The following is a 115,343-nucleotide window of genomic DNA, read 5'->3' on the forward strand; positions in this document are numbered from 1 at the left end:
AGAAAAGATTTCTTCATATCGACGGCGACCACGGGCGGTGCCTATCACCAAGGCGGCGTTAGCCTATCTGCCTTGGTGAAGATCAAGCTTCTTCCTGATCAGAAAATCGATTTGGGTGCTGGGCCCCGTGGTTCCGAGCGCGTGGAACAACGTCTCGTCGTAGCTGAAGCTTGCCTTCGCTGCGGACCCGACAATGTCCCCGGCCTCGATCACCCCTTCGACGGTAATCGTGAACGTCTCGCCGGGAGACACGATCGATGCGCTCGAGTAGATCGTGAGGCTCGCCGCGCCCGCTTGTAACGAGGCGAGGAGCACGGCCTGGATCGCCAGGAGCGGAAGACGGTTCGGCATTGGCGCGAATGCTAGAACTGCGTTTGGCACCTGAGCAAGGCGCAAGCCCGATTGCCCAGCCAGGGCGGGGGCAAACACCAACAATCGCGCCGATCATCGGCCCCGAATCTGCGCCACACTCCGCGCGTGCGCGCCGCCCCCTCTCGCCGTTGGCCCTGGTTCGTGTTCGTGGCACTCGTACTCGGAATCGTTTCCGGGCGCTGGACCGCCGAGCAACCCGGCCTGCTTCCCGGCGAAGCGACCGTCCCGAGCGACGCCGTGGGCCCCTGCCAGGTGAAGCAGGTGATCGACGGCGACACGATCGACGTCCAGTGCCCGGGCCAGAAACGCGAGCGCATCCGGATGCTGCGCATCGACACCCCCGAGCGTGAAGAGCCCGGCTATGCCGAAGCCCGCAGCGCCCTGCGCTCGATGCTGCGCGGCCAGGACGTCCACCTCGTCTACGAACGCCCGGGCGAACCCGCCCGCGGCGGCCACGGGCGCGTGCTCGCCTACGTCTACGTCGGCGATACCAACGTCAACGTCGAGATCGTGCGCCAGGGCCACAGCCACTTCGACACCCGCTGGGGCGAAGGCCGCTTCGCTCGTGACTTCGAGGGTGCCGAACGCGCCCAGACGGTTCCGCGTTAGTCGGCGCGCGCAGGGAACGCGCGGCTCCCGAACCGAACGCTCAGCCCAGGCGCGGCATCCAGAAGCCCGACTCCGCAGAGAAGGGAGCGGACACGATCCGGGATTCGGCGTTGAATTCGATGGTGCGGCGCTTCCCGGTGTCGTAGGCCGACCATTCCGGGAGCCGCGCGTGCCCCGGGTTCCCGCTGCGAGCGAACGCGATCCAGGCCTCCTGCATCCGGCTCGACAGACTTCGGGCGCCGCGCGTCACGCCCAGGGTGCCCCGCAAGGTGCGCGCCCGGAGCGTTCCGAAGACGAACGGAAGCTCGAGGCCGTGGCACGCCCCCATGAAGCGCCCGACGACGGGCGGCCGCCACGAAAAGAGATAGCGCCACACGGGCACGCCGAGCTCGGCGAGACCATCGGCGGCGCGCTGGGCCGGATGGTGGAACACGCGATCGCCCTGCGTGCGCTCCCAGACGCGTCCGGCCTCGGGGCCGTGTCCCAGGCCGCGGTAGAACTCGATGGCGCCCTGCGCATCTTCGACGCTGCCCAGCTGCCGCTGGAGGCGCCGCACCAGGCCGTCGTCGTCGAGGTTGCGGCCCGCGCGATCCGCCAGCATGAAGAGCCGCCACTCGTCGCGGTTGCTGCCGACCAGCGTGGGAACCCGCGCCACCTCGCCGGCTTCGAGCGCCGCGAGTGCCGTCTTCGGAAGGAGTTCGCCGTCGACGCTCGGCTGCCAGGGCAAGAGCGTGACCGCTTGGCGCAGCATGGCCTCCCGCTGCTGACGGACCAGCCGCGACACGGGCACCTCGCGCAGTGCGCCGGGATCGGTGGGGTCGACTCCAAGGGTGTCGAGCAGCGACTCGGCCACCCGCGAGGACTGCGCCTCGGTCGACACGTTGTGGAGGGCTCCGCTCTGGAGCACGGCGCGGTGGAAGAGGCCGTTCGCCCGGGGCGTGGCCAGCAGCGTCCCGACGCTCATGCCTCCCGCCGACTCACCGAAGATCGTGACGTTGTCGGGATCGCCGCCGAAGCCCGCGATGTTCTCGCGCACCCATTCGAGCGCCCGGATCTGGTCGCGTAGGCCGAGATTGGATTCGAAGCCGAGCGCGCGCAGCTCGGGATGATTCAAGAAACCCAGAACGCCGAGCCGGTAGTTGATGGTGACCACCACGACGTCACCGCGTTTCGCGAGCCGTCGGCCGTCGTAGAGCCCGCCCGAACCGGCTCCCATCGTGAAGGCGCCGCCGTGGATCCAGACCAGCACCGGGCGGCGACCGCTGTCCGGCGCCGGGGTCCAGACGTTGAGTGTCAGGCAATCCTGGGACTGGCGATCCTCAGGCACCCCGATCATCCGGCGCACCAGCACCACCTGGGCGGCCGACTGGGGGGCCGCGTGCCCGAACCGCACCGCCTCGCGCACGCCCGCCCAAGGCGCCGCCGGCTCGGGAGCGCGGAAGCGGAGCTTGCCGGTGGGCGGCGCCGCGTAGGGAACCCCACGGAACACCGTCGCCCCAGAAAGGGATTCCCCCTGCAGCTTACCGCTCGAGATCTCGACCACGTTGGGCACGCCGAAACCATAGCCGCCCGTTGCATCAGGCCCGGCAACCCGCCGGCAAGTCCCGCGCGCCCGCCCCGTGCGCTCGCTCCCAGGTGCCAGAAACGACTCGTCGGCCTCGGGGAACCTCATCGGCTACCCTGCCAACGTGAGTCGGCGAAGACGGCGTTTCGGGACGAGAGCCCGCGTCCTGCTGATCGGCGCAGCGGTACTGCTGGGTGCCGACTGCCCGCACCACGGCAGCGTCTGGGATCTCACCGGCAGCGTCGGGGAAGCCGCGACCGCAGCGGCCGAGCCGGCGATGGCGTCGTGCCACGGCGCGCCCGCCGATGCCGCGCCGAGCGAGGCCGATGCCCCCCTCGCCATCGACTGCGAATGCCCGAGCTGCGGCTTCGAGGGCAGCGTCGTCTCGATCGCGCTCGGCGCACTGCCGTCGGCCCCAATAGCTCTCGCGGCGCTGCCCGACGTGCGGCCCAGCCGCAGCGAGCCGCGCCCGACCGGCGTGTGGGCGCCCCCGCCCTATCCAGGGTTCTTCGAGCACACGATCGTTCTGCTGGGTTGATCCGACCTTTCGCGGGCTCAACCGCCCGCGAGCTGGATCCCATCAACCACGAACCGGCAGATGCGCACGCCCCGAGGCGGGCCGTGCGCGCCGGTTTCCGAGAGGAACGATTCCATGGAACGAAGAGACTTTCTGATCGGGGCGACCACGAGCGTCGCCGCCATGGCCATGGCGAAGGCATCGCTGGCCGACATGCATGCCCACGACCACGGTGCGGCCATGACCGCCGACCCGCGCGTGGACGCGCTCCGCGAGTCGACGCTCGCCTGCCAGGAGGCCGCAGCGGACTGCGTGCGGCACTGCATCGCGAGCCTCGGGGCGGGCGACAAGTCGCTCGCCGCTTGCATGGAGAGTGTGCTCCGCATGCAGGCCATCACCGGGGCCATGCACGACGTGGCGGCCAGTGAGGCGAAGCCCAGCGAGCGCGCGCAGGAGCTGGCCGCCGTGTGCGCGGGCTTCTGCAAGGACTGCGCGGCCGAGTGCGAGCCGCACGCGGAGAAGCATGCCGCCTGCAAGGCGTGCCTGGACGCATGCCTCGCCTGCGTCGAGGCCTGCGAGGCCTACGCCGCCTGACCCTGCCCAGAACGAGCCCCCGGGAGCATGTGCTCTCGGGGGCTCTTCGGGATCGCGGGCGCTCTACGGGCAGACGCTCGAAGAGACGTACTTCGCGGTCAGCTTCTCGGTAGCTCCCGAGGTGTCGATCGCGAGTTCCCATTCGTCTGCATCGTCCGGGACCCATTCGGCATGCGTCGACGTCGCGCCCCAGCTGCCAGCTTCGGGCTCCAGGTGGTTCTGGAGGTTCCCGGAGATGATCAGCTGGTCGGCTTCGATCAGCGTCAGTACCTGATCGCAGGTCGGTCGGACCGGGTCTCCCAACACCACGCCGGTCTGGACCCCGTTGGCGAGGTCGATGTCGATCACGACGTCGAGGCGAATCACCACGGCGTCGGTCACGACGATCGGCGTGATCATGGGCGTCGTGTCGTTCACGATGAACGTCAGTCGCGACTCGTCCTCGATGATGAGGTCATCCCCCACATCGACGGTTCCGCCACCGATCACGAGGCTGCCGCGGCTCTTGTAGGAGCCGACCTTCAGATCGTCTCCGATGTCGAGGTTGCCGCCCGTGATCGTGAAGACCCCGTAGCTGCCGGGTCGGAACCCGACGTTCAGGCTCTTGATGTCGACATCGCCACCGGACTGGAGCGCAGCGCCGACGCCGTAGGTGCCGATCTTCACCGCGCCTTCGAAGTTCGAGGTGTCGCTCGTATCCTCGAGGGCCTCGAACACGGCATCGCCTCGGACGGTGAGCATCCCGAAGGAGCCGGTTCCGCGCGCGAGGTCCATGTTCTCGGCCTTGAAGGTCCCGCCCGACTGCAGGATCGCGCCGAAACCCGGGTTGTACTGACCGTCGTCGGTGAGCCCGCGGCCTGCGGAGGTGTACCCAGGCGAGGACCCAGTCGAATCCACCGTGCCGCCGGACATGTCGAAGATGCCCGTGCCCTGCCCGCCCACGGTGATCCCGAGCGCGTTGATGGTCCCAGCGCTGAGGTTGTACTTCCCGAGCGTGGCCTCGCCCGCGTAGCCGAGCGTGATGCTGGTGCAGTTCGTGACCGTGCCGCCGGACTGGTTGACCGTGCCGCGCGCACCGCGCGTCCCGACTCGGATATAGGGGAGATTCGAGCACGAGCCGGCGTCGTACCCGGTGAGCGTCCCGCCGGTCATGTTCAGGACGCCATAGCGCCCGTCGGGGTCTCCGTGCGGATCGGCCGCGGGAATCGTGTCGAAGGTGTCGAGCCAACCGCCGACGTAGAGCCGGTAGTGCACGGCGCTCACCGACGAATCGATCAACGCCGTCGGATCGAAGCCAGTCGTGACATCCGGATTCAGCGCGTCGTGATCACTCGTGGTGATGTAGACGTCATCGGTCTGAGGAGGAACCCCTTGGGCATGGTTGTCGTCCCTCCAGTTGTCACTGGTGCTCCAGAGCTCGTCGGTGGGTCCGTCGAACCACCACCAGGTGGGCGTGGCGTTGGCTTGCCACGCGAAGATCAAGACGATCGAGAAAACCGGAACGATCGAGAGAACGAGGAGTGTTCGAGAGGTCGACATCTGTCCCTCCAGCCAAAGGCCGTTGAGTGCGTTGTCGTGGAACCCGCCCGAATCGCGCCCAGCAAACAACGCCGGACACGCGTCGCGCGGTGACTGCAATCACACGCATCGTTGTCGCCTTTGACGCAGCGATTCGGTGTGTCGAATTGCGACAGAGATCACTCGCAACCGTTCGCAACGGACCAGAGGCGTGGGGACGCGGCAGACCGCGGCTCACTTCATCCACGGACCGATTACCGCAAGCATCGTTGACGCGGGCGGGTTGCTGCGCAGTCTTCTCGAACACGAATCCCCGATCCCGCTTCGACGACATCCGTTATCTTTCGCCGCGGTGCAACGGCTTTAGACGAGAACAGCCCCCCAGACCTATCGTTGTTGGGTCGAAATCCCCAGCTGTCGGTTCAGATTCAGACTGAGCCGCAAAAGCGGTTCCGGGACGCCTCCGTATTTGAGTGCGCGGTAGACCTGGCGTGCCGCAAGGAGCGAACGATGAACTTGCGATCACAAGCCACCCCCTTGGCTCTGCTCTTCGTCCCGGTTCTCGGCGCGCCCACGGCCTCTGCAGTGCCTCAGACCAATCTTTGCCCGACACCTTCCTCAGCGGGTGAGGCGATCACCGACTGTTCCGCGACCGAGACTGTCTACGTTCTGGATGCTGACACCCTTCAAGGCGGTCAACTCGATGTCTGGATCGATCAAGACGTCCAGTGGCCAGGTATTTGCGGGGCTACCCACGAGATCGAGTACACGGCGAGTTGCCTGGCGCCACTTCAGCTCGAGAATCTTCAAGAGGGCGGAACGCACCCGACTTCTACGAGCTGGATAGACATCGTTGAGTGGAATGCGTTCCTCCCGGGCCACCCAGCAGGAGCAAATCTCACCTACGCGGCCTGGCCGGACCCGGAGGGGAATTGTCCGGCATGCGACTACCGAGGCGCCTTCGGAGTCTCGTATGACCTCCCCCACCTGTTCTTTCCGCCGCAGGCGCCCTTCCCTGATGGCTCGCCCGAGCTGCAGATGAGTTTCTCCGCATCCGATCCGTCTCCGGGCGAGGCCTGCATGGTCAAGCTTGGGCGAACTTGGACGGGACAGGTTTTTGCGAATCCGCTCCCTTCCGATCCAAGCAACGTCTCTTGCTTTCCTCACCCTGGATTGAGCCCGTCTCACCACACGGAAGTCGACTCCGTGGGCAGTGCGATCGCACTCACGGAGATCTTCGATATCAAGTACGCGAGCTTCATCCCGACAGACAGCATTCCTTCTCCGGGGCCCGTTCCGGGCGGGTTCTGCTTCCCCGAACCAGATATTCCGATCCCGACGCTGCTGCGCTTCGGTGGAGATAGTCGAGGATTCGACCCCGACCCCGCAGCGCCGGCGCGGCTCACCGCGTTGGTGAGCTTGGTCCCGGACGAGTGGGTGTCCGAGATGGCGAATTCGCCGGTGAACGCGACTGGAGTAGTGGCAGGCAGTGAGAAGATCTTCGCTGGCGCTACCAAGACCTTCGCTCCGCCCGCATACGCAGACGGCGTGATCAATGCGAGCGATGAAGACGCCACCTTGAACGACTGCTACCTGCTGCACGAGAGAGACACGTACGAGGTCAAAGAGGCCATCTCGCCTTCGCGGATCGAGCCAGATCGCGTCGCCGTGGTGTTTCAAGGCTCTGCGGACAATCCGCTCGTGTCAGTGGCCTGCGCCATTGACTGGGACATCTATCTCGCGATCGATAGCTCCGGGGCGTGGGATCTCGCCGCCATCGTCGACGCCTTTCCGTCGCACGAGCTCTACGTGAATGGAACTCCAGTTCTCGAGATCCAAGCGAGCGATTTTGGCGTCGTCGAGCTTTGCAACCCCTTCAGCAAGAGAGTCATCACGACGTCGGGGAACCTCTGAGTCCGCAAGAATGGAGGGCGAACCATGAGTATGAAGCGTGCCGCGATGCTACTGGCAGGTTTCGCGATTCTCACGAGTCCGAGTGCCTCTCTCGGCCAATCGCTCGAGTCCCTTGTCCTGGATATCCAGAGCACCGATGACGCGGTCAGACTGCCGTCGGGGAATACGCTCTTTGGCCGTCTGGCAGCGGAGTACGCGCAGATCGTCCCGCTGCTTGTCCCCCTTGCCTCCAGCTCAGTCGAGCAGACCCGATACGACGTGACGATGTTGATACTGGGTGGCGCGATCATGTCCGAATCCAACCAGGCTGTCGCCGCCCAGAATCAAGCGACGCTCATCCAGCTCGCGTCGGATTCCAGCGAGAGAGTATCGGTTGCGGCCATCGAGACGCTGTCCCTGCTTCCTGACGGAACGCCAGCCACACTGTCGGCTGCGCTCGTCGGATTGTCGTCCAACGAGGCCCCGAAGCTTGCGGAAGTCGCGGTCCTGGCACTCGGGCGACGACAGAGTGCAACGATCGCAGAGGTGGGTGCACTGGTGGTCGCGCTTGCTTCGGCGCCCGACAGTCGAGTGAGATCGAGGGCCGCGTATTCGCTCGGCGAGCTCCGAATCCCCGATGGTGGCGTGGTGGACGCACTGATCGACGCCCTCGCCGATGCAGACGCTTCTGTCAGAGGTCGCGCGGTGTCGGCGTTGGTGAAGCTGGGCTGGTACGCAATGGGCGCAGTTCCGGCGCTTCAGGTGTCGGCGTCCACGGACGCCGACGAATCAGTGCGGAGCACGGCGTCGTTGGCAGTGACCACACTGCAGTCGCTCGACACGGATGGGGACGGGATGGTCGACCTAGCCGACAACTGCGCCCTCACGCCGAACGCTGCCCCGGATGACTGCGACTCGGACGGAGACGGCTACGGGAACGCGTGCGACGCTGATTTCAACGGGGATTTCCTGGAGACCGGTGGTGATTTGGGGCCGTTCATCACCGCGATCGGAAACAACGAGATAGCGGCGGACCACAACTGCGACGGCCTCGTGTCCGGAGGCGACATCGCGCCGTTCATCGCGGAGCTCCAAGACGCCGACCAGGAGCCGGGTCCGTCCGGCCTGGCTTGCGCGGGCACAAGCGGATGCACGCCGTAGCGGAACCGGGAGGCGCGTTCCCGGGGCAACGTCTCCGCTGCAGGACGAAACGAGGGGCTGGTTCCATCGCGAGCTTGCGCGAGAAGCGATTCTGCTTCGAATTGGTCGGGCCGGGGAGATTCGAACTCCCGACAGCCTGTCAGCTGACCCGGGGGCCTTGTGTTGGAAGGTCGCCCCGAAAAACGGCGCTCGTTCCCAAGTTCATATCCCGAGTCTCAGTCGGGGCTGGATCAATCAGAGCGTCTCCGAGAGCCTCACTGGCGCCGACACTGATACCTCTCCACGCTGGGTGGCTACCACTTGGACCCTCCACCGTGCTCCCATCGCGTCTGTGAACCCAAGCGCGGCCGGACGTCCAGCCATAATTCTGACCTTGATGGTCTTGCCAGATTCAATGACGGGAGACTCGGGAAGCTCGAATACCCGACGCTCACATTCGGGGTTGAGCGCACGACCGCCCTTGTTGACAAGCTGTACCTCCACGATGCCGTTGAACCCGAGGTTCTCACTCCCGGGTACGACCTCAAACACTGCGCGGTCTTGTCCGATCTCCCTTGCAAGCCTGGCACTATCCAAATCCACTAGCCGAGTTGTGGCCTCCACCTGAGCCTTCAACTCGTCCGCCTGGAGCCTCAACGCCTCCGTGTTCTGCCGCAGCTCCTTCTGCTGCTGCCAGAAGGTCAGCATCACCCAGAAGATGGCGACGGGGGCCATGGTGCCGGCCAGGAAGTCACCGACGGCGTTGGGTTCCATGTCCCGAAGCTTGCCTGGTCCCCACCAAGCCAGGGCCCCGTGGACGACCACGACCACGTAGGCCAGCGTTGCCCAGATGGCCTTGTTCCACATGCCCCGAGGGTACACCCGGTGGGTGCGCCTTGCGGATGATCATGATTCAGCGACCTAGGGACGGGGTGGGCTGCTCGTAGGAGACGTGGCTTCCCGGTCAGCTGCAACGCCTAGTGGATCCTCGGAAGACATGTCGAGCCGTGGGTCGAGTGGATCGAGGAGCTTCCATCCGTCGGGATAGATCCGGTCCAGACCCTCGCGCGTCTCGCGCAGCTCCTCTGGGCTCATGGCCGGAAAGCAGAACCCACCTGCCTCCGAATGCCCAGGGATCACAAGGTCGCGCCTACGCTTGCCTTCAGGACAAGGTACGCAGCCAGCCTGGCCCTTCACAAAATCGTAGGAGAAGTACTCGTAGGGCGTGCACCCGCGCTCGACGGCGACCATCCGTACAGGCTCAGTCCCTGGCGAGCATGAGCAAACGAGTGTGGCTACTAGTGCAAGCTCAGCGCGAGTCATAGGCGTCGGCGTCGGTCATCAACAGGTGTAGACCCCGTGCGACCCCGGAGTGTTCCACGCCGCCTGCCCACGAATCGCCTCCCGCAGCGCCAGCAACCGCCACCACCGAATCCGAGCATCAACGCTGCGTCGGTTTCGGGCAACTCAACCACCAGGAAATGCCCCAACATCCTGGCTATTGGCGGCGGCTTTGTCGCGGTGCTTCTGGACCCAGAACTCAACAGTTCACCGGTGGTAGCCATGACTCTCGGTGTTCTGGTCGTCGCACTCGGAGGCATCGGCTACAGCGCCACCGTCGCCACGGAGAAGGCAATCAACAAGCACATCGCTCGCGCTCGATTCACGCGGCAGCAGATTGAGACCGTCGAGGCCGCGGCAGCCGCTGGCGGCAAGTTCGAACCAGTAGCTCGCTACTATCTCGCATTGCACTGCCTGGTCATGGTCTTCGGCGTTCTCGTGATTGTGTGGTCGGTCGTCAGTTAGGGCGTCGCTTAACAGGGCGATGCAAAAGCTGCCGACCGAGGTTGCTAGACGGCGGTGCCAGCGACTATGCCCCGCGCTGAGCTTACGCTAGTGGCCGCCTTCGTCTGCTCATGCGCGCCAGAGGCTGAGCCTGTGCGGGTGGTCGCCGTAGCGCGCGGGTGCACGCCGTGCGAGCACGTCTCCTACGATTCTGTGGATCATCCGAACCACGCCTTCCCGGTCCACGCCGGCTGCGTACCGTGTCGCGAAGGAACTAGCAGGCGCGACATTGCGGTCCCGGGGTTCCCGAACGCGCATGGCGTCTGCTTTCCGGAATCCGCGAGCCCAGACGAGTTGCGCGAGGTTACGGACCGCATTTACACGGATGGCTGGAAGCTCCTCGACCCACTCGACGCACGGCTGGACATGTCTTCCGAGGATCCACCAGGCGTTGGACCTCACGGCGCCTGAACCGCATTCCGCAACGCTCCGTTGAGCGTCGGCAGCCCCGCGCCTCCCAGGTACGCCTCGAACACAGGCCCCGGTACGTCCGCCAGCTTCTGCCAGCGCGAGGACTGATGCTTGTTCACACCCTCCGGCAAATTCTGGCATGCGGTTCCAGCGGGTCAGTGGTTGAGCCGTTCCTGCGCAGCGGCCCGCATACGCTCGCGTTCGCGGGCGGCAGAGTATGCCCATCGGGCGAGCAAGAGAGGAAAAGCTGTAACCGGGAGCGCGAACCAAGCCGAATTGATCACGACGAATACGAACAGTGCGAGCGATCCAAGGGCGAATACGCCGCCTACGATGTACCAGGTGGTTGGTGTGATGGCCGCAGGGTCGTCGCGCCTCCGGGGGAACAGCATCTGGACGGCCAGGTAGGCGAACGGGAATCCAATGGCAAGAAGCACCAAGAGGACCGGGATCGCTCCCTGGGCGGGGCCGGGCCGAGTGACCAGGGCGTAGACGACAACTCCTGCCAGATAGAGGAAGCTCGCGCCAACTGCGCCACACGCCAAACCGACACCAATCGTGACGGATCTGGGCGCGCTGACATCACCGCCGGACGATTGGTTGGGATGGGGCGGTTGCTCCATAAGGCCCTAGATCGGGCAGACACGGGCCGGGCTGGAGCCTCTCGTTCAGTAGCGCAAAGCGCAACGACGCCAGCCCGTGTGTCGGGCTCCGTTGCGGGGCCAGAGGCACTACCTCAGGCACTCTATCGTTGCGACGTACTCAGCGATCTGAGCGTCGGTTGGGTACTGCCGGAACGAAACGACCTCGCGCTGGCGACCGGACTTACCCTCGAACTCAACCAAGATGTCAAACTCTTCCAGGTCAACATCGTGATTGACGCCCCCGATCTCTGCGGAGTAGACGTTCTGGCAAGCCTCGAACGCACGGATGGCACGGTTCGGGTAGCGCCAGTAGCCGACCGTGAGGCCCACATTGGGATACGGAAAGCACTGGAAGAAGAGGAGTGCGACCGCGCAAGATGCGAAGAGTGCTACCCGAGCCACTTGTCTTCCTCGACTGCCTAGTTCTGGCTCCTTGCCTGGATCAGTTCCGCGGCCCTCTCGACCAGCGGCGCCAAGATGTCCTCGTCAGTACAGCGCCCGGGCCAAGCGATGCGCCCACGGGCGTCAACCACGGCCACCAGCTCCCGCACATCGGTGATCTCGATCGTCACCAGTCGAGTGTGGCCACACGGGCTCTCGCCTCTCGATCTCCCGAACCTGACCTGGACCGCGACGTTGGCGCCGCTCAGATCGCGTGACACGGAGATACCTGCCGCTTCAAACAGCTCCGAAATCAGCCCCTCGTACAGCGACGGGTATACGTGGAAGGCTAGATGGACGACGGGTGGCCCATCCAGCTGGAGGGCTTTCAGAACTGTGACACGCGGCCCGGATGACGTGGCGTGCGTGGCGCAGGCTGCCAAAGCCGCGCAGCAAAGGGCGACGGCAGCCACCAAGCACGAGCGACGGCTATCACCATCGCTCACGCGCCAGCGCGCCCCCGCAGTTTCCGGAGCGCAAGAACTCCCAGTCCTGCAGCCAAGAGAAGCGCGGTGGAAGGTTCCGGGACCGCGCGCACGAGGAAGTGCCCGAAATCGCGTTGCGCTTCGTCAGAAAACCGCTGGCGAACCGAGACCGCAAAGATGCCTAGGTCATTGGATTCCGGGACGTACCGTTGGGCAGTCACCCGATCACCGACGAGCGCGAGGCCGACTGTCTTGCCCGATGGCCCCGGGGTCGGGAAGTAGCCCGCGGTGTATTCGCCGAACAGTTCGTTGGTCAGCCCGAACAGATCCAGGAACTGGTCGACTTCGTCCAGAAGCGGCTCAAAGAACAGGATTCCCACAGGCTCGGGACAAGGTGAGGGAACGGCCAAGTTGCGTTCGAAGAGGCCACACACTTCCGAGGCAGATGCGTAGCGCCATCCTCCAGGTATCCAACCTCCGGCCCCGCCGAGCACGGCGTCGGTGGACAGGTTGGTGGTCTCGGAGAGGTCTAGCCAGACCAAGCCCGACTCTTCTTCAAGAGTGCCCAGGCCATCGCCTGGCGCCAGCACGTCCACGCTGATGAGGGCTGCGTGTGACGGTGCCACCGCGAGCAGGAGAGCCACGAGTGCCCTGACGACCCCTATTCGCATGCGTGGAGCGTACATCCAATCTCAGTGTGGAGGCCGTCTCGCTCTCAGCTCAAGCCATCGCGCCCCCCGGCACGCTCGAACCACCCGTCGCCGAGGAGCGGGAGCGGCGAGATGAGGTTCGCGTGTACCTCGACCCTTGAGAGCTGCTCCAACCTGCCGCTATCACGGGTCTATCGAGACGAGCAGTCGAAGCAGAAGGGCTTCGAATTGGTCGGGCCGGGGAGATTCGAACTCCCGACCTCCTGACCCCCAGTCAGGCGCGCTAACCAGGCTGCGCTACGGCCCGAACCGAGACAGGAGGTAGCGGCTGCGCCGGGCCCTGTCGAGCGCCCGGCGGGCGGGCGGCGGCGGAAAAGGCCCGCGCTGGCTGGGGGATGCGGCGCTGCGTCCCTCGCTTCCGCTCGGGCGCCCTACTCGAAGACGAGCGTGTTGTTCTCGGGGCTGATGTAGACCATCTGCTCCCGCACCGAGCCGTCGGGCATATGGGCGCGGAAGCTGTGGGGCCCCATCTCGATGGGCACGCCGGCGAGCGGCGTCTCGCCGAGCTCGCGGCCGTCGATCTCGATGATCGCCCAAGGCGTCGCGTTGATCGCCACCGACACCACCGTCGCGGTGGCCGGCGGCGGACGGAAGCTGCCACCGGGCAGCGGCGCCGCGGCGCGTTCGGGGCCCGCGACCCGCGGCGTCGGCGGGTCGGGCATGGGCAGCGGCGTCGGCGGCTCGCTGGTGGTCATCCACGCCAGCGCCAGCGACACGCCCACGGCAAGGGCCGGCCAGCGCAGCCAGTGGAAGGCCGTGGCAACGGGACCACCGAACGGATCGCGCTCGCGCTCCTGTCCGGGCAGCGGCGGGAACGGCTCGACGATCTCGGTGAGGTCGGGCTGCTGCACCAGGCGCCCTGCCCCAGTCTCGGCAAACTCGCGCAGCGCTTCGACGGCCGCGGCTTCGCGCGAATCGTCCACCGGGATCTCGAGAGTCGCGTCGACGTCGGGCGCGTCGGTGACCGGCGTGGGCTCGACGGCAGCAGCCGCGTCGACGGGAATCGCGATCGGCGCCGAGTCTTCGACAGGCTCGGCCGCGCGCGGTCTCGCGTAACGGTACGCCCCCGATGCTTCGGGCGTGGGCAGCTCGGCGAGCGGGGTCTCGGGCGCTTCGTTCGCTTCCGGTTCGGGCGGCGCCACCGGAGCCGCCGCCTCGACCACCGGCGGCTCGGGAGCCGGCGTCGGCGCGCGCTTCTCGCCCGCGCGCGGCACGCGTCGGCGCGGGAGCTCGGGCGGGAACGGGTCGGGGATCACGCGACCCGCGAGCATCGGCGGCGGGTGGTCTTCGGGAATGCCCCACTTGCCGTTCGTCGCAGCGCCGTTGGTTGGCGTCGGTGCGGTCTCGGGTGCCGGCGGCGTCGGGTCGTCGATCAGGATCGACGGCTCTTCGGTGGCATCGCCCGCGTTGTCTTGATCGCGGGTGCGCGAACGCGCGATCGACACCAGACGCGACGTGCGCGGCGGCGGATCGGGCGTCGCCTCGGCTTCGACCTGCGGCGCCACCGGCTCCGGGTCCACCTCGAGTGCGGGCTCGGGATCGGGATCGGGATCGACTTCGAGCTCGGGCTGCGGCTCCGGGGCCGCAGTCACGACGACGGACACGGGCGCCGTGGGCTGGGCAGGCTCGGAACGGGCGGGCGCCGCTGCGGCTTCCTGCGCAGCCACCGGCTCGTTCGGCGCCTCGACTTCGTCGGGCACCGCGGGCTGCTGCGGGCGCCAGCCGGCCGGCGCACCGTTGCCGTTGGCTGCGTGCGGTTCGGCAGCGGCGGTGCTCGCGTCACTGCTCGTGGCCGGCGTCGGCACGGGCACGATCACCGGCGGTGCGGGAACGCGCGCGAGCTCTTCGGCTTCGGTGGGTGCCGTCGGAGCCGGGGGCCGCGCCATCTGCACGGGCGGCGGGGGCGTCGCCGGGCGCGGCAATGCGTTCGGCCCCTCGGTCAGGTCGCGCAGCTTCGGCATCGCCGACGGCGCCACGCGGCGCACCAGGGCTTCGGCCACCTGGTTCAACTTGCGCGGAACGCCTTGGGAGGCCTGGTGCAGCTCGCCGATGGTCTCGTCGTCGAACGCCGCCACCAGGTCGGGACGCGCGCCCGCATACGCGAGACGCGTCTCGACGTAGGTCTGGGTTTCGCTCGCGGTGAGGCCCTGCTCCAGGCGCACCACGTCGATACGTTCACCGAAGGCGGCACACACCGCTTCGGCTTCGGGGCTGGCCACGGCAGTGAGCGCCAGGCGCAACGCACCACGCGCTTCGTCGAGCAGGCCGGTCAACGCACGCGCGGTTTCGATCGGCATCGCCTGGGCATCGTCGATGAGCAGGACGATGCCACCCCGCGGCACCATCTCTTCCGCCAGCGCCAACAAGGCGTCGCGCGGCGCCGCACCGTTGCGCTGCGCGCCGAGTTCGTTGAGTACGATCGCGCAGAGGTCTTCGGGCGTGAGCGTCGAGAACGGCACGTAGGCGATGCGCGCACGTTCCTGCTCGCGTCCGCCCACCATGCGCAAGAGCGTCGTCTTGCCGTGACCGGGTGGTCCCACCAATGCCGCCACCCGCCCCGCATCCATCGCCGCTTCCATGGCCGCACGCGCGCGTTCGCACCCGGCCAGGGCCACGTAGGCCGCCGGGTTCGCGGAGGGACCAAAGGGTTCGTAGGTGAAGGGGGTGGGATCCGTGCTCACGGTGGGGGCTCGGAGACCGGCGGCTGGTTCAACCAGCGCCAGTCCCGTGTGGGCGGGTCCATGGAGGGAAAGTCCAGCACTTGTAGTACGTATCGTTTCCCCGGTGAAAAGTTTGCCTCTAATCGCAGGGGCGGGTCCAGGTCCACTACAACGGCGTTTTTCCCCGGAGGGACCTGGATCGGCAGACCGCCGGCTTCACTACAGCCCACCACCCGCGGCTCGGGCTCCTGGGCTTCGACGCGCACGTGGACGTTGGTCTTCGCCGGCGGCGGTGGGGCCAGGTCCACGAGCCCCTTCGGCTCGCTCAGACAGGCGGGCTCGGCGGTGCTGCCCAGGGCCACGAAGTCCACGCGGGCCCCAGCGGCCACCAGAGCCTGGGCCGCCGCGCAGACGTCGCCTCCGCACTCGTCGCCCAAGTCGCCGAACACCACCACGCGGGCGCCCGAGGCCTGGTTGGCGGCGGTCAGGTCGGCCCGCAGGCCGTCCAGCGAGGCCGTGAGCGAGGCCTCTCCGCGAGCCGAGAGCCCGTTGATCTCGCTCATCAGGGCGTCGCGCTCGGCGGCGTTGGCGGCGCGCGCCCCGCGATAGACGCGCTGGCAGGCGTCGGCCGGGCCGGCGCCCGAGCCCATTGCGTAGAGCCAGACGGGGCCGGGGTCGAGCTGGCCGAGGAAGCGCTGCACGGAGCGGCGCGCGGCCACCGAGTGGCTGGCCCCCGCGCCCGTCCGCCGCGCCATCGACCGCGTCGAATCGAAGAGGACCACGACCGGCGCGTCGCTCTGGGTGGGCGTCAACTCCTCTACGGAGAGGCCCCTCAGCACTTCCACTTCGAGGAGCACCGGAGCCGGTGCGGCCGGCGGCGGCGCGGCGCAGGCCAGCCCCAGCAACGAGAGCAGCGCGAGGCCGGACCCGTTCGAGCGGCGCTTCATCGCGTGGCTCCTTCGCGCGCCTGTTCGAGCGCCCGCACCACTTTTCGCGGTGTCGTGATCGGATCGAGCTCGAGCTTCGGATTGGCCGCGAGCGCCCGGCGCAGGCTCGTCACTGCCGCGCCCTGGCGCCCGAGCGCGAGCTCGGCGGTGGCCACCAGCACTTCGGTGTCGGCCAGGAGCTTGCGCGCGTTGGCGCCGCCGTCCGCGCTCAGCTGTTCGCGCACACTGACGGCGCGGTCGATCGCTGCCTGGAAGCGTGCCCCGCGCACATCGCTACGAATGGCGGCGACGTCCTCGGCGGTCGAGCCGCTGGCGGCCGGCGGGCTCGGCGGCGTCGGCGCGGGCTTCGGCTTGGGCGCGGCCGCGCGCGGTGCGGGCGGTCTCTGGGGTGTGGGCTTCGGAGGCGTCGGCTTCGGAGTGGCGCGCTGCGGAGTCGGTGCCGGTGCGGCACGCGGCGGTGCGGGCCGCGGCGAAGGCGCTCGCGTCGTCGTGGTCGGGCGCGGCGCGCTCGCCGTTGGCCGCGGCGAAGAGGCGCCACCGGCGCGCACGATCTCGACCCCGAGCGGCGCGTCGAGTGCCCACGCATCGCCGGCCCGGTCGAACTCGAGCGGTGCCCAGCTCAGTGCCGGACGATGCACCCGCACGGGCGGCGTGCGCATCAGCCCGGCCACGGCCGCGTCGTTCGACGGGTCCATACAGAGCAGGCGCCGCCAGAGCTGGCGCGCGCGCATCGGGTCGCTCTCTTCGAAGCGACGCGCCACCTGGGCCAGCTCCTGGGTACGCAGGTTCGCCCAGGTCGCCCGGAGCGAATCGGGGTCGGCCACGGTCGGAAGTGGCTGGGGCTCACCCGGCCAGGGTTCACAGGCTTCGGTCTGCGCTGCGACGGGGGTCGTCATCACGACGCACCCCGCCAACGCGAGACCCGGAAACCACCGTCGTCTCTGCTGCTTGTGTCGCATTTTGGGAAACCGCTGGAAGGGCTAGAGCGAAGCCCGAATCTGAGCCAGCTCTTCGCGGATCTTCCGGTAGCGCGCCCGGTGGTCCGTCTCGAAGGGCAGCCCGCCGCTCTCGAGCGCATTGCCGACGCCCATCTCGCGAAGCTTCTTGCGGGCCCCGGCGATCGTGTAGCGCTGGCCGTAGAGCAGCTTCTTCACGAGCAGGATCATGTCGATGTCGCGCCGCCGGTAGAGTCGCTGCTTCGAGCGCGACTTCTGGGGCGCCATCCAACGGAACTCGGATTCCCAGTACCGCAACACGTACGGCTTCACGCCGGTGATGCGACTGACCTCGCCGATGCGGTAGTAGCGCTTCTCGGGAATCTCGGGCGTCGCTTCGTCGAGCTCTTCGCCGCCGACCTCGTCCCGCGCGTTCGTCTCTTCCATCCTGCACCCCCCGTGGTCGATGGACGACCGCCTCAGCCTCTCAATGCGGTGGCGCGCGCGATCGTCACGATCACGACACACCGTGGCGGTCGGTGACGTCCCGACAGTAGAGCGCCTGCGCCCCCGACGCGATGCGCTTTCCCACCTTCGCTGGCCGCCGTCGGCCGGTGGGTTCCCTGCGTGTCCAGCCATCTCCGACCCTGCGCCGGAGCGTGGTGCTAGACCGGACCGTCCCCTTCGCTACCCGAGTCGGTCGCCGGCGAACCCCCTTCGGTTACAGGGACTTCGTTCAGCAGGTTCTTCAGAACGAGGCTCGGTTTGAAGGTGAGGACCTTGCGGGCCTCGAGCAGGATCTCTTGTCCGGTCTGTGGGTTGCGACCCTTGCGCGAGTTCTTGTCGCGCACGACGAAGTTGCCGAAGCCCGAGATCTTGACCTTTTCCCCGTCGGCCAAGGTCTCTTTGATGGCCTCGAATACCTTCTCCACGAGCTCCGCCGACTCCTTCTTCGAGAAGCCCACCTGCTCGTAGATCTGTTCGACGATGTCGGCCTTCGTCACGGCCCTTCCCTCCTGGCTCCGGGACTCGGCGCTACCTCAACTCGGCTCCGAACCGGCGGTCCAGCGCCTTCACCATGCGATCGGTGTGGCGCGTGACCTCCGCGTCGGTCAGCGTGCGGTCGGCTCGCTGAAAGACCAAGCGAAAAGCAACACTTACGCGACCTTCGGGTACGCCCCGACCTTCGTATCGATCGAAGATCGTGACGGACACGAGATCCGGACCTCCGATCTTCCGGATCTCTTGCTGCAGCTCCCCCGCCGGTTGCGCTCGATCGACGAGCACGGCGAGATCGCGTTGCACCGAAGGCTCCCTGGATACCTCCCGAAACTGAAATTCTCTTGTCTTTACGGTCAGTAGCGCGCTGAGGTTCAGCTCGAATATCGCGCAGCGCTCTTCGATCTCGAACGCAGCCGCCACTGCCGGATGAAGCTCTCCGACGCACCCGACCGATTTCTTGCCCACACGCAGCTCGGCCGAGGCTCCGGGATGCAGGTAGGAAGGACCCCCCTCGCCTCGCAACGATGCCACATAACCCAGCCCAGACAAAGCCTTTTCCGCGATTCCCTTGGCCTGGAAGAAGGCTGGCGCCGGGGCGCCGCTCCAGAGGCCCTGGTGGACGTCCTCGGTGAGGACGCCCGCCGCCCAGAGCGTCTCCTGAGGCAGCCCCGCCTCGCCTGCATCCGACGCGGCGCCCGCTTTGGGGCGAAAAACCCGCGCCACCTCGAAGAGCCCGATCTGGGCGACCTGGCGCGAGGCGTTCTGGCGGACCAGCCGGAGGAGCGAGGGCAGCAGCGTGGTCCGCAGCAGCGGGTCCTGCTCCTGGATGGGGTTCGCGAGCCGCAGGGCGTGGAGCAGCGGGTCGTCGTCGCCGTCGGCCAGGGCCGCGAGGTCGGCGGGATTGGTGAAGGGGAAATTGGCCACCTCGACGAGGCCGGCGGCGGCCAGCTGGTCGCGGGCGTGCTCGGCGATCTGGTGGGTAGGCGGCACGCGAGCGGCGGCCAGCTCGGCCACGGGCATCGTGGTGGGGATCTGGTCGTAGCCGTGCATCCGGGCGACCTCTTCGGTGAGGTCCTGGTGCACCTGCAAATCGTTGCGGTGGCTCGGGATGCGGCACACCAGCGCGTCGTCGCCCGACGTCGTGGGCTCCACTTCCACCCTCTGGAGGAGCCGCGCCATCCTGTCGCGATCGAGGTCGAGCCCCAGCAGGCGATTCGCCTGGGGCACGCGCAGGGTCACTTCGTCGACGAAGGGCGCCGCATCGCCCTGGGCTTCGACGCGTCCGGGCGCGACGGTCCCGCCGGCCAGCTCCTGGATCCAGCGCGCGGCTCGGTCGGCCGCGCGGGCCACGCCCATGCGATCGACGCCGCGCTCGAAGCGGTAGGACGCCTCACTGTGGATGCCGTGGCGGCGCGCCGAAAGCCGCACCGACACGGGGTCGAAGTGGGCGCTCTCGATCAACAGATCGGTGGTGCCCTCCCCGACTTCCGTCGCGGCACCGCCCATCACGCCGGCCAGCGCGATGGGTCGCGAGGCGTCCGCGATCACCAGGTCGCGGGGGTCGAGCTTGCGCTCCTGCCCATCGAGCGTCTCGAGGGTCTCGCCCGCTTCGGCGGCGCGCACCCGGACCTCGCCGCCCCCGAGCTTCGCGAGGTCGAAGGCGTGGAGCGGTTGACCGAACTCGAGGAGGACCGCGTTCGTGACGTCGACGATGTTGTTGATCGCGCGAATCCCCGACGCCTCGAGGCGCGCCTGGAGTTCCGGCGGCGACGGGCCGACCCGCACGCCCCGCACGATCCTGGCGACGTAGTGGAAGCAGCCGCTCGGCGCGTCGATCCGCAGCTGGATCGCGTCGGAAGCCGGCGCGCCGTCTTCGTGCGGATCGATCGGGGGCAGCGTCAGCGCGTCTCCGAAGAGCGCCCGCACTTCGCGCGCGATGCCCAGCAGCGACGCCGTGTCGCCCCGGTTCGGGGTGATCCCCACTTCGAGGATGCGCTCGCCGGTCGAGACGGCGCTCGCGATCGGCGCCCCGATCTCGGCCGCTTCGGGCAGCACCCAGATGCCCTCGTGGGATTGCCCGAGACCGAGCTCGCGCTCGGAGCAGATCATCCCCTCGGACGCGACACCGCGGAGCTTCGACTTCTTGATCTTCGTCCCGTCGGGCAGCCGCGTGCCCGGCAGCGCCACCGCCACCTTCTGGTCGGCGGCCACGTTCGGCGCGCCGCACACGATCGCGCGCAGGGTGCCATCGCCGACGTCCACCGAGCACACCGAGAGCCGCTCGGCGTTCGGGTGGGCCTCGCGCGCTTCCACGCGCCCGACGACGACGCCCGAGAGATCCGGTCCGGTGTCCTCGACGAAGGCATCCTCGAAGCCGCTCATATTGAGCTTGTCTTCGAGCGTCTTGTCGTCGGGCAGATCGACGAACTCGGAGAGCCACGACAGGGGCAGCCGCATCTATCGGGCCTCCGCCGTCACAGCTGACCCAACACGCGCAGGTCACCCTCGAAGAGGTGGCGCAGGTGGGGAATGTTGAAGCGGCGCATCGCCGTGCGGTCGATGCCCATGCCGAAGGCGAAGCCCTGGTAGCGCTCCGAGTCGATCTCGCAGCGCTCGAGCACCTTCGGGTGGATCATTCCGCAGCCGCCCCACTCGATCCAACCGGTATACGAGCAGACCTTGCACCCCTTGCCACCGCAAAGGGGGCAGGAGTAGTCGAGCTCGGCCGAGGGTTCGGTGAAGGGGAAGTTGTTGGCGCGGAAGCGCAGGTCGACGCCGTCTCCGAAGAGGTGTCGGCCGAACGCGAGCAGCACGCCCTTCAGGTTGCCGAAGGTGACCTTGTCGTCGACCAGGAAGCCCTCGATCTGGTGGAACATCGGGCTGTGGCGCGGCGAGAGGTCGTGGCGATACACGCGCCCGGTCGCGATGAAACGGAACGGCGGCGTGCGCCCGGTCATCGCGCGGATCTGCACGTTCGAAGTGTGGGTGCGCAGGACGTGACCACTCTCGAGGTAGAAGGTGTCCTGCATGTCCCGCGCCGGGTGGTCCGGCGGGATGTTGAGCGCCTCGAAGTTGTTCCAGTCGGTCTCGACCTCGGGGCCCTCTTCCAGCGAGAACCCGAGCGAGGTGAAGAAACCGACCATCTCCCGGGTCACCTGGGTGATCGGGTGGAGCGCACCGGCGCTCGGGCCGGCGCCCGGCAGGGTCACGTCGAGGCGGTGGTCCGAGAGGGCCTGGGCGGTGGCATCGCTCTCGAGCGTGCGCTTCCGATCGGAGACCCAGTCTTCGATGGTGTGCTTCGCCTGGTTCGCTTCGGCCCCGACCCGCGCGCGTTCTTCGGGCGCGAGCCCACCGATGCTCTTCAAGAGCGCCGAGACCGAGCCCTTGCGGCCGAGGAAGCGCGCTCGCACCTCGGTCAGGGCCTGGGCCGTATCCGCGCTCGCCACGGCGTCGCGGGCCTCGGCGAGCAGCGCGTCGAGGTCGACACTCGCCGACACGGTTGCGCCTAAGCCGCCTGGGACTTCGCCAATGCCGCCAGCTCGCCAAAGGCCTTCGGGTCGGAGACCGCGAGCTCTGCCAGGATCTTGCGATCCACCTCGACGCCAGCCTGCTTCAGGCCGTGGATCAGTCGGCTGTAGGACGTGCCGTGCTCGCGGGCCGCGGCGTTGATGCGCGCGATCCACAGGCCGCGGAACTGGCGCTTCTTCTGCTTGCGATCGCGGTAGGCGTACTTCCAGCCCTTCTCGACGGCCTCGCGCGCGGTCTTCAGCAGACCGTGGCGGGTGCCGTAGTAGCCCTTGGCTTCCTTGAGGATGCGGTTGCGTCGCTTGCGAGCGGCGACGCCGCGTTTCACGCGCGGCATGGCGTTCTCCTGTCGTTCGGGGGCAGCGCCTGGGCGCGCGCTAGAGGTTCGGAAGCATCTGCTTCAGACGCTTCTCGTCGACCGTCGCCACGAGAGCCGACTGGCGGAGCCGTCGCTTCCGCTTCGCCGACTTCTTGGTGAGGATGTGCTGCTTGTTGTTCTTTGAGCGCACGATCTTGCCGGTGCCGGTCTTCTTGAACCGCTTCGCGGCGCCTCGGTGCGTCTTCATCTTGGGCATGACGCCCTCCTTAGGTGCGAGCTTCCTCGCTGGGGGTCTCGGGGGTGTCGGTCTTCCCCGACTCCTCCGCGGCTTTCTTCTCCGCTTCCACCGCCTCGCGATTGGGCACGAGGATCATCGAGAGGAAGCGTCCTTCCATCCGCGGCGGGTTTTCGACGGCTGCGAGCGGCCCCAGGAGTTCGACGACCTTGTCGAGCTGCTTGCGGCCGATGTCGCGGTGCACCATCTCCCGTCCGCGATACATCACTGTCACTTTGACCTTGTCACCGTCCATCAGGAAGCGCCGGGCGTTCTTGAGCTTGAAGTCGAGGTCGTGTTGGTCCGTGCGCGGGCGCAGCTTCACCTCCTTGAGGCTGGCCGCATGTCCCTTGCTCTTGTTGGCCTTCTTCTTCTGCTCGTACTTGTAACGCCCATAGTCCATGATCCGGCACACCGGCGGCCGTGACCCCGGGGCCACCTCCACCAGGTCGAGTCCCACGTCTTCGGCACGGGCGATGGCGTCTTCGGGAGTCATCACTCCCAACTGTTCGCCGTCGTCCCCAATGACGCGGATCTCCGCGGCTCGAATCATTTCGTTGATGCGCGGTCCGTCGTTCTTGGCGTTCCTTCTGAACTCAGCGATTCCTCGGTCCCTCCGCGGAGCGACGCGAGAGGCGCCCTCCTCGATCGAGTTGGACGCTTTCGGGCAAACCCTTGCCCGACGCGTAGCTTCGAGCGCGCAAGGCCCGAACCCGCGCACCACACCGCTGGCGTGCCTCCTCGCGGAGGCGCGTGCTGCTCATGAATGCGGGTGGTGCAGTTGATTCATGTTTCTCGTTCGACGTGTGGCCCCGCACCGCTCGAGCGTCCCGGCTCCCGGTCCGCACTCGTGCGATGTGGTAGGCACGGGCGGGATTGAACCGCCGACCCCCACCGTGTCAAGGTGGTGCTCTCCCACTGAGCTACGTGCCTATACGCGACCGACCCCCGCGACACCACGAGCCACGCACGAGGCGCGGCTCGGTTTCGCGAAGACCATCCCGCCCGGCTGCCCGCAGATGCGCGGCCCCGTGCTAAGGACGCGAAATCAATACCGATTTCGGCAATGCGTGTCAATCGGTCTCGAGCACGTCGTCGAAGTCGCCCGCCGCAGGCCCCAGGGCCTCGTCGAAGGCCGCCGGACCGGCCCCCTCGGCGTCGGCCTCGGCGGGATCCAGCTCGGCGGGCGCCAGCACCACCGGGGGCCGCCACTCGACCAGCAGGGTCGCCCGGTCCTCTTCCAGCTCCACCGGGACGAGCTTCAGACCCTCGGGGGCGGTCCGCTCGAGCTCGGCCAACAGGTCGCGCGGGCTGCGGTCGGCATCCACCCGCAGGACCGCTCGGGAGACGGTGAATTCGACCGGGACGACGGCCTCGACCCCGCCCCGCTCGGCCAGGCTGCGGCGCAGCACGGCCAGGGGCGCGTAGTCGTGGAGGTCCTCCACCACGAGAGTCCAGGCGCGCTCGGCATCCGGTGACCCCGCGGCCAGCAGGCCCAGGGCGCCGAGCCGGTCCCGGATCGAGGAGACGTCCACGAAGACGGCGGCGAGCACCACGTACTCGAACTCGACATCCGGGGTCTTCGAGAACATCGCCGGCCGGCGGCCGCGGTCCTCGAGAATGCTGAAGCGGGTCGCATAGACGAAGGGGTCCCCGCCGAGGCGCTCGGCCAGCCATTCGTCCGGGGTGGGCTCGGGCGGGGGCTCGGTGCCCGGCACCTCGGGCGGCTCGGGCTCCGGCGGCAGGAAGTCGGCGGGCAGCAGACTCTTCGCCGTGCGCAGCACGGCCGCACCGATCGCCGCTTCGAGGGCCGCATCGCGCGGGATCCCGTCCGGCTCGCTGCCGTCCTCGGCCAGCACGATCGGCGCGACGCCGACCGACTCTTCCCGGCGCTCCTCGGCGGCCGCCGCGAAGCCCATAGAAACCACGAGCACCAGGGCCACGCCCCAGTGCGCCACGCGGGCTCCCCGAAAGAGGCGCTCGCTCATACCCGTACCTCCGTCACGACCCTCCCGAAGAGCGCGTCGACGTCGCGACGCAGCTCCCCATCGGGCCGCACCCCCCGGAGCGACGAGACGTGGAGGATCGTCTCGCTCTCGTCGGGAATCACCAGGTGGACACGGACGGCACAATCCCCGGGGCTTCGCTCGAGGCGCTCGCGCAAGGCGACCAGTCGGTCCGGCGTGGCCTCTTCGGCCCCGATCCGCACCGCCAGCTCGCGCGCCAGTCGTTCCTCGGCCCGCTCCAGTTCGAATACCTCCCGCACCAGGATCTTCGGGGGATCCCCAGCCTCGAGCTTTCCAGACACGAGGAGCGGGATCGGCCCCTCCTCTCCATCGGCTTGCTGGGCCTGTTTCAGGAGACTTCCGTACTGAGCGTAAGGTTCCGCGAACACCACAAGATCGAAGGCCCCTTCCAGGTCTTCCAGGGTGGCGAACGCCATCAGCGAGCCCCGCCGGGTGCGGGTCTCGCGGAAGGACGTGATCAGGCCGCCGGCGCGGATGTCGCGCTGGTCCTTGCCCTCGGTTTCGCTGGCCTTCGTATCCGCGAAGCGGTCGAGCTCCTTGCGGACGGCGGCCAGCGGATGCCCGGTGACGTAGAAGCCGAGCACCTCCTTCTCGAACTCGAGGCGCTGGCGGTCGGTCCACTCGGCGGCGGCGGTCAGCTCGGGTTCGGGTACCGCGTCGGCGCCGGCGCCCCCGAACAGACTCTCCTGGCCGATCTCACGATCGCGCTGGGCGGCGGCCCCGGCTTCGAGCGCGACATCGAGCGTCGCCCAGACGGCGGCCCGCTCGGCGTGGAGCGGATCGAAGGCTCCGCATTTCACCAGGCTCTCGACCACCCGCCGGTTCACCTTGCGGCCGTCGATGCGCCCGGCGAAGTCGAAGAGGCTCTCGAAGGCGCCGTCCTCGGTGCGGGCCGCGAGGATCGACTCGATCGCGCCCTCGCCCACGTTCTTGACGCCCGCGAGTCCGAAGCGGATGCCCTCGGGCACCACCGTGAAGTCGCGCTCGGAGCTGTCGACCGACGGCGGCAGGATGTCGATGCCCAGCTGCTGCGCGTGGTGGATGTAGCGCGAGAGCTTGTCGTGGTTCGCCGACTCGGTGGTGAGCAGCGCGGCCAGGTATTCGCGCGGGTGGTTCGCCTTCAGGTAGGCCGTCTGGTAGGTGATCAGCGCGTAGGCGGTGGAGTGGCTCTTCGCGAAGCCGTACCCCGCGAACTCGGCCATCAGCGCGAAGACCTCTTCGGCCTTCTTCTTGTCGATGCCCCGCTCGACCGCGCCCGACACGAAGCGCTCGGCCTGCTTCGCCATCTCCTCGGGCTTCTTCTTGCCCATCGCGCGGCGCAGCAGGTCGGCCTCGCCCAGGCTGTAGCCCGCCAGCCGGTTGGCGATCTGGAGCACCTGGTCCTGATAGACGATCACGCCGAGGGTCTCGGCGGTGAGCTCCTCGAGCTCGGGCAGCAAGTACTCGATCTTCGTCAACCCGTTCTTGCGGTTGATGAAGTCGTCGACCATGCCCGAGCCCAGCGGACCCGGCCGGTAGAGTGCGACGATCGGGATCAGCTCCTTGAACGCCTTCGGCTTGAGCTTCACCACGAGCTCGGTCATGCCGCCGGACTCGACCTGGAAGACCCCTTCCGTGTCCCCGCCGCCGAGCATCGCGTAGGTCTTCGGGTCGTCGTAGGGGATCGCGTCGATGTCGAAGTCGGGCTGGTGGTCGCGCACGCGGCGCGCGGCAGCGGCGATCGTCGTCAGCGTGCGCAGCCCGAGGAAGTCGAACTTGATCAGCCCGATCTTCTCGACGCAGCGCATGTCGAACTGGGTGACGGTGTCGCCCGACTTCGGGTCGCGGTACAGCGGCACCGTCTCGATCAGGGGCTCGGTCCCGATCACCACGCCCGCGGCGTGGGTGCTCGCGTGGCGGGTCAGCCCCTCGAGACGCAGCGCCGTATCGAAGAGCTTCCGCACCTGGCCGTCGGCATCCATCCGCGCCCGCAGCTCGGCCGACTGCTCGATCGCCTCCTCCAGCTTGATACCCAGGGTCTCGGGGATCAGCTTGGCGATCCGGTCGACGTCGCCGAAGGACATGCCGAGGACGCGGCCCACGTCGCGGATGGCCGCCCGCGCCTGGAGCTTCCCGAAGGTGATGATCTGGGCGACGCGTTTGCCGTCGTCGCCCTCGCCGTCGTACTTGTCGGCGACGTAGCGGATCACCTGGTCGCGGCCCTTCATGCAGAAGTCGACGTCGATGTCGGGCATGCTGATCCGCTCGGGGTTCAGGAACCGCTCGAAGATGATGTCGTACTCGATTGGATCGACACCGGTAATGCCGAGCGCATAGGCCGCGAGGCTGCCCGCGGCGGAGCCGCGCCCGGGACCGACCGGGATGTCCTGATTCTTCGCGTAGTTGATGAAGTCGGCGACGATCAGGAAGTAGCCGGCGAAGCCCATCGAGGTGATGACGCCGAGCTCGTGTTCCATGCGCTTGCCGTACTCGGCGAGCTTCTTCGGGAGCGGCTCGTCCGGGGCCAGGCCCAGGCGTTCGCGCAACCCGGCCCAGGCCTGCTCCTGCACCACCTGCTCGCGGGTCTTCCCGGCGGGCACCTGGTATTCGGGCATGTGGTAGTCGCCCGTGTCGATGCCCAGCTCGAGGTTGCAGCGCTCGGCCAGCTCGAGGGTGTTCGTGACGGCCGAGGGGTGATCGCGGAAGACCTCCGCCATCTCGTCCCCGTCCTTCACGTAGAAGCCCTGACCGTCGAACTTGAAGCGGTCGGGGTTGTCGAGGTTGGTGGCGGTGCCGATGCAGAGCAGCGCATCGTGGTGCTCGTGATCACAGGCCTCGAGGTAGTGGGCGTCGTTGGTCGCCAGCAGCGGCAACTTCATGTCGACGGCCATCTTCGTGAGCTCGGCGTTCACCGTGTCCTGCAGCCCGATGCCGTGGCGCTGCATCTCGAGGTAGTAGCGATCGGGGAAGATCCGCGAGAACTCCTCGACCAGCTGCCAGGCGGTGTCGACCTGTCCACCGGTGATCGCCCGGGAGACCATCGAGGAGAGACATCCCGAGGTCGCGATCAGCCCCTGGCTGTGATCCCGCAGAATGTCCATGTCGATCCGAGGCTTGTAGTAGAAGCCTTCGAGATACCCCTTCGAGACCAGGTAGATCAGGTTCTTGTAGCCGGTCTCGTTCTGCGCGAGCAGCAGCAGGTGGTTGATGGCGTCGTAGCCGCTCTCGTCGCGCTCGCGCTTCTCCTTCTCGAAGCGCGACCCCGAGGCGATGTACACCTCGCAGCCGATGATCGGCTTGACGCCGTTTCGACGGGCGGCTTCATAGAACTCGACGGCCCCGAAGAGGTTGCCGTGATCGGTGAGGCCCACCGCGGGCATGCTCAAGGCCTTCGCGCGCTCGAAGAGCGGGTCGATCTTGATGGCGCCGTCGAGCAGCGAGTACTGGCTGTGCAGGTGCAGATGGACGAACGGCCGGGGCACCCCCTCCCCCTTCCCTTCTCAGTCTTTGGAACCCAGCGCGCCCATCGCGCGCTGTCGAGAGACGCCCGCCCGACGCCCCGTGTGAACGGCTATTCCCACTCGATGGTGGCCGGGGGCTTCGACGAAATGTCGTAGACCACCCGGTTCACGCCCTTGACCTCGTTGATGATGCGCGTCCCGAAGGCCTGGAGCACCTCCTGGGGCAACGGCGACCAGTCGGCCGTCATCGCATCGACGGATGAGACACAGCGCACGGCGATGGCGTTCTCGTAGGTACGCTCGTCGCCCATCACGCCCACGCTCTGTACCGGCAGGAACACGGCGAAGGCCTGCCACAGCGAGTCGTAGAGCCCCGCCCGGCGGATCTCCTCGACGACGATCGCGTCGGCGCGGCGCAGCACGTCGAGCCGCTCGCGCGTGATCTCGCCCACCACCCGGATCGCCAGACCGGGGCCCGGGAACGGATGGCGACCGATCAGCGCTTCCGGGAGCCCGAGGGTGCGCCCGACCTCGCGGACCTCGTCCTTGAAGAGCTCGCGGAGCGGCTCCACCAGGTCGAGCGCCATGCGCTCGGGAAGCCCGCCCACGTTGTGGTGGGTCTTGATCGTCGCGGAGGGCCCGCGCACGGAGACGCTCTCGATCACGTCGGGATAGAGCGTGCCCTGCACGAGGAAGCCGACCTCTCCGAGCTTCTTCGCCTCTTCCTCGAACACCTCGATGAAGGTGTGGCCGATGATCCGCCGCTTCTTCTCGGGATCGGCGATGCCCGAGAGGCGATCCAGGAACCGGTCCTCGGCGCGCACGGTGATCATCGGGATGTGGAGGTGGGCGCGGAAGAGATCCTCGACCTCTTCGCGTTCGTTCAGCCGCAAGAGGCCATTGTCGACGAACAGGCAGGTGAGCTGGTCGCCGATGTCCTTGTGCACGAGGGCCGCGGCGACCGACGAGTCGACGCCGCCCGACAAGCCGCACACGACCTGCCTGTCGCCGACCTGGGCGCGGATCCGTTCGACGGCCTCGTCGATGAACGCCTCCATGGTCCAGCTGCCGGTGCAGCCGCAGATGCGCTTCGCGAAGTTCTCGAGGATCTGGCCGCCGCCTTCCGAGTGGACGACCTCCGGATGGAACTGCAGCCCCCAGATGCGCTTCTCGGGATGGCGGACCGCGGCGAAGGGCGAGTTCTCGCTGGTCGCCGAGACCACGAAGCCCTCGGGCAGGCGCAGCACGCGGTCGCCGTGGCTCATCCAGACGACGCGCTCGGCGCCCCCCGGCAGATCGGCGAGCAGCGGGTCCTCGGACTCGCACTTGAGGAGCGCGCGGCCGTACTCGCGGTCTTCTGCGGGCTCGACCACTCCGCCCATGCGAGCGGCCAGGAGCTGCAGGCCGTAGCAGATGCCGAGCACCGGCCGATCCATCGCCAGGATCGCCAGGTCGAGGTCGGGCGCGCCGTCGTCGAGCACGCTAGACGGACCGCCCGACAGGATGATCCCGGCCGGATCGAAGGCCCGCACCTCTTCGAGCGAGATGTCGTAGGGATGGATCTCGCAGTACACGTGGAACTCGCGCAGACGTCGCGCGATCAGCTGGGTGTACTGGGAGCCGAAGTCGAGGATCAGCAGACGATCGCGGGCAGCGGACGCGTCGCCAGGGGGAGCGGTGGTCACCGGAGTTCCTGCGCTGGGGAGGTCCCAACGGCCCCGCGTCGCCGACCGCGGAGTGGCGCTCGGTGTCGAGGGGTGCTGGCTGTGGTTCGTGGGTTGGGGGGAAACGAGACAGTAGAGCGTCGGCCGAAGGGCCGTCGACTACTCGATGCGGTAGTTCGGCGCCTCTTTGGTGATGATGACGTCGTGGACGTGGCTCTCGTTGAGGCCGGCGCCCGAGATGCGCACGAAGCGGGCCTGGGAGCGCAGAGCGCCGAGATTCGCCGCTCCGACGTAGCCCATGCCCGAGCGGAGCCCGCCGACCAGCTGATGGATGTTGCTGGTGAGGCTGCCGCGGTAGGGAATCCGACCCTCGATGCCCTCGGGCACCAGTTTGCTGGCCTCGGTCACCTCGCTCTGGAAGTAGCGGTCGGCGCTACCGGCGGTCATCGCGCCGATCGAACCCATTCCCCGATAGACCTTGTAGGAGCGGCCCTGGTAGAGGACCACCTCGCCCGGAGCCTCGTCGGTGCCGGCGAACAGGGAGCCGATCATGACGGCCGAGGCGCCGGCGGCCAGCGCCTTCACCACGTCGCCCGAGAACTTCACGCCCCCGTCGGCGATCACCGGGATGTCGGCTCGCCGGGCCACCTGGGCGGCGTCGAGCACCGCGGTGAACTGGGGTACGCCGACGCCCGCGATGATCCGGGTCGTGCAGATCGAGCCGGGGCCCACCCCGATCTTCACTGCGGACACGCCTGCCTTCACCAATGCCTCAGTGCCTTCCGCGGTGGCGACGTTCCCACCGACCAGGGGCAGTTCGGGGAAGGTCCGGCGCAGCTCGGCGACCGTCTCGAGCACGCCCTTCGAGTGGCCGTGGGCGGTGTCCACGACGACGACGTCCACGCCGGCATCGATCAGGGCCTGGGTGCGCTCGGCGGTGTCTCCGCCGACTCCCACCGCGGCTCCGCAGCGCAGGCGGCCCCAGGCGTCCTTCGAGGCGGCCGGGAAGCGCTCGCTCTTCTCGATGTCCTTGATCGTGATGAGCCCGCGGAGCATGCCCTGCTCGTCCACGACCAGGAGCTTCTCGATCCGGTGGGCGTGGAGGAGCTCCTTTGCCTTCTCGAGGCCCGTCCCCGGCGGCACCGTGACGAGCCCCTCGCGGGTCATGAACTGGGAGATCTCCTGGTGCGTGTCGCGCACGAAACGCAGGTCGCGATTCGTGAGGATGCCGACCGCCTTGCCGTCGCGGGTGATCGGAACGCCCGAGATCTTGTAACGGGCCATCACCTCGAGGGCTTCGTGGATGCGCTGCTCGGGCCGCATCGTGATCGGGTCGACGATCATCCCGGCTTCCGAGCGCTTCACCTTGTCGACTTCCGCGGCCTGGGCCGGGATGGACAGGTTCTTGTGGACGATCCCGATGCCGCCGTTCTGCGCCAGGCAAATCGCCGTTTCGTGCTCGGTGATCGTGTCCATCGCCGCCGAGACGAGCGGTGTGTTCAGGGTGATCTCGGGGGTGAGCCGGGTTTGAATGTCCACGCCGTCGGGGAGCACTTCGCTGGCTCCCGGTACGAGCAGGACGTCGTCGAAGGTCAGACCTTCGCGGATCCGACTACTCGGGGAATCGTCGCGCTCCAAGACTCCGTCTCGCCCGTCCGTCATATGCACGTCACCCGTCCGACCGTAGGATCACGCCAGCGACGCCCGGGGCGCGGCACTCCCACCGGGGCCCCTTGGGCAGGATGCACGAACCCCGGCGGCTTGCCGCAATCTTGCGCGTTCGCCGTCGCGTCCCGGTTTTGGTGGTGGCTTCCCGTCCCCTGCGCTGTGCCTGGGTTGCGCTGGACTGTGGATCGCCGTGGCCCTCGAAGAGGGTCGCTCTCGCCCCCGGGAGCTTTTGCCAAGACTACGCGGAGGGGCCTGGGAGGTCAACCGATCGGGCGCCGGGGCGACTGCTCGAAGCAGTAGAAGCTCGAATTCGTGAAGCCGTTGTTCTGGTCGCGCTCGGTCCAGCCCGAGTCGCTGAGACCTGTCAGCCCGCGAATGCCACGCGCGTCATGCCAGCCGCCTTCGGCCGCCGGACCGGCTCACCCAAGCGGCGCCGAGGAGAACGGCCGCCACGCTCACCCACGCCGCGACGCGACCGACCGGTACGGCGAGGGCGCTCGGCGCCGAAGCCGCGCTGGTGGGATCGGTGCCGACCTGGATCTCGAAGCGGTCGCGGTAGAAGTCGCCATCTGTATCCGCGAGCACCGAGCTCGTTCCGGGGTCGCTCGCGGACACGAAGAGACCGGTGTTGCGCTCGATCGCATCGGCCAGACGATCGCCGTCGTCGTCGTCATCGAGCCACGACGGGATCCCGTCTCCGTCTACGTCGTGGTTCGGGAAGCCCCCGAGCGCCAGGGGCCAGAAGCCGGGCGCGAGGGTGTCGAGGCCGCCCGCCGCGCGCGAGAACCCGACGGCATCGGCCTGGCCGACCGACACCGACCCGCCCGAGAAGCGCGGACCCGAGGCAGTCAGCGCGCCGCTCGCAAGACTCGCCTCATGCGCGCCACGCAGCGTGTAGCTCGGGCTCGTCAGATCCCCGGCCTGGGCCGAAGCCGCGATCCCCAGGCAGAAGGCCCCAGCAGCCACCCCGCGGATCCAATGCCCACGAAAACCGACCATGCGCCACCTCGTCCACGAGATGGTGCGCCCCGGCCCAGCCCCGGGTCAAGAACCGCGCGGTGTTGCCTAGGGGAGCAGCCGCCCCAGCAGCTCGCGCAGGGCCTTGGACGTGCCCCCGCCTTCTTCGTCGCGGGCCTGGACGACGTGCCGGTCATCGAGCAGCCCGACGCGCTCGCAGAGCTGGTCGACGGTCGCTGGGTCCTTCTCGTCGAGCAGCAGGTGGAAGCTGCGCGCGCGTGGCGCGCCGCCGAAGACCTCGACCGCCTCCCGGAGCGCATCGAGCGATGTCTCGAGGCCGGCGCCGTGGACGAACACGGTGGCGAGCGCCCCGTGCTGGGCGATCGGCCAGACCGCCGCGAAGTCGCTCGAAGCAGGTACCTCGAAGAACTCGATCGCGACGTCACCATCGACGGGCACCCGCAGCAGCGGCCGTACGCCCGGTTCCGAACTCAACTCGGCCGGCTCCACGCCCGGCAACCCGCCGAGCGCCCGATGGAAGCTCGCCCGCGCTTCGGCATGCGCCGCGACCACGGCCACCTTCGCGTCCAGGGGCGCCGCGTCGCGAGAGCGTCCCTGCTCGAGCCAGTCGCGCAGACGCGACGCCAGCGCCGGCGCGAACAGTCCCCCGGCCGGCGCTTCGGGGCGCGCAGGCTCCGCGCGGATCTCCACCATCCCGCGTCGCGCCAGGGTCTGCAGGGTGCGCAGGACCTGATAGTCGGGGAAGCGGCTGCCGTCGAGCACGTCCTGGACGCGATCCGAGAGGTCGAGGAGCAGGAGCACTTCCTGGGTGAGCGGGTGCAACACGTTCGGCAGGGACGAGCGCGAGACCTTCATCGCCACGCGCGCCTGGGGATCCGGAAGCTCCGCGGCCTCCCGCTCCCACTCGCGCTGCTGCCGACGCCACTCGCGGACCACCGCCCGGGTGGGTCGCTCGATGCCGACACCTTCGTCGTGGCCCTCTTCCCGGAACGCGAAGGAGCCTCGCCGCCAGCTGAGCAGGCGGTAGAGCGCCTTCTCGCCCGACACGGCACCCGTGCGCGCCTCGACGACGTTGCCGCCGCGCAGGAACACACGCCCCGTCTCGGCGCGACGTCCGCCGCCCTTCCGGAGCTCGACGATGCCGGTCTTGCGGTTCACCTGGAAGAGCTCGATCAGCTCGGCGAGGGAGACCTGGTTGAGCTTCCCCTCGACGCCCGGCGTCTCCTCGACGGGGGCTGCCACCGGCTCGGGCTTGCGCTTCTCGAGCAGCGCCCCGATGAAGTGGGCGAGCGTCTCGGGATCGGCGTGGCTGGGCATGCGCGGACTGTCTGTGGTCGTGTCCTCGCCGGGCTCGCCTTCCCCGACGAAGAGGATGCCCATGCCCTGGGTGTGCGGATTCGCCTGCAGGATGTCGGCGAGCCGCGCCCCATCGATCAGGGGCAGCCCCAGCTCCACCACCATCGCGCGCGGCTTCTCGCTGAGCGCGTACTCGAGCGCCGCAGCGCCGTGCGCCACGAGGTTCGCTTCGATCGCATGGCTCTGGCATGCCGCGGCGATGCGGCGCCCGCGCTGGATATCGCTGTCCGCGATGAGGACGGTTTCGTTCACGTGTGGCTCCGTGGCCTAGACGAGCTGGGGCGTATCCAGCTCGCGCTGCATTCGGAAGGCGAGTTCCTCGGCAAGGGCGCGATCACTCGAGTGGAAGAGACGGACGCCGTCTCCCTCGGCCTCCGGCGCGGCCACCCAGACGTAGGAGCCGCTGTCGCCAAAGAGCACGGCGAACGCCGGGCAATCCGGCAGACGGTCGCTCGGCACCCAGACGATGCCTTCGTCGGAGACGCCGGTCTTCGGTCCGTTGCCGAGCACCACGAGCTCGGTGCCGCTCTGGCAGTCACGGCGGAGCTGCAGGCCTTCGCCCAGCGCTTCGGTGAAGGTGTCGCCGGCGTGACAGAAGAACAGGTTGCGCTCGCGGGGGCGCCGGCCGGTCTCGGAGATGGCGAACGACAGCAGCGACTCGGCGCTTCCCAGGGCCTCGGTCTTGCCCGAGGCAAGGAGTGTCTCCAGCGCCTCGGCGAGGGGCTGGATCGCGAGGTCGGATTCGCGGCTGCGTCCCTGACGCTCCTCATCGACCCGGGCATCGAGGACCCGCTGCAGGGATTCCAGCTGGCTCGCATCGCCCGGGTAGCTGACGCAGCCCAGGTACACCTCGGGCCGCACGTCGGCCTGAACCCCGGCGAGGGGCTCGCCCTGCTCCAGCGCGACGCGGGTCCGCTGCTTGAAGGTGGCGGCGCCGATCGCGTCGCTCTCGGCGAGCATCACGAGGAACTGCCCGTCGCTCTCGGTGGCGAGGATGTCGGTGGCGCGGAGCAACCGGCCCAGATAGCGGATCAATGTGCCGTGCCAGTGACGGAAGGCGTTGGCGTCGAGTCGCTCGCGCAGCCCGTCCACGGGCTCGACCGCCACCTTCATCAGGCCAAAGCTGCGCCCGAAGCGGTTCGCCTTCTCGATCTCGTTCCGGACGACGTCCTGGAGGTACTCGAGGTGATACGCGCGGGTCTCCGGGTCCTGGAGCGTCCGCCGCTCGAGCCGCGCGAAGCGCTCGGCGTTGGCGAAGGCGACGCTGCAGAGCTGGATCAGCCGCTCGGCGCAGGCGCCGTCGATCTCGTCGAAGGACTCGCCACCGAGCTTGTCGGTCAGACGAATCACCGCCCGCAGCGCGCCGGCGCGGCGCATCGCCACCACCAGGGCCGGCCGCGGCAGACCACGCGGGTCGTGCCAATCGACCCGCACCGACTGGACGCTCGGATCGCTGAGCGCGCTCGGCAGCTCTCGATCGGCGAGCACGGGGCGCTCCTCGTCGACCCGGACCAGGCCCTGGGCCGCGACCATGCGGAAGTCGCCCGAGCCTTCTTCGGCGGCCCACAGCACGCCGCCCTGCGCTCCGGTCTCGTCGCAGAGGGCGGCGAGGGTGCGTTGGGCCAGGGTGTCGAGCGAGAGACAGGAGAACAGGGCGAGCGCACGCTCGTAGAGCGAGCGTTCGCCCATGTACTCGATGTTCTCGGCCAGCAGTCGATCGCGCTCCTGCTGGAGCTGGGACTTCTGGAGAATCGCTTCGAGACAGGCGGCGAGCGTGTCGCGATCGAAGGGCTTGAGCAGGTAGTCCGTGGCGCCGCCCTTCATCGCGTCGACGGCGCTCTTCACGTCGATCACACCGGTGACGACGACGATGGGCTGCTCGGGATCCTGCGCCTTGATCTGAGCGACGAGGTCGCGGCCGGAAACGCCGGGCATGACGAGGTCGGTGACCACGACGTCGAAGCGGTCCGCCGCGAGACAGTCGAGGGCCTCCTGGGCGCTCGACGCCGTCTGGACGTCGTACCCCTCTTCCGTCAGCAGCCCCTCGAGGAGCTCGCGGAAGTAGCGCTGGTCGTCGACTGCGAGAACCCGACCCTTGCCCATGCTCCCCCCTGAGAGCGCGGCGAGATCGGGAAACCCCTAGACGCGCGCGCTCTGCCTGGGCTCATCGGCGCATTGCGGGTTCGGCACAAGGCCCATCCTGCCCTCGAAGCGCCGCGGCGGGCCGCAGGGCTCCCCGATCAGCGAATGGGGCGTCGCCTCCACCACGGCCACCGGCAGCCGGTCGCCCGGTGCGAGCTCGAGATCCGCTGGCACTGCGAGATTTACCACTCGGTGGTAGGGATCGTGCCCGGTCCACTGGCCTCCGCGCCGACTGGTGCCTTCCACCAGCACCTCGGTCTCGGTGCCGACGCGCGCCCGATGGGCTGCCAACGTGAGGCCGCGCTGCAGGGACTGGAGGCGCTCGAGTCGCTCCTGAGCAACCTCGGGGGGCACCGGGTCCGACAGGGTGGCGGCCGCGGTCTCGGGGCGCGGCGAGTACTTGAACGAGAAGGCGTCGACGAACGCGGACTCTTCGACGACCGCCAGCGTGGCCTCGAAGTCGGCGTCGGTCTCGCCGGGGAAGCCGACGATGAGATCGGTCGTAAGCACGAGGTCCGAGCGGGTCGCGCGCAGGTCGCGCACGATCGCGCGGTACTCGTCGGCGGTGTAGCGCCGCCGCATGCGTTCGAGCACCGCGTCCGATCCGCTCTGAAGCGGGAGGTGCACGTGGGGGCAGAGATTCGGCAGCGTCGCGTGCGCACGGATCAGATCGTCGTCGAAGAAGCGCGGGTGGGGGCTCGTGTAGCGGATCCGCTCCAGCCCGGGGATCGACGACAAGCGCTCGAGCAAGTGCGTGAAGCTCTCGGTGCCCGCCTGGGGGGCCTTGCCGCGACGCACGTCGTGGCGCCCGTAGGCGTTGACGGTCTGACCGAGCAGGGTCACCTCGCGCACTCCCTGATCGACGAGGACGCGCACCTCCGACGCGATCGCCTCCGCCGGCCGACTGATCTCTCGGCCGCGGGTGTTCGGCACCACACAAAACGTGCAGAACATGTCGCAGCCTTCCATCACGGTGACGAAGGAGCGACCGGGTGTCGTCGGCGCGAGGTCGGGGTGTCGCTCGGGGAGCGCGAAGCGATCCGGCGACCGGTCTTCCTCGGTGGCCGCGCGACGGCCCCCGGTCTCGGCCGCAGCGACCAGCTCGGGAACCCAGCGCAGGTTGTGGGTTCCGTAGACGAAGTCGATCTGGCGGAAGCGACGCAGCAGGGAGTCGCCCTCTTGTTGCGCGACGCACCCGGCGATTCCCAGGATGCGGCCGGCCCGCTCTTCCTTCCACGCCCGGAGCCGACCGAGGTCGGTGTAGAGACGGTGCTCCGCCTTCTCGCGAATCGAACACGTGTTCACGATCAGGACATCCGCCTCATCGGCGTCGTCGCTGGCGCGATAGCCCGCGTGTGTGAGCAGGTTCGCCACTTTCTCCGAGTCGTGGACGTTCATCTGGCACCCGTAGGTGCGAAGATGGAAGCGGCGCGGCGGGTTCATGGACTGGGTCATGATGCGGTGGACCGGAGAAACTCGGCGGACGAGGCGGGCACCCTACCCGACGCTCGGCGGGGCGTCTGCGGCAGGGCGGGCCCGCAGCTCATGTATCGTGTGCACTTCAGACCGCAGTGATCCAATTTTGCTGACCTTTTTCGAACACTGATTTTCCGAGTTCGGAGCGCTGACCGGCGCCCGTTCCAATGGAGAAATAGCGTTTGACAACTGCTGTGCTTCCCATCACAATGCCTCCCATAGACGGGTACCCCCCGTTTTGTGGAGAGGCGGTGGATCTGGCATTTCTACCCGAAATGTCCAACCTCTCACCCCCCATCATCCATCCACCGCCCTCCCCCTCTCGAAACGCCCCGCTGGAACCCCTCCAGCGGGGCGTTTTCTTTGTGCTCACCTCTCCAGCAAGAGATCAAGGGACGCCCCGAAGATCCTGTTTCTGCGGAGGTTCTGCGCTCGCTACCCCTTGACGCAAATCACCTGACGAAGCGCGTGCACGACCTCGACGAGGTCGCGCTGGGCCTCCATGACGGCCTCGATCGGCTTGTACGCCCGCGGCGTTTCGTCGAGGACGCCGCGATCGGTCCGGCACTCGACGCCCTCCGTCGCGCGGCGGTGATCCGCGAGACTGAAACGTCGTCGCGCGTCGCCGCGAGAGAGCACGCGCCCGGCCCCGTGACTGCAGCTCTCGAAGCTCTGCGGCTCGCCCTTTCCGCGCACGATGTAGGAGCGCGCCCCCATGCTGCCGGGGATGATGCCGAGGTCGCCCTTCCCCGCCCGGACGGCTCCCTTGCGTGTCACGTAGACGTTCGCGCCGAAGTGATGCTCGCGGGCGACGTAGTTGTGATGACAGTCGATCGCACGCGCGTCCGTCCGGAACGGCGGAAGGGCCTGTCGGAGGACCGTCAGCACCGCCTCGAGCATCAGCTCGCGATTGATGCGGGCGTACTCCTGGGCCCAGCCCAAGGCGGCCAGGTAGGCGTCGAAGAGCTCCGATCCCTCGCGCAGATACGCGAGGTTCTTGTCGGGCAGGCGGATCTGGTGGCGCTCCATCTCGCGCCGGGCCAGGTGGGTGAAGTGGGTGCCGACCCGATTGCCCGCGCCCCGGCTCCCGCTGTGGAGCATCACCCAGACCCGCTCCTCCTCGTCTAGACACACCTCGACGAAGTGGTTGCCCCCGCCGAGCGTGCCGAGCTGCTCGACGGGTCTCCGGTGGGCCACGCGCGGGTAGTCGCGCACGATCTGGGCGTAGCCGTCGCTGAGCCCGCGCCACGCCCGCCCCACGTGGCGCGGCGCGTCCTCCCACTCCCCCACCGCTCGCCGGCCGCTGCCGTGGGGCACCGCGGCTTCGATCTCGCTGCGCAGCGCTCGGAGGTCGTCGGGGAGCCGGTGGGACTCGAGACTGAGACGCTGGGCCACCATGCCGCAGCCGATGTCCACGCCCACGGCCGCGGGCACGATGGCCCCGACCGTGGGCAGGACCGACCCCACGGTCGCCCCGACGCCCGGATGCACGTCGGGCATGACCGCCACGTGCGAGTGCACGAACGGCAGCCGCGCGACCTTCAGGAGCTGGCGCTGAGCGGCGTCCTCGAAGTGGACGCCGCGCGTCCAGGCGCGAATCGGAACCCCCTGCTGGGCGCGGAACTCCTCGTATCGGACTTCGGTATCGCCTGCTCTTCGATCGCCCATCATTTCCCTCGCTTCCCGCCAGGTTGGCGGAGCGCCCGGAGCTCGCGCTTGCCGAGCTGACGCTTGGTGGCCGCGTACACCCGGTTCCGCCGGTACATCGCCGCGGCCCGGTGTCGCAACTCGGTGCGTCGCACCAACCGGATGACCGGCTCGCCCAGCAACAGATCCCGAGCGCTTCGCTGCTCCACTTCTCCTGCGGGGAAGGCCTGGAGGTCGAAGGCGTACCAGACCCCATCGATCTCCTTGAGCACCCGGTCCCGCGCGACCCAGACCAGCCCGTCGTTCCGCGGCGGCGCCCCGCGGCGCTCCCTGGCCCGCACCGGCGCGGCCCGCAGCAGTCCGCTCCGGGGACACACGTAGAACTGCGACCCCCAGCGCCGGCCATCGATCTCCTCGAGCTCGCCCCGCCAGTACGACAGCACGCGACCGTCGTCCGCCTCCTCCACGTGCCGGGCCACGAAGTCCCAGAGGTGGTCGCGAACGTGCTGCTGCACCGCGCTCGTCGGTCGCAAACACTGACTGATCTCCGAGTACACGTCGTCCCAGGGCCGCCCGACCTGCGAGCGGAGGTACCGGACCAAGGGGGCCAGATTCTCGTTCAAGCATTTCGTGCCCCGCCCCGGGCTCATCGGCTCGTGGCGCGGCGCCTGTTCCGGCCGGAGCCGCGCGCGCTGATACCTCTTCCCTCGCTTGAGGCGAGGGTGACTTCCAGCCCGCGGGCGTCCGACCAGAACGCGTGCCATGTCCTTTCTCATCGCGCTTCCCGTTCCGGCGGCTCCGCCGCCAGCAGCTCGAACACCAACTCGGGCGTTCGCTTGCGATGGATGGCCAGAGCGAGCTGGACCCGCAGGAAGCCCCGCGCCGCCCGAAGCCGCGCGATCACGTTCTCGCGTTCTTCGGGAGCCAGCGGCTCGGGTGCGACGACCCAGACGCGAAGCCTTCGGGTCGTCGGATCGGGCCAGACATCCATCACGTGCAGTTGGTTCAAGCGCTCGTCGCGACACTCGACCCCGATCGCGTGCTCCAGCGCGCGACGCGCCTGGGCGCAGAGCGGCAGGCACTTGGGATCGTCTTCAGCGGCAGCGGCGAGAGCGTCCTCGGGGCTCGCGGCGTCTTCGACGCGCACGTCTCCCCTTCGCCGGGACCTGCGTCCACGGCGCATCGCTTTCGACATGCAAACTCCAGGCGACGCGCGCATGAACCGCGCACGTCGTCACGTTTGGTGACGTATCAGGAGCTCCCGCCTCGGGCGGGACGACAGCCGGATCGGGCTGGTCGCGCTAAACGCGAGCGAAGCGGGAGCGCATCGAGTCCTGCGATCGTGCAGACATGGCGTTTTCTCCCGTGACGCAGAGCTTCGCAGAGTGGCGAAGCGGTTCTCTCTGGGTAGAGAGCGGCGAAACTTAACGCAGAACCGCGTCGCGTCAACGCCGTTCGTGCGCCGCTCGGGTTCTCGCGTACGCAACCGGCGGGTCTAGCTGCAGAGCCCAGCGTGCGAATCCGGAAAGGGAAAAAGGTGGAGTGCCCTAGAGCAGCAGGCCGTCCACGACCTTCGAGAGCTGCCGCAGGTTGCGACACTCCTCGGCGACATCGGTGTACGGCAGGTACTTGTCCATCACGCTGTCGCCGAACCCCCAGGCGCTGGGGTTCTCCGGATTCAGCCAGACGACGTTCTTCGCCTTGTTGTGGATCTCGCGGAGGCACCAGGCGCGCGAGTCGTTGTAGTTGTTCCGAGCGTCGCCCAGGATCAACACGGTCGTCTTGTTGTCGATGGACGACAGGAAGTTCTGCCAGAAGTGGTGGAACGCGTATCCGAAGTTCGAGCGCGTGTAGACGTTGATCACGTCGCCACCCTCGAGGGCTTCCTCGATGGCGTCGTTGATGTCCTTCTCCTGGAAGAGCGGCGTCACCTCGCCCAGCTCGGCCACGAACACGAAGGCGCGGATCTTCGTGAACGACTCCTGGAGTGAGTAGACGAACTGCAGCATGAACCGCGAGACGTTCGCCACCGAGGACGACACGTCGGTCAGGATCACGAGCTTCGGCCGGTCCTTCTTGCGCTGCTTGAACACCAGCTCGAAGGGCGTCCCGCCGTGGGACATGTTGCGCCGCAGGGTCTGGCGCAGATCCAGCTTCCCCTTCTTTAGGCGACGGCGACGGATCGAGAGCACGTTCTTGATCCGCTGGGCGAGGCGCTCGACCACCTCGCGCATCTTGCGGATCTCTTCCTCGGTGAGGTGGTAGAAGCTCTTCTCCAGCAGGGTCTCCCGCCGGAATTTCTCCATGTAGTCGTGGTTCTGCTTCTGGAGCTCGCGCTCGGTGAACGAGCGCACGCTGCGTCGCAGGGCCTCGCCGAGGGCGTCGATCAGATTCCGCAGGGCTTCGAGCTGCTCGGGAGACATCCCCGCCTGCTCCATGGCGTTCGCCAGGTCCTGGAGCTGGTCGCTCGCCCCCTCCATGTCGAGCTGCTCGAGGGTGCGGCGGCTGAAGAAGCCGACCTGCAGGAAGTTCTCGATGCGGTCGATCCCCGCCTGCTCGGCGGCTTGCCGGATCAGGTTCTCGAGTTGGGTGAGGTCCTGGGTGAGCAGCGCCCGGGCGAGCTCGGACATGTCGCCGAGGTCGCCGTCCATGTTCTCGAGCATCTGGGCGATCTGGGCCAGCAGCTGGTCGAGGTCCATGCCGGCTTCGGCCAGGCCACCCCCGGCCTGTCCGAAGGACTCGCGGAGGCTGTCGTAGAAGCCGGACCAGAACAGGTCGAAGAGCTGGTCGTAGGTCGGGACCTCTTCGCCCCGCTTCACCATGGTGGAGCGCAGCGCGTCCTTGAAGATCTCGCGGTCGTCGATCGAGAGCTCGTCCAGCGCCGAGAACGCATCGAGCGCTTCTGCGGTCGAGACGCGGATCCCGCTCTTCCGGAGGATGTTCGTGAACTCGAGGATGCGGTCTTGCACGACTTCGCTCACAGGGCGGCCGGCGTCACCGGCCGCTCGTGGTGTCGACGCCCCGCGCTACGGGCCGCGATGGCCCCGAGGCGCCAGGGAGATCAGTGGAGGGCGCCTTTCTTCGTGGCCGCCGGCTCGGGAGCCGGCGCTGCGGCGGGCTGTGCCGCCCGCGCCTCGCCCGCCTTCTTCTGCAGGAGCTTGTCGAGCTCGGCCTGGGCCTTCCGAACGTCGCCCTCGTACTTGAGGATCACGTTGAAGGTCTGGTTCACCAGCTCCTCGTCGAGATTCTGGGCGTTGAGCGCCAACAGCGCCCGGGCCCAATCGAGGGTCTCGCTGATCGACGGCGTCTTCTTCAGGTCGAGCTCGCGGAGGCGGTGCATCATGCCCACGAGGTCTTCCACGAGGCCGCCCGCCGCGTCCGGCACCTTGGTCTCGAGGATGCGCTTCTCGAGCTCCTCGCTCGGGAAGTCGATGAACAGGTGCAGGCAGCGTCGCTTCAGCGCGTCGCTCATCTCGCGCGCGTTGTTCGAGGTGAGGAACACGAGCGGCTTGCGCTTCGCCTCGACCGTCCCGAGCTCCGGCACCGTGACCTGGAAGTCCGAGAGCACCTCGAGCAGGAACGCCTCGAACTCGGGGTCGGCCTTGTCGACCTCGTCGATCAGGAGCAGCACGGGTTCGTCGGACGTGATCGCCTGCATCAGGGGGCGAGGTACGATGAAGTTGTCCGAGAAGAAGACGCTGTCTTCCTTCCCGACCCGCTCGGCCGCATCGCGGAGAGAAGAAGCTCCGGACATCGCCTCGGTGAACTTCTCCTTGAGGATCTGGGTGTAGAGCAGCTGCTTCGAGTACTCCCACTCGTACAGCGCCTTCGCCTCATCCAGACCTTCGTAGCACTGCAAGCGGATCAGCGTCCGGCCCGTGGCTTCCGCCACCACCTTCGCGAGCTCCGTCTTGCCGACGCCCGCCGGACCTTCGACGAGGACGGGCTTCTCCAGCTTGTCGGCGAGGAAGACGACCGTCCCGATCTGCTTGTCCCCGATGTAGTCCTGGGCCTCCAGCTTCTCGAGGACCTGATCAACCGATTCGAACATGGACATCTCTCTCTGGATTCCGCGGCGCGCACGAGCGCTGCAGGCCGCGGCGGGTCTCCGGTGGGGCTCAGCGACTGAGCCGTAGGACGTGACCCATCTTCTCTTTCTTGGTGCGGAGGTACTCGAGATTCTTCTCGTTGGGCTCGATCTCGAGGGGCACCCGGTCGACGATGGAAAGGCCGTAGCCTTCGATCCCGGCGCGCTTGCCCGGGTTGTTCGTGATCATGCGCATCTCGCGCACGCCGAGATCCACCAGGATCTGGGCGCCGACGCCGTAGTCGCGCATGTCGGCGGGAAAACCGAGGCGCTCGTTCGCCTGCACGGTGTCGAGGCCTTCCTCGTCCTGCAGGTGGTAGGCGCGAATCTTGTTCTTGAGGCCGATGCCGCGGCCCTCCTGGCGCATGTAGAGCAGGATGCCCTTCCCCTCGCGTTCGATCATCGCGAGGGAGGCATGGAGCTGCTCACCGCAATCGCAGCGCATCGAGCCGAAGGCGTCGCCGGTCAGGCACTCGCTGTGGACCCGGACGAGTACGGGCGCATCCCCGTCGATGTCGCCCTTCACCAGCGCCATGTGATCGATGCCGTCGATCTCGTTCTCGTAGACGATGCACTCGAAGTCGCCGCCCGCGCGGGTGGGCATCACCGACACGGCCGCGCGACGCACCAGCTTCTCCTTACGGAGGCGGTACTGGATCATGTCGGCGATGGTCACGATCTTGATGTCGTGCCGCTTCCCGAACTCGATCAAGTCGGGCATGCGCGCCATGGTGCCGTCGTCGTTCATGATCTCGCAGATCACGCCCGACGGGTTCAGTCCCGCCATGCGCGCGAGATCGACGGACCCCTCGGTCTGGCCGGCGCGGCGCAGCACACCGCCGGTGCGGGCCCGCAGCGGGAAGATGTGACCCGGCCGCGCGATGTCGGTGGGCCGGGCGTCGGGGGCGATGGCCGTGAGCACGGTCTGCGCCCGGTCGGCGGCCGAGATGCCCGTGGTCACGCCCTCGCGCGCCTCGATCGAGACGGTGAAAGCGGTGCCGTACCCCGAGGTGTTCTCCCAGTCGGGCACCATCATCCCGATCTGCAGCTGGTCGAGCTGCTGCTCGGTCATCGAGAGGCAGATCAGCCCGCGCCCGTACTTGGCCATGAAGTTGATGGCCTCGGGAGTGACCTTTTCGGCCGCGATGGTGAGGTCGCCCTCGTTCTCGCGATCGGCGTCATCGACGAGGATGACGAACTTTCCCTGCTTCAAATCCGCAATCGCTGCGTCGACCGACGCGATGGCAACCCGGATCTCCTCCGGGGTCTGGGTCGAGGCAGGGCTGGAATCTTGCGTCATAGGGGGCCACCTCCCGTCCGGACCGGTGGGTTCCGGCGGGCGCGCTGGGGCTCATGGGCGGAACCCAGCCACCCTATCAGTGGCCCTGAGGGGTGTCAAACCGCCGTCCCCGCGGGCTTTTTCCATTCCACCGCCCCGGGAGAAAAGGCGTCTTCAGGAACTCTCGCTGACGCGCTCCGAGTCACGCGCCCGCCGACGGGATCCTCCGGCGAACTCGAGCGCAGCCGGCCACGGGCCGCCGAACGCCGACCGATCGCTTCGGATCGACCCAGGTGGCGAGCCTCGCAGCCCGCCCAGGCCGGCGAGCCATTCGCCGGAGGACCCGTCGAAGGGCAAGTCCTTCGAACGGCGCCCTGTTCGAGGAGCAAGCTCTTCGTCCACGCAGCGCCGCTTCCGGCGCGATCGCGACTACGAGAAGTTGCTGAAGACGCCCTTCAGGAAGTCTTCTTCGCCCACACCAAACTTCGCGGCGAAGTCATGGCGCTCGTCGATCGAGCGGTAGAGCTGGCGGAGCAGCTCACGGAAGGTCTCGCGCACGCCCTCGCCCTTCGTAGCCACCGCCGGGAAGGTGGGCATGTCGCCCCAGGCTTCCTTGATCTCGTCGAGGGGCTTCACGTCCTGGAGGTCGCGCTTGTTGAACTGGATCACCTTCGGGATCGCGTCGAAGTCGATCCCGTTGCTCTTGAGGTTGGCTTCCATGTCGCGCCAGGAGTAGGCGTTGGCGGAAGCGCTCGAGCGCTGGGAATCGGCGATGAAGACGACGGCGTCCGCCCCCGAGAGGACCACCTTGCGGGTGGACTTGTGCATCACCTGGCCGGGCACGGTGAAGAGCTTCAGCTTCACCGAGAAGCCGTTGCTGGTACCGAACTCGACCGGCAGGAAGTCGAAATAGAGGGTCCGGTCGCCCGTGGTGTCGAGGGTGACCATCTTGCCCCGCGACCCGCTGTCGACCAGCTGGTGGAGCATCTGCAGATTCGTCGTCTTGCCGGAAAGCGCGGGGCCGTAATAGACCACCTTCACGACGATCTCGCGCTCGGACATGTTGATCTGGACCATGCGCTGCTCGAACCCCTCAGGAGACGACAGGTGCTGCAGGGGGTCATCGGCCACTCGCTCCCCCGAATGAAGGGCGCGGGCCACGGACCCCTCGCTTTCGCCGAGATTCAGCCGTCCGCGTTCGCGTCGGAGCGGAACACTTCCAGCAGAGTGCGCGCGGCGCGGGCCGGGGTCGTCTGCTGACGCTCCACATCGGCTTCCAGGGCCGCGATCCGGTGTGCCACCCCGGGGTGGCTGCGGAAGGCACGCTGGAGGCCCTCCTGGACCAGGCTCCACATCCAGGCCCGGTTCTGCTCCCGGCGACGCTCGTCGGCCTCGCCGCTCTCGGTGAGCGCCGCGCGCTGGTCCAGGACCATCTGCCACACGTCCCCCACGCCGGCGCCGGTCAGGCTGCTGACCTTCACCACCGGGGGGCGCCAGTTCGGCGAGAGCGAGCGCAACAGCCCCAGCGCGCGCTCGTGCTCGAGCCGGGCACGCTCGGCCAGCTCCTCGGCGGCACCGTCGGCCTTGTTCACGACGAGGCCGTCTGCGAGCTCGAGAACCCCCTTCTTGATGCCCTGGAGCTCGTCGCCCGAACCCGGCTGCAAGAGCACCAGGAAGAAGTCGACCATGCCTGCCACGGTGACCTCGGACTGGCCGATCCCGACCGTCTCCACGATCACGACGTCGTAGCCGGCGGCTTCGCACACCAACATCGATTCGCGGGTGCGCTGGGCAACGCCACCCAGCGAGCCGCCCGACGGCGACGGCCGGATGAACGCCTCGCCACGCTGGGCCAGGCGCTCCATGCGCGTCTTGTCGCCCAGGATGCTGCCGCCCGTCACCGGACTGCTGGGATCGACGGCCAGCACGGCGACGCGCAGCCCCTTGTCGATCAGGGCGAGGCCGAGGGCCTCGATGAAGGTGCTCTTGCCGACACCGGGCGGACCGGTGATCCCGAGCCGCACCGACCCCCCGGTGTGCGCGACCAGCGCGTCGAGCACGCCCTGCCCCTCGGCAGCGCGATCATCCCGCGTGCTCTCGAGCAGCGTGATCGTCTGGGCCAGCGCCCGGCGGTCGCCCGCGCGGATCGCCCCGGCCACCTCCTGCGGATCGCTCATCCGCGGTCTCGGAGCACCTGCAGCACCTCGCGCGCGGCCTTCGGCACCGGCGTGCCCGGACCGAACACCGCGGCCACGCCGCTCTCGCGCAGGAAGTCGTAGTCGCGCGGCGGGATGATGCCGCCGACGATCGTGGCGACCCCGCTCGCTCCCTGGGCCTTCAACTCTTCCACCAACTCGGGCACGAGCGTCTTGTGGCCCGCGGCCTGGCTCGACACGCCCACCACGTGGACGTCGTTGTCGATGGCCTGGCGCGCGGCCTCGGCCGGCGTCTGGAAGAGCGGCCCGACGTCGACGTCGAAACCGAGGTCGGCGAAGGCCGTCGCGATCACCTTCATGCCGCGGTCGTGGCCGTCCTGTCCGAGCTTCACGACGAGCATCCGCGGGCGTCGGCCCTCGCTCTCGGCGAAGTCCTTCACATCGCTCTGTACCTGCTCGAAATCCGAATCACCCTGATAGCTTGCGCTGTACACCCCAGAAACGGCTTTCACTTCGGCACGGTGCCGCGTGTAGACGTCTTCGAGGGCCTGGGAGATCTCGCCCACCGTGCAGCGCGCGCGCGCCGCGGTCACCGCGGCTTCCAGGAGATTGCCCTCGCCGCTCTTCGCCAGCCGGCGCAGCTCGTCGAGGCAGGCCTCGGCCGCAACAGCGTCGCGGCTGGCGCGGATCTGCCCCAGGCGCTCCACCTGGCTGTCCCGCACCGCCGAGTTGTCGATGTCGCGGACGTCGAGGTCCACCTCTTCCGGCGGCGGGTACTTGTTCACGCCGACGATCACGTCCTCGCCGCTGTCGATGCGCGCCTGGCGGCGGGTCGCCGCCTCTTCGATCCGCAGCTTCGGCATGCCGGCGACGATCGCCTGGGTCATGCCGCCGAGCTCCTCGACCTCGTCGATCAGCACGTTCGCGGCGTGGTAGACGCTCTCGGTGAGGGACTCCATGAAGTAGGAGCCGCCCCAGGGATCGACCACGGCCGGGATCCCACTCTCCTCCTGCAGGATCAACTGGGTGTTGCGCGCGACGCGCGCGGCCTGGTCCGTGGGCAGGCTGACTGCCTCGTCGTAGCCGTTGGTGTGCAGGCTCTGGGTGCCGCCGAACACCGCCGCCATCGCCTCGATGGTCGTGCGGATCACGTTGTTCATCGGGTCCTGCTCGGTGAGGCTCGCGCCCGACGTCTGGCAGTGGGTGCGCAGCATCATCGAGCGGTCCTTCTTCGGCGCGAACTCCTTCTGCATGCGTTCGGCCCAGATCCGGCGGGCGGCGCGCATCTTGGCGATCTCGAGATAGAAGTCCATCCCGATGCACCAGAAGAAGGACAGCCGCCCCGCGAAGGCATCGACGTCGAGGCCCTTCGAGAGAGCCGCGCGCACGTAGTCGAGCCCGTCGGCGATCGTGAAGGCGAGCTCCTGAACGGTCGTCGCCCCGGCTTCCTGCATGTGGTAGCCGCTGATCGAGATCGAGTTGAACTTCGGCATCTCCTTCGCCGTGTACTCGATGATGTCGGCCACGATCCGCATCGAGGGCTCGGGCGGATAGATGTACGTGTTGCGGACCATGAACTCTTTGAGGATGTCGTTCTGGATGGTCCCGGCGAGCTTCTCGTGGGGAACGTTCTGCTCTTCGCCCGCCACGATGAAGCACGCCATCACGGGAAGCACCGCCCCGTTCATCGTCATCGACACGGTGACCTGGTCGAGCGGGATGCTGTCGAAGAGGACCTTCATGTCCTCGACCGAGTCGATCGCGACGCCAGCCTTGCCGACATCGCCGGTCACGCGCGGGTGGTCCGAGTCGTAGCCGCGGTGGGTGGCGAGGTCGAAGGCGACCGAGAGGCCTTGCTGGCCCGCCTCGAGGTTCGCCTTGTAGAAGGCGTTCGACTCTTCGGCGGTGGAGAACCCCGCGTACTGGCGGAGGGTCCACGGCCGGTTCGCGTACATCGTCGCGCGGGGGCCGCGCAGGAACGGAAAGACGCCGGGCAGGGTGTCGGTGTGCGCGAGGTCGTCGAGATCGGCCTCGGTGTACAGGGGCCGGATCTTCAGGCCGTCGGGGGTCTCGCGGATCAGCGTGTCCGGATCGCGGTCGCGGAGGTCCTTCTGAGCGAGGCCTCGCCACTGGTCGAGATCGGCGCGGGGTCGGGTTCCGCTCATGGGTCTGGGGCTCCAGCTGTCGGGGGATCGGGTCCGGGGGGTGAGGAAGGGCCGGGACGGCGGCGAGTCCGAGGAGGCCGCGGGGCGCCCCGCGCTGCCCGGCGGCACCCGCGAAGCGGGACCGGGGCACGAGGCGAAAACGATAGCTGCCCCGGAGGGTTGGGGCACGGCCCGGGAGGAGCCCGCGAGGTTGGCTCCGGGCTCGTCTTCGGGCTTCCCAAGCCGCGACGCCATCGCCGCCACGCTACCGTGCGTCCCGGTGGGAGACCTTCGTCGACGCGGAACCCGGGGAACGCGGAGCTGGCGTGCACCGTTGGCTCTCGCCGCGATCGGCCTCTGGGGCGCCAGCGTGGCGGATGCCGAGTCGCCCCTGGCCGAGTCTGACCGCATCCCTGCCCCGACGGCCCGTCCCGCAGCCCACGACTGGCCCCTCCACGGCCGTGACGCTTCGGAGCAGCGCTTCAGCCCCCTCGATGCGATCAACCGCGAGACCGTCGAACGGCTCGGGCTCGCGTGGACCTTCGAACTCGGTTCGAAGCGCGGGATCGAAGCGACGCCGATCATGGTGGACGGCGTGCTCTACGTGACGAGCACCTGGAGCGTCGTCTTCGCCCTGGACGCCCGCGATGGATCGCTCCTCTGGCGCTTCGATCCGGCGGTCGACCGGGCGAAGGGCCGCGACGCCTGCTGCGACGTCGTGAATCGCGGCGTCGCGGTCTCCCAGGGCCGCGTGTTCGTCGGCGCCCTCGACGGGCGGCTGATCGCGCTGGACGCGAAGAGCGGCGAGAAAGTCTGGGAGACCTGGACCGTCGATCGCACCCTGCCCTACACGATCACCGGCGCCCCTCGCGTCGTGAAGGGGAAGGTGGTGATCGGAAACGGGGGAGCCGAGTTCGGCGTGCGCGGTTACGTGAGCGCCTACGACGCCGAGACCGGGAAGCGCGTGTGGCGCTTCTACACGGTCCCGGCGAGTCACGCGGGACCGCACGAGCACCCGGAACTGGCCGACGCCGCGAAGACCTGGTCCCCCGACTCGCTCTGGGAGACGGGCCTCGGCGGCACGGCCTGGGACTCGATGGCGTACGACCGCGCTCTCGACCTGCTCTACGTCGGCGTCGGCAACGCCTCGGTCTACGAGCGCGAACGGCGCAGCCCGGGCGGCGGCGACAACCTCTTCGTCGCGTCGATCCTCGCCCTGCGCCCCGATACCGGTGAGCTCGTCTGGCACTACCAGACGACGCCCGGCGACTCCTGGGACTACACCGCCACCCAGCACATGATCCTGGCCGATCTCGAACTCGGCGGGCGAACACGCCAGGTGCTGCTTCAGGCCCCAAAGAACGGCTTCTTCTACGTGCTGGATCGAGCGACCGGCGAACTCCTGTCCGCCGAGAACTACGTACCCGTGAGCTGGGCGACCCACGTCGATCTCGAGACGGGCCGACCGAAGGAACGCGCGGCTGCGCTGTGGAGCGAAGGCCGGGCCGTCGTGACGCCCGCCGTACAGGGCGGCCACAGCTGGCACCCGATGAGCTTCCACCCCGAGACCGGGCTCGTCTATCTCCCGGTGCAGAACCTCGCGTACATCTTCGAACCCGATCCCGCGTTCGAATTCCAAACAGGAAGTGGCAGTTTCAACACCGCCGAAGACCTCGCGACGATCATGGCCGAGGTCGAGGGCCACGAACACATGAACCTGGCTTTCTGCGAACCCACCGAGCTGGTGGCTTGGGATCCGCGCCGGCAGCGGGCGGCCTGGCGCCTTCCTTCCCAGGCAGGGGTCCCCGGCGGCACCTTGGCGACGGGTGGCGGGCTCGTCTTCCAGGGAGACGGCGGCGGGTTCTTCCGCGCCTTCGACGCCGTGACCGGCGAGAAGCGCTTCGAGGCCGATGTCGGGACGGGGATCATGGCACCACCGGTGACCTACGCCCTCGACGGCACCCAGTACATCGCGGTGCTCAGCGGCCTCGGGGGCTCCCAGGGCGGACACAACACGACCCTCCGGAACCAGAACCGGGGCCGCGTGCTCGTCTGGGCGCTCGGCGGGAAGGCCCCGGTCCCGCGCGCCCTGCCTCGGCCCACGCCGACCATCGAGGCGCCGAAGCTCGAGGTCTCGTCGAAGCAGCTCGACCGGGGGCGCGCGCGCTACGCGAAACACTGCCTGCGCTGCCACGGCGTCGGAGCCCGTTCCTCCGGGCTCTACCCGGATCTCCGCCACGCGAGCGGAGCGGTCTGGGAATCCTGGGACGACATCGTGCTCCAAGGCACGCGAACCGGAGGCGGCATGGCGTCCTTCTCCGATGTGCTCGACACGGCCGCATCCCACGACATCCGGGCCTATGTCGCGTCGCGCGCCCACGCGTCGCCGAGCCTCGCGCAGCAGGCGACGCGCTGGTTCGCCGAGAACGGCTGCGTGCCGGCCAGCTGGATCGTGGACTAGAACCGAGCTAGAGCGAGCCCGGTCCCCCGCCGCGCGACGCTACATCGAGCGCCGATAGCTCCCGCCCACCTCGAACAGCGCGTTCGTGATCTGCTCGAGGCTCGCGACCTTCACCGTCTCCATCAACTCGGCGAAGACGTTGCCCCCCGAGCGCGCCACGTCCTGCAAACGCGCGAGCGCTGCCGGCGTTCGCTCGGCGTGGCGATTCTGGAAGTCGGCGAGATGGCCGAGCTGGGACCGCTTCTCTTCTTCACTGGAGCGCATCAGGTCGCGCGGCTCGGGCGCGGCTTCGGGCGCCGGGTTCTCGAAGGTGTTGACCCCGATGATCGGGAGCTCGCCCGAGTCCTTGCGCGACTCGTAGTGCATGCTCTCTTCCTGGATCTTGCCGCGCTGGTACAGCGTCTCCATCGCTCCCAGCACGCCGCCGCGCTGTGACAGTCGCTCGAACTCCTGGAGCACCGCCTCCTCGACCAGGTCGGTGAGCGCGTCGATCACATAGGCGCCCTGCAGGTTGTTCTCGTTCTTGGCGAGACCCAGCTCGCGGTTGATGATCAGCTGGATCGCCACTGCGCGCCGCACGCTCTCTTCGGTGGGCGTCGTGACCGCCTCGTCGTAGGCGTTGGTGTGGAGGCTGTTGCACTGGTCCTGGATCGCCGTGAGCGCCTGGAGCGTGGTGCGGATGTCGTTGAAGGCCATCTCCTGGGCGTGCAGCGAGCGACCCGACGTCTGGACGTGATACTTCAGCTTCTGGCTCTGCTCGCTGCCGCCGTAGCGCTCCTGCATCGCGATCGCCCAGATGCGGCGCGCCACGCGACCAATCACGCTGTACTCGGCATCGAGGCCGTTGCTGAAGAAGAACGAGAAGTTCGGCGCGAAGGCGTCGACGTTCATCCCGCGCGCGGCGTAGTACTCGCAATAGGTGAAGCCATTCGCGAGCGTGAACGCGAGCTGGGTGATCGGGTTCGCCCCCGCCTCGGCGATGTGGTAGCCCGAGATCGACACCGAGTAGAAGTTCCGGATGTCGTTCTCGATGAAGTAGGCCTGGACGTCGCCCATCACCTTCAGCGAGAAGTCCGTGGAGAAGATGCAGGTGTTCTGGGCCTGGTCTTCCTTCAGGATGTCGGCCTGCACGGTGCCCCGTACCTGGGACAGCACCTCGGCCCGGATCCGCGCGTAGGTCTCGGCATCGACGACCTCGTCGCCGGAGACGCCGAGCAACGCGAGCCCCAGCCCATCGTGGTCCGGCGGGAGCGCGCCGTCGTAGCTCGGCGCGCCTCGCTCGGCGAGCTCACGGCGCACCGCATCGAGTCTGCCGGTCTCGCGGAGGTGCTTCTCGACGCCCTGGTCGATCGCCGCGTTCAGGAAGAAGGCGAGGACGGTCGGGGCGGGGCCGTTGATGGTCATGGACACCGACGTGCTCGGCGCGCAGAGGTCGAAGCCCGAGTAGAGCTTCTTCGCGTCGTCGACGGTGCAGACCGACACGCCCGAGTTGCCGACCTTCCCGTAGACGTCCGGGCGCTCGTGCGGGTCACGGCCGTACAGGGTCACCGAGTCGAAGGCGGTCGAGAGCCGCGCGGCGGGCATACCCTCGGACACGAGATGGAAACGCCGATTCGTGCGCTCGGGCGTGCCCTCGCCGGCGAACATCCGGGTGGGGTCCTCGCCCTGTCGCTTGAAGGGGAACACCCCGGCGGTGAACGGGAAGTGGCCCGGCCGATTCTCGCTACGGAAGTAGCGGGTCAGCTCACCCCAGTCTTCGGTGCGCGGCAGCGCCACCTTCGGGACATCGCTCCCGGCGAGGGTCGGCGCGAAGTTCTCCACCTCGATCGGGCGCCCGCGCACCTCGTAGGACTGGGTGGCCTCCGCGTAGCGCGCACGCACCTCGGGCCAATCGCGCAGGGCCGCCGCCAGCTCGGCGCCGACCTCGCGCTCGGCCGCCACGCGCGCGTCCGCCAGCTGGCGCGCAGCGTCCTCACTCACGTCACTCGCACGCTCGTAGGCGGCGAGGTCGCGCGCGTGCTCGGCCAGGCGCTGGGTCTCGCCGTGCCAGCCGCGCACGGTGGCCGCGATCTCGGCCAGGTAGCGCACGCGTTCGCCCGGGATCAGCCCCGCCGCAATCGACGCCGCATCCGAGCTCTCTGCCGCGGCACTCACCAGCCCCAGCTGCGGGGCCAGGTGTTCGTAGAGCCGATCGATCCCCGGATCGTTCCACTGGCGCGCGATCGTCGCGAACACCGGGACTGCGTCGTCCGCGGTATCGAAGGCCTGGCGATTGCGCTTCCACTGCTTCCGGACGTCGCGCAGGGCGTCGAGAGAGCCCTGGCGATCGGCCTTGTTCAGCACCACCACATCGGCGAGATCGAGCATGTCGATCTTCTCGAGCTGGGACGGCGCACCGTACTCGGGCGTCATCACGTAGACCGAGGTGCCCACGAGGTCGACGATCTCCGAATCGCTCTGACCGATCCCGGCCGTCTCCACGAGAATCAAGTCGAAGTCGGCCGCCTGGAGCACCCGAACCGCGTCGGCCACCGTGTGCGAAAGGGCCAGGTGCGCCCGTCGTGTCGCCAGGCTCCGCGCGAAGATGGTGCCGCCCTGAATCGCGTTCATGCGGATCCGGTCGCCGAGCAGGGCACCGCCGGTGCGGCGCCGGGTCGGATCGACGAGAAGCAGCCCGATCTGCAGCTCCGGGTGGGCGCGACGCATCCGCAGCACCACCTCGTCCACGACGCTCGACTTTCCTGCGCCCCCGGTCCCGGTGAAGCCCAGCACCGGCGCTGCCGGCCGCTTGCGGTTCTCGGCGAGCGCGGCGCGCCAGCCGTCCGCCTCGGCGCCTTCCGGGTCGGCCTCTTCGAGCCGCGTGATCCAACGCGCCACCTCGGCCGGCGCGGTGGCCAGCAGCGCGGTCAGGTCGGGCTCGGTGCGAGCGGGTCTCGCTCGACATGCCTCGATCATCGAGCGGATCATTCCCTCGAGACCGAGCTCCCGTCCATCGGCCGGGCCGAAGATCCGCGCTACGCCGTGCGCGTGCAGGGCCTCCGCCTCTTCGGGCGTAATGGTCCCGCCGCCGCCGCCATACACCTGAATGTGCCCCGCTCCGAGCTCGCCGAGGCGATCGACGAGATAGCGGAAGAACTCCATGTGCCCGCCCTGGTACGACGACACGGCGACCGCATGGGCGTCTTCCTGGACCGCCGCGGTCGCGATCTCCTCGACCGAGCGGTCGTGCCCGAGGTGGATCACCTCGGCGCCCTGGGCCTGGAGGATGCGACGCATGATGTTGATGGCCGCGTCGTGCCCGTCGAAGAGCGACGCCGCGGTCACGACGCGCACGCGACCCGCGGGCTCCTGGGGTTCGAGCGGCGTCACGGTGGCCTGACTCATCGGGACTTCCTCCCGGTGCGGCCCGTCGGCTCCTCGATCCGCTCGCGGATGTGGTCGCGGTAGCGGTCGATTTCCGTCCGCAAGGTCTGGAGCTCTTCGACCCGCCGATCGACCTCCGCCGAGTGGTGGGCCAGAAGCTCCTCGAGCCGGCCCAACATCGAGGCGGTCGAGCCCCCGATCGCGTAGACCGCGTTCAGATCCTTGATCTCCGCCAGCGAGAGGCCGAGCGCCTTCAGGCGCTGGATGAAGCGAAGCCGTTCGAGCTCGTCCGGGCCATAGACCCGGCGACCCCCGGCGCGACGGCGCACGCCTGGGAGCAGCCCGAGTTCCTCGTAGTACCTGAGGGTTCGGGCAGAAACCCCTGCCAGAGCTTGGATTTCCCCGATCGTCCAGACGGTTTCCCCGGCGCCCCCAGACTTCTGGGAGGCCGAGTCCTTCGCGGATCCCGGGGCCTGCAGCGCTTCACTTTGCCAGTTCACGTTAACTGTGTATCGTACTCCCGTCGGTCCCGCCAAAGCCCTTTTCTGACGTCCCCGGCCCGCTCGGCCCTTCGCGATCGCCACATCGCTGCGTTCGAACTCCAACCCTCGCGTTATCTTTCGAACGCATGAAGGCGGGCACGCGTGCGGTCACCTACTTCTCGCTGCCGGGTGGAGCCCGGAGCCGCAGCACGCGGCCCCGACTCGACGCGGCCACCCTGGTGACCCAGTCCTTCGCCCGCCGCCGTCGCTGGGTGGTGGTCGAGCCCTTCGTCGAACTCGGTTCGCGGCGGGGCCGCCCCGAGCTCGCTCGCGCCCTCGAGCGCTGTCGCGAGATGGAGGCGGTCCTGCTCGTGCCCTCCCTGGTGGCGGTGGGCGGCGATGCTCGTTTCCTCGACCCCCTGCTCCATGCCGGCGTCCGGCTGGCGAGTGCGGATCGCGGGCCGGTCGGCAACGCCACGCTGCGCCTGCTCCAGGACGTGGCCCACCAAGCCCAGCAAGAAGCCTCGGACCGCAGCCGGACCGCCCTCGACGCGGCTCGGCGGCGCGGGGTGACGCTCGGCTCACCGCGACCCGAGATCGGATCGCGGGCAGGCGTCGCCGCGCTGCGCGCCCAGGCCGACGCCCATGCCGAGGGCCTCACCCCGGTCCTGGTCGAGCTCCTGCTCTCGAACCCCGACGCCTCGCTCCGCGACCTCGCCGCCCTCCTCGACGCGCTCGACGTGCCGACGCCGCGTTCGGGTCGCTGGGGGCCGAGCGCGGTGCGCAACAGCCTGGCCCGCGCGGGCCTGACCGCCTTCCGCGAGGCGCTGCGGGCAAAGCCCGATCGGAAACGCCCTGGGCGGACGGGAGACGGGTAGGATGCGGCCAGGAGGCGCCGTGCCCGAGACCAAGATCAGCTTCTGTCGGATCTGCGAGGCCACCTGCGGCCTCGAGGTGGACGTCGAGGACAACCGGGTCGTCGCGATCCGACCGGACCCCGAACACGTGGTCAGCCGCGGTTACGCGTGCGTGAAGGGCACCCGCTTCGCGGCGGTGCAGCACAGCCCGGACCGCCTGTTGGCTCCCCAGCGACGCCAGGAGGACCGCTGGTCCGAGGTCGGCTGGGACGCGGCGCTCGGCGAGATCGGCGACCGGCTGAACCAGATTCGCAGCGCGCACGGGCCCCAGACGATCGGGCACTTCGTGGGATCGGCCGGGGGCGCCAATGTCCTGGCGCCGCTCTTCCGCGGCGCTTTCATGAACGGGATCGGCTCCCGGCGCCTCTACGGCACCGGCACCTGCGACACGATGAACAAGTTCCGGGTGAACGACGACATGTACGGCTCACCCATGCGGCTGGCGCATCCGGACGTCAACCGGGCCGAGTTCCTGATGATCCTGGGCGCGAACCCGGCCGTGTCGGGCAACACGCTCTATCACCTGCCGCGTGCCGCCGAACGCTTCCGCGACGTCGTCGCGCGGGGCGGCCGGGTCGTCTTCGTGAACCCGCGACGCATCGAGACGGCCCAGGCCGGTGAACACCTCTTCATCCGGCCCGACACCGACCTCTTCTTCCTCGCGGCCTTCTGCCATGAGCTGATCCGCACCGGCGGCGTCGCGCGCGAGCGCGTCGACCGCTTCATGAACGGCTTCGAGGGCGTCGCGTCGGCGGTATCGGCCTGGACCCCGGAGCGTCAGGCGGAGGTCACCGGGATCTCGGCCGAGACCCTGCGCGAGCTCGTCGCGGCCCACCGCGCAGCCGACGGCGCCGCGCTCTACATGGCGACCGGCGTCAACCAGGGGCGCAGCGGCACGCTCTGCTTCTGGATCCTCGAAGCCATCAACGCGATCTCGGGCAACCTCGACCGTCGCGGCGGCACGCTGATGGGCGAGGGGCTCTTCGACATGGCCAAGGAGGTCGCCGAGGCCGGCGATCTCACCACCCGCTACGACCGCGAGGACGGCTTCCCCACGGTCTCGGGCCAGCAGCCGTCGGGCATGCTCGCCGACGACATTCTGTCGGGGCGCGTGCGCGCGCTGATCGTCGAGGCCAGCAACCCACTGCTCGCGTGCAGCAATCCGAATGGGCGCCTCGAGGAAGCGCTGTCGCGGCTCGACCTGCTGGTGTCGATCGACCTGTTCCGGAACGAGACCGGTAACCTCGCCGACTTCGTCCTGCCCGCCCCGACCTGGCTGGAGCGGCCGGAGATTCCCTACGCGCTCCAGAGCTTCGCCGGCTGCACGCCCACGCCCTACATCATCTACAGCCCGGCGGCCCTCGAGCCGCCGCCGGGCGTGCGCCACGAATGGTGGATCTACACCCGGTTGGCCGACGTGATGGGCGTGAAGCTCTTCGACCACACGCTGGCGAGCGGGGCCGCGAAGCTGAACGCCCGGCTCGCGCACTCGTGGGCCTCACGCCTCGCCGTCCCGATGGAGAAGCTCTTCGACGGAATGCTCAAGAAGGCGAAGCTGCCGGGCGCGCGCCAGCTCGCGCGCGAGCACCCCCACGGTCTGCTGCTTCCCGAGAACGACGGCGACAACTTCCTCGGCAGCGAGCGCGTCCTCACCGAGAGCGGGAAGATCGAGCTCGCTCCCGAGCCCTTCGTGGCCGCCTTCGCGGAGCGCGCCGAGCCCCTCTACGCAGACGAACTCGCCCACCGGGACCGCCTGAAGCTGATCGGCAAGCGCGAGATCCGCCGCATGAACACCTCGTCGGCGAACTGCGAACGGCTGGTCCGCGACAAGACGAACTTCGCGTACCTCAGCGAGCGCGATGCCGAACGCCTCGGAATCTCAGAGGGCGAGCTCGTCGAGGTCGCGTCCGCGTTCGGGAAGGTGCAGATCCCGGTCCGGGTCACCGACGAGATGATGCCCGGCACCCTGGCGATCCCTCAGTGCTGGGGGCACGAGAAAGCCGATGGCCTGCGTCACGCCCAGACGCACCCCGGGGTCAACTCGAACCACCTGGCCGGCGACGGTCCCGAGAACATCGAAGCGCTGTCGAGCATGTCCCACCTCTCGGGGATCCTGGTCGACGTACGACGCTGCGAGCCCGACCGCGCCCAGGCCTAGACGTAGCCGAGCGACTCGATCCGGGCGGGCTTCTTCGTCCAGTTGGGCTCGATCTTTACCCACAGCTCGAGGTGCACCCGGGTGTCCAGGAGCTTCTCGATCTCGTGCCGTGCGCGCGTCCCGATCCGCTTGATGCGCCGCCCTTCCCGTCCGATCACGATCGGCTTCTGGCTCTTCCGCTCGACGATCAGGTTCGCACGGATCTTCACGAGCTCGGGGCGCGACTCGTCGAACTGCTCGATCTCGACCGCCAGGACATAGGGAAGCTCCTGCTCCAGGCTGTCGAAGGCCGCTTCGCGCACCAACTCGGCCACCAGAAAACGCAGGGGCCGGTCGCTGAGATCGTCTTCCGGGTAGAGCGGCGGCGACTCGGGCAGGAGCGCTGCCGCCGCGTCGACCAACGCGTCGACCCCTTCCCGGCGCCGCGCGGCGACCCGGAACGCGCGCTCGACTCCCGGAGGCGGCCATTCGACGTCCTCCTTCGCGAGATCGTCCTTCGTGCCGACGACCAGCACGGGCTTGCCCTTCGACTCGAGATCGGCGAGCAGCGCGGTGTGATCGGCCCCCCAGCGTCCCGTCAGGTCGACCAGCAGGAGCGCCACGTCGCAGTCGTCGCCGGCCTCGAGCGCCTGACCGATGAGCGCTCCGTTCAGCACCCGCTCGCTCTCGTGGAGACCCGGCGTATCCACGAAGAGCAGCTGGGCGTCGGGGCGGGTGTGGATGCCGAGAATGCGACTGCGTGTGGTCTGGGGCTTCGCCGTCACGATCGCGAGCTTCTCGCCGAGGATCGCGTTCAAGAGGGTCGACTTCCCCGCGTTCGGCCGGCCGAGGATCGCCACGACGCCTGCGCGATACGCGCTCATGCCGAGTCCGCCCGCGCCAGTGCGTCCTCGGCGGCCGCGCGCTCGGCGAGCCGTTTGCTGCGCGCCGTGCCCTCACCCCAGGCCTCGCCCGACACCCGCACCTCCACGGTGAAGCGTTCTTCGTCGGCGTCGACGCCCGAGTCGGTGACGGTGTGATAGCTCGGCGTTTCGCGGAAGCGCGCGTGCGCCCACTCTTGGAAGGCGGTCTTCGCGTCGCGGGCGCCCGCACCGCGCCCGTCCGCTTCGGCGTCGAGCCAACCGCGGACCAACCGCTCGACCGGCGCGAGTCCCCCATCGAGGTAGAGCGCTCCCACGACGGCCTCGAGGGTATTCGCGAGGATGCTGTCCTTCTCGGCGCCGCCCGAGAGGAGCTCGGTGCGTCCCAACCGCACGAGCTCGGGCAAGCCGATCTCGCGCGCGCGATCGGCGAGGCTCTCGCGCCGGACCCAGGCCGCGCGCGCCCGGGTCAGGCGGCCTTCGGGCCAATCCGGATGGGCGTGGTAGAGGGCTTCGCCCACCACCAGGTCGAGCACCGCATCGCCGAGGAACTCGAGCCGCTCGTTGCCGCGATCGCCCGCCGCGGCTTCGTGCGAGTACGAGGGGTGGGAGAGCGCCCGCTCCGCGCGGGGTGCGTCGACGAACCTGTGCCCGAGGGCCCGGCCCAGCCGGTCGACCGTGGAGTCACCGTCACTCACGCCGGCGGCGTCGCGGCGATCCAGCCGCCTCCCAGGACCACGTCGCCCTGGTAGAAGACCGCGGCCTGTCCGGGCGTGATGGCGCGCACCGGGGCGTCGAAGCGCACCCGCGCCACATCGCCGTCGGGTTCGAGCGTCGCATCGGCCCCTTCGTGGCGGTAGCGGACACGCACGCGCGCCCGGGTTCCCGCCGGCGGGGCCGCGCCCGCGATCCAGTGGACGAACTCGACGCGGGCCTCTTCGACATCGAGGGCAGCGGCGCTGCCCACCACGACCCGGTTGCGTCCGGCATCGATGCGGGTGACGTAGCGCTTCTCGCCGCCACCCAGTCCCAGCCCCTTGCGCTGACCCACCGTGAAGTGGTGGATGCCGGGGTGATGACCGAGCACCGTCCCCGCTTCGTCCACGATCTCACCCTCCCCCGGGAGCGCGTCGGGGCGGATCTTTTCGACCACGGCCGCGTAGTCGCCGTCGGGGACGAAGCAGATCTCCTGACTCTCGGGCTTCTCCGCCGTGCCGAGCCCGAGCTCTCGGGCGCGCGCGCGCACATCGTCCTTCGTCATCTCGCCCAGCGGAAACTCGACGGCTTCGAGCTGCTCCTGGGTCAGACCGAAGAGGAAGTAGCTCTGGTCCTTCGGCAGATACACCGCAGTCCGCAGACGCCGCAGCCCGGTCTCGGGGTCGCGATCGACCCGGGCGTAGTGGCCCGAGGCCACCCGCTCGGCGCCGAACACCTTCGCGCGCTCCAGCAGATAGTCGAACTTGAACTGCTGGTTGCAGGCGACGCAGGGGATCGGCGTGCGGCCGGCGAGGTAGGCGTCCGCGAAGGCCTGGATCACCTCCCGCTGGAAGCGCTCCTTGTAGTTCGCCACGTAGAAACGCATGCCGAGCCGATCGGCGACGCGCCGGGCGTCGTCGGCGTCCTCGAGCGAGCAGCAGCGCGACTGGGCTCCCGCCAGGTGCATGGTGACCCCGATGGCTTCGTCACCGCGCCCGACGATGCAGGCGGCCGCCACCGAGGAATCGACGCCACCCGACATGGCGACCACGACCCGCTCGCCGCTCATGCGGCCTCCCGCGCGCGTCGCACGAGGTCCGGCAGCAGCGCCACCACGCGGTCGATCTGGGCCTCGTCGACCCCCTCGCCCACGCTGAGCCGCAGGGTGGCACGCGCCTGGTCGGGGGTGAGGCCCATCGCCGACAGCACATGGGACGGCTCGATCGAGCCCGACGCGCAGGCGGCGCCGGCCGACGCCGCAACACCCTCGAGATCGAGGGCCTGCAGCAAGAGCTCGCCCGCGGCGCCATCGAAGCGGAGGTTCAGGGTATTCGCGAGCACGTGGTCCGCGTCTCCGTGACGCGTCACGTCCGGGACCTTCTCGCGGATGCCGTCCCAGAGCCGATCGCGGAGCTGGGCGTAGCGCGCCACGCGTGCGTCGAGCTCGGCTTCGGCCAGCGCGCAGGCCAGGCCCAAGCCGACGATCCCGGCCAGGTTCTCGGTGCCCCCGCGGCGCCGCCGCTCCTGGGGGCCGCCGCGCACGAAGGCGCGGTCGGGCAAATCGCCGCGCACCACCAGCGCGCCCACGCCCTTGGGCCCGCCGAACTTGTGGGCGGACAGCGAAAGCGCGTCGATCGGAAGGGTTCCCAGCGGCACCGGATGTTTCCCGACGGCCTGGGTCGCGTCGGTGTGGAACCAGACGCCGCGCTCCCGCGCCAGCGTCGCGAGCGCTTCCACCGGCTGCAGCACGCCGGTCTCGTTGTTCGCCCAGATGACCGAGAGCAGGGCCGTGTCCGCTTCGAGGGCCGCGCCCACCGACTCGACCGCGACGCGTCCACCTGCGTCGACCGGTACCTGGGTCACCGGGAATCCCTGCTCGCCCCAGGCCTCGAGGGAGGCGTCGACCGAGGGATGCTCGACGGTCGTCGTGACGATGCGCGTGCGCTCGGGCCCACGCGCCGCGGCGAGGGTCCGCACCACCGTGTTGTTCGCCTCAGTGGCGCTGCCCGTGAAGATCACATCGCCAGGCGCGACACCGAGCAGGCTGGCCACCCGGTCGCGCGCGAGATCGAGCTCGCGACGAGCCGCGGCGCCTTCGGCGTGCACGCTCGAGGGATTGCCGTGGACCTCCCGGAGCACCTTCGACATCGCCTCGGCCACTTCGGGCCGGACTGGCGTGGTCGCATTGTGATCCAGGTAGATCCGCATTTCGCGGCGACCCTACCCGGGGGCCTCCGACTGGTCAACGTCGCCGCTCCGCTGGCGCAACTCGACCAGCAGATCGGCCAGGCTGCGATCGCCGGCGGCCTTGAAGGCAGCCGACTCGAGCTCGCCGAGGAGCCCCTGGACGAGCTCGGCACCCGCCCGCTCGCCGCGCGGCGCTTCCCGGCGCCCGCGCAGGGCATTGAGCACGTCGGTCACGGCGATCGTGTCCCCGGGCCGTCCGAGCTGGAGTGCGTCGTCGCGCTCGCCGTCGCTCCGCGTCGAGAGGATTCCGGACTCGATCAGGGTCGTGGTCACCGCCCGCACCGTACGCACCGGGACACGGAGCTCCTCGGCCAGAGCCTCCGCAGTCGGCGGCTCGTCCCGCGATCGAAAACAGCGGGCCACCTCGAGGGCGATCCGCAGCGCGATCGCCTCACGCTCGGCCGGGCCGGCCGGATCCCCGCGTACCTCTTTCCGGTAGAGCTCGAAGTTCTGGTGCGCGAAGGCGATCTGGGCCCCGAAGAGCACGACGGCCCAGAAGACGTACATCCAGGCGAAGAGCAGCGGGATCAGCGCGAAGCCGCCGAAGAACATCTCCGCCCGCGCCAGCCCGACGCTGAACTCGATGTAGATCGCCTGCACGATCGTGACGGCGATGCCCGCCACCACCCCGCCGATGGCGGCCGAGACTTGATTCACGCGTGTGTTCGGCAGGAACCAGTAGAGGAAGGTGAAGGTGATCGAGAGCAGGAAGACGGGCACCAGGGCCCCGCCGAGATCGTCGAGCCAGCGGAGCGCCGGGACCTCGAAGAGCCAGGTAGACGCCCACCTCGTGCGCAAGGTCGTCGCGAGGGAGAGCGCCACACCGGTGAGCACCGGCGCGACGATCAGCACGGCCAGGTAGTCGGAGAAGCGGCGCAGCCAGCTGCGCCCTGCGGCGACGCCCCAGATGTCGTTCAGCGTGCTCTCGATGCTGCTGATCGCGAGCACCGTGGTCAGGAAGAGCACGCCGGCACCGAGGGTCCCGATGCTCGCGAAGTCGACCCCCTCGATGACGCCGCGGATCTGTGCGGCCGCGCCCGGCGCCCCGGCGGCGAGGGTGCCCACCACCCAGTCGACGAAGGTCCCGCTGCCCACGCCGACCGCGCTGGCGATCGCGACGGCCACCGCCAGCAGCGGCACCACCGAGAGCACCGTGAAGTAGGTGAGCGCGCTGGCGCGCAGGAGCAGCTGGTCGCGGACGAAGCCCTCGCCGAGCATGATCGAGAACTGCAGAAAGCGCAGTGCCGAGAGCCGGGAGCGCTCCTCGGGCTCGATCTCCCAGAGCTTGTGGGAGAGGAAGTCGCGGATTCGCGCGGGCCAGTCGAGCCACTTCACGGCGCTGTCGCCTCCCCGCCCCCTGGTTTCGGCCGTCGCACGCCAGCGCTGGAGCCGCCGTCGGGTTCCGGAAACGCCAGCCAGTCTGCCATGCGTTCGAGCGTCACGGGCCCGATGCCAGGAACCCGCGCGAGGTCCGCCAGCCGCTCGTACGGTCCGGTGGCCCGCCCCGCCACGATGGCGGCCGCCCGCGCCGGACCGATGCCCGGAAGCGCCTCGAGTGCCCCTGCCGTGGCCTGATTGGGATCCAGCCCCTGGCCGAAGAGCGCGCGCGCGGGGCCACGCAGCGGTGGACCCGCCGGGTCGCCGCAGCCCACCGCGGTGCTCCCGTCGGGGTTGCCCGCCTGCTCGAAGGGCGCGGCGCAGGGGTCCAGGGGCGTGACGCCCTCGGGTCCCTGGCTGACGTGTACGAGGGCCCAGGCCGAGAGCGCCAACCACCAGGCGCCCCGCGCGGCGTGGGACGAGGGACGCCTCAGGACTCGGCCACCGGCTCGGCGGCGCCGGCTTCCACGAAGGCCGCGTGCAGCGCGCGCACCGCCAGCTCGGTGTATTTCTCTTCGACCACCACCGACACCTTGATCTCGCTGGTGGAGATGAGCTGGATGTTGATGGCTTCGTCGGCGAGCACCTGGAACATCTTGCTCGCGACGCCCGCGTGATCCTTCATGCCCAGGCCCACCACCGAGATCTTGGCGATCTCCGGATCGCCGTCGACGGCCACCGCACCCAGTTCGCTGCAGGTGCGCGTCGTGACTTCGAGCGAATGGGTGTAGGCGTCCCGGGGCACGGTGAAGGTGAGGTCCGTCGCGCCATCCTGCGAGAGGTTCTGAATGATCATGTCGACCACCACCCCATCGCCCGAGAGCGGCGAAAACACCTTCGCGGCGATTCCCGGTACGTCCTTCACGCCGCGCACGCGGATCTTCGCCTCGTTGCGGTTGTAGGTGACGCCGGAGACGACCAGCTGCTCCATCACTTCCTCCTCCGGGACCACCCACGTGCCCGTCGTGCGCTCGAAGGACGACCGCACGTGGAGCGGAACGCCGTAGCGCATCGCGAACCGGACGGAGCGGATCTGCAAGACCTTCGCTCCCAGGCTCGCCATTTCGATCATCTCGTCGTAGCTCACGCGCTCGAGCTTGCGCGCGGCGGGCACGATCCGCGGGTCGGTCGTGTAGACCCCTTCGACATCGGTGTAGATCTCACAGACGTCGGCCTCGAGGGCGGCGGCCACGGCGACGGCCGTGGTATCCGATCCGCCGCGTCCGAGCGTCGTGATGTTCGCGTCGTCGTCGATTCCCTGGAAGCCGGCGAGCACCGCGACTTCGCCGCGGGCGAAGGTCTCGCGAAGGACGGCGGTATCGACCGATTCGATCCGGGCGCGGGTGTGGGCGCCATCGGTGCGCATGCCCATCTGCCAGCCGGTGAACGAGCGTGCCGGCTGGCCGAGCTGCTCGAGGGCCATCGAGAGCAGCGCGATCGTGACCTGCTCCCCCGTCGAGACGAGCACGTCGTACTCGCGCGGGCTGGGCACCTCGCCGCCGAGCTCGCGGGCTAGCGCCACCAGGTGGTCGGTCTGGCCGCTCATCGCCGACACGACGACGGCGACCTGATTGCCTTCCTTGACGGTCTCGGCCACACGCGTCGCGACGTTTCGGATGCGCTCCGCATCGCCCACACTCGTGCCGCCGTACTTCTGGACCACCAGAGCCACGTCGTGACTCCTCCTCTGCGAGACCATCTGAAGGGGGAATTTCGAGCAGAATCCCGGACCGGAGGCCTGGGCACCCGAGCGGCGTAGCTTCGCACGAGACGGGTCGCGCCGCGAGCGGCGCCCGAGGCCGCAGGAGCCGCCACGCGGTCAAGTCGCCCCCACCGGCGATCCGACAAGGAAGGCCCAGCTCGGAGGCCCCTGCGACCTTCGGCAGCCGCCCGAGAGGCCCGATGCCCGACCGCGCCACACCCCATCGCTTCCCCGATTCGGGATCCACCGCGGGCGCGACCGGGTTGTTCGAGCACCCGGAATTCGACGGCCACGAGCAGGTCGTCTTCTGCCACGACCCCGAGGCCGACCTGCGGGCGGTGATTGCGATCCACAGCACCCGCCTCGGGCCCGCCGCCGGTGGCTGCCGGATGTACGACTACGCGTCCGTCGAGGACGCGGTGCACGACGTATTGCGCCTGTCCCACGGCATGACCTTGAAGAGTGCGGTCGCGGGACTGCCTCTCGGAGGGGGCAAGGGCGTGATCCTTGCCGACCCGCGCGCGCCCGGGAAGGCCGAACGGCTGCGCGCCTTCGGGCGACACGTGCAGCGCCTGGCCGGGCAGTACTGGACGGCGATGGATGTGGGCGTCGGGCCGGCGGACGTCGAAGGCATGGTCGACGTGTGCGACTACGTCTTTACCTGCACCTCCCACTATCCCGACGGCTTCGATCCGTCCCAGTTCACCTCGCTGGGCGGCTTCACCGGGATCCGCGCGGTCGCCGCGCACGCCTTCGGAAAGGATGACCTCGAAGGCCTGCGGGTCGCCGTGCAGGGGGTCGGCAGCACGGGCCGCGATCTGTGTCGCCAGCTCCATGCCGCCGGCACCCGTCTCGTCGTCGCGGACGTCGACCCCGCGGCCACGGCGTACGCAGTCGACCACTTCGACGCGATCCCCGCCGAGCCCGACGCGATCTACGACCAGGACGTCGACATCTTCGCGCCGTGTGCACTCGGCGGCGTCATCAACGACGCCACCCTGCCCCGCCTCCGCGCGCGGGCCGTCTGCGGTCTCGCGAACAACCAGCTCGCCGAGCCCCGACACGGCGAAGAGTTGCGCCGTCGCGGCATCCTCTACGCCCCGGACTTCGTGGTCAACGCAGGGGGCATGATCGGAGCGTCGCGCATCATCTATGCGGAGATGGACCGCGAGCGGTCCTTCCAACAGATCCACGGGATCGCCGACACCCTGCGCGAGATCTTCGAGCGCGCCGACCGGAGCGAACGTGCCCCCGAGACGGTCGCCCTGGACGTGGCGCAGGAGGCCCTGGAGCGCGCCTCAGAGACCGGCAACTAGGCCCACCAGCCATTCAACTCCGGCCGGGATTCGGCCGATTCAAGGGCTGGAACGGCGCTCGGAGCGCCGAGGGGTCCAGCGAAGCGATGCACGAGCGAGATCGGGAGTCCCAGGCAGGGGCCACCGGGACGGTCCCGTCCGTCCCGAGCGCAACCGTGCAGTCGGACGCGATCGACCCGTTCTCGCCCCGCTCCGACCTCCACTTCCGCCAGACGTCGGTCCGAGGCGGCTCTCACACCATGCTCGCCCAAGGGGTGAAGTACGGCGTGGACGTCGTCGCGATCATGGTTTTCGCGCGGCTGCTCCAGCCCGAGGATTTCGGCCTGATCGCCATGGTCACGGCCGTGGTGGGCTTCCTCGCGATCTTCAAGGACGCGGGCCTCACCTTCGCCACCGTGCAGCGCGAAGAGATCCACGAGGCCCAGGTCAGCGGCCTTTTCTGGATCAACGTGAGCGTCGGTGTGTTGCTCGCGGGCGGCGCCGCAGCCGTGAGCCCCAGGGTCGCGGGGTTCTTCGGCGACCCGCGGCTGGTGGGGCTCACCTGGGCGTTGGCCGGATCCCTGGCCCTCGCCGGGCTCGAGGCCCAGCACGCGGCCCTCCTCCGGCGCCAGATGCGCTTCGGTACGGTCGCGACGATCCAGACGGTGTCTCAGCTGGTCGGTACGGCCGCCGGGCTCGGCGCCGCCTTCGCCGGTCTGGGCGTCTGGTCCCTGGTGGTGCGCACGCTCGCGACCGCGGCCCTCTCCTGGATCGCCACCTGGATCGCGTTGCCCTGGCGACCGCTCGCGCCGTGGCACGCGCGAGACGTCGGCCCCCTTCTCCGGTTCGGCGGTTGGGTCAGTGCCTTCGGTGCCTTCAACCACGTCGGGCGCAACCTGGACAACGTCCTGATCGGCCGGTTCTTCGGCGGCGCCGCACTCGGGCTCTACACGAAGGCCTACGCGTTGTTGCTCCTACCCGTCCAGATGATCAACACGCCGGTGAGCGCCGTCGCGATCCCCGCGCTTTCCCGACTGCGCGCGAATCCGGAGCACGCCCTCCGCTACTACTACCGCGCGCTCGCGATGGTCGCGTCGCTTGCGATGCCGGTCGTCACTTTTCTGGCGGCCGTGTCCGACAGTTTCGTGTTGACGCTGCTCGGCCCCCAATGGAGCGACGCCGCCGGACTCTTCCGCATCCTCGCGATCCCGGCGTTCATCGGCACCCTCAACGTCGCGACCGGCTGGGTGTTCTTGTCCGAGGGCCGGGTCCGCCAACAGTTCGTGGCGGGCGTGGCCAACACGCTCGTCGGCAGCGCCGCGATCGTGATCGGTCTCCAGTGGGGCGTCGTCGGCGTCGCCTGGGCCCTCGCGATCAGCGCTCTGATCCGCCGTCCGCCCACCATCTGGTACTGCTACCGCGGGACGCCGTACCGCGTGTCGGGTCTCCTCACCGCCGTGTGGCGACCCGCCTGCGCCGCGGGAGTTTCAGGCGCGCTGGCCGCGATCGCGCATGCACTCCTGGCTGCCGAACTGCCCGCCCCGGTCGTGCTCGTCATCGCGGGACCACTGTTCGCGCTCAGCTATCTCGCCGCGCTCTACACGCTGCCCGGTGGGCGCGCCTGGGTGGGGGACTGGCTCGGCAACTTGCGCTGGTTGCGTTCCTCACCCGCACAGGTGGCCGCATGAGCGGAGCGACGGTCGCGATCGTGCCGGTTCGGGGTGGCTCCGTGGGAATCCCCCGCAAGAACGCCCGCCTCCTGTGTGGGAAGCCTCTGCTTGCCTACTGCCTCGAGGCAGCGCGCGCCGCGCGATCGATCGACGCCCTCTACGTCTCCACGGACGACCCCGAGCTCGCCGAGATCGCCCGGCGCTTCGGAGCCGAGGTGCTGGAACGACCCGCCGCGCTGGCGGGCCCGGACTCCACTCTCGACGAGGTGATCGTGGATGCAGTGCCGCGCATCGAAGCGTCCGGCACGCCGGTCGGCCATGTCGTCACGCTGCAGGCGACCTCCCCTCTGCTGCGCCCCGCCACGATCGACCGCGCGGTCGCGGCGTGTCGCGAGCAGGCCCTCGACACCGTGCTCAGCGTGGTCGATGCCCGGCACCTCCACTGGACCCAGACCCAGAACGGCGACTTCTCTCCCCTCTACGCGGCGCGGGTCAACCGACAGCAGCTCCCGGCTCAGTTCCGCGAGACCGGTGGTGTCGTCGTGTGCCGCCGCGAGATCCTCGACACCGGCAGCCGCTTCGGCACGCGCGTCTCGGCAGTCGAGCTGGGCGCCACCGAGTCCCTCGACATCGACGATCGCTTCGACTGGTGGCTGGCCGAGAAGTCCCTACAGCGTCGTCGGATCGCCTTCCGGGTGGTCGGCAACCGCGAGACGGGGCTCGGCCACGCCTACCGCGCCCTCACCCTCGCCGATCGCCTGATCGATCACGAGCTCCACTTCTTCGTGCGACCCGACCACGGTCTGGCCGCCCAGCGGATCGAGACGCGGCGGCACCCCGTCCACGTCGTCGGTCAGTCGGAAGAACTCGAGGCGCTGCGCGCCTGCGCGCCCGATCTGATCGTGAACGACGTCCTCGACACCACCAAGCGCGAGATGGAAGCGTTCCGCAGCCTCGGGGCGGCGGTGGTGAACTTCGAGGACCTCGGGCCGGGCGCGGCGTTGGCCGACGCCGTGGTGAACGCCCTGTACGACGTCCCCGGCGGCGGTTTCGATGGGAACGTCCATCAAGGCGTCTCCCACTGCGTGCTGCGCGACGAGTTCTACAGCGTCGAACCGATCGCCGTGCGCGAAGACGTCCGCGAAGTGCTGGTGCTCTTCGGCGGCACCGATCCGAACGACCTGACGGCGCGCTGCCTGCCGTGGATCGACGCCCTCCCCGGCGACTGGCGCCTCACCGTGGTCTCTGGTTTCGGTTATCCGCGACCGGAAGCGCTCCGGGCCATCGCGGCAGACCTGCGCCACGACACGGAAGTCGTGGTCGATACGCCGATCGTGAGCCGCTACATGGCGCGTGCCGACATCGCGATCACCAGCGCGGGCCGCACGGTCTTCGAACTCGCGAGTCTCGGCGTGCCGATGCTCGTGATCCCGCAGAATGCCCGCGAGTGCCAGCATCGCTTCGCGCTCGAGTCGCCCGGCGTCGTCTCGCTGCCCCCGGCGCACGACCTCGACCCGCTGGAATTCAGCGGTGCGCTCCACGAGCTCCTCTCCGACCACGCCCTGCGGCAGCAGCTCCACACGGCGCTGCTCGCAGCCGACATCCGCGGGGGCATCGATCGCACCCTCGACGTACTCGAAGGCGCGCTGCGCGTCGCTCCCAAGCCCCGCGAAAGGCAGGAACCCGTATGAAGCTCGCGCAGATCGGCCCGGTCGCGCTCACGCCCGAGCGCCCCTTCGTGATCGCCGAAGCCGGCGTCAACCACGAGGGATCGCTGGCACGGGCGATCGAGATGGTCGACGCCGCCGCCGACGCCGGTGCCGACATGATCAAGTTCCAGAGCTATAAGGCCGGCCGCCTCGCCAGCGTCCACAGTCCGGCCTATTGGGACCGGACCGCAGAGCCCGCCGAGAGCCAGTACGCCCTGTTCCAGCGCTACGACGCGCTCGACGTCGTTGACTACGAGAAGCTCGCCGAACGCTGCGAAGCGCGCGGGATCCTGTTCAGCACGACCCCCTTCGACCTCGACTTCCTCGATGCCCTCGACCCGCTGCTCGTGTGCCACAAGGTGGCGTCGGCGGACATCACCAACCGGCCGCTCCTCGAACGGGTCGGCGCGAAGGGGAAGCCCGTGCTGCTCTCGACCGGCGCATCGACCCTCGGCGAGGCGGAAGCCGCCCTGGGTTGGCTGGAAGCGGCCGGAGCCCCCGCGGTCGCGCTGCTCCACTGCGTCCTGCAGTACCCGACCGAACCGGCGAACGCGTCGCTCGGCGCGATCCGTCACCTCGCCCAGGTGTTCCCCGACTGCACGATCGGCTGGTCCGATCACGTTCCGCCCGAAGACGCCTGCCTCGCGCTGTACCTCGCCTGGCTCGAGGGCGCTCAGATCCTCGAGAAGCACTTCACGTTGGACAAGTCGCTCCCAGGCAACGATCACTACCACGCGATGGATCCCGACGATCTCCGCGCCTTTCGCACGCGCTGTGAGCGCACGGCGCTCTTGCGTGGCGAAGCACGGAAGCGCGTGCTGCCGTGCGAGGAACCGGCCCGCGTCCAGGCGCGCCGCAGCCTGGTGCTGAACGAGGCACTCACCGCCGGGGACGTACTCCGGGAGCGCCAGCTCGTGCCGAAGCGTCCCGGCCACGGCATCTCTCCCGCGGATCTCGATCGCGTGGTGGGGCGACGCCTGGCCGTCGACAGACCTGCCGACCACGTCCTGTCGTGGGACGACCTGATGCCGCCCGCCACTCCATCGGATCTGGAGGAAGACTGATTCATGCGCCGTGAGGATCTCACTGCGAAGCTCTCGGGCTTCGACGGGAAGGCCGACGTCCACGATTGGACCTGGCATGGATGGCACCCGTGGCCGCTGTTGCGCACCCGCCTGCTGCTCGCTCTGCATGGCGAGCCGGCGGTGCCCGCCGAGAAGCCGAAGTTCGGGGCCCGTGCGCGGGCCGCGCTCGATTGGCGCCGACGTCAGCGCCATCGTCGGTCGCGCTACGCGCGTCAGAAGCGGGGTCCCGAGGCGAAAGCCGACGTCGTATTCCTGAGCAACGCGAATCGTTCGGAGCGCCTGGGCACCACCGACTACAACACGGTGGTCGACCCCTGGAACGAGGCGCTCACCGCGGGCGGACACGTCGTCAGTGTCTGGAATCTCGGGGACCCGGTGGCGCGGCCCCTGCCCGGCCACGTCACGATCCAGGCCGCGCTCGACGAGATCCGCCGCCAGCCCGAGCCGCCGGTCGAGCCGGCGCCTGCCTGGTTCCTGGGACTCGCTGACTTCGTGGCCGACGAGCTCGATTCCGAGCTCAGCTGGCGTGAGGTCTGGCGCGACCTGTGTCTGGTCGAAGCCTACGCCCAGCGCTTCGGCGAATGGCTCGCCGCAGCCCAGCCTCGCTCGCTGGTGGTCGACTGCTGGTACCTGTGCGAGATGCTCGGGGCCACCCTCGCCGCCCATCGACAGGGCATTCCGGTCATCGATCTGCAGCACGGCATCCAGGGGCACGCCCACCCGGCCTACGCCGGCTGGAACCGTCCCCCGGAAGGCGGCTACGAGACCTTCCCGGATCGCTTCTGGGTGTGGGGCGACTGGGATGCCCAGTCGCTGCGCGACCACAACCCGGGCGCCTTCACCGAGAACGACGTGCGTGTCGTCGGCAACCCGTGGATCGCCGACTGGAGCACCCTCGTCCCGCGTCGCGGTGGCGAGGAAGCGCGAGAGGCCACTCCGCCCCCGGGTATCTCGCGCACCGTGCTCGTGACGCTGCAAAAAGGTGTGCCGTTCCGGGATTCCCTGGTCGAACTCGTACGCGCCTCGCCGACCGACTGGCACTGGTGGATCCGACTGCACCGCAACATGCGCGAACGCGCCCCCCAGCTCGAGCAGGAACTACGCAGCGCGACGGGCCGCCCGGTCGAAGTCGAGCGAGCCACCGAGCTTCCGCTCTACGCCCTCCTGCGCAACAGCTCCTGGCACGTCACGGCGTTCTCCACCTGCGCCCTCGAAGCCATGGCGTTCGGCGTACCGACCCTGCTCACCGATGCCAGCGGAAGCCATGCCTACGCGGAGTTCGTGGCCCAGGGCGCGATGCACGCTCCAGAGGACCTCGAAGCCCGCGTGGCGCTGTTGGCGCGCGACCCGGAACGCTTCGCCGAGACCTGCCGGCGCGGTGCGCGACGGGTGTTCGCGGGCCCCGACTGGCGCGCACTCTCCGAGGTGCTGGCGCCCGCCGCGGATCGACCGCCGGCGACGAAGGACGCGTCGTCGTGAGCGCGTTCAGCGCAGAGGCCCCGGCTGCGCCCCTGCGGGTCGACATCGCGATCGTCACCCGCGATCGCCCGGCGCTCCTGGCCCAGCTGCTCGAGAGCCTCGACACCCTCATCCTGGCCGAACCCGTCCCGGAAGTGCGTATCGTGGTCGTGGACAACGCGCCGGATGCCACCGCCGCCGAGGTGTGCCGCGAGGCCGCAGACCGCGGGCGCTTCCCGCTCCTCTACATCCACGAGAAGCGCTGCGGGATCCCACAGGCGCGCAACGCAGCGCTGCGGGCGGGGATCGCCGACGCGGATTGCATCGCTTTCATCGATGACGACGAGCTTCCCCACGAAGACTGGCTCGCCGCCCTGCTGTTTGCCCAGGCGCGTTGGGACGCCGACGTCGTGACCGGGCCCTCGGAGCCCTGGTTCGAGAACGGCGCGCCGGGTTGGATCGTGGCCAGCGGCTTCTTCGAGCCTCCCGCACATGCGGACGGTGCGGTGCTGACGACGGCCTACACGAACAACGTGCTCGTTCGTACACGCGCCCTGGCGAACCTCGAGCCGCTCTTCGACGAGCGCCTCGCGCTCACCGGCAGCAGCGACAGCGAATTCTTCGGGCGCGTCGCGCGCGCCGGGCGATCGATTCGCTGGTGCGCAGGGGCCCGCACGCGCGAGCGAATCGGCCCGACGCGTGCCCGCGCGGGTTGGATCCTGCAGCGGAGCTTCCGCCACGGCAATGCGGCGGGCTTCGTCGGAACCCAGTGCCAGCAACCCGCCCGTTCCCGCTGGAGCGTGGCGGCCCAGGGCGTCTGGTGCCTGGTGCGCGGCAGCGCGTCACTCGCCTGGGCCGCGCTCCGCGGGCGCGCCGCCTGGGTGAAGCCACTGACCCTCGCCTCGGTGGGCTGCGGTCTGCTCGCGTCGTCCTGGGGCGTCGTCTACGAGGAGTACCGCCAGATCCACGGCGGCGACGACGCCTAGGGCTCGGCCGTCGTCCGCCAGCGGCCTTCGTAGAGCTGGAGTCGCCAGGCCGAATCGGGATCCTCGAACGCGCCGCGCCAGCGCAGTCCACTGGCCTGGGCTGCCACCGGATCGATCTCCACGGCCGAGAGCACGTAGTCGGCGCCGAGCGCCTGCAACGCAGCGGGATCGAGCCGGAGAGCCTCGACCCTCCCTTCGCGGTCTGCGGTGTGGAAATAGTCGAGGCCGAGCTCGCGGGAGAAGACGTAGGCGCGGCTCCCCCAGCCATCGAAGTAGCGGGCGATCCGCGGCGCCGCCTCGAGCTCCGCGGCCATGACCCGCCGCAGCGCGTGCTTCTGTTCCAGTGCGTAGTTCGGGACGTAGCCGTCGGCCGTGTGAAAGCCGTTGTAGGCCGCGATCGTCGGGTGCAGTCCGAGACTCACCACCCGATAGCTGCCTGCGGTCCGCCCGATCGCGTCGCGAATCGCCGAGAACTGGCTCTCGGCATAGAACGCGCGATACGAGATCCCACGCTCCGCGAACACCCGGAGTGCATCGCTCGCGAAGACCGTCGCCAACAGCTGGGCGCCGATCAGCGTACGGACCCAGAGGTCGCGCTGTTCCGGGGATCGTGCGCGATCGGCGATCCCCGCGAGCGCCAGCCCGAAGCCCACGGTCCACAGCAGCGGCAGGAGCGTGTAGAAACGATCCGCCGTGAACCCGACGCCGAAGGAGAGCAGCGTACGGACCGGCCCGAACCCGCTCCACCGGTACAGCACGTAGAGCAGCACGATCGCGCCGATTCCGGCGAGCACGCCGGCGAGCGCGCGACGCGTCGCGCGACGACCTCCCGGCAGGGCGAGGGCCAGTAGCAGCGTGGTCCCCATGACCGGCCAGGCGACGGGCAGCGCGTGGGTCGGACCCTCCCAGAATGCGTCCCAGCCCTTGCCGAGGGCCCAGCGGAAGGGCAGCAGACGGGGGTCGAACTCGGTGCGATGAGAGACGAAGGAAGCGCCGCTCAGCGCCTCGACGACGAGGCGGTAGTCCACGATCAGATGCAAGACCGCGAAGACCACCAGGCCGCCCCAGAACGGCGTGCGCAGCCGGCGCTCGCGCCACACGTCGCGCGCACCGAACGCCGCGAATACAGCGATGAAGAACGCCGTGGCAAAGATCAGGAAGCCGTAGAACGGGAGGGCGACGAGCACCGCCCAGTCTCGCCAGTGGCCGCCGCCGCGACGCAGCGCGAGCAGGGCGTGCGCCGCCCAGGGTTGCCCCGCGATCGCGGCGCCGCCCGACGGCCAGAACGGGAGCCAGGCCCAGACCAGCGCGACGAGCGCGCTCCACTCGAGGCAGCGCTCCTCGCCGCGGAAGACCTCGTCCCGCAGGAGCAGGAACATGCCGACCCAGGCAATCCCCCGCAGCAAGAGCTGGTTGACCCAGCTGGCGGTGTACGGATCGAAGACCACGTAGAGCCAGAGCTGAAGGTTCCACTCCGAGGGAAGCACGGCCCTGGGGAGCCCGCCGAGCAGGTTCGGAACGACGGCCTCGTTGGGCGCGAAGATCCGCCCGCTCTCGGCGAGCACCTTCCACGCGACCAGCGTCGAGTCCAGGTGATCGTGGATGCGGACGAACCCGTCCTCGCCCATCGCGACCCACGGCGCGACGTAAAGAGCGACGCCCAGGAACCCCACGGCGCCACACGCCCACAGCGGCATGTCAGGGCTCGACGAGATCCAGGACGGCCTCGATGACCCGATCTTGCTCGTCCGCGGAGAGCTCGAAGTAGCAGGGCAACCGGATCAGCCGAGCCGCCAGCTCCTCGGTCACCGGGAGGTCGTCGGGCGCGTAGCCCATCGCCCGCCCCATGGGCGAGCTGTGGAGCGGTACGTAGTGGAAGACGGCTTGGATTCCTTCCTTCTCGAGCCCGTGCAGGATCCGGTTCCGATCGACCGCCGATTCCGCGATCAGGTAGAACATGTGCCCGTTGCAGGTGGTGTCGACGGGCACCGTCGGCAGGGTCGCCAGACCCGCTTCCTCGAGCGGCGCCAGCCCCACCCGATAGCGGGAGAAGATCGCGGCCCGCTTGTGGGTGATCTCGGCGGCCTCCTCGAGCTGGGCGTAGAGGAAGGCCGCGTTGAGTTCGGACGGCACGTAGGACGAGCCCACATCGACCCACGAGTACTTGTCGACGTCACCGCGCAGGAACTGGCTGCGATTGGTGCCCTTCTCGCGCAGGATCTCGGCGCGTTCGATCCAGGCCGGATCGTTCACCACCAACGCCCCACCCTCGCCGCAGATGAAGTTCTTCGTCTCGTGAAAGCTGAAGCAGCCGAGCTGCCCGAACGTACCGAGCGGCCGACCCCGGTAGTTCGAGTTGACGGCCTGTGCCGCGTCCTCGACGACCCATAGATCGTGGTGATCGGCGATCTCGAGAATGCGGTCCATCGCACAGCCCACACCCGCGTAGTGCACCGGCACGATGCCGCGGGTCCGCGGACCGATCGCCGCTTCGAGCTGCTCCTCATCGAGATTGAGCGTGTCAGGGCGGATGTCGACGAAACGCAGCCGCGCCCCCCGCAGCGCAAACGCGTTCGCCGTCGACACGAAGGTGAAGGACGGGAGGATCACCTCGTCCCCTTCCTCGACGTCGCAGAGCATCGCGGCCATCTCGAGGGCCGCGGTGCACGAGGTCGTGAGCAGCACGCGCGCCGCGCCCGTCGTCCGTTCGAGCCAGGCCTCACAGCGCCGGGTGAAGGCCCCGTTGCCCGCGAGCTGCCCTTCCAACACGGCCTGGGAGATGTAGAAGAGCTCCTTCCCCACGATGAACGGCTTGTTGAACGGGATCCTCTCGGTCACGAAAACCTCACGCGCAGCGTCTTCCACGGCAGCAGGCTGCCCTCCGGGCCGGTCAGCCGGGTGATGCGCAGGAGCCCGGTGCCGCAGACCACGACGGGCTCACCGCCCTCGGCGATCCGCCAGACCTTCCCGACCTGGCGCACCTCGAAGGGCAGATCCGGCTCCACCGTCACGGCCTCGATCTGGACGACCTGGCCCGCGACGCGGGCGCGCGCACCACCGAGGGGTGGCCCCAGCGCGCGGACCGTGCGCTCGAGGCGCTCGGCGGATTCGGTCCAGTCGAGGAAATAGTCTTCTTCGTCTCGCCACAGGCTGTAGGTCGCCTGGGAGTCGTCCTGGGGTGTCGCAACCAGGTTCCCCGCGACGAGCCCCCGGACACCTTCGCAAACGCCCTCGACGTAGAGCGGGATCACCCGCGTCATCAGGTCGCCGATCGCGTGGTGCGCGCCCACCCGAGTCCGGTGCTGCGCGATGACGTCACCGGTATCGACCTCGGGTTCGGCCAGGAACACGGTGACCCCGACCTCCGGATCGCCCTGGATCAGCGCGGTCGCCAGCGGTGCGAAGCCCCGATACTTCGGAAGGAGCGAATCGTGGGCGACGAGCACCCGTCGCGGCAGGGCGTCGAGCAACCACGGCGGCACCAGGTAGCGCCATCCGACCATCGCCATCGCGTCGACCTGATGCGCGTCCAGCGCGTCCGGTCCCGCGATCACGTCCCGCCACACCAGCACCGGCACGTCGGCCTTCGCCGCCCGATCGCGCAGCGCGGCGGCCGACGGGTCGTGCTTCGAGACGCTGAGCGCCAGCGGGAGGCGCGGGAAGCGCTCGAGCAGCGCATCGAACACCGTCTCCCCGCGCGCGCCCCCGAAACAGCAGAGCAGGCGACGGATCGTCACGGTCGTCGCTCCCGCACGAGGAAGGCAGGCTTCCCGCTCTGTTTCAGGAAGATCTTACCGACGTACTCCGCCACCACGCCCAGGCACACGAGCTGCACCCCGCCGAGGAAGAACACGGCCACCGCCAGGACGGCCACGCCCGACTCGACCGGATGGCCCGCCAGCGAGGCGCCCACGCTGCCCGCACCCACCGCGAGCGCGCCCGCCGCCACGGCGAGCCCCGCCAGCGAGATGGCGCGCAGCGGCAGCGCCGTGAACGTGAGAAGCGCGACCCCGAAGTGCCGCAGGAGCTTCCCGAGCGTGTAGTTGGAATCCCCGGACCAGCGCTCCTCGTGGGCGACCTCCACGGCGCTCGTGTGGTGGGTGATCCAGCTGATCAGACCGTCGGTGTAGAGGTAGTCGTGCTGCTGGCGCGCCAAGGCGTCGATGACCGGGCGGGCGATGAGGCGATAGTTGCTATAGCGCGGGTGGATGCCGGGAATGGCCACGCGAATGAGCTGCCGCGAGAGGCGCGAGGTCCAGTTGCGGAACCGTGAGTGGCGCCGGTCCTCGAAGTAGCCGAACACCACGTCGAAGCCGCCACGTTCCTGCTCGGCGATGAGCTTCGGGAGTTCTTCGGGCGGATTCTGCAGGTCGTCGTCCAGCGTGACGACGAAGTCGCCGCGCGCGTGCTGGAAGCCACACATCAGCGCGTTGTGCTGACCGAAGTTCCGCATGAGGCGGAAGCCGCGGATGCGCGCGTCCTCGGAGGCCAGCCCCGCGACGACGTCCCAACTGGTGTCGCGACTGGCGTCATCGACCAGCAGGAGCTCCCAGGACACCGCGAGCGTCTCGAAGATCTTCTGGAGCCGCGCCACGAGCAGCGGGAGGATCCGCGCGCTCTGATACACGGGCACCACCACCGAGAACCGCGGTACCTCGATGGCGCACAGGGCGCAGGGCTCTCCCGGCGCCTGGGCCGGCGTCCCGCAGACATCGCACTCGAGCGAGCTCACCCCGCGCGCACCTCTCCCTGGGCCCGGTCCAGCCACCGCGCCCTCTCCGTGCTCCTCTCATCGGTAGAGAAGCCGCAGAGCTGGACCCGAGAGGCCCGCCGTTGCGGGAGATTTCAGGAACCTCGCGGAATCGCTACCCGCGGGGAGGCCTGCGCGCCACGGCCACCCAGGAGCTTCCCCAGCGTGGCGCTCGGCCGGCCGCGATCTGCTTGCGTTCGCCCGCCAGACGCCGGTCGACCCAACGCCGCGCCCAGCCGGTCGCGTGGTGGTCCTGTCGCGTGCGGGCGGCATCGGCTTCCGCCGGCAGCGCGCCACCGCGAGCCCTGCGCCACCGGGACGGCAGGGACCGGCCGACCCAGATGGGCCCCACGAGCGCCCCGAAGCAGGCGCTCGACCACTCGAGTTCGAGCCCTCGGCTGGCCAGAAGCTGCTCGAACTCTCCACGCCGATAACGCCGCTGGTGCTGGGCAATCTCGTCTTCATCACTCCAGAGCCAGGGATGCGCGGGGACCGTCGCATAGAGACGACCCCCCGGAATGAGCGCATCGACCGCCGCCTGCACGAGGGTGCCGGGATCCTCCAGATGCTCGAGCACGTCGAAGAGCCCGACCGCTCCCACCGTTTCGGGACCGAAGCCGAGATCCTGCCAGTGGCCCTGGATCACCCAGTCGACGCCGCGTCGCCGCGCGATCACACACCCTTCTGCTCCGGGCTCCACGAGAGCCGTCGAGAGCCCGAGACCTTCGAAGAAGCGCGCCTGATAGCCATTCCCACCGCCGACGTCGAAGAGCCGCCCCGGCGGAGGGAAACACTGGAGAAGGGACGCGAGCACCTGGTTTCGGTGCTCGAACCAGAAGCTCCCGTCCTCGACGGCCGCGAAGACCCCTCGGGCCTGGTCGGGATAGGCCACGGCCTCGTGGGAGTTCCGCGCTGGACGCCACACGCCCTCCGGCCCGGCAGAGAGCGCCAGGCCGCACGACCCGCAGGGCGCTGCGTCACGTCCGTGAAAGACGGCGCAGTCAGGTCGCTGACACAGAGCGGTCTCGCCGCCCCGGGGTTCCCGTTTCCCCACGCCGCTTCCCGTTTTCCCCACGCCCCGTCCCGTTGTTTCCACACCACTTCGCATCGGACGATCGCGCTGGGGGTCGGAGCCCGGCTTCACTCGCCCAGGGCGTCCCGCCAGCCCGCGAGCCAGGTCTCCGCCCGGGGCCCGCCCGCGCGGGCCTCGATCACGCGCTCGGCCTCCCCATCGCGATCGAGGGTGATCGCGAGATGGTCCGCGGGCCAGGCCTCCGGTACCCGTTCGCTCCACTCGACCGCGAGCACACGATCCGAGCCGAGCCAATCGAGCAAGCCCGCATTCTCGAGCTCCAGGGCGTCGGCCACGCGGTAGCAATCGACATGAACCAACCGGCCACCGTGTGGAAGCACGTGTTCTGCTGCCAACACGAACGTTGGACTCTGTACGCGCGCTGGATCGAGACCGAGACCCTCGGCAAGCCCCTTCACGAAGTGCGTCTTCCCGGCGCCCAGGGGTCCGCTCAGGCAGAGCACCGCACCGCGCCCGGGGTCGAGGGCCAGGGCGAGGCTCGCTGCGATCTCGGCGGTGCGCTCAGGAGTCGGGGAAACCCATCGCAAGCGCGTGGTCCTCTTCCTGGAACGAGAAGCCGGGGACGCTCCGCTCCCGGAGCTCAGCGATCGCCGCCGGGAGCCCCTCGAGAAGGTCGCGGGCCTGGAGTCCCGCGTCCCCGAACTGGCGCGACCAGCGATCCGCTGCGGCCCCGTGCAGGTACACCCCGAGACACGCGGCGTCGAACACCCCGACGCCCTGGGCGAGCAACGCCGTGATGGCACCCAGCAGCACGTCCCCGGTGCCCCCTGTCGCGAGTGCGGGCCCCCCGGTCGGGTTGATCCGCTCGTATTCGTCGGGCGAAGCGATGACCGTGCCCGCACCCTTCAAGACGACGACCGCACCCGTACGCGCGGCGAGCTCGCGCGCTGCGCCGAGGCGATCCTCGTTGATGGTCGCGGCGGAGAGGTCGAGCAGCGCGCCCGCTTCGCCCGGATGCGGCGTCAACACCGTCGCGCCGGGTCGCCCCCGCAATGGCTCGAGGTCTCCGGCGAAGGCGAAGAGCGCGTCGGCATCCAGCGCGAGTGGAGACTCGATCCGCTTCGACACAGCGCGCACCCAGGCCAGCGTTTCTTCGCCTCGCCCGATGCCGGGGCCGAGCCCCACGGCGTCGCGGGTCCGCGCCAGCGAGACGACGCCCTCTTCGGCGGCTGCCGCGAAGACGCTGCCGTCGAGATCCGGCAGGGGCTCCGTCATCGCTTCCAGGGTCTTCTCTTCGCAGACCTCGTGCACACCCGCCGGACACGCGAGGGTCACCAGCCCCGCCCCGGTCCGCCCGGCCGCTTCGGAGGCGAGGATCGCGGCCCCGGTCTTTCCCTGGGAGCCAGCCACGATCAGGGCGTGGCCGAAGCTGCCCTTGTGCCCCGATCGGGGCCGTTCGGGAAGCGCAGTTGCCGCACCCGTCTGGGTCCATGTGCTCACATGACGCGTGAGGGTTCTCGAAGTTCCGCCGTCGCCATCGGGAGCGTCCTGGGGGTCCGGAGCCGTATCGGCGATCCCGATCCGCGCGACCTCGATGCCCCCCGCGTGGGAACGCCCCGGCTCGAGCAGGTGCCCGGGCTTGGGGAGCCCGAGCGCGACCGTGAGATCCGCCTCGACCGCGGTCCCCTGGACTTGACCCGTGTCGGTGTGGATGCCGCTGGGAATGTCGACGGCGACCACCCGCACCCTTCCGCCGGACGCACCGCGCAGGAAGTTGAGCTGCTCGACCCACTGTGCGAGAGCGCCGGTGAGCGGGCGTGCGAGCCCGGTCCCGAAGAGTGCGTCGACGACGACGCCTTCCGTGGCCACGCCGCGCAGCGGAGGCTCCAGCGTGTCGGCGACGTCGACGCCGACGGCCCGGGCCCGCGCGCGCTGCACCGCGGCGTCCTCGCCGGGCGCGCCAGCCAGGGAAGCGAAGACGGGAACGCCGAGCAGCTTCAGCTGCCGCGCGATCACCAACCCGTCGCCGCCGTTGTTCCCGCGGCCACAGACGACGTGGACGAGCTCACCGGGACGACGCACCGACAGCACCAGACGCACGACTTCGCGCCCGGCGCTCTCCATGAGCACTTCCGCCGGAATGCCCCACCCCTCGATCGTGTGGCGGTCGAGCGCGCGCATCTGCGCCGCGCTCGGGAGGGGCCAGCTCCGCCGTGTCACGCGATGAGATCCCGCAGGTCGCGCAGGGCGCGGTCCAGACCGACGAGCACTGCGCGCGACAGCGCCGCGCGGCCGACCGCCACCCGCTCTGCAGCGGGCGCCGCTTCGACGACCTCCGGGAGCGCGCGGTAGTCGAGCCCACCCGACACCCCGACCCCGAGTCCGACCTTCGCCGCCAGGCGGGCGGCGTCCCCGAGCTGCTCGAGCGCCTGACGGCGCTCGTTGCCCGGCAGATCGACCAGCGCGCCGGTGTAGAGCTCTACGCGGGAGACGCCCGCGGCATGCGCCGCCTTCACCGCGTCGAGGTTCGGCGGAATCAGCCCCGCCACGACGAGACCAGCTTCGCGCAGGCCCCGAATCGCTCCGGCGATCCCGTCGGCGTCCTGGCGCAGATCGAGCGGGCTCGCCGCCGCGCGTCCTTCCGCACGGTCGCCGGCGAGCAGCACGGCATCGGGGCGCAGCTCCAGAGCCGCGCGCAGCAGCGTCTCGAGGGCGGGCATGCGCAGCTCGAGGCGTCGCGCCGCGCGTCGCGTATCCCGCAGGTCCTCTTCACTGACCGGCTTGCCGTCGACGTTAACGCCGAGGCGCACGGCATCGACGCCCGCGAGTTCCGCCAGGGTCGCGGCCGCCGCCAGGTCGACTTCACTCGCCGCCGTCGCCTCTCGCAGGCTCGGCAACGCATCCAGCTCCAGAATCAAGCTCCGCACTAGTCCACCTCTCCCAGACTCTGCTGCAACGCGCCCGCCAGCTCATCGGCTGCCGACCGCACCCGCTCTTCGTCGTCTCCTTCGACCATCACCCGCGCCTTGGGCTCGGTGCCGCTGTACCGCACCAGGACGCGGCCACGGCCCTGGAGCTCGGACTCGACCCGGGCAAGCACCTGCTGAAAGCGCGGCAGCTCCTCGACCGCACGCTTCTTCGCCACGGTGACGTTCACGAGCACCTGGGGGACCGGCTCGAAATCCGCGACGAGTTCGGAGAGCCGCTTGCCGCTGCGGCGCAGGATCGCGAGCACCTGGAGCGCCGTCAGCAGCCCGTCGCCCGTCGTGTTGTGATCGAGCAGCACCACGTGGCCCGACTGTTCGCCGCCGAGATTCAGCCCCTGCTCGCGCATGGCCTCCACGACGTAGCGATCGCCCACCGCGGTTCGCACGAGTTCGAGTCCGAGACCGGCCAGGCCACGCTCGAGCCCGAGATTGCTCATCACGGTTGCCACGACCTTCCCCGCACGCAGGGCGCCGCGGGAATGGAGATCGCGCGCCAGGAGGAGCAGCAGCGCGTCGCCGTCGACCGTCTGACCGCGCTCGTCGATCATGATGCAGCGGTCGGCATCTCCGTCGAGGGCGATGCCGACGTCGGCGCGCAGCTCCTCGACCTTCGCGCCCGTGCGCTCGGGATGGAGCGCACCGAAACCATCGTTGATGTTGCGACCGTTCGGGTCGACGCCGAGCGCGAACACCTCCGCCCCCAGCTCGTGTAGCACCGTCGGACCGACCTTGTACGCCGCGCCGTGACCACAGTCGAGCACGACGCGCAGGCCGTCGAGCTCCAGGTCGCGGGGGAAGCTGTTCTTCAGGAACACGACGTAGCGCCCTTCGACGTCGTCGATCCGCCGCGCAGCGCCAATCGCGTCGGCAGGCGCGCGGTGCTGCGCGAGTTCGCCGCTCGCGATCAGCTCCTCCATCCGCATCTCGAGGGCGTCGGGAAGCTTGAAGCCGTCGCGCGAAAAGAACTTGATGCCGTTGTCCTGATACGGATTGTGACTCGCCGAGATCATCACGCCGGCGTCGCAGCGCATGTCCGCCGTCAGGAAAGCCATGCCCGGCGTGGGCATCGGACCCACCTGCAACACGTCGACGCCCATCGAGCACACGCCCGCCGCGAGGGCATCCTCGAAGAGGTAGCCCGAGAGCCGGGTGTCCTTGCCGATGATCACCCGGGGCCGGTCCTTCCCCCGGCTCGCGAACACGTGGGCCACGGCCTGCCCCAGAGCCAGGGCGGTCTCGGCGGTCATCGGGTGCTCATTGGCGCGGCCGCGCACCCCGTCGGTCCCGAACAAACGCTCGCTCATGCGCTCGGATTCTCTCCTGCCGCGTCGGGGGAGACGACCGGCGGCTCCGGAATCGCGACGATCTCGACCCGAACGGTGATCTCGTCGTCCTCTTCCATCCAGACGTGATCCACCAGCGAAAGCCGGACCTTCCGCTCCACCGATCCGCTGAGCCCACGAATGTCGATGGTCTCGGTGACGGCTTCTCGCATGCGCAGCACTTCGCGACGTTCTCCGGTCAGCCACACCTGGGTTGGCTCCACGTCGATCACCCCGAGCTCGTAGCCCGCCGCCGGGTCTCCCGTGACATCGGCGCGCACGCGCAGCGACTTGCGCCCGCGGCGGGCGAAGCGCAGCTCGAGACTCGCGGGAGAACGGCTGACGATCCGGGCGCCGGTGGGGAGCTGCTCTTCGATGCGACCCGCGTCCACCTCGTAGATGGCGTCCCCGGCCTGGGCGCCCGAGACCTCGACGGGGTAGTCGATCCGCGACGGCCCGACGTCGCGCAGCGCCGCCCGGCTCCCGAGGACGCGAATGTTCACCGCCCGCGCGCTCTGCCCGACCAGGACGAGGTCGTCCGGCACGCCCTCGAACACGATCGGGATGTCCACGCCGCGTTCGATCTCGGAGGTACCGTGGGCCATGCTCCACAGCGCCATCGCGATCAGCCAAGCGAGCAGCAGGGTTCCGAAGCGGATCGGCATCCTTCCCTAGACCGCCTTCTGCATCGAGCCGTCGTCGTCCGGCGCGGGAGGCGGCTCTTCCGGATCGGAAGACGCCTCTTCTTCGCCCTCGCCTTCCTCGCCCTCTTCGCTCTCGGGCAGCGGCTCGACGGCGAGCTCGGTCGCGGGGATGTCGCGCAGATCGCGGCGATCGCCGTTCAGGATGTCCCGCAAGACCGCACGCAGCCTGGGCCCGTCGAGGCCCTGGGCCATCGCGCCGCCGAAGACGAGCGAGATCGCTCCGGTCTCCTCGGAGACGACGACCACGACTGCGTCGGTTTCCTCGGTGAGGCCCACCGCCGCGCGATGGCGCGTGCCAACCCCTTCGGGCAGGTCTTCGCGCAGCGTCAGCGGGAGGATGCAGCCGGCGTACGAGATGCGCCCGGCCTGCACGACCACGGCGCCGTCGTGGAGCGGCGAGTAGGGAATGAAGATCGAGACCAACAAATCCTTGGCGACCGTCGCGTCGAGCGCGGTGCCGGTCTCGGTCTCGATCTGGTCATCGAGCTGGGTCTCGCGCTCGAGGACGACCAACGCACCGATGCGCTTGCGGGCCAGCTCCTGACAGGAGCGCACCACTTCTTCGACGATCTGGGTCTCGCGCGCCAAGGAAACCGACGGGAAGAACCCGCGGCCCACCCGCGCGAGGGCGCGCCGGATGTCGTGCTGGAAGAGCACGATCACGATCAACACGCCGTACTGGACGAAGTTCTCGAGGACGGTGCGCAGCGTGACGAGCTGGAAGAACTCGGAGGCCAGGCTCGCCGCGAACAGCACGAGCAGCCCGAGCATGATCTGGAACGCGCGCGTGCCGCGGATCAGCAGCAAGAGCCAGTAGATCCCGATCGTCACCAGCACGATGTCGATCACGTCGCGAACCGGGTCGAAGTTCGCGCCGAAGACCTCGATGAGATCCTGGATCCACTCCCAGATCGTCTCGATCACGCCGGGGTCCTCCCGGCGTCCGCATCACGGGCCGCTCGCAACGCGCGCGCGACGGCGACCACCCGGACCGCTCCGGCCACGTCGTGCACCCGCACCGTGTCGGCGCCCTCATAGACGGCGATCGCACACGCGGCGTGGGTGGCCGCATCGCGTTCGGGAGCGGGGTCCCCGGTGAGCGCGCCGAGAAAGGCCTTGCGCGAGGGTCCGACCCACACGGGGAAGCTCCCCCCCACGGCCCCGCGCAGCGCGCCGATGCGGGTCAGCAGCGCGTGGTTGTCTTCGGGGCGCTTTCCGAATCCGATCCCGGGATCGACCGCCAGCGCTGCGTCTGGCAGGCCGGCGTCGCGCGCCCAGGCGACCGACTCGCGGAGCTCGCCGGCCACCTCTTCGATCACGCGGTCGTAGTGCGGGTCGTCCTGCATCGTCTCCGGCGTACCGCGGGCATGTCCGAGGACCAGGCCAGCACCATGTCGCGACACGACCTCGGCGAGCGCGGGCTCGAAGCGCAGACCCGAGACATCGTTGACGACCTCGGCGCCCGCGGCGAGCGCGGCATCCGCCACCTCTGACTTGCGGGTGTCGACCGAGATCGGCGTGGCGAAACGCTTCGCGAGCGCCTCGATCAGCGGAACGGTGCGCGCGCACTCTTCGTCGACCGAGACCTCGCGAGCCCCCGGCCGGGTCGATTCGCCGCCCACATCGAGAAGATCGACGCCGGCTTCGACCTGCCCGGCCGCCAGTTCGAGCGCAGGCCCGAGATGGAGTCCGCCTCCATCGACGAACCGACCGCCGTCCGAGAAGGAGTCCGGGGTGGCGTTGAGTACACCGACCACCCGTGCCGTCTGCAGGATCGCCGACATGCGGCGCTCCTCCTAGCCGGGAACGGGCTCGGGGTCGGGTAGCTTGTCTCCGGGGAAGGTCTCGGAGGGCTCCGCCTCGGCCCGTTTCCGCGGGGGGTCGTTCTTTTTCGCGGGGACGACGGGGGTGGGGAGCGGGGGCATCGGTCTGCCCTCGAGCAAGCACTTCAGCTCCTCGGCGTCGAGGGTCTCGCGCTCGAGAAGCGCTTCGCTGATGCGGTCGAGAATCTCCCGGTTCTCATCCAGCAGGTTGTAGGCCGACTTGTACTGGTTCGTCAGGATGTCACTGATTTCCTGATCGATCTGCATGGCCTTGTCGTTGCTGTAGTCCTTGCGGGCGACGAAATCGCGGCCCAGGAACACGTCGTGATCGTCGTCGGCGAAGGACACCGGCCCGATCTTGTCGCTCATGCCGTAGGTGCAGACCATGCGTCGCGCCTGCTCCGTGGCCTGCTTCAGGTCGTTCGAGGCGCCGGTGGTGAAGTGGCCGAAGACCAGCTCCTCGGCGGCCCGACCGCCCATGGCGTGCTTGATCTGAGCCAGGATCTCCTGCTTCGAGAGGCCGTAGCGGTCCTCTTCCGGCATGGTCATCGTCACGCCCAGGGCCATTCCGCGCGGGATGATCGTGACCTTGTGCACCGGATCGGCCTCTTCGGTGAGCATTGCGACCAGCGCGTGCCCGGCCTCGTGGTAGGCCGTCTCGCGCTTGTCCTCTTCGCTCATGATGAGGCTCTTGCGCTCGGTGCCCAGGATGACCTTGTCCTTCGCCGCTTCGAAGTCGACGATGTGGACCTGATCGGCGTCGCGACGGGCCGCGAGCAGCGCGGACTCGTTCACCAGGTTCTGGAGGTCGGCACCGACGAAGCCCGGGGTGCCCCGCGCGATGATCTCGAGGTCGACGTCGTCGGCCAGGTTCACGCGGTTGGTGTGGACCTTGAGGATGGCGATGCGGCCGCGCAGGTCGGGGCGCGGCACCACCACGCGGCGGTCGAAGCGCCCGGGGCGCAGCAGCGCCGGGTCGAGCACGTCGGGCCGGTTGGTGGCGGCGATCAGGATCACGCCTTCGTTGCTCTCGAAGCCATCCATCTCGACGAGCAGCTGATTGAGCGTCTGCTCGCGCTCGTCGTGACCGCCGCCCAGCCCGGCGCCGCGGTGGCGCCCGACGGCGTCGATCTCATCGATGAAGATGATGCAGGGAGCGTTCTTCTTGCCTTGCAAGAAGAGGTCGCGGACGCGCGACGCACCGACGCCCACGAACATCTCGACGAAGTCACTTCCCGAGATGGAGAAGAACGGCACACCGGCCTCGCCGGCGACGGCGCGGGCCAGCAGCGTCTTGCCCGTGCCGGGCGGTCCGATCAGGAGGACGCCTTTCGGAATGCGGCCGCCCAGGCGGGTGAACTTCTTGGGCTCGCGCAGGAACTCGATGATCTCCTCGAGCTCGACCTTCGACTCTTCGACGCCTGCGACGTCCTCGAAGGTGACGCGATGTTGATTCTCGGTGAGCAGGCGGGCCCGGCTCTTGCCGAAGCTCATCGCCTTGCCCCCACCCGCCTGCATCTGGCGGATGAAGAAGATCCAGAGACCGATGATCAGCAGCAGCGGGAACCACATGATCAGGATCTGGCGCCAGAAGCCGGCCTCGGGCTTCGGCCGGGCCTCTACGGTCCCGACCTTCGTGCGGAGATTCGCGATCAGGCCTTCGGTGATGGCCGGTGCGTAGGTGGTGAACTCGCTGCCATCGCTCTTCGTGCCGCTGATCTGGTTCTCCTCGATCACGACCGAGGAGATCGACTCGCGCTCGACTTCTTCGAGGAAGTCGCTGTAGGCCAGGGGCGGCGGCGGCTGCTGGCCCTGCCGCAGCATCGTCACCAGCAGGAGGATCATCACCAGGATGACGACCCAAAGAGCCATGTTTCGGTACTGGTTGTTCACCCGATTCTCCGCTGGCCGCCGGCTGTGCGGCGGGCTCGACCCGCTGGGCGCTCGGGCCAAAAGCTGAGTGTTGAGAACAGTTTAACAGACGGATTCACCACTGCCGGGAAGCGGCCCCAGGGTGCACTCTCCGGCCCGCCCTTGGAGTGAAAGCCCCCCAGGCAGCTCGATGCGGCGACCGCCCCGGGGCTCCGCGAGAAACGCGAGCATCCGCTCCAGGTGGACGCGCTCAATGCTGCGCCCCGCCCCAGCCCGGATCAGCGCCTCGCGGGCAACCCGCCGGGCCAACGCGGCCGGCAGCGATCCCCAGTCCTTCACGTCGATCCGCAGCCATGCCCCCTCGACCACCAAACGCGCGCGCACCTCCTGCGCGACAGCCGCCTGGATCCATTCGGAATCCCTACGTTGTGCTTCGGCAAGCTGGGCGACGGTCTGGAGTAGCTGGGGGTTAAAGTCGGCCTGCAACCCGGGGATCCAGTGCCGGCGTAGGCGATTGCGTGCATAGGCATCGCTCGTGTTCGACGCATCCTCCCGCCATGCAAGGCCATGGAAGCCAGCGTAGGCGGCGATCTCGGCTCCGCTCTCCGCCAGCAGCGGCCGCCAGACGCGCCCGTCGACGGTGCGCTCGGGAATCCCGCCGAGCCCGTCGGGGCCCGTTCCCCGGAACAGACGCAGCAGGACCGTCTCGGCCTGATCGTCGGCGTGGTGGGCCGTCAGGACGATGTCGGCCTGGACCCGAGCCGCCAGCCGCGTGAAGGCCGCGTAGCGCAGCCGTCGCGCGGCTTCCTGGAGCGTCTCTCGGCCGCGCCCGGCTTGCCCTGCCCGCGCCGCCCGGGGATCGATGGCCTCCGTGGCGAAAGCGCAGCCCCACCGACGGGCGAGATCGGCCACGAAGGCCTGGTCCGCATCGGCCTCGGCTCCTCGCAACCCGTGGTGGACGTGGATCAGCGCCGCTCGGGCTCCCAGGCGCGCCGCCAGCCGCCACACCAGATGCGCGAGGACCGTCGAGTCGCGCCCTCCGGAGACGGCGACCGCCAGGCCCAGGCCGCGCGCCCCACCCTCGGCGAGCACGTCGGCCACGCGACGCTCGAACCGCTCGGCTCGGCGTTTCGGCGTATCCTCGTCGCGCTTGCGTCGGGTGGCCAAGGGAAACTCCGCACGGGTACCCCCCTAGTGTGGCCCCGACCGCGGCGCCGAGCCATTTCCCCGCGGCGCCGCGAACCGGAGGAAGCGTGGCTGCGAAGAAGTCGACCGCCAAGAAGACGACGGCGAAGAAGACCACCAAGAAGAAGGCCACGCGCCGCAAGAAGGTCGCCGCCGATTCACGCGGCCTGACACCGGCCGAGGTCGAAGCCGGCGGCGGCGCAGCCGCGCTGGAGCCGCTGGCGAAGCGGGTGGAATCCGTCGGCGGTCAGGTGCTCGCGCGCTACGCCGACCCGCTCGGCGGCACCCCTCTGCTGCTCGCGGTACTGCCGATCGCCGAGGTGATGCCGACCCCGTTCCAGCGCGACCTCTCCGACGCCCATGCGAAGCGCCTCGCCGACGTCGTCGACAAGGTGAACATCTTCCTCGACCCGGTGATCGCCGTGGAAGCAGGGGAAGCCTCGGGGCCTTCCTTCTGGACGCCGAACGGGCTGCATCGTCTGACGGCGCTGCAACGCATGGGCGCCCGCAGCATCACGGCCCTGGTGTCGCCGGACCCGGGCCTCGCGTACCGGATCCTCGCCCTCAACACCGAGAAGGCGCACAACACCAAGGAACGCTCCCTCGAAGCGGTGCGCATGGCGCGCGGCCTCGCCGATCTCGACCCGAGCAAGCCCGAGAAGGAATACGCCCTCGAGCTCGAGGACGGTTCCCTCATCACGCTGGGCTGCGCCTACGAGCAGCGCGCGCGCTTCGCGGGCGGTGCCTACGCGCCGGCACTCAAGTCGAGCGACGCCTTCCTCGACGACCCGCTCCCCGAAGCCCTCGCCCGTCGCGAGGCCCGGGCCGAGAAGCTCCTGACCATCGAAGACCGCGTGGCCGAGATCGCCAAGGGCCTGAAGGAACGCGGCTTCGACAGCCCCTACCTGCGCAACTTCGTGGTGGCGCGCATCCGCCCGTTCCGGCCGCGCGGGAAAGCGGCACCCGACGCCGACGCGCTCCTCGACCACATGCAGACCGCCGCCGAAAAGTTCGACGTGGGCAAGGTCAACGAGAGCCAGGTGGCGAAGACAGCGGGCGGCAGGGACTAGCGGCCGCCGCGCGCGCGAGACCGCTTTGCGGCCGCGAGCCCGAGGAGGCCCAGGTCCGCGACCGCGACGATAGCCGGTTCCGGGATCGTCGCGACGAACAGGGAGCTCTGACCCGAGAGCGGATTGGTCGCAGGGTCCCCGACCTCCTCACCGACGCCCACGAAGACCCGCCCGGTGCCCGACACGTCGATGAGTCGGAGCAGGCGTCGGTCGCCGATGTCGAGGCCCTGCGCCCCGAGCAGCGCTTCGAGGGTGATCATGCCCGGGTTCTCGTACCAGACGAACGCCTCGGAGCCGCGATCGCAAGTGGCCTCCCCGACGATCACGCTGCCGTCGAACGAGACCCCGTTGACGCGGCTCGCAAAGCCACCCCCATCGAGGTCGCCCAGGCCGAGGAGCTGGCCGTCCTTCCAGACCGCCGCTTCCGTCCCCAGGGCCGAGGTTCCCTCCCCCACGATCGTCGAGCCATCGAGGGAGATGTCGAAGGCTTCGCTGCCGAAGCCGCCGCCCGCCAGGTCACCCAGGGGCACCTCGGAGGTGCCATCGAAGAGGAACGCCTGGGTACTCCCCTGATTGCCGACATAGGTGAAGCCGTCGACGCTGCTGGCCGTCGGGTCCGCGTTCCGATCGGAGAACGTGGTCAAGAAAGAGTTCGTTCCAGCCGTGAACGGGCGCCCCTGCCGGGCCAGGTAGCGCCGCTGTCCCAGACGACTCAAGGACCCCACCACGCGGGTGCCGTCGCCATTCGGGATCGGTGTCGTCGCGAAGTCGCGTTGGAGCAGCTGCTGATTCGCGAAATGATTGATCGTGACGTCCGCGTCGACCCCGTACAGCCAGGCAAAGTGGCCCAGCACGCCATAGTCGACAGCGACCCCAACCAGCTCGCCGTTGGCCGACACCCGCGCGTCGTACTGGGCCCCCGGGGCCACATCGAGCACGCTGAAGGTCGGCGCAGCCGCCGCGGGAAGTGCACAACACACCGCGAACACGAGGGATTGGATTCGCACGGCGGGCCCCGCACTCGTGGCGCGAAATCGCCCGACTGGGCTCCTCCCGCCCGAGGACGCGTCAGCCCTTCAGCGCGCTCGCGTCGCCCACCAGGATCCGGGTGCCGTCGGTCTTGTCGACCCAGACCTCGCAGTGGACCCGCGTGTCCTGCCCTTCCGGAACCTCGTCCTTGATGCGTCCGTGGACGGTCACGCTCTCGTCGACCCACAGCACGTTCGTGAGCTTCACCGACATGCGACCGCCGCGGAGCCAGCCCATCCCGAAGTGGTTCTGCATGAGCTCCGAGACGAAGCAGGTGGACATCATCCCCTGCACGACGATGGTCGGAAAGCCGAGCTTCTTCGCCTGCTCGCGATCCGTGTGGTAGTTCGCGCCGGGACCCGAGAACATCCAGCAGCGCCGGTCGTCGATCGTCTTCGACAGGCTCGCGAGATCGGGCCCGGTGGCCGTCGGGAACGGCGGCGGCGGCGCCTTCTTCTTTGCCGTCTTCTCGTCGACGACGAAGCCGCCCTCCTCTTGCCCGTCCTTTGGAGGCAGGAAGCTCTGATGGGTATGGCCCCGCACCAGCAGCTCGCCGGTCTCGCCGTGCACGACATCGGTCTCGTTCACCACCCAGTCGCGCCCTCGGCGGTGGTAGCGCTCGATGATCGTGGAGCGCGTCTTCACCGGGGCGCCCACCGGGATCGGAGCAAACAGGAACCAGTCTTGCCGGCCGTGGAGGTTCCCGAACAGGTTCTTCAGGTACCACTCGCCGACGAACTCGTAGCACTCCGAGTGGTAGAGGAGCGGCGGGGCGTACTCGGCCTGCAGTTCGTGGCGGTCGTCGAGCGCGTCGGCGTAGAAGTCCACCACCTTGCGCGAGGCCTCGTAGCGGTTGCTGCCGCAGTGGCGGCCGACGTAGGCGGGCTGTCCGAGCAGATTCACGCGTCTCTCCTCCGGCGCGGTCGTTTGCTATGCCCCCGCGCGTGTCGATCCCCGAGGCCGCTTCCCCGCTCCACAACGTCGGCGGCTGGCTGGGCCGGCGCGCCGCGACGGCGCCGGACCACCCGGCCGTGGTGGATGCCGAGCAGCGGCTGGATTATCGCACGCTCCACGAGCGCACGGGGCGCTGCGCCGCCGTCCTCCGCGAGCACGGGGTGGTACCGGGAGATCGGATCGCCCTGCTGCTCGGGAACTGCAGCGCCTACCTCGAGACGGTCTTCGCCGCGGCCCAGCTGGGTGCGATGGCCGTCCCGATCAACGCGCGGCTGACGGCGCCCGAGGTCGCGCGCACCCTGCAAGACTGCACGCCGACGCTGATCGTCCACGATGCCGAGCGGGCCCCCGTCGCGACGGCCGCCAGCGCGGAGCTCCGCCCTTCCCCGCAGCGACTCGAATGCCCGCGCGCCTACGAGGCCGCACTCTCCGCGACGAAGCCTCACTTCGACGTGGAGCCCGTCTCGCCCGAAGCGCCGATGATCCTGATGTACACCTCGGGCAGCACTGGGGTGCCCAAGGGCGCGCTCCTCCCGCACCGGAAGACGCTCTTCAACTGCCTCAATGCCCAGCTCTTCTTCGGCCTGCGCCGCGACGACCGGGTGCTGGTGGTCCTGCCGCTCTTCCATTCCTTCGGGCTGGCGATCCTCTCCCTCCCCACGCTCTACGCCGGAGGCACGGTGCATCTGGCCCCGCGCTTCGATGCGGACGCGGTCTGGCCCGCGGTCGAGCGCGAGGGGATCACGTTCCTGGGCGGCGTCCCCACCCAACTCGGCGCACTGCTGCGTTCGCTGGAAGCGAACCCGGGTTCCGACCTCTCCACGTTGCGGTTCCTCTTCGGCGCCGGAGCGGCCGTGCCGGTCGAGCAGATCCGCGCCTTCGAGAGCCAGGGCCTCGTCCTGAAGCAGGGATTCGGCCAGACCGAGACCTCCATCCTCTGCTGCCTCGATGCGCAGGATGCGGTGCGCAAGGCCGGCAGCGTCGGTCGACCGGTCTTCCACGCGGACGTTCGGGTCTTCGATCCCGAAACCCTCGGCGGCACATCCGATGCCTGGCGCGAGAGCGACACCGGTGAGACCGGCGAGATCGTGGTGCGCGGGCCGATCACCATGCTCGGCTACTGGAACCGCCCCGAGGCCACAGCCGAAACCCTGCGCGGGGAGTGGCTCCGCACCGGCGACCTGGCCCATCGGGATGCCGAGGGGTTCCTGACCCTCGTGGGTCGCGCGCGCGACATGTACATCTCGGGCGGCGAGAACGTCTACCCCGCCGAAGTCGAAGCGGTCTTCGAAGAACACCCCGACATCGTCGAGATGGCGGTCGTCGGCGTCGCCGACCCTCGCTGGGGGGAGAGCGGACGGGCCTTCGTCGTCCTACGCGACGGCTGTCCCCTGGACGCAGAGGCCCTGCGCGCCTGGGGCGCGGAGCGGCTCGCCGGCTTCAAGTTGCCCCGCGAGTTTCGTGCCCACGATGCGCTGCCGCGGACGGAGACCGGAAAGATCCAGAAGCACCGGCTCGACCGGGACCCCCGCGACCCGACCGAGTCCGACCCCGTCCGCGGATGACCTACCCTCCCGGGCTCGACGGGAGGACTCATGCAACGACGCGTCAGCTACCACGACGTGGCCTGGAACCGCCGCACCCAGCAGGGAGCGCTGCGCCTGACCTTCGACGATCGCACCCACGCCGACCTGCGCGGCCTCTCTCAAGAGGAGCTGTCGCTGCTCTGCAACATGCTGCGCGCCGAGAAGCCGCTCTACTACGACGAGACTTCCGAGACGCTCACGACCGACGCCAGCTACAGCGCCTGAGCCGAACCGCCGCGCCTAGAAGCGGTAGCGCACGCCGACGATCTCCCAGCTGAAGTAGGAATGATCGCCGAAGAGTCCGTTCGGCACGAAGTTCAGCAGCATCTGGGAATTGACCGACACGTCCTCGTTGATCGCGTACTCGAGGCCGACGCCCGTGTTCCAGAGGAACTGGAGATCGTCGTCGTCGCGACGCGGGCGCGGACGACCGTCGAAATCCTGGTAGTTGAAGCCGAGGCCGACGTGGCCGTAGGCGCTCAGCTTGTCGACGGTGTCGTTCACGTCGAAGTCGCCGCCGAACAGGTGGTAGCGGCCGTAGAGCACCGGGCTCAGCAGGCTCTGGTCGTCGTCGACGCCAACGTGGATCTGGGCGCCCACGGAGACCGCGCGCAGCACGTGGTAGTCGACCTCGAGTCCCATCAAGAACGTGTCCGGGTCAGCGGTGAAGCCGATCCCGAACCGGGTCGACAGCGGGCGCCGCTCGCGGTCCGAACCGGTGTCCGCGCTCCGGTCGTAGCTGCGGGTGCGCTCGGGCTCGGGGGTGTCCCACGGGTCGAGATCCTGGGCGCTCGACGCACCCGCACCCGCCACGACAGCCGCGATCGCAACCGCAGCGCTACTCCGGAGTCCACTCCCCACGAAACCCACCCGACCCGTCGTGTTCCGACGGGCCCGGATCCAATCAAGCAAACGCATCCTCATCCCCTAGCCCAACCGTCCGTGCCGCGGACGATAGCCGTGGCGACGGCCGGCACACAACCAGGGCGCGCTCTACTCGCGCTCGAGACTCTGCTTTGCGCGCTCCGAGGCGTAGACAGCCTCGTCGGGGTCGTGGACGCGCTCCATTTCGTTGAGCACATGTTGCACGTGGTTGCGCATGGTGCCTATGGCGTCGTCGTCGCTGGGGGCACGTGGCTCTCCGAAGATGACGGTGACCTCCGAGAACGGCAGCGGAATCTGGAGCCGATCCCAGGCCCCCGTCACCACGAAGCGTCGGGAGGGAACGAGCACGACCGGCAGCAGAACCGCGCCCTCCACCTCCTGGGCGAGCACCACGGCGCCGCGGCGCACGTAGCTCCGCGGGCCTCTCGGCCCGTCGACCGCCAACAACACGGCGATGCGCTGCTCGAGCTGATCGCGCAGCGCATCCATCGCCTCCATGCCGCCCTTGTCCTGGCCGCGCTTCTGGGACGAGCCGCGGACCGGATGCACCCCCCGCGCTTCCAGGATCGGCGCCAGGATGTCGCCGTCCGCCGAGCGCGACACCATCGCGGCCAGGCGCTGAGGGGCTTCGTCGTTCGCGACCAGGGCGGACAGCTGATGCGCGTGCAAGAGTGCGTAGACATACGGAGTGCCCGCCTCGCGCAGCGCGGAGCGCGGGTCGTCGACGTAGCGGATCCGACAGGTGCGACGCCAGACGCGCATCAACACGCCCAGCCCCCAACCGAGCCAATGGCGCGGTCCTGCCATGCTTCGCGGCCTCCCCCAACGACGCCGGCGCAGCCACCGCGCCTGGCCGGAAAAAGCTAGCGGATGCGCGCGCGGTCCCGCCGCGAGCGCGCGAGCACGAGCACCAACGCGACGCCCCAGCCGAATCCACCGGGCTCGGGCAGCGGAAGCACGGTGCTGCCTCCCGCGGTGAAGGCGTCGATGCGGGTCTGCGCGCGTCGGGCTCCCGTAGCCGCGTCGATGTGATCGATCTCGCTGCGCCCGAGCACGCTGCCCTGGCGGACCAACTCGTCGGTCCAGCCGTTGTAGGCGAGCGACGCAGGGTTGCGAAACACGGTGTCGACGAGGGTCACGGTGCAGAGGACACCGGTGCAGTCGTCCGGGTCGACGCGGGCAAGGCCGGCCTCGGAAGCGAGATAAAGCAATCCCCGCTTCGAATCGAAGGCAAGGCCCGTCACCCCATCGGGGACGATGTAGGTGTTCAGCTCCCCGAGCGCGGTCGTCGCCAACGTGACCGGATGGATCCGCAGCAGCTCGGTGATGCAGGCCGCGGCGGCCCCACAGTTGTGGGGGTTGCCGAAGATCTCGGCGTCCACCTGGGCCGCGTAGAGCCAGTCTTCGTTCGGGTCGTAGGCCAGGGCCTCGAGGCCGTCGAAGCCCAGCGGGGCCACGGTCACGCGCTGCCCCGTGACCGGGTGGAGCGTCACCAGGCCATCGTTCCCCGCCTTCCGCTCCAGACCGAAGACGACGTGGCGATTGGGGTCGTAGGCCAACCCCGAGAGCTCGACACCGCCTCCGAACCCACCCGTGGCGCTCCAGCTTCCGTGTCGAACGTCCTGGGCGAGCCGCTCGTCGGTGACGAGGCCGTTCGCGGCACCGGGTCCCGCCGCGAGCCAGAGCTGCAGGTGCGGCCCCACCGCCGGCCCTTCGCAGGTGCCACCGCTGCACACCTCGAACCCGCCTTGCTCCACGCAGGCCGTCCCGTTGCTGGCCGGCGCGTCGCCGAAGACGTCGGGCAAGCAAGCGCAGCTGCCGCCGGTGCCGCTCGCTTGGCTCGTGTACGCGCCGCATTCGAGGGAGGTGAGACACCCGCCGCCACTCGCGTCGCTCATCAACTCGCAGGCGTTTGCGGAAACGTGCCCGAGGCCCGCGTTGTGCCCGCGCTCATGGGCGATCACTTCGTCGAGAAAGAAGTTGTCGTCGGCTTCGCGTCCGACGATCAGGACGTCGCCGGGCTGCTCGGCGCAGCCGCGGATGCCCGTGCTCGCCACGCCGCCGCAGAAGTGCACCGTGTCGACCAGATAGGCGCCGGGCGCCGACGCGAAGAGCGCTGCCACCTCGGCGCCACTCGTGATGTGATCGAAGCCGTCGCCGCAGACGCCGAAGGCGGAGACCGTCGCGGCCTCGAGCGTCACACAACAGCCGCCATCGACCGGGCCGTGCTCACCCTGCAAGAGCCCGCGGCCCTCGGCCAGGCGCGCGTCGATCAGGGCCTCGTAGTGCGGCAGCCCGTCCGCGTTCACCAGACACTGGTGGACGTAGAAGTCGATCGGGTCGGTCGCTTCGGTGGGTGCGGCGAACGCCGCCACACTTCCCGCGAACAGCGCCAGGAGCACCCACGCGCCGACGCGCATGCGACGCGCACCCATCAGGGAAGCGGCGACCGCGCTGCTCGATCCCGCAACGCCGAAGCCGCGTGGTCCGGAGCCACGCCATCGCGGACCAGGCCCTCGAGCACGCCGTCCGCAGCGGCCGACCGCGACTGCCCCAGCCCGGCGATCGCCATCTCGGCGATCAAACGCTCGAGAGCCGGCCGGGCGAGGTGGCGATAGTGAGCTTCGACAGCGGGTTGCCGCGCCATCTTCGACAAATCTCTCAAGGCCCGCGGATCCTCCGCGGCGAGGTGGCCGAGGGCGATCGGTACCGCCAGGCACGCTCGGAACGCCGCGGGTTCGAGCTCGCCGGGACCGAGCTGGGCGGCGTAGGCCGAGATCGCCTCGTAGGCCCCCGGGTGCCCGGCCATTCCAAGGACCTCGAGCGCCGCCGCGTGGGTCTCGAGCTCGTCCGGATCGTCCAGCAGGGCCGTCAGCTGGGCGGTGTCGTCGGGGCGGAGCGCCGCAACCGCCTCGGCGGGGAAGCCCTCGTAGAACGGAGTTCGGACGAGCCACTCGGCCGATCCCTTGCCGCCGGGCTCGGCGCCAGCGGAGGCGCCCAGGAGCAACGCCAGGGCCATCGCCCAGCGGACGCACCCCTCCCGCAAGCCCCTGATTTTCCGCGACTCCGGCATCAGGAGTGGGTGGTCCTGAACCCGTCGAAGCTCTCCGAAAATCGGCGCCGGTGGTTCGCTGGCGATCGATTTCCCGGGGCCCGGACTCCCCTAGGGGGTGCCGCGTCGCCGCCGCGCGAGCGCCAGCAGCAACCCCGCCCCGGCCAGCACCCCGCTCGCGGTACTCGGTTCGGGGAGCGCTGCCAGCGCACCCGGGAAGAACGGGTCGACGTTGTAGACCTCGGGGCTCGCAAAGGTGGTGGTGTCGATCGACTGGACGAAGGTCCGCGTACCGCCGAAGCCCGTCCCGACCATGTACAGCCGGCCCGACACCGGCGAGTAGGCCAACCCGGCCTGGGCCCGGAACAGCCCCGCCCCGGACACCTGCGCGATGTTGCACGGCGAAGGCGGACAGTTCGCGATGTCGACTTCCCAGAGCCCGTCCGGCCCGAAGTTCGAGGACATGAAGAGCTTGTCCTGGATGCTGTCGTAGGCGAGCCCCCGGAACTCGGTGGCCGGGCCGACGAGCAAGGACCCGAGGAAGGTCGCCGTCGACGGCGACGCAGGGTCGATCGACCGGAACTCCGAGGACCCCCCGACTTCCAGCACGATCAGCCGATCGTCAGTGGTGGCCGAGGTCGCGCCCGGGTCGTAGGCCATCGAGGTGATCTCGTCGGCGCCGTTCGCGATCGCGCCAACCGTCGCGAGGATCGCGCCGGTGGTCTTGTCGAGCGTCACGATCGCGTCGTCGGCGGCCGTCGGAACCACGCCGTAGAGCACGTCGGAGTCGAAGGCATAGGCCATGCCCTTGATCTCTTCGCTGGTCGCCGCGAAGGGTCCGAGCTCGGTCCAGTCGGCTGGGAGCGCCGAGATCCGGACGGCATCGTCGGTGGTCCCCGACGACGAAGCCGAGCCCGTCGCGGCCGACGTGATCAGCTGCACCGCTGCGTCCCCGGTGGACACACCACAGACACCGCCGCTGCAGACGCCGCTTGCGACGTCGGTGCAGGCCGTGCCATCCGGCTCGTTTGCGCCGGCGAGGGTGTGACAACCACAGGTGAGCCCACTCGAGGTCGTGGTGCGGCCGGCCTGCATGTTGGTGCACTCGCTGGCCGTGAAGCAGCCACCCAGGCCCGGGTTCGTGACCGTCGCCTGCATGATCTGGCAGGCGTTCGCCGCGACATGGTTGAGACACGCGTTGTGGCCCCGCTCGTGGGCGAGCACGGTGCCCAGGGTGCCGCTCTCGAAGGAATCGACGGTGACGATCAGCCAGCGATTCGGATCGTCGTTGCCGTTGCCGTCACAGAAAGGCGTCTCCGCGCAGCCGACCGCCGGACTCCCGCCACAGTTGGTGATGCTGTCGACGAGATACGCGTTCGAGCTCGGGACGGCCAGGGCATCGATCGCGGCGGTCTCCGCGGCGGAGTCGATGATGTCGAGCCCGTCGCCGGGAGTCCCGAAGGTGGCCACGGACACCGTCCGGTTCATGCGCGTGCAGCAGATGTTGTCGAAGGGCCCCTGCCCGCCTTCGAGCAGCTTGTTGCCCGTCGTGGTGGCCTGATCGATCGCGGCTTCCCAGAACGCGAGATCGCGCCCGGCGCCGGCGTCGATGAGATCGACGTGAACGAACCAGCGCAGGGTATGGAGATCGACGTCTTGCGCCGTGGCCGTTTCCGGTGCCATCGCGCCGAACGCGGCGCACGCCGTCGCGAGGGTCGCTGCGAGTCGCGGGAACCGGCTCATCGGGCGCTCTCCTGGCGGACGCGCAGATCGGCGCGCGCATCATCGAGATGGGAACGGAGCCCCGGGTCGGACGCGGCTTCGGACGCGCGCTGGAGCATCGCAGCGGCCGCGGGAAGCCCGGTGGAAGACAGGGCCGTCACCGCACCGCGCTTGCACTGCATCTGGATCCGTTCCGCCGTGTGGTGGCGGAAGCTCCAGCCCACCTCTTCGCCGTCGAGCATCGCGCCCAGGCGCTGCAGGGCGCGGGGATCGGACTCGGCGAGGGCTCCCAACGCGAAGGGCATGGCCTGCCAGGCGCGGAAGATGTCGCGGTCGACCTCGCCGCTGGGCGGGTTCCCGGCGTAGGCCAACACCGCTTCGGCCGAGCCCGGCTGGCCCGAGTAGCCCAGGGCCAGGAGGACGTTGGCGTGGATCGCCTTCTCGGCGGGATCGGCCAGAAGGGTGGCCAGGTGTGCAGCGCCATCGGCATCGATCTGCGCGGCTTCTTCCTCGGGAAGCCCCTCGTACCAGGTGCTCCGCACCATGTTCTCGGCTTCATCCGGGCCCAGGGCCGTGGCAGGCGCCGTCGCGCCCAGGAGCCCCGTGACCAGGAGCACCGCGAACGCCCACCGCCGCGGCATGGATCGTGACCTGCGCATGTTCCCTCCAACGCGTCCAGACATCCGCCCGGTCCGGACGCGCGCCAAGGTACCGCGGATCCCCACGCGATTCGGTGCCGAATCGCACCCCCGGCGGGCCCCGATCCCCTCGCTTTGGCTAGCGTCCAGCTTCCCAGGAGGTGACATGCCCGCGGCCCCGATTCATTGGTCGATTCCGTCCGGTTCTCGTTTCTGGCGAACCGGGCAGGCGATCACGCGGGTCCTCCGCGACTCGACGCGCACCGACGAGATCGTCGTGGCCGAAGAAATCCTGGCCCAGAGGCAGCTCCGCTATTGGGTCGAATCGGGGGTGTTCGAGTACGGAGAAGGTCGCGCGCTCTTCGAAGACCGCCCCGAGATCTGCCAGACCTCGGTCGACGACCTGCGCGCCCTCGCGGAGGGCACGTTGGGACGCGAATTTGCCCGCTTCCTCGACTTCCACGGGCTCGGCCTCGAGGCCCTCGACCTTCCCGCCCCCTACACGCCCGGCGAAGCCGAGGCCTATCTGATGAAGCGTCTGCGCGGCTGCCACGACATCTGGCACACGCTGATCGGCGCCGGGACGCACGGACACGAAGAGGTCCTCGTCCATTGCTTCAGCGTGGCCCAGACCGGCCTGCCCTATTCCGTGGCAATCATCGGGCTCGGCGCGATCAAGCCCATGGTCCTGGAGGGTCGCTGGTCGACACTCCTGCGCGACACCCGTCGGGCGTACCGCTGCGGTCGCGACGCACGCTCCATCCTGACCGCATACTGGGAGCGACGCTGGGACCAGCCGCTGGACGAGGTCCGGCGCGAGTTCGGGATCGTGCCGCTCCAGGAACTCGCCTTGCCTTCCGACACGGCTCCGCGCGCCGCCGCCTGAAGCTTCCGCCCCAACTCCGTCCTACGGAAGCGGAGCGGCGACGTCCCGCAGCAGGTCTCTCAGCAGGGCGTACTCCTCGGCGCACTCGGGGCACTGGGAGAGGTGGGTCTCGATGCGCACCAGCGCTTCGGGGATCGCTGCGCCCAGGAGCTTCGTCTCGGCGAACTCGGCGAGGCCACGCAGGCAGCCGTCGCAATCGAGTTCGTCCTCTCGGGTATCTACCACCCAGGAGAGGAGCGTACGGATCTTCGGAGCATCCAGTCGTCCCATGCCGTTCCTCACGAGAAGGCCGCGCGAATCGCGCTGGCGTCGAAGCCGGCGGCTTCCAGGCCATGCTTCAGCTTCTTGCGCGCGTCGAAGGTCAGTTTGTAGACGGCGTTCCGCGTGACGCCCAGCTGTTCCCCGATCTCGGCCTGGGGCATGCCCCCGAGTTCGGCCAGGATCGCCACCCGCTGTCGTTCGCTCAGCGCGGACTCCACGAGTTCTTCCAGTGCCCGCACGAGACGGGTCTGGTGGAGCCGCGCCTCGGCCTCGGGGGGCTCGACCGCAGCGTCCGCAGAGGCGCCTTCCGACAACAACGTATCGAGCGAGACGTCCTTCCAGCGCTTGCGACGCAGTTCGGTCAGCGCGAGACGGACCGCGATCGTGGCGGCCCAGGTCGTGAAGCGACTGCGGCCCTCGAAGGCGTCGAGCTGGTCGAGCACGCGCAGCAGCGCGTCCTGCACGACGTCCTCGATCAGTTCGGTCGGCGCCGCGCCTTCGCGGCCGAGCCGCGAGGTCAGCGCGCGCCGCAGGTAGTCACCGAGCGCCTCGAGTGCCCGCGCCTGGACTGCGCCCTCCGTGCGTAGCGCGAGCAACCAGTCCGCGTTGTCCCGTACGGGTGCGTCCGATCCCGCGTGACCCGGAGTCGGGGTTTCCTTCGAGAGTGCAGAGAGAGAGTGCACGCGCCTTTCGAAGCCGGCCGGCGCTTTGGGTTACGCCGAGGCGCGACACCGCCCGGCGAACTTTTCGACGAAAGATCCGCGAGCCCCACCGCATCGAAGAGCCGAACCCGAGGAGCGCCCTCCTCGCACTCAGAAACTCAGGAGACGCCACCATGAAGCGTGTCATTCGTCTGCTGCCCCTCGTGGGCCTCGTTCTCTCTCTCGCCGCTCCGATCCTCGCGGCCGACTTCCGTCACAGCACTCCCGCCGTGTCGGGCTACGACGTCGTGTCGTTCCAGACCGGCGAGAAGCCGCTCCGCGGCAACGGCAACCACGTCGCGGTCCATGACGGTGCGACCTACCTGTTCGTGAACGACGCGAACAAGCGCACGTTCGAAAAGGACCCGGAGCGCTACGCGCCGGCATACGGCGGCTACTGCGCCTACGGCGTGGCGGTGGGCAAGAAGTTCGTGGGCGACCCGGACGTCTGGAAGGTGGTCGACGACCGCCTGTACCTGAACCTCGACACGAAGATCCAGGAGACCTGGTCGAAGGACATCTCCGGGAACATCCGCAAGGCCGACGGCCAGTGGACGAAGATCGAGGGTTCCGACCCGGCCTCGCTCTGAGCCCGAGCCGCGAATCGAAAGCGAGGGGTGGTGCCGCGCGCGCCACCCCTCGTGCCGTTTCCAAGGCACCTCGGAAAGAAGCGTCTCAGAAGCGGATCGCGTCGAGCTCCCAGTCGGGGCCGCGGTGGGTGCGGTCGCCGTCGCGGGCCACCACGCCGAAGCAGTTCATCTCGGCGGGCCAGGTCGTCTTGGTCAGCATCGCCTGGACGCCGCGCTGCTCGAGCTCGCCCGCCAGCTGGTTCGCGCAGAACGGGAGCAGCTCGCGAATGAACTGGGGCCGCGCGAGATAGGCCTTGTTGTGGCCGCACAAAAAGAGCTGGAAGCGGTCGGGGTTCTCTCGGACGTAGCGCAGCACCGCCTCGGTGATCTGCGGATAGAGCCAGCTGAAGAAGTCGTCGACGCTGACGATGCCCCAGTCTCCGAGCAGGCTGTGGGCCACCGCGAGGTCCGACATCACGGCACGCGCCGTGTGCTCGCCGTCGATGTGGACCCAGCGGAACTCGCGATATCCGGTCGAGAGCAGCGGCGAGACCGGGAGCTTCATCGAGTCCATGCGGACCAGCTGGATGCTCTCGTCGACGGTTCGCCCGGCCCGGGTCAGCGCGTTGCGGACCTCGGCCTCGGCGAGGAACTTGTCGACGAAGACACAGGATTCGAAGCCCCGCTCCGCGTGCATGGCCATCAGCGCAGCCGACTTTCCGTGGTGCACGCCGATCTCGAGCAGGTGCCCGCGCACGTTCGCGCGCCGCTGGAACGAGAGCAGCGCGTCCCAGATGGCCGCCGACTCCACGCCGAACCAGCCATCGATGTCGGGGTAGATCCCCATGTAGCACTCGAAGGCCGACTCGGTCTCCGAGCCGGTCCGGCGGGTGGGCGCTGCACCGAGCTGGGTCGTTTCCACGGAAAGAGCCATCGGGTCTCCTCGGGCGTCATGCGACGCCAACGAGCCGTGGGTCGGTCGGGATCGCGCAGGCCTTGAGCAGCTGCGCGGCCAAGCCGAGCGGATCACTCGGGAATCGGCGTCGCCTCGCAATAACAAGAGCCCCGTCGGTCGATCTACCGAGGCGCACGGCAACGAAACACCCGACGCCGAGACGCGTGACGGGGTCCATCGCAAAAGCAAAGAACACGCGCGCGTCGAGGCCTGCCTCAACCCCGCGCCGGGAACGCGACCCATTTCCTCGCCCGAGCGGGATATCTTGCCCGCGAGGCTGTCACCCGATGCGTTTCTATCTGCCGCCGTACGCTGCTCTCGCCCTGCTCCTGGCCGTTGCTGTCCACGCAGCCACCGCGAACGCCACCACCGCGGCGTACCTCCCCCTCGAGTTCGAGGTCACCCAGCAGGAGCTGAACTTCCCCGGGTTCACGACCTGCGGCACGAACACGACCGTGGGCGGCCCCGAACTCTCCGCGCCGATTGAATGCACCGGCCTCGGTGGCACCCTCAACACCAGCAATCCCGACGGAACGCTGCTCCTTCACTTCGATGGCGTGATCGGTGGGCTCGGGCAGCGCTTCGACAATCTCCACCGGCTGACGGTCACCGTGCCTGAAACGGGCGGGCCGACGTCGAATCTCGCCGTGGCGATCGAAGTCGAGGCTCTTTCCCCACCCATGATCGTGCTGACCGCGACCGTCGTTCGGGGACCCGAGTCCTCATCCCAGATCGGAGGCGACGGCTTCGAGCTCCTGGGGAATGCCACCGCGTCAGCCCGTGCCTGCGACGATCCAGCCTGCGTGTTCGACAACCGACGGGCCGTGGTCGCGTTACCTCCGCTCCCGGCGGGCGACACGTTCGAGACTTCGATCCTGACGCAGATCTTCCTCAGCAACGCGAGCGTCCCGCCCGAAGTGCTCCCGATCTCAGCGACCCTGCGTGTGAGTCTCCACTACCTGCCCGAACCGCCGGGCGACGCCGGCGCCGTTCTCGCCGCGACACTCCTGGCGGCAGCGTCCCGTACGCGGCACCGGCGGGCCTCCGCGCGCCGTGCGTGGTAGCGGTGGGCAGACTTGAACTGCCGACCTACGGCTTATGAAGCCGCCGCTCTAACCAGCTGAGCTACACCGCCCCAGGCACGTCGGGCCACCCGAAGGCGGCCCGCGCAACGCTTGCGCGTCGCCGAGGAAAGATAGCGCAGGCAAGGGTTTGGGCGATCACCCCTCCGCCCGCCCACCCAGGAGCTGGAAGCAGGCTGCGAGCACTCGTTTCCGCCCGAAACGACCGTGGGCCTCGGCGATCAGGTGGTCGCCTACGAGCAGCGAATAGATGAGGAACGCGCGCGCCTCGGCCGCCAGGGGCGAATGGCCGAGGTCGCGGAGCAGCCGGCGCAGGTAGGCCAGTCTCGCGGTATCGACCGACTCGACGACCTCCGCCACCCGCGGCTCGGCCTCGCCCCAGCTCCGCAACGCCAGCTCGGTCCGCCCGTCGAACCCGCGGCTCGCGATCTCCACCAGGCGTTCGAGTCGACTGCCCGCCTCTTCACCCCCCGCCTGCGCCTGCTCGATCACCGCGTGGGTCGCGGTGGCGGCCCATTCCTCGAGCATCGCATCGTGAAGATCGCGGCGGTCCTTGAAATGCCAATAGAAACTGCCCTTCGTAACACCGAGGTCCTTCGCCAGCGGCTCGACCCGCACGCCCTCGATGCCATGGCGCCCCAGGCGCGACAGGCCAGCGAGCACCCAGTCACGACGCGCCTTTTGCGAGTCGCGGCGCCCTTGCTGAGGGCTGGGGGCATCCTTGCCGGTGCGGGCCATGCCGCCAGGGTAACCATACGGAAGCGTATTGACGAGACCAGCCGTCCCCGATAGCTTCCGTACGCTTTCGTATGGACGCGCCCGCTGCCTGGAGCCTGTCATGAACCCCCTGTACGGAGTCCTGGGCCTCGCGGCCCTCACCGCACTCGGACACTCCTACCTCTCCGAGACCCTCTTCCTGCGCCCGCTACGCGCTGCACCCTGCGCAACCGACCACGCGGGCCCGCCCGTTCCCCAGAAGCTCCTTTCTGCGATGTTTCATCTGCCTTCGCTCTTCTGGGTCGGCATCGCCAGCGCGATGCTCTTCCTCGACCCGAGCGCTGCCGGATATCGGGTCACACTCTGGATCTTCGCCGGGTTGTTCGCGGTATCCGCGCTCGGAAACTTCTGGGCCGTGGGTCGTGTCCACCCGGGCGGTCTGATGCTCGCGAGCGCAAGCGCACTCACGGTGACCGCCAGCTACGCCTGAGGCCCGACCGCAACGGCGGCGTTCCAGCGTCGGGAATCGCGCCCCGACGTTTCAGTTTGCACCTCAAGCGCCCTTCTCGACAGGACGTTAGGGCGGCGCTCGTTGGACCTGGAATGGCGCTCCGCGCACTCCGACAGCGGGCGACGTACGGCGAAACACCGCCGTGTGTCTGCGCACGAAGCGGTAGCGGAAGAGGTGGACGTGATGCGCGATGAACGGACGGCCCTGGCCGCTCGGTGGACCCTGCATGGATGTGGAGACGCCGCCGATGCGCGCGTTTGATCCGAGCCTGCGACCGACCGAGATCGACGCGGCCTACGCCCAGTTCCAGCGTGACCCGGGTGGCTGCACGCCCGCGTGGCGCGACTTCTTCGAGGCCCTCGCGCCCGAAGCCCGCGCCTGGCTCGACGATCGCCAGCACCGCCCCGTCTCGCCCCAGCAGGCTGCAACGGCGCCCAACGCCAGCGGGGAGGCCGGCGTCGTGGACGCGCTCGCCGCCCAGCAGCTGGTGCGCGCGTTCCGAGAGCGCGGCCACCTCGCGGCCGACCTCGACCCGCTGAAGCTTTCGCCTCGGCAGGCCCTGCCCGAGCTCGCGCCGGAAACCCACGGCTTCGACGCCGCGCGGCTCGATCACCCGGTCTTCTTGAATGGCGCCCTCGGCCTCGAGAGCGCGTCGATCCGGGAGCTCACGACGCGTCTCCACGAGATCTACTGCGGCACGCTGGGCCTCGAGTTCATGCACCTGACCGAGCCCGAGCCGGTGGAATGGCTGCGCGAGCGCTTCGAGCTCGCGCGGCGCCAGCGCTGGAAGCCCGAAGCGAAGCGCGCCCTGCTCGAGATCCTGACCGCGGCCGAAGGGTTCGAGCACTTTCTCGACACGAAGTGGAAGGGCTCGAAACGCTTCGGCCTCGACGGCGGCGAGTCCACCATCCCCGCGCTCGAGCAGATTCTCTGGAAAGGCTCCGAGCTCGGCGTCGAAGAAGCCGTTTTGGGCATGGCCCACCGAGGCCGGCTCAACGTGCTCGCCAACGTCATGGGGAAGCCCCTCGAGGCGATCTTCGCGGAGTTCCGGGGTGCGGCCTCCCACCCGGACGACGTCGCCGGGTCGGGCGACGTGAAGTACCACCTGGGCACCTCGAGCGACCGCCAGCTCGACGGCCGCCCGCTCCACCTCTCGCTGGTCCCCAACCCGTCTCATCTCGAAGCGGTCGACCCGGTGGTCTGCGGCAAGGTGCGGGCCCGCCAGGAGCAGCTCGGCGACACGGACCGCACGCGCGTGCTGGGCATCCTGCTCCACGGCGACGCCGCCTTCGCCGGGCAGGGCCTCGTCTCGGAAGTGCTGCAGTGCTCGGAGCTCGACGGCTATCGCACCGGCGGCACGATCCACCTGATCATCAACAACCAGATCGGCTTCACCACCAACCCGGTGGCCGCGCGCTCGGGCCCATACTGCTCGGACGTCGCCAAGCAGGTGCAGGCGCCGATCTTCCACGTCAACGGCGACGATCCGGAAGCCGTGGTCGAAGCGGCCGAGCTCGCCCTCGCCTACCGCCAGACCTTCCAGCGTGACGTCGTCATCGACCTGTTCTGCTATCGCCGTCACGGCCACAACGAAGGCGACGAACCGGCCTTCACCCAGCCGCAGATGGTCAAGGCCATCCGGGCCCATGCCACCACGCGCGAGCGCTACGCCCAGCGACTCGACGAAGAAGGCGTCGTGGCGATGGCCGAAGCCGAGACCCTTCGTCAGCAGCACCGCGAGCTCTGCGTCGCCGCCTTCGAAGACTCGGAGAGCTACCAGCCGAAGCAGGCCGATTGGTTGGGTGCCCAGTGGTCCGGGCTCGAACCCGTGCAGGGCTTCGACGCGCGCCGGGGCAAGACCGGCGTGCCCCTCGAACGGCTCTCGCAGATCGGTCAGGGCCTGGTCACGGTGCCCACAGATCTCCACGTCCACCGCAAGATCGAGCGCCACCTGAAGGCGCGCCGCGCGATGTTCGAGACGGGCGAAGGGATCGACTGGGCGACGGCCGAGGCGCTGGCGTTCGGCACGCTCCTCACCGAAGGGCACGGCGTGCGCCTGTCGGGCGAGGACGTGAACCGCGGCACCTTCTCCCACCGGCACGCCTCGTGGATCGACCAGGAAGACGAACGACGCTACGTCCCGCTGGCGCACGTCCAGGAACAGCAGGGGCGCTGCCAGATCGTCAACAGCCCCCTGTCCGAGTTCGGCGTGCTCGGATTCGAGTACGGATATGCGATGGCCGAGCCGTCGGCGCTGGTCGTCTGGGAAGCTCAGTTCGGCGACTTCGCGAACGGCGCACAGGTCGTGATCGACCAGTTCCTCGCCGCGGGCGAATCGAAGTGGCTGCGGATGTCGGGCCTCGTGCTGCTCTTGCCCCACGGCTACGAGGGCCAGGGGCCGGAGCACTCGTCGGCCCGCCTCGAGCGCTTCCTGCAGCTCTGCGGCGAAGACAACCTCCAGGTCGTCAGCTGCACGACCCCGGCGAACTACTTCCACGTGCTCCGCCGTCAGCTGCACCGGGCATTCCGCAAGCCCCTGGTGGTGATGACGCCGAAGTCCTTGCTGCGGCACAAGCAGGTGGTGTCCCGTTTGGCCGACCTCGGCACGGACACCGAGTTCCACCGGGTGCTCCACTGCGATCGGTTGCCCTGCCCGCCCTCGGAGGCGCGTCAGGTCGTGCTCTGCACGGGCAAGGTCTACTACGACCTCGTGCAGGCGCGGCAGGAGGCGGGCATCGACGACGTCCACTTCCTCCGTGTGGAGCAGCTCTACCCCTTCCCCACCGACGCGCTGGCGAGCGAGCTGGCGCCCTACCGCCACTGCCACCTGGTCTGGTGTCAGGAAGAGCCCCGCAACATGGGCGCCTGGAGCACGGTCGGCGAAGTGATCGAGGAGATCGCGCGCGACATCGGCTTCGAGCGTCCCCAGGTTCGCTACGCCGGGCGCGAGAGCGCCGCCTCGCCCGCGACCGGTGTCCACGAACGCCACCTGGCCCAGCAGCGCGGGCTGATCGACGACGCGCTCACGGTGGGTCGCCCCGTCCTCGGACGCCTCGGCGCGCGCCGCGGTCGCACCCAGTCGTCGGCCTAGCAGGAGATCCCATGATCGAAGTCACCGTTCCGGACCTCGGAGAATCGGTCACCGAAGCCACCGTGGCCCAGTGGTTGCGCGCCGTCGGTGAACCCGTCACGGCCGACGAGCCGCTCCTCGAGCTCGAGACCGACAAGGCGACCCTCGAGGTCGTGGCACCGAAGGATGGCGTCCTGACCGAGATCCTGGTGCCCGAGGGCGAAGACGTAGAGGTCGGCGCCCTGCTGGCCCGCATCGACCCGACCGCGACGGCGTCGGCCGCGCCCCAGGAAACACCTCCCGCCCCCGCTCCCGCTCCCGTGCCCAGCGCCGCCGCGACCCCGGAGGCCTCCACCGCTCCCGCCGCGGGCGATCCCCAGATCTCGCTCCCCGACCTGCTCTCGTTCATGGGCAGCGGCGCGAACGAAGCGCTGGAGCGCTCGGGCCCGGCGGTGCGCAAGGCAGTGGCCGAGGCCGGGATCGACCCGGGCACGATCGTCGCGACCGGGCCCGACGGCCGCATTCGCCTCGAGGACGTCGCGGAAGCCCAGGTGCTGGCCTCCAGTCCGGCCGCGTCCGCGAGCGCGCCGGCCGCTGCGGCGGAAGTCCCGCGCGAAGAGCGCGTCAAGATGAGCCGCATGCGCCGCACGATCGCGACGCGGCTCAAGGAAGCCCAGAACACCGCCGCGATCCTCACCACCTTCAACGAGGTCGACATGACCCGGGTGATGGCGCTGCGCAAGCGCTATCGCGACGCCTTCGAGGAGAAGCACGGCGTGAAGCTCGGTTTCACGGGCTTCTTCGCCAAGGCCGTGGTCGCCGCGCTCCAGGAGATCCCGGCAGTCAACGCCGAAATCGAGGGCGAAGAGATCATCTACAAGCACCACTACGACCTGGGCATGGCGGTGAGCACGCCGACGGGCCTGGTGGTCCCGGTGATCCGCGATTGCGACCAGAAGAGCCTCGCCGAGATCGAAGACAGTCTGGGAGAGCTCGCGGGTGCTGCCCGCGACGGCAAGCTCAGCGCCGACCAGATGACCGGGGGCACCTTCAGCATCACCAACGGCGGTGTCTTCGGATCGCTGCTTTCGACCCCAATCCTCAACCGCCCTCAGAGCGCGATCCTCGGGCTGCACAAGATCCAGCCGCGCCCGGTGGCCGTCGACGGTGAGGTCGTGGTGCGCCCGATGATGTACCTCGCCCTCTCCTACGACCACCGCATCATCGATGGACGCGAGGCCGTGACCTTCCTGGTGAAGGTGAAGGAAGCCATCGAAGACCCGGAGCGGCTGCTCCTGGCGGTCTAGGCCTTGGCATCGAACCCGACCGACCGGCTGGACCGATCGGCACCGAACCCGCATCGCCTCCCGGCGCTGCTGCAGACGAGCGAGAGATCCTGATGAGCGAGAAGTCCTACGACCTGATCGTGATCGGTGGCGGCCCCGCCGGGTACGTCGCCTCCATCCGCGCGGCCCAGCTCGGCATGCAGGTCGCCTGCGTCGACAAGCGTGCAACCCTGGGTGGCACCTGCCTGAACGTGGGCTGCATTCCCTCGAAGGCGCTGCTCCATTCTTCGGAACGCTTCGCCTTCGCCAAGGAGGAAGCCGCGGCCCATGGGATCGCGCTGCAAGGCGTCGAGCTCGACCTCGCGGCCATGATGGGTCGCAAGCAGAAGGTCGTGGACGATCTGACGAAGGGCATCGACTACCTACTCGACAAGAACAAGGTCGACCGCTTCCACGGCAGCGCGAGCATTCCTGCCGCGGGCAAGGTGCAGGTTTCGCTCGCCGATGGCGGCTCGGTCGAGCTGCCCACCCGAAACATCCTGATTGCCACGGGTTCGGAGCCGACGAGCCTCCCCGGCATCCAGATCGACGAGCGTCAGGTGGTGAGCTCCACCGGCGCGCTCGCCCTCGAGACCGTCCCCGAGCACCTGGTCGTCATCGGCGCCGGCGTGATCGGGCTCGAGCTGGGCTCGGTGTGGAGCCGGCTGGGCGCGCGGGTGACCGTCGTCGAATTTCTCGATCACATCCTGCCGGGCATGGACCGAGACGTTTCGAAGCAGGCCCAGAAGATCCTCGGCAAGCAGGGTCTCGACTTCCGCCTTTCCAGCAAGGTCACCGCACTCGTGACCGCCACTTCCGGCGTGGCCGTCCAGGTCGAGCCGAGCCAGGGCGGTGAGCCGGAGCAGCTCGATGCGGACGTCGTGCTCGTCGCGGTCGGCCGCCGGCCCTACACCGAAGGCCTGGGTCTCGAAGCAGTCGGCGTCACGCAGGACGAACGCGGCTTCCTCGCCGTGGATGGTGCGTTCCAGACGAGCGTCCCCGGGATCTACGCGGTCGGCGACTGCGTGCCGGGGCCCATGCTCGCCCACAAGGCCGAAGAGGACGCGATCGCCTGCGTCGAGACCCTCGCAGGTCAGGCCGGGCACGTGGACTACGACCGGGTCCCGGGCGTCGTCTACACGCACCCGGAGATCGCCGGCGTCGGCAAGACCGAGGACGCGCTCAAGGCCGAAGGCACGCCCTACCGCGCCGCGAAGTTCCCGTTCTCAGCGAACAGCCGGGCGAAGGCGACCGGTGAGACCGACGGCTTCGTCAAGGTGCTGGTCAGCGAGGAACACGCGCGCGTGCTCGGCATGCACATCATCGGCCCGGGAGCGGGTGACCTCCTCCAGGAGGCGGTCCTGGGCCTCGAGTACGGCGCCACCGCAGAGGACCTGGCGCGGACCTGTCATGCGCACCCCGGCATGGGGGAAGCGGTGAAAGAGGCGGCGCTCGCGGCGCTGGGCCGGGCGCTCCACATCTAGGCGCGCCGAGGTGTGGCGGCGAGCGCTCGGTGCGCCCGCCGCCGATCCCTCAGTTACGGCACTGCTTCCGCACCGTATCGAACCATGGCCCGCCGGCCCCGGTACAGGTGCTCGTGTAGACCATCAGATGCGGATCGCAGCCCGTGCTGCAGGCGCAGCCCGAGCCGTCACAGTCGGTCTCCACGAACAGGTCCTGACCGTCGAGCGATTCGATCGCGGGCGGCTCGGCGCCCTGCTCCCACAAGAACGGGGCCTGGACGTTCTCCTGATTCTGGTTCAGGAGCGACGACAGCCGGTAGGCCGTGCCGCCGCTCCCTGCCTTCATCACGAAGGCGGTCTCCTTCGTGTCGACCGACCCGGCGAAGTTGAAGAGCCCGGTAACATCCGTGCTGGGGCTCGCGGCCGCCAGCACGTTGATGATGCCCCCGTGCATCGTGAACGCCGGCTCGGCGTCGGTCGTGTTGAACACGCCCCACATGTGGTTGCTGCCCAAACCGCCAGTCGCGCGAACCCGAATGACCGTGCCGTACAGGTTCGCTTTGCCGCCCAGGTTCAGCACTCCGCCGAACAGGCTGGCGCTTCCGCCCGCCGCGGCCAGCTCGAGCTCACTGTCATAGACGAAGAGCTCGCCGCAAGCCGTGCGAACCGGAGCCACCAACGTCTCACTGCCGCTCGCGTGCAGCGTCCGGACCCTGGCCCAGTGCACGAAGTGCTGGCCGGTCTCCCCGGGCGTCGTGCACTCGTCGTCCCACGCCAGCGTGGCCGGGTCGGCCCCGCCTTCCGCGCGCAGCTCGACGTTCGACCAAGAGCTGGAACCGGCCCCTCGCCAGCGGACCGCCCGGTCCTCGCCGTGGGCCCCGATGTCGATGAACGCCAGCTGATCGCAGTCGGTGACGTCGATCGCCACCGCGCCGTCGAAGGCCGAGATCTCCCGACCCGAGCCCCGCACCGTGACGTGGCTTCCCCCCGAGCAGGCGAAGGCCCCGAAGTCGGTTCCCGGGCCCACCATCACCAGCAGCGGGTTGCTGGCGCTGGGACTCGGCGTGCGGGTGTTCCAGACCCACCCGGTCGCCAGATCGAACAGAGCGGCAGCCGTCTCGAAGCAGTCATCGAGGACGACGCCGCCAACCGTGCAACTCTGGCGCAGGTGCACCACGCTCGCATCGACCGCGGCGACCGCAGGTGCAGTCCAGCACAGCGCCAGACCGACCACCCAAAGGAGAGTGCGCATACGCTTCATCGTCTTTCTCCTTTTGCGGGTTAGGGCAGCCGGCAGGCGGCGGTGACCGTGTTGAACCAGGGGCCACCTGCCGAGCAGTTCTCGGAGTAGACCATCAGGTGCGGCTCGTCCGCGGAGCCCCCACTGCAATCGCCCGTGCCGTCGCAGTCGGTCTCGACGTAGAGGTCGGCCCCCTGCTTCGAGATCACGGGCGGCGCGCTCGCGCCGGCTTGCCAGAGGAAGGGGGACTCGAACGTCGCGCCCCCTCGGAGCCGTTCCGCGGTGGCGGTGGGGTGCACGTTCAACACGAACGCAGTTCCCGGCGTATGCGCGAGCTGATTCGTACCGAGAGACACGATCCCGGCCACATCCAGCGGATCGCCTCCTTGCGGATCGACGTTCGCGTTCACGCTGATAATCGACCCGTGGCTGTGGAACACCCCGCCAGTTGCATTTCCGGAGAACTCGACCGCGCGGATCGGAGGCACGGAACTAGTGGAGTCGAAGTACCCCTTCACCGTCGCGCGAATCGCGGTCCCGAAGACGCGCACATCGCCTCCCACCGACCCGGATCCCAAACCGTTGAGATACAGCGTCGCGAAGTTGGCATCGATCGCTCCCGTCCCATAGTCGTCGTCCGGAACCTCGAGACTGATCTCGCCGCCGAAGAACCAGGACTCGGCGCACGCCGAGAATGCATAGAGCTGGCCGCCCTGGATGAGACCCACCCGACGAATCCGCGACCCGTGAAAGTAGTGGACCGCGCGACCGTCACTGGTTCCGCACGACTCCACCCAAGCATTCGCCGCGGTCGGCGAGGCCAGGTCGTTGTCCTCGTGGCTCAAGATGTCGACGTTCGACCACGAAGAGCTTCCTCCCCGAATCCAGCGGGCGGCCTCGACGCCACCGTGAACTCCGATATCGATGAAAGACAGGTTCACGCATCCGATACCTCGCACCCCCGGCCCCGTGAAGCCCGGCTCGCGCAGGATCGAGACTTCTCGCCCGCTCCCGCGAACCGTCACCCAGCCCCGGGTTCCTTCGGGCTCGGCGAAGCTGCCGCACTGAAACGCCTCGAAGGTCCCGGGCCCCACATCGATGATCAACGGGTTCGTGGCCGAAACGGGCGTTGACTTCGTCCAGATCCAGCCGATCGGGGCGCTAGCGATTGGGAACTCCGACAGCGCAGTCATCGACTCGAAGCAATTCTCCATCGCTGGGTTCCCGCAGTCCTGGCGGAGATACACGACGGTGGCGTCCGGGTCGGGCGTCGGATCCGGAATGGCACTTCCGGGAGACGCGAGAAATACACTCATCCACAAGAACGAAACGAACCGTTGCAGTCGAGACATGAGACACCTCGGTTGGTGAACGCAGCCATGCGCAACGCACTTGCGTGACACGCATCGCCGGTCTTATCACACCGATCCCCGTCCGAGTTCCACGAATCGGTGCCATGAAGATGGCTTCGCCAGAAGACACCATCGTTTCACCTGTTCCAGTGACGCTCGACACAATCCGACGCTGTTCATCGAAGTTTCCAAACGAGTGCAAGCCAACTTGCATCGCCTGACGAAACAGGTTTCAACCCGAACGCGCACGAGAGAGCCTTGCTGCCGACACCCGCTCCGCGAACAAAGAGCGCGGACACGCGCGCATGGCCGCGACCGGGCGCTCGCTCGAAACGCACGGCCTGGAAACGCCGACCCTCTTGGCGGCGTCGGGTACGTGGAATGCCGCACCCCTCGCGTGGGAACCGCGAAGTGGGCATTCCCCATCTCGCATCCCACATGGATTCGGCCGATGGGGATGTCATGGCCGAGAGAACCTTGCGTTCGCGTTCGGACGTCGCACAACCGCCCCCTCTCCGGGGCCAAGCGCTGCTGAACGCTCCGGGGGCGACCAAGGGAACCGCGTTCTCCGAGGCAGAGCGAGACGCGCTGGGCCTGCGCGGACTGCTGCCGGCGCAGGTCGGCTCACAGCCGCTGCAGATGGAGCGCGTACTCGAGAATCTGAGTCGCAAGGACTCCGACATCGAGCGCTACATCTTCCTCACCGGGCTCCAGGCGCGGAACGAGCGGCTCTTCTACCGGGTGCTCATCGACCACGTCGACGACGTGCTATCGCTCGTCTACACGCCCACCGTCGGCCAGGCCTGCCGCGAGTTCGCACACATCTTCCGCAAACCCCGGGGCTTCTACATCTCGGCGAACGACCGCGGTCGCGTCCGATCGATCCTCGACAACTGGCCCGAACGCGACGTTCGCATGATCGTCATGACCGACGGCGAGCGCATCCTCGGCCTCGGCGACCTCGGCGCCAACGGCATGGGGATCCCGATCGGAAAACTCTCGCTCTACACCGCATTCGCCGGGATCGCCCCGGAGCAGTGCCTCCCGATCCAGATCGACGTCGGGACCGGCAACCAAGAGCTCCTGCGCGACCCGCTCTACCTCGGACTCAACCAGGAGCGCGTCAAGGGCGCCCCCTATCTCGCGCTCATGGACGAAGTGATGGAGGCGCTCCACGACGCGTTCCCCCAGGCGATCGTGCAGTTCGAGGACTTCCTCACCCCCAACGCCTACCGGCTCCTCGACCGCTACCGAGACCGCTACGCCTGCTTCAACGACGACATCCAGGGAACCGCGGCGGTCGCCCTCGCCGGCCTGCTCGCCTCGACGCGCACCACGGGGAAGTCGCTCCGTGAACAGACCTTCCTGTTCCTGGGCGCGGGCTCGGCGGCGACCGGGATCGCGGAGCTCCTCGTGGCCAGGCTCCGGCACGAGGGCCTCGCCGAGGAACAAGCCCGGTCACGCATCTGGTTCGTCGACGTCGACGGGCTCCTGGTGCGGAGCCGCGACGATCTGCTTCCCCACAATCACCGCTTCGCCCACGATCACGAGCCGCTGAGCTTCCACGCCGCCCTCGAGACGATCGCCCCCGACGTCCTGATCGGCGCCACCGGGCACCCGGGCGTCTTCGACGAGGCGGCCCTCCGCACGCTCGCCCGCAAGCACGAACGCCCCGTCGTCTTTGCGCTCTCCAACCCGACCGACCGGTCCGAATGCACAGCGGA

General features: G+C 69.0%; 98 protein-coding genes and 3 tRNA genes (1 of these 101 running past the window's edge). 26 read left to right on the forward strand and 75 right to left on the reverse strand.

Annotated elements, in window-relative coordinates:
• Positions 1-63 precede the first annotated feature (63 nt).
• A complete protein-coding gene (locus tag AAF430_12285; GenBank protein MEM7411007.1) occupies positions 64-351 on the reverse strand; it encodes a hypothetical protein in 288 nt (95 codons plus the stop codon).
• A 126-nt stretch (positions 352-477) separates the two neighbouring features.
• Between AAF430_12285 and AAF430_12290 the strand changes: the two genes are divergently transcribed.
• Entirely contained in the window at positions 478-981 is a 504-nt protein-coding gene (locus AAF430_12290) for a thermonuclease family protein (GenBank protein ID MEM7411008.1), read from the forward strand.
• 40 nt (positions 982-1,021) lie between these two features.
• On the opposite strand, the gene AAF430_12295 is transcribed toward AAF430_12290, so the two are convergent.
• A complete protein-coding gene (locus tag AAF430_12295; GenBank protein MEM7411009.1) occupies positions 1,022-2,533 on the reverse strand; it encodes a carboxylesterase family protein in 1,512 nt (503 codons plus the stop codon).
• 136 nt (positions 2,534-2,669) lie between these two features.
• Here AAF430_12295 and AAF430_12300 point away from each other — a divergent pair, with 136 nt between their 5' ends.
• Together AAF430_12300 and AAF430_12305 are read left to right on the forward strand one after the other, a co-directional pair.
• Positions 2,670-3,083, forward strand: coding sequence for a hypothetical protein (locus tag AAF430_12300; GenBank protein ID MEM7411010.1), 414 nt, complete (start codon positions 2,670-2,672; stop codon positions 3,081-3,083).
• Between the two features lie 114 nt (positions 3,084-3,197).
• Positions 3,198-3,656 carry a Csp1 family four helix bundle copper storage protein gene (locus tag AAF430_12305; protein ID MEM7411011.1) on the forward strand — a complete coding sequence of 153 codons (459 nt, stop codon included), beginning with the start codon at positions 3,198-3,200 and terminating at the stop codon, positions 3,654-3,656.
• Positions 3,657-3,719: 63 nt separating this feature from the next.
• On the opposite strand, the gene AAF430_12310 is transcribed toward AAF430_12305, so the two are convergent.
• A complete protein-coding gene (locus AAF430_12310; protein MEM7411012.1) occupies positions 3,720-5,195 on the reverse strand; it encodes a hypothetical protein in 1,476 nt (491 codons plus the stop codon).
• 489 nt (positions 5,196-5,684) lie between these two features.
• Between AAF430_12310 and AAF430_12315 the strand changes: the two genes are divergently transcribed.
• Positions 5,685-7,088, forward strand: coding sequence for a hypothetical protein (locus AAF430_12315; GenBank protein ID MEM7411013.1), 1,404 nt, complete (start codon positions 5,685-5,687; stop codon positions 7,086-7,088).
• Between the two features lie 30 nt (positions 7,089-7,118).
• The gene (locus AAF430_12320; GenBank protein MEM7411014.1) at positions 7,119-8,228 is read left to right on the forward strand and encodes a HEAT repeat domain-containing protein; all 1,110 of its coding nucleotides are present in this window, start codon (positions 7,119-7,121) and stop codon (positions 8,226-8,228) included.
• A gap of 234 nt (positions 8,229-8,462) precedes the next feature.
• Here the strand turns inward: AAF430_12320 and AAF430_12325 are convergent, their stop codons facing one another.
• Complete coding sequence (locus AAF430_12325) at positions 8,463-9,074, reverse strand: hypothetical protein (GenBank protein ID MEM7411015.1); 612 nt, start codon at positions 9,072-9,074, stop codon at positions 8,463-8,465.
• A gap of 492 nt (positions 9,075-9,566) precedes the next feature.
• Between AAF430_12325 and AAF430_12330 the strand changes: the two genes are divergently transcribed.
• Positions 9,567-10,013 (forward strand): hypothetical protein, encoded by a 447-nt coding sequence (locus AAF430_12330; GenBank protein MEM7411016.1) that lies wholly within the window; start codon positions 9,567-9,569, stop codon positions 10,011-10,013.
• Positions 10,014-10,618: 605 nt separating this feature from the next.
• On the opposite strand, the gene AAF430_12335 is transcribed toward AAF430_12330, so the two are convergent.
• The 33 genes from AAF430_12335 to scpA all read right to left on the reverse strand — a co-directional run bounded on the left by AAF430_12335 (position 10,619) and on the right by scpA (position 48,430).
• Complete coding sequence (locus tag AAF430_12335; protein MEM7411017.1) at positions 10,619-11,086, reverse strand: hypothetical protein; 468 nt, start codon at positions 11,084-11,086, stop codon at positions 10,619-10,621.
• Between the two features lie 108 nt (positions 11,087-11,194).
• Positions 11,195-11,437, reverse strand: a complete 243-nt coding sequence (locus tag AAF430_12340) for a hypothetical protein (GenBank protein ID MEM7411018.1) — start codon at positions 11,435-11,437, stop codon at positions 11,195-11,197.
• Between the two features lie 89 nt (positions 11,438-11,526).
• The gene (locus AAF430_12345; protein ID MEM7411019.1) at positions 11,527-11,679 is read right to left on the reverse strand and encodes a hypothetical protein; all 153 of its coding nucleotides are present in this window, start codon (positions 11,677-11,679) and stop codon (positions 11,527-11,529) included.
• A gap of 311 nt (positions 11,680-11,990) precedes the next feature.
• Complete coding sequence (locus AAF430_12350) at positions 11,991-12,617, reverse strand: PEP-CTERM sorting domain-containing protein (protein ID MEM7411020.1); 627 nt, start codon at positions 12,615-12,617, stop codon at positions 11,991-11,993.
• A 235-nt stretch (positions 12,618-12,852) separates the two neighbouring features.
• A tRNA-Pro gene (locus tag AAF430_12355) sits at positions 12,853-12,930 on the reverse strand.
• Positions 12,931-13,054: 124 nt separating this feature from the next.
• The gene (locus AAF430_12360; GenBank protein MEM7411021.1) at positions 13,055-15,364 is read right to left on the reverse strand and encodes an AAA family ATPase; all 2,310 of its coding nucleotides are present in this window, start codon (positions 15,362-15,364) and stop codon (positions 13,055-13,057) included.
• Positions 15,361-16,290: a hypothetical protein gene (locus AAF430_12365; GenBank protein MEM7411022.1), complete on the reverse strand. Its 930-nt coding sequence runs from the start codon at positions 16,288-16,290 to the stop codon at positions 15,361-15,363. Before AAF430_12365 ends, AAF430_12360 begins: the two co-directional genes overlap by 4 nt.
• Positions 16,287-17,186: a hypothetical protein gene (locus tag AAF430_12370; protein MEM7411023.1), complete on the reverse strand. Its 900-nt coding sequence runs from the start codon at positions 17,184-17,186 to the stop codon at positions 16,287-16,289. Before AAF430_12370 ends, AAF430_12365 begins: the two co-directional genes overlap by 4 nt.
• A gap of 84 nt (positions 17,187-17,270) precedes the next feature.
• Positions 17,271-17,672, reverse strand: a complete 402-nt coding sequence (locus AAF430_12375) for a MerR family transcriptional regulator (protein ID MEM7411024.1) — start codon at positions 17,670-17,672, stop codon at positions 17,271-17,273.
• Positions 17,673-17,890: 218 nt separating this feature from the next.
• Positions 17,891-18,229: an integration host factor subunit alpha gene (locus AAF430_12380; GenBank protein MEM7411025.1), complete on the reverse strand. Its 339-nt coding sequence runs from the start codon at positions 18,227-18,229 to the stop codon at positions 17,891-17,893.
• Between the two features lie 31 nt (positions 18,230-18,260).
• Entirely contained in the window at positions 18,261-20,684 is a 2,424-nt protein-coding gene (gene pheT, locus AAF430_12385; protein MEM7411026.1) for a phenylalanine--tRNA ligase subunit beta, read from the reverse strand.
• A 17-nt stretch (positions 20,685-20,701) separates the two neighbouring features.
• Positions 20,702-21,724: a phenylalanine--tRNA ligase subunit alpha gene (gene pheS / locus AAF430_12390; GenBank protein ID MEM7411027.1), complete on the reverse strand. Its 1,023-nt coding sequence runs from the start codon at positions 21,722-21,724 to the stop codon at positions 20,702-20,704.
• An 8-nt stretch (positions 21,725-21,732) separates the two neighbouring features.
• The gene (rplT, locus tag AAF430_12395) at positions 21,733-22,089 is read right to left on the reverse strand and encodes a 50S ribosomal protein L20 (GenBank protein ID MEM7411028.1); all 357 of its coding nucleotides are present in this window, start codon (positions 22,087-22,089) and stop codon (positions 21,733-21,735) included.
• Between the two features lie 40 nt (positions 22,090-22,129).
• Positions 22,130-22,327: a 50S ribosomal protein L35 gene (gene rpmI / locus AAF430_12400; GenBank protein MEM7411029.1), complete on the reverse strand. Its 198-nt coding sequence runs from the start codon at positions 22,325-22,327 to the stop codon at positions 22,130-22,132.
• 10 nt (positions 22,328-22,337) lie between these two features.
• Positions 22,338-23,069: a translation initiation factor IF-3 gene (gene infC, locus AAF430_12405; protein ID MEM7411030.1), complete on the reverse strand. Its 732-nt coding sequence runs from the start codon at positions 23,067-23,069 to the stop codon at positions 22,338-22,340.
• 134 nt (positions 23,070-23,203) lie between these two features.
• A tRNA-Val gene (locus AAF430_12410) sits at positions 23,204-23,278 on the reverse strand.
• A gap of 140 nt (positions 23,279-23,418) precedes the next feature.
• Positions 23,419-24,333: a hypothetical protein gene (locus AAF430_12415; protein ID MEM7411031.1), complete on the reverse strand. Its 915-nt coding sequence runs from the start codon at positions 24,331-24,333 to the stop codon at positions 23,419-23,421.
• Positions 24,330-27,833, reverse strand: coding sequence for a DNA polymerase III subunit alpha (dnaE, locus tag AAF430_12420; protein ID MEM7411032.1), 3,504 nt, complete (start codon positions 27,831-27,833; stop codon positions 24,330-24,332). The genes AAF430_12415 and dnaE overlap by 4 nt, the downstream gene beginning before the upstream one ends.
• Positions 27,834-27,922: 89 nt before the next feature.
• Positions 27,923-29,497: a glutamine-hydrolyzing GMP synthase gene (guaA, locus tag AAF430_12425; protein MEM7411033.1), complete on the reverse strand. Its 1,575-nt coding sequence runs from the start codon at positions 29,495-29,497 to the stop codon at positions 27,923-27,925.
• 138 nt (positions 29,498-29,635) lie between these two features.
• Positions 29,636-31,114: an IMP dehydrogenase gene (gene guaB, locus AAF430_12430; protein MEM7411034.1), complete on the reverse strand. Its 1,479-nt coding sequence runs from the start codon at positions 31,112-31,114 to the stop codon at positions 29,636-29,638.
• A gap of 417 nt (positions 31,115-31,531) precedes the next feature.
• Positions 31,532-32,143 carry a thrombospondin type 3 repeat-containing protein gene (locus AAF430_12435; GenBank protein ID MEM7411035.1) on the reverse strand — a complete coding sequence of 204 codons (612 nt, stop codon included), beginning with the start codon at positions 32,141-32,143 and terminating at the stop codon, positions 31,532-31,534.
• A 66-nt stretch (positions 32,144-32,209) separates the two neighbouring features.
• Positions 32,210-33,730 carry a DUF4388 domain-containing protein gene (locus AAF430_12440; protein MEM7411036.1) on the reverse strand — a complete coding sequence of 507 codons (1,521 nt, stop codon included), beginning with the start codon at positions 33,728-33,730 and terminating at the stop codon, positions 32,210-32,212.
• Positions 33,731-33,745: 15 nt separating this feature from the next.
• Positions 33,746-35,581, reverse strand: coding sequence for a response regulator (locus tag AAF430_12445; GenBank protein ID MEM7411037.1), 1,836 nt, complete (start codon positions 35,579-35,581; stop codon positions 33,746-33,748).
• Between the two features lie 36 nt (positions 35,582-35,617).
• Positions 35,618-37,075 (reverse strand): tRNA (N6-isopentenyl adenosine(37)-C2)-methylthiotransferase MiaB, encoded by a 1,458-nt coding sequence (gene miaB, locus AAF430_12450; GenBank protein MEM7411038.1) that lies wholly within the window; start codon positions 37,073-37,075, stop codon positions 35,618-35,620.
• 456 nt (positions 37,076-37,531) lie between these two features.
• A complete protein-coding gene (locus AAF430_12455) occupies positions 37,532-38,764 on the reverse strand; it encodes an RtcB family protein (GenBank protein ID MEM7411039.1) in 1,233 nt (410 codons plus the stop codon).
• Positions 38,764-39,345 carry a hypothetical protein gene (locus AAF430_12460; GenBank protein ID MEM7411040.1) on the reverse strand — a complete coding sequence of 194 codons (582 nt, stop codon included), beginning with the start codon at positions 39,343-39,345 and terminating at the stop codon, positions 38,764-38,766. The genes AAF430_12455 and AAF430_12460 overlap by 1 nt, the downstream gene beginning before the upstream one ends.
• 170 nt (positions 39,346-39,515) lie before the next feature.
• Positions 39,516-39,890: a ribosome-binding factor A gene (locus tag AAF430_12465; GenBank protein ID MEM7411041.1), complete on the reverse strand. Its 375-nt coding sequence runs from the start codon at positions 39,888-39,890 to the stop codon at positions 39,516-39,518.
• Positions 39,891-40,290: 400 nt separating this feature from the next.
• The gene (locus tag AAF430_12470; GenBank protein ID MEM7411042.1) at positions 40,291-41,712 is read right to left on the reverse strand and encodes a VWA domain-containing protein; all 1,422 of its coding nucleotides are present in this window, start codon (positions 41,710-41,712) and stop codon (positions 40,291-40,293) included.
• A gap of 92 nt (positions 41,713-41,804) precedes the next feature.
• Complete coding sequence (locus tag AAF430_12475; protein ID MEM7411043.1) at positions 41,805-42,794, reverse strand: MoxR family ATPase; 990 nt, start codon at positions 42,792-42,794, stop codon at positions 41,805-41,807.
• 67 nt (positions 42,795-42,861) lie between these two features.
• Positions 42,862-44,130 carry a bifunctional 3,4-dihydroxy-2-butanone-4-phosphate synthase/GTP cyclohydrolase II gene (locus AAF430_12480; GenBank protein ID MEM7411044.1) on the reverse strand — a complete coding sequence of 423 codons (1,269 nt, stop codon included), beginning with the start codon at positions 44,128-44,130 and terminating at the stop codon, positions 42,862-42,864.
• A 408-nt stretch (positions 44,131-44,538) separates the two neighbouring features.
• A complete protein-coding gene (locus AAF430_12485; GenBank protein ID MEM7411045.1) occupies positions 44,539-45,240 on the reverse strand; it encodes a hypothetical protein in 702 nt (233 codons plus the stop codon).
• 53 nt (positions 45,241-45,293) lie between these two features.
• Positions 45,294-46,286, reverse strand: coding sequence for a methylmalonyl Co-A mutase-associated GTPase MeaB (gene meaB, locus AAF430_12490; protein ID MEM7411046.1), 993 nt, complete (start codon positions 46,284-46,286; stop codon positions 45,294-45,296).
• Positions 46,283-48,430 carry a methylmalonyl-CoA mutase gene (scpA, locus tag AAF430_12495; GenBank protein ID MEM7411047.1) on the reverse strand — a complete coding sequence of 716 codons (2,148 nt, stop codon included), beginning with the start codon at positions 48,428-48,430 and terminating at the stop codon, positions 46,283-46,285. Before scpA ends, meaB begins: the two co-directional genes overlap by 4 nt.
• 313 nt (positions 48,431-48,743) lie before the next feature.
• Between scpA and AAF430_12500 the strand changes: the two genes are divergently transcribed.
• Positions 48,744-50,870, forward strand: a complete 2,127-nt coding sequence (locus tag AAF430_12500) for a PQQ-dependent dehydrogenase, methanol/ethanol family (protein ID MEM7411048.1) — start codon at positions 48,744-48,746, stop codon at positions 50,868-50,870.
• 39 nt (positions 50,871-50,909) lie between these two features.
• Here AAF430_12500 and AAF430_12505 read toward each other — a convergent pair whose 3' ends face one another.
• Both AAF430_12505 and AAF430_12510 read right to left on the reverse strand, forming a co-directional pair.
• A complete protein-coding gene (locus AAF430_12505) occupies positions 50,910-54,254 on the reverse strand; it encodes a methylmalonyl-CoA mutase family protein (protein MEM7411049.1) in 3,345 nt (1,114 codons plus the stop codon).
• Positions 54,251-54,817, reverse strand: coding sequence for a MerR family transcriptional regulator (locus AAF430_12510; protein MEM7411050.1), 567 nt, complete (start codon positions 54,815-54,817; stop codon positions 54,251-54,253). The genes AAF430_12505 and AAF430_12510 overlap by 4 nt, the downstream gene beginning before the upstream one ends.
• A 44-nt stretch (positions 54,818-54,861) precedes the next feature.
• Between AAF430_12510 and AAF430_12515 the strand changes: the two genes are divergently transcribed.
• The gene (locus AAF430_12515) at positions 54,862-55,593 is read left to right on the forward strand and encodes a recombinase family protein (protein ID MEM7411051.1); all 732 of its coding nucleotides are present in this window, start codon (positions 54,862-54,864) and stop codon (positions 55,591-55,593) included.
• 19 nt (positions 55,594-55,612) lie between these two features.
• Positions 55,613-57,790, forward strand: coding sequence for a molybdopterin-dependent oxidoreductase (locus tag AAF430_12520; protein MEM7411052.1), 2,178 nt, complete (start codon positions 55,613-55,615; stop codon positions 57,788-57,790).
• On the opposite strand, the gene era is transcribed toward AAF430_12520, so the two are convergent.
• From era to AAF430_12555, 7 genes are read right to left on the reverse strand one after another with little or no spacing between them, the layout of a single operon-like run.
• Positions 57,787-58,653 carry a GTPase Era gene (gene era / locus AAF430_12525; protein MEM7411053.1) on the reverse strand — a complete coding sequence of 289 codons (867 nt, stop codon included), beginning with the start codon at positions 58,651-58,653 and terminating at the stop codon, positions 57,787-57,789. The two genes, AAF430_12520 and era, sit on opposite strands and share 4 nt — an antisense overlap.
• The gene (gene rnc, locus AAF430_12530; GenBank protein ID MEM7411054.1) at positions 58,650-59,348 is read right to left on the reverse strand and encodes a ribonuclease III; all 699 of its coding nucleotides are present in this window, start codon (positions 59,346-59,348) and stop codon (positions 58,650-58,652) included. Before rnc ends, era begins: the two co-directional genes overlap by 4 nt.
• The gene (gene mnmA, locus AAF430_12535; GenBank protein ID MEM7411055.1) at positions 59,345-60,415 is read right to left on the reverse strand and encodes a tRNA 2-thiouridine(34) synthase MnmA; all 1,071 of its coding nucleotides are present in this window, start codon (positions 60,413-60,415) and stop codon (positions 59,345-59,347) included. Before mnmA ends, rnc begins: the two co-directional genes overlap by 4 nt.
• Positions 60,412-61,554, reverse strand: coding sequence for a cysteine desulfurase family protein (locus AAF430_12540; GenBank protein ID MEM7411056.1), 1,143 nt, complete (start codon positions 61,552-61,554; stop codon positions 60,412-60,414). The genes mnmA and AAF430_12540 overlap by 4 nt, the downstream gene beginning before the upstream one ends.
• A 12-nt stretch (positions 61,555-61,566) precedes the next feature.
• Entirely contained in the window at positions 61,567-62,928 is a 1,362-nt protein-coding gene (locus tag AAF430_12545) for a YhjD/YihY/BrkB family envelope integrity protein (protein MEM7411057.1), read from the reverse strand.
• The gene (locus tag AAF430_12550; GenBank protein ID MEM7411058.1) at positions 62,925-63,362 is read right to left on the reverse strand and encodes a helix-hairpin-helix domain-containing protein; all 438 of its coding nucleotides are present in this window, start codon (positions 63,360-63,362) and stop codon (positions 62,925-62,927) included. The genes AAF430_12545 and AAF430_12550 overlap by 4 nt, the downstream gene beginning before the upstream one ends.
• A 38-nt stretch (positions 63,363-63,400) precedes the next feature.
• Entirely contained in the window at positions 63,401-64,642 is a 1,242-nt protein-coding gene (locus AAF430_12555; GenBank protein MEM7411059.1) for an aspartate kinase, read from the reverse strand.
• A 230-nt stretch (positions 64,643-64,872) separates the two neighbouring features.
• Here AAF430_12555 and AAF430_12560 point away from each other — a divergent pair, with 230 nt between their 5' ends.
• From AAF430_12560 to AAF430_12585, 6 genes are all read left to right on the forward strand, one after another.
• Positions 64,873-65,988, forward strand: a complete 1,116-nt coding sequence (locus AAF430_12560) for a Glu/Leu/Phe/Val dehydrogenase dimerization domain-containing protein (GenBank protein MEM7411060.1) — start codon at positions 64,873-64,875, stop codon at positions 65,986-65,988.
• 86 nt (positions 65,989-66,074) lie between these two features.
• On the forward strand, positions 66,075-67,655 hold the full coding sequence (locus AAF430_12565; protein ID MEM7411061.1) for a lipopolysaccharide biosynthesis protein: 1,581 nt from the start codon (positions 66,075-66,077) through the stop codon (positions 67,653-67,655).
• Positions 67,652-69,328, forward strand: a complete 1,677-nt coding sequence (locus tag AAF430_12570; protein MEM7411062.1) for an NTP transferase domain-containing protein — start codon at positions 67,652-67,654, stop codon at positions 69,326-69,328. Before AAF430_12565 ends, AAF430_12570 begins: the two co-directional genes overlap by 4 nt.
• Positions 69,325-70,410: an N-acetylneuraminate synthase family protein gene (locus AAF430_12575; protein ID MEM7411063.1), complete on the forward strand. Its 1,086-nt coding sequence runs from the start codon at positions 69,325-69,327 to the stop codon at positions 70,408-70,410. The genes AAF430_12570 and AAF430_12575 overlap by 4 nt, the downstream gene beginning before the upstream one ends.
• 3 nt (positions 70,411-70,413) lie before the next feature.
• Positions 70,414-71,910 (forward strand): glycosyltransferase, encoded by a 1,497-nt coding sequence (locus AAF430_12580; protein MEM7411064.1) that lies wholly within the window; start codon positions 70,414-70,416, stop codon positions 71,908-71,910.
• Positions 71,907-72,875, forward strand: coding sequence for a glycosyltransferase family A protein (locus AAF430_12585; GenBank protein MEM7411065.1), 969 nt, complete (start codon positions 71,907-71,909; stop codon positions 72,873-72,875). Before AAF430_12580 ends, AAF430_12585 begins: the two co-directional genes overlap by 4 nt.
• Here AAF430_12585 and AAF430_12590 read toward each other — a convergent pair.
• The 14 genes from AAF430_12590 to tilS all read right to left on the reverse strand — a co-directional run bounded on the left by AAF430_12590 (position 72,872) and on the right by tilS (position 88,533).
• Positions 72,872-74,572, reverse strand: a complete 1,701-nt coding sequence (locus AAF430_12590) for a DUF6044 family protein (protein ID MEM7411066.1) — start codon at positions 74,570-74,572, stop codon at positions 72,872-72,874. The two genes, AAF430_12585 and AAF430_12590, sit on opposite strands and share 4 nt — an antisense overlap.
• A 1-nt stretch (position 74,573) precedes the next feature.
• Positions 74,574-75,713, reverse strand: a complete 1,140-nt coding sequence (gene rffA / locus AAF430_12595) for a dTDP-4-amino-4,6-dideoxygalactose transaminase (protein ID MEM7411067.1) — start codon at positions 75,711-75,713, stop codon at positions 74,574-74,576.
• Positions 75,710-76,612, reverse strand: a complete 903-nt coding sequence (locus AAF430_12600) for a formyltransferase family protein (GenBank protein MEM7411068.1) — start codon at positions 76,610-76,612, stop codon at positions 75,710-75,712. Before AAF430_12600 ends, rffA begins: the two co-directional genes overlap by 4 nt.
• Positions 76,609-77,607 carry a glycosyltransferase family 2 protein gene (locus AAF430_12605; protein ID MEM7411069.1) on the reverse strand — a complete coding sequence of 333 codons (999 nt, stop codon included), beginning with the start codon at positions 77,605-77,607 and terminating at the stop codon, positions 76,609-76,611. Before AAF430_12605 ends, AAF430_12600 begins: the two co-directional genes overlap by 4 nt.
• A 133-nt stretch (positions 77,608-77,740) precedes the next feature.
• On the reverse strand, positions 77,741-78,517 hold the full coding sequence (locus AAF430_12610; GenBank protein ID MEM7411070.1) for a class I SAM-dependent methyltransferase: 777 nt from the start codon (positions 78,515-78,517) through the stop codon (positions 77,741-77,743).
• 248 nt (positions 78,518-78,765) lie between these two features.
• Positions 78,766-79,245 (reverse strand): tRNA (adenosine(37)-N6)-threonylcarbamoyltransferase complex ATPase subunit type 1 TsaE, encoded by a 480-nt coding sequence (tsaE, locus tag AAF430_12615; GenBank protein ID MEM7411071.1) that lies wholly within the window; start codon positions 79,243-79,245, stop codon positions 78,766-78,768.
• Positions 79,220-80,839 carry an NAD(P)H-hydrate dehydratase gene (locus AAF430_12620; protein ID MEM7411072.1) on the reverse strand — a complete coding sequence of 540 codons (1,620 nt, stop codon included), beginning with the start codon at positions 80,837-80,839 and terminating at the stop codon, positions 79,220-79,222. The genes tsaE and AAF430_12620 overlap by 26 nt, the downstream gene beginning before the upstream one ends.
• Positions 80,840-80,874: 35 nt before the next feature.
• A complete protein-coding gene (locus AAF430_12625; protein ID MEM7411073.1) occupies positions 80,875-81,585 on the reverse strand; it encodes a pyridoxine 5'-phosphate synthase in 711 nt (236 codons plus the stop codon).
• Positions 81,585-82,949: a phosphoglucosamine mutase gene (glmM, locus tag AAF430_12630; protein ID MEM7411074.1), complete on the reverse strand. Its 1,365-nt coding sequence runs from the start codon at positions 82,947-82,949 to the stop codon at positions 81,585-81,587. Before glmM ends, AAF430_12625 begins: the two co-directional genes overlap by 1 nt.
• The gene (locus tag AAF430_12635) at positions 82,946-83,632 is read right to left on the reverse strand and encodes a CdaR family protein (protein ID MEM7411075.1); all 687 of its coding nucleotides are present in this window, start codon (positions 83,630-83,632) and stop codon (positions 82,946-82,948) included. Before AAF430_12635 ends, glmM begins: the two co-directional genes overlap by 4 nt.
• Positions 83,633-83,638: 6 nt before the next feature.
• Positions 83,639-84,595: a diadenylate cyclase CdaA gene (gene cdaA / locus AAF430_12640; GenBank protein ID MEM7411076.1), complete on the reverse strand. Its 957-nt coding sequence runs from the start codon at positions 84,593-84,595 to the stop codon at positions 83,639-83,641.
• Entirely contained in the window at positions 84,592-85,455 is an 864-nt protein-coding gene (folP, locus tag AAF430_12645; protein ID MEM7411077.1) for a dihydropteroate synthase, read from the reverse strand. Before folP ends, cdaA begins: the two co-directional genes overlap by 4 nt.
• Positions 85,456-85,467: 12 nt before the next feature.
• Positions 85,468-87,387, reverse strand: coding sequence for an ATP-dependent zinc metalloprotease FtsH (ftsH, locus tag AAF430_12650; protein MEM7411078.1), 1,920 nt, complete (start codon positions 87,385-87,387; stop codon positions 85,468-85,470).
• A gap of 81 nt (positions 87,388-87,468) precedes the next feature.
• Positions 87,469-88,533 (reverse strand): tRNA lysidine(34) synthetase TilS, encoded by a 1,065-nt coding sequence (gene tilS, locus AAF430_12655; GenBank protein ID MEM7411079.1) that lies wholly within the window; start codon positions 88,531-88,533, stop codon positions 87,469-87,471.
• 86 nt (positions 88,534-88,619) lie between these two features.
• Here tilS and AAF430_12660 point away from each other — a divergent pair, with 86 nt between their 5' ends.
• Positions 88,620-89,621 (forward strand): chromosome partitioning protein ParB, encoded by a 1,002-nt coding sequence (locus tag AAF430_12660; GenBank protein ID MEM7411080.1) that lies wholly within the window; start codon positions 88,620-88,622, stop codon positions 89,619-89,621.
• Here the strand turns inward: AAF430_12660 and AAF430_12665 are convergent.
• Together AAF430_12665 and AAF430_12670 are read right to left on the reverse strand one after the other, a co-directional pair.
• Positions 89,618-90,628 (reverse strand): hypothetical protein, encoded by a 1,011-nt coding sequence (locus tag AAF430_12665; GenBank protein ID MEM7411081.1) that lies wholly within the window; start codon positions 90,626-90,628, stop codon positions 89,618-89,620. The two genes, AAF430_12660 and AAF430_12665, sit on opposite strands and share 4 nt — an antisense overlap.
• A 61-nt stretch (positions 90,629-90,689) precedes the next feature.
• Positions 90,690-91,553, reverse strand: a complete 864-nt coding sequence (locus AAF430_12670; protein MEM7411082.1) for a MaoC family dehydratase — start codon at positions 91,551-91,553, stop codon at positions 90,690-90,692.
• 41 nt (positions 91,554-91,594) lie between these two features.
• On the opposite strand from AAF430_12670, the gene AAF430_12675 reads away from it, so the two are divergent.
• Entirely contained in the window at positions 91,595-93,169 is a 1,575-nt protein-coding gene (locus tag AAF430_12675) for a long-chain fatty acid--CoA ligase (GenBank protein ID MEM7411083.1), read from the forward strand.
• A gap of 30 nt (positions 93,170-93,199) precedes the next feature.
• Positions 93,200-93,415 (forward strand): hypothetical protein, encoded by a 216-nt coding sequence (locus AAF430_12680; protein ID MEM7411084.1) that lies wholly within the window; start codon positions 93,200-93,202, stop codon positions 93,413-93,415.
• 15 nt (positions 93,416-93,430) lie between these two features.
• On the opposite strand, the gene AAF430_12685 is transcribed toward AAF430_12680, so the two are convergent.
• The 6 genes from AAF430_12685 to AAF430_12710 form a co-directional block, all read right to left on the reverse strand.
• A complete protein-coding gene (locus tag AAF430_12685; GenBank protein MEM7411085.1) occupies positions 93,431-94,108 on the reverse strand; it encodes an outer membrane beta-barrel protein in 678 nt (225 codons plus the stop codon).
• A gap of 75 nt (positions 94,109-94,183) precedes the next feature.
• Positions 94,184-94,882 carry a DUF374 domain-containing protein gene (locus AAF430_12690; protein ID MEM7411086.1) on the reverse strand — a complete coding sequence of 233 codons (699 nt, stop codon included), beginning with the start codon at positions 94,880-94,882 and terminating at the stop codon, positions 94,184-94,186.
• A 56-nt stretch (positions 94,883-94,938) separates the two neighbouring features.
• On the reverse strand, positions 94,939-96,510 hold the full coding sequence (locus AAF430_12695) for a hypothetical protein (GenBank protein ID MEM7411087.1): 1,572 nt from the start codon (positions 96,508-96,510) through the stop codon (positions 94,939-94,941).
• Positions 96,510-97,121, reverse strand: coding sequence for a hypothetical protein (locus AAF430_12700; GenBank protein ID MEM7411088.1), 612 nt, complete (start codon positions 97,119-97,121; stop codon positions 96,510-96,512). The genes AAF430_12695 and AAF430_12700 overlap by 1 nt, the downstream gene beginning before the upstream one ends.
• 117 nt (positions 97,122-97,238) lie before the next feature.
• The gene (locus tag AAF430_12705) at positions 97,239-98,870 is read right to left on the reverse strand and encodes a PEP-CTERM sorting domain-containing protein (protein ID MEM7411089.1); all 1,632 of its coding nucleotides are present in this window, start codon (positions 98,868-98,870) and stop codon (positions 97,239-97,241) included.
• Complete coding sequence (locus AAF430_12710) at positions 98,867-99,490, reverse strand: hypothetical protein (protein ID MEM7411090.1); 624 nt, start codon at positions 99,488-99,490, stop codon at positions 98,867-98,869. The genes AAF430_12705 and AAF430_12710 overlap by 4 nt, the downstream gene beginning before the upstream one ends.
• A gap of 163 nt (positions 99,491-99,653) precedes the next feature.
• On the opposite strand from AAF430_12710, the gene AAF430_12715 reads away from it, so the two are divergent.
• Positions 99,654-100,373, forward strand: a complete 720-nt coding sequence (locus AAF430_12715) for a Coq4 family protein (protein ID MEM7411091.1) — start codon at positions 99,654-99,656, stop codon at positions 100,371-100,373.
• A gap of 21 nt (positions 100,374-100,394) precedes the next feature.
• Here the strand turns inward: AAF430_12715 and AAF430_12720 are convergent, their stop codons facing one another.
• Both AAF430_12720 and AAF430_12725 read right to left on the reverse strand, forming a co-directional pair.
• Positions 100,395-100,643, reverse strand: coding sequence for a hypothetical protein (locus AAF430_12720; protein ID MEM7411092.1), 249 nt, complete (start codon positions 100,641-100,643; stop codon positions 100,395-100,397).
• Between the two features lie 8 nt (positions 100,644-100,651).
• Positions 100,652-101,317 carry a sigma-70 family RNA polymerase sigma factor gene (locus AAF430_12725; protein ID MEM7411093.1) on the reverse strand — a complete coding sequence of 222 codons (666 nt, stop codon included), beginning with the start codon at positions 101,315-101,317 and terminating at the stop codon, positions 100,652-100,654.
• Positions 101,318-101,469: 152 nt separating this feature from the next.
• On the opposite strand from AAF430_12725, the gene AAF430_12730 reads away from it, so the two are divergent.
• Positions 101,470-101,925, forward strand: coding sequence for a YHS domain-containing (seleno)protein (locus tag AAF430_12730; GenBank protein MEM7411094.1), 456 nt, complete (start codon positions 101,470-101,472; stop codon positions 101,923-101,925).
• 85 nt (positions 101,926-102,010) lie between these two features.
• On the opposite strand, the gene AAF430_12735 is transcribed toward AAF430_12730, so the two are convergent.
• Positions 102,011-102,838, reverse strand: coding sequence for a class I SAM-dependent methyltransferase (locus AAF430_12735; protein MEM7411095.1), 828 nt, complete (start codon positions 102,836-102,838; stop codon positions 102,011-102,013).
• A gap of 308 nt (positions 102,839-103,146) precedes the next feature.
• Between AAF430_12735 and AAF430_12740 the strand changes: the two genes are divergently transcribed.
• Complete coding sequence (locus tag AAF430_12740) at positions 103,147-103,923, forward strand: hypothetical protein (GenBank protein ID MEM7411096.1); 777 nt, start codon at positions 103,147-103,149, stop codon at positions 103,921-103,923.
• Here the strand turns inward: AAF430_12740 and AAF430_12745 are convergent.
• Positions 103,918-103,994: transfer RNA gene (locus AAF430_12745), tRNA-Met, on the reverse strand. The genes AAF430_12740 and AAF430_12745 overlap by 6 nt on opposite strands.
• 85 nt (positions 103,995-104,079) lie before the next feature.
• The gene (locus AAF430_12750; protein MEM7411097.1) at positions 104,080-104,679 is read right to left on the reverse strand and encodes a TetR/AcrR family transcriptional regulator; all 600 of its coding nucleotides are present in this window, start codon (positions 104,677-104,679) and stop codon (positions 104,080-104,082) included.
• 100 nt (positions 104,680-104,779) lie between these two features.
• Here AAF430_12750 and AAF430_12755 point away from each other — a divergent pair, with 100 nt between their 5' ends.
• The 4 genes from AAF430_12755 to lpdA all read left to right on the forward strand — a co-directional run bounded on the left by AAF430_12755 (position 104,780) and on the right by lpdA (position 111,048).
• Positions 104,780-105,148 carry a hypothetical protein gene (locus tag AAF430_12755; protein ID MEM7411098.1) on the forward strand — a complete coding sequence of 123 codons (369 nt, stop codon included), beginning with the start codon at positions 104,780-104,782 and terminating at the stop codon, positions 105,146-105,148.
• A 268-nt stretch (positions 105,149-105,416) separates the two neighbouring features.
• Positions 105,417-108,260 carry a 2-oxoglutarate dehydrogenase E1 component gene (locus AAF430_12760; GenBank protein MEM7411099.1) on the forward strand — a complete coding sequence of 948 codons (2,844 nt, stop codon included), beginning with the start codon at positions 105,417-105,419 and terminating at the stop codon, positions 108,258-108,260.
• Between the two features lie 11 nt (positions 108,261-108,271).
• A complete protein-coding gene (gene odhB, locus AAF430_12765) occupies positions 108,272-109,546 on the forward strand; it encodes a 2-oxoglutarate dehydrogenase complex dihydrolipoyllysine-residue succinyltransferase (GenBank protein ID MEM7411100.1) in 1,275 nt (424 codons plus the stop codon).
• A gap of 92 nt (positions 109,547-109,638) precedes the next feature.
• Positions 109,639-111,048 carry a dihydrolipoyl dehydrogenase gene (gene lpdA, locus AAF430_12770; GenBank protein ID MEM7411101.1) on the forward strand — a complete coding sequence of 470 codons (1,410 nt, stop codon included), beginning with the start codon at positions 109,639-109,641 and terminating at the stop codon, positions 111,046-111,048.
• A 49-nt stretch (positions 111,049-111,097) separates the two neighbouring features.
• Here lpdA and AAF430_12775 read toward each other — a convergent pair whose 3' ends face one another.
• On the reverse strand, positions 111,098-112,288 hold the full coding sequence (locus tag AAF430_12775) for a hypothetical protein (protein ID MEM7411102.1): 1,191 nt from the start codon (positions 112,286-112,288) through the stop codon (positions 111,098-111,100).
• Positions 112,289-112,308: 20 nt separating this feature from the next.
• Positions 112,309-113,583 (reverse strand): hypothetical protein, encoded by a 1,275-nt coding sequence (locus tag AAF430_12780; protein MEM7411103.1) that lies wholly within the window; start codon positions 113,581-113,583, stop codon positions 112,309-112,311.
• Positions 113,584-114,081: 498 nt separating this feature from the next.
• Here AAF430_12780 and AAF430_12785 point away from each other — a divergent pair, with 498 nt between their 5' ends.
• Positions 114,082-115,343, forward strand: partial view of an NAD-dependent malic enzyme gene (locus tag AAF430_12785; protein ID MEM7411104.1) — the 5' portion only. Its footprint extends 394 nt past the window's final position; only the first 1,262 of its 1,656 coding nucleotides appear in the window; the start codon lies at positions 114,082-114,084; its stop codon lies beyond the right edge, outside the window.

Source organism: Myxococcota bacterium (genome assembly GCA_039030075.1).
Classification (GTDB): Bacteria; Myxococcota_A; UBA9160; order UBA9160; family SMWR01; genus JAHEJV01.

Excerpts from the sequence above, each read along its gene's own strand:
- AAF430_12285 (MEM7411007.1), bottom strand. The coding sequence starts at position 351 with ATGCCGAACCGTCTTCCGCTCCTGGCGATCCAGGCCGTGCTCCTCGCC.
- AAF430_12305 (MEM7411011.1), top strand. The coding sequence starts at position 3,198 with ATGGAACGAAGAGACTTTCTGATCGGGGCGACCACGAGCGTCGCCGCC.
- AAF430_12310 (MEM7411012.1), bottom strand. The coding sequence starts at position 5,195 with ATGTCGACCTCTCGAACACTCCTCGTTCTCTCGATCGTTCCGGTTTTC.
- AAF430_12315 (MEM7411013.1), top strand. The coding sequence starts at position 5,685 with ATGAACTTGCGATCACAAGCCACCCCCTTGGCTCTGCTCTTCGTCCCG.
- AAF430_12320 (MEM7411014.1), top strand. The coding sequence starts at position 7,119 with ATGAAGCGTGCCGCGATGCTACTGGCAGGTTTCGCGATTCTCACGAGT.
- AAF430_12325 (MEM7411015.1), bottom strand. The coding sequence starts at position 9,074 with ATGTGGAACAAGGCCATCTGGGCAACGCTGGCCTACGTGGTCGTGGTC.
- AAF430_12335 (MEM7411017.1), bottom strand. The coding sequence starts at position 11,086 with ATGGAGCAACCGCCCCATCCCAACCAATCGTCCGGCGGTGATGTCAGC.
- AAF430_12365 (MEM7411022.1), bottom strand. The coding sequence starts at position 16,290 with ATGAAGCGCCGCTCGAACGGGTCCGGCCTCGCGCTGCTCTCGTTGCTG.
- AAF430_12370 (MEM7411023.1), bottom strand. The coding sequence starts at position 17,186 with ATGACGACCCCCGTCGCAGCGCAGACCGAAGCCTGTGAACCCTGGCCG.
- AAF430_12375 (MEM7411024.1), bottom strand. The coding sequence starts at position 17,672 with ATGGAAGAGACGAACGCGCGGGACGAGGTCGGCGGCGAAGAGCTCGAC.
- pheT (MEM7411026.1), bottom strand. The coding sequence starts at position 20,684 with ATGCGGCTGCCCCTGTCGTGGCTCTCCGAGTTCGTCGATCTGCCCGAC.
- rplT (MEM7411028.1), bottom strand. The coding sequence starts at position 22,089 with ATGCCGCGCGTGAAACGCGGCGTCGCCGCTCGCAAGCGACGCAACCGC.
- rpmI (MEM7411029.1), bottom strand. The coding sequence starts at position 22,327 with ATGCCCAAGATGAAGACGCACCGAGGCGCCGCGAAGCGGTTCAAGAAG.
- AAF430_12415 (MEM7411031.1), bottom strand. The coding sequence starts at position 24,333 with ATGAGCGAGCGCCTCTTTCGGGGAGCCCGCGTGGCGCACTGGGGCGTG.
- AAF430_12435 (MEM7411035.1), bottom strand. The coding sequence starts at position 32,143 with ATGGTCGGTTTTCGTGGGCATTGGATCCGCGGGGTGGCTGCTGGGGCC.
- AAF430_12445 (MEM7411037.1), bottom strand. The coding sequence starts at position 35,581 with ATGGGCAAGGGTCGGGTTCTCGCAGTCGACGACCAGCGCTACTTCCGC.
- miaB (MEM7411038.1), bottom strand. The coding sequence starts at position 37,075 with ATGACCCAGTCCATGAACCCGCCGCGCCGCTTCCATCTTCGCACCTAC.
- AAF430_12455 (MEM7411039.1), bottom strand. The coding sequence starts at position 38,764 with ATGGGCGATCGAAGAGCAGGCGATACCGAAGTCCGATACGAGGAGTTC.
- AAF430_12475 (MEM7411043.1), bottom strand. The coding sequence starts at position 42,794 with ATGTTCGAATCGGTTGATCAGGTCCTCGAGAAGCTGGAGGCCCAGGAC.
- AAF430_12480 (MEM7411044.1), bottom strand. The coding sequence starts at position 44,130 with ATGACGCAAGATTCCAGCCCTGCCTCGACCCAGACCCCGGAGGAGATC.
- meaB (MEM7411046.1), bottom strand. The coding sequence starts at position 46,286 with ATGAGCGATCCGCAGGAGGTGGCCGGGGCGATCCGCGCGGGCGACCGC.
- scpA (MEM7411047.1), bottom strand. The coding sequence starts at position 48,430 with ATGAGCGGAACCCGACCCCGCGCCGATCTCGACCAGTGGCGAGGCCTC.
- AAF430_12505 (MEM7411049.1), bottom strand. The coding sequence starts at position 54,254 with ATGAGTCAGGCCACCGTGACGCCGCTCGAACCCCAGGAGCCCGCGGGT.
- AAF430_12515 (MEM7411051.1), top strand. The coding sequence starts at position 54,862 with ATGAAGGCGGGCACGCGTGCGGTCACCTACTTCTCGCTGCCGGGTGGA.
- era (MEM7411053.1), bottom strand. The coding sequence starts at position 58,653 with ATGAGCGCGTATCGCGCAGGCGTCGTGGCGATCCTCGGCCGGCCGAAC.
- mnmA (MEM7411055.1), bottom strand. The coding sequence starts at position 60,415 with ATGAGCGGCGAGCGGGTCGTGGTCGCCATGTCGGGTGGCGTCGATTCC.
- AAF430_12540 (MEM7411056.1), bottom strand. The coding sequence starts at position 61,554 with ATGCGGATCTACCTGGATCACAATGCGACCACGCCAGTCCGGCCCGAA.
- AAF430_12560 (MEM7411060.1), top strand. The coding sequence starts at position 64,873 with ATGCCCGACCGCGCCACACCCCATCGCTTCCCCGATTCGGGATCCACC.
- AAF430_12565 (MEM7411061.1), top strand. The coding sequence starts at position 66,075 with ATGCACGAGCGAGATCGGGAGTCCCAGGCAGGGGCCACCGGGACGGTC.
- AAF430_12570 (MEM7411062.1), top strand. The coding sequence starts at position 67,652 with ATGAGCGGAGCGACGGTCGCGATCGTGCCGGTTCGGGGTGGCTCCGTG.
- AAF430_12575 (MEM7411063.1), top strand. The coding sequence starts at position 69,325 with ATGAAGCTCGCGCAGATCGGCCCGGTCGCGCTCACGCCCGAGCGCCCC.
- AAF430_12580 (MEM7411064.1), top strand. The coding sequence starts at position 70,414 with ATGCGCCGTGAGGATCTCACTGCGAAGCTCTCGGGCTTCGACGGGAAG.
- AAF430_12590 (MEM7411066.1), bottom strand. The coding sequence starts at position 74,572 with ATGCCGCTGTGGGCGTGTGGCGCCGTGGGGTTCCTGGGCGTCGCTCTT.
- AAF430_12620 (MEM7411072.1), bottom strand. The coding sequence starts at position 80,839 with ATGCGCGCGCTCGACCGCCACACGATCGAGGGGTGGGGCATTCCGGCG.
- glmM (MEM7411074.1), bottom strand. The coding sequence starts at position 82,949 with ATGAGCGAGCGTTTGTTCGGGACCGACGGGGTGCGCGGCCGCGCCAAT.
- AAF430_12635 (MEM7411075.1), bottom strand. The coding sequence starts at position 83,632 with ATGCCGATCCGCTTCGGAACCCTGCTGCTCGCTTGGCTGATCGCGATG.
- folP (MEM7411077.1), bottom strand. The coding sequence starts at position 85,455 with ATGTCGGCGATCCTGCAGACGGCACGGGTGGTCGGTGTACTCAACGCC.
- AAF430_12680 (MEM7411084.1), top strand. The coding sequence starts at position 93,200 with ATGCAACGACGCGTCAGCTACCACGACGTGGCCTGGAACCGCCGCACC.
- AAF430_12685 (MEM7411085.1), bottom strand. The coding sequence starts at position 94,108 with ATGCGTTTGCTTGATTGGATCCGGGCCCGTCGGAACACGACGGGTCGG.
- AAF430_12690 (MEM7411086.1), bottom strand. The coding sequence starts at position 94,882 with ATGGCAGGACCGCGCCATTGGCTCGGTTGGGGGCTGGGCGTGTTGATG.
- AAF430_12695 (MEM7411087.1), bottom strand. The coding sequence starts at position 96,510 with ATGGGTGCGCGTCGCATGCGCGTCGGCGCGTGGGTGCTCCTGGCGCTG.
- AAF430_12705 (MEM7411089.1), bottom strand. The coding sequence starts at position 98,870 with ATGAGCCGGTTCCCGCGACTCGCAGCGACCCTCGCGACGGCGTGCGCC.
- AAF430_12710 (MEM7411090.1), bottom strand. The coding sequence starts at position 99,490 with ATGCCGCGGCGGTGGGCGTTCGCGGTGCTCCTGGTCACGGGGCTCCTG.
- AAF430_12715 (MEM7411091.1), top strand. The coding sequence starts at position 99,654 with ATGCCCGCGGCCCCGATTCATTGGTCGATTCCGTCCGGTTCTCGTTTC.
- AAF430_12720 (MEM7411092.1), bottom strand. The coding sequence starts at position 100,643 with ATGGGACGACTGGATGCTCCGAAGATCCGTACGCTCCTCTCCTGGGTG.
- AAF430_12730 (MEM7411094.1), top strand. The coding sequence starts at position 101,470 with ATGAAGCGTGTCATTCGTCTGCTGCCCCTCGTGGGCCTCGTTCTCTCT.
- AAF430_12735 (MEM7411095.1), bottom strand. The coding sequence starts at position 102,838 with ATGGCTCTTTCCGTGGAAACGACCCAGCTCGGTGCAGCGCCCACCCGC.
- AAF430_12740 (MEM7411096.1), top strand. The coding sequence starts at position 103,147 with ATGCGTTTCTATCTGCCGCCGTACGCTGCTCTCGCCCTGCTCCTGGCC.
- AAF430_12750 (MEM7411097.1), bottom strand. The coding sequence starts at position 104,679 with ATGGCCCGCACCGGCAAGGATGCCCCCAGCCCTCAGCAAGGGCGCCGC.
- AAF430_12755 (MEM7411098.1), top strand. The coding sequence starts at position 104,780 with ATGAACCCCCTGTACGGAGTCCTGGGCCTCGCGGCCCTCACCGCACTC.
- AAF430_12760 (MEM7411099.1), top strand. The coding sequence starts at position 105,417 with ATGCGCGCGTTTGATCCGAGCCTGCGACCGACCGAGATCGACGCGGCC.
- odhB (MEM7411100.1), top strand. The coding sequence starts at position 108,272 with ATGATCGAAGTCACCGTTCCGGACCTCGGAGAATCGGTCACCGAAGCC.
- lpdA (MEM7411101.1), top strand. The coding sequence starts at position 109,639 with ATGAGCGAGAAGTCCTACGACCTGATCGTGATCGGTGGCGGCCCCGCC.
- AAF430_12775 (MEM7411102.1), bottom strand. The coding sequence starts at position 112,288 with ATGAAGCGTATGCGCACTCTCCTTTGGGTGGTCGGTCTGGCGCTGTGC.
- AAF430_12780 (MEM7411103.1), bottom strand. The coding sequence starts at position 113,583 with ATGAGTGTATTTCTCGCGTCTCCCGGAAGTGCCATTCCGGATCCGACG.